Source organism: Arthrobacter humicola (genome assembly GCF_022803015.1).
In the GTDB taxonomy this organism is placed as follows: domain Bacteria; phylum Actinomycetota; class Actinomycetes; order Actinomycetales; family Micrococcaceae; genus Arthrobacter; species Arthrobacter humicola_A.
This window is the reverse complement of the sequence record NZ_JAFKON010000006.1, coordinates 1-115,343: the sequence shown is the minus strand read 5'-3', so window position 1 is coordinate 115,343 and position 115,343 is coordinate 1. Positions and strand designations below refer to the sequence as shown.

The following is a 115,343-nucleotide window of genomic DNA, read 5'->3' as shown; positions in this document are numbered from 1 at the left end:
ACCTCAGCTGTCGCCAGCGCCGCCCTGGTCTCCGATGATGCGCCGGAATCCGTGCTCGCCAGCTTCGCCACCGAGGACACGCGCACCCACGCGGAGGTCCTGGCCCCGGGGATCGACGGGCTCCTGGCTGAGGCCGGAGTCAGCGGGCACGACGTCGACGCTATCGTCACCGGCGTCGGCCCCGGCCCGTTCACGGGGCTGCGCTCCGGGATCGTCACGGCCCGCACCCTCGCTTTTGTCTGGGGCAAGCCGCTGTACGGCGTCATGAGCCTGGACGCGATCGCCCTGGAAGTAGCCGAATCCACCGACTCGGCAGCGGAGTTCATTGTCGCCACCGATGCGCGCCGCAAGGAAGTGTACTGGGCCCGGTACACCCTCTCCGATGCCCAGCTGCCGCATCTGGAGGACGGCCCGCACGTGGGATTCGCCGCGGACCTGCCGGATCTGCCCGTCTACGGTGCCGGGGCAGGAATCTACTCCGACGCCGTCAAGGCGGTCGCGGAATTCAGCACCCGCCAGCCGGAGGCCCTCTCGCTCGGCCAGTTCGCACTCGCCCGGCTCTCCGCGGGGGAACAGCTCCTGGACTCCACCCCCCTGTACCTGCGCGAATCCGACGCCCAGGTGCCCGGACCCCGGAAGCGTGCCCTGTGAGCGCGGAGCGAGCCGTCCGGCTGCCCGGCGGGGTCACCCTGCGGGACATGGACGCCGCGGACGTCCCCGCCATCCACGCCCTGGAACTCCGGCTCTTTCCCGTGGATGCCTGGCCGCTGCAGATGTTCCACGACGAGCTGGCGCAGGTGGATACCCGCCGCTACCTCGTGGCGGAAGTCCACGGCGGGATCGTGGGCTATGCCGGGCTCATGTGCATCGAACCGATCTCGGACGTCCAGACCATCGCCGTGGTGCCGGAGCAGGAAGGCAAGGGCATCGGCTCTGCCCTGCTCACCGAGCTGATCGCGGAAAGCCGGCGCCGGCACGCCCAGGACGTGCTGCTCGAGGTCAGGGCGGACAACCCCCGGGCCCAGCAGCTCTACCTGCGCTTCGGCTTCGAACAGATCCACGTCCGGCCCCGCTACTACCGCGACGGCGTCGACGCCCTGATCATGCGGCTCCAGCTGCCCCGTGAACCGCTCAGCCCCAAGCCAACGGAAGCAGGCCGACCATGAACCGCACCCAGCCGCTCGTGCTCGGCATTGAGTCCTCGTGCGACGAAACCGGTGTCGGCATCGTCCGGGGGACCACCCTGCTGACGAACACCGTCTCGTCCTCCATGGACGAACACGTCCGCTTCGGCGGAGTGATCCCCGAGATCGCCTCCCGCGCCCACCTCGACGCGTTCGTCCCCACCCTCGAGGAGGCCCTCGCGGAGGCGGGAGTGACGCTCGCGGACATCGACGCGATCGCCGTCACCTCCGGGCCGGGCCTGGCGGGTGCCCTCATGGTGGGGGTATGCGCGGCCAAGGCGCTCGCCGTCGCCACCGGCAAACCGCTCTACGCCATCAACCACCTGGTGGCGCATGTCGGCGTCGGGCTCCTGCAGCAGGGCGCCGGCGCGCCGTCGCCGCAAACAAGGCCGCACGCCTTGCCGGAGAATATGGGCGCGCTCCTGGTCTCCGGCGGCCACACCGAGATCCTGCGGATCCGGAGCATCACGGACGACGTCGAGCTGCTGGGCTCCACGATCGATGACGCCGCCGGCGAAGCGTATGACAAGGTGGCACGGCTCCTGGGCCTGGGCTACCCGGGCGGCCCGGCCATCGACAAGCTCGCGCGCACGGGCAACGCCAAAGCCATCCGGTTCCCGCGCGGGCTCACACAGCCCAAGTACATGGGGACCGCCGAGGAACCCGGACCGCACCGCTACGATTGGTCCTTCAGCGGGCTCAAGACCGCCGTCGCCCGCTGCGTGGAGCAGTTCGAGGCCCGTGGCGAGGAGGTGCCCGTGGCAGACATCGCCGCGGCCTTCCAGGAAGCCGTGGTGGATGTCATCACCGCCAAGGCGGTGCTCGCCTGCCGCGAAAACGGCATCACGGAGGTCCTCCTGGGTGGCGGGGTCGCCGCCAACTCGCGGCTGCGCCAGCTCACCGAACAACGCTGCAGTGCGGCCGGCATCCGGCTGACGGTGCCGCCGTTGCCGCTGTGCACGGACAACGGCGCCATGGTGGCCGCGCTCGGGGCGCAACTGGTGATGGCCGGCGTGCAACCGAGCGGGATCGGCTTTGCCCCGGATTCCTCAATGCCGGTCACGACCGTCTCCGCCTGAGGCCACAGCCTGGGGCTTCGTCCGCGTGGAGGTAGGACGGCCTGGGGCTCCGGCGGCCTGCGTTGCGGCTGCCGCGGGAGCTAGGCGTCCGGACCCTGGCGCATCTGCTTGACCAGGTCCAGGACGACGGCGCGCAGGTCCCCGCCGTGCTCGGCGGCGATCCGGCGCTGCCGCTGGTAGCCGGCGCCGCGCTCGATGATCTTCTCGACGTCGGCCAGTTCGGCGCTGCAGCCCAGCTTCGCCGCCACCGGCTCAAGCCGCTTGAGCGTCTCGCGCAGGTGCTCCGTTACGAGCTGCTCGTTGCCGTCGGCGTCGAGGATGATGATCGCGTCCAGGCCATACCGGGCCGCGCGCCACTTGTTTTCCTGCACGTGCCACGGGGGCATCGTGGGAATGGTGCCGCCGTTTTCCAGCGTGGTGGAAAATTCGTCGACAAGGCACTGCGTTAGTGCCGCGATCGCCCCGACGTCCTCGAGGGTCGCCAGGCCGTCGCAAATGCGCATCTCGATGGTGCCAAGCGCCGGAACGGGGCGGATGTCCCACCGGATCTCGGAGAGCGTGTCAATCACGCCGGTGGTGAACATGTCCTGGACGTAGGACTCGTAGTCCTCCCAGCTGGCGAACTGGAACGGCAGCCCGGCGGTGGGCAGCTGCTGGAACATGAGGGCGCGGTGCGAGGCGTATCCGGTGTCCTCGCCGCCCCAAAACGGGCTGGACGCGGAGAGCGCCTGGAAATGCGGGAAGTAATTGACCAGGCCGTCCAGCACCGGAAGGACCTTGTCCCGGCTGTCCAGTCCGACGTGCACATGGACGCCGTAAATGACCATCTGCCGGCCCCACCACTGGGTCCGGTCAATGAGCTTGGCGTAGCGTGCCTTGTCCGTGACGGGCTGCAGCTGGGGCGGGCTGAAGGGGTGACTCCCGGCGCAAAAGATCTCCACGCCCATCGGATCGGTCACGTCCCGGACAGCCGCGAGCGAGCTGCTCAGGTCCGCCTTGGCCTCCGCGACGGTGGTGCAGATGCCGGTGACGAGCTCCACGGTGTTCAGCAGCAGCTCCTGCTTGATGTGCGGGTGCTCGTCGTCCTCATTGAGTTCGGGATGCCGGGCCGCGACGCCGCGCAGCACCTGGTTCGCCACGGAGGCCAGCTCACCGGTCTCGGCGTCGACGAGCGCCAGCTCCCATTCCACGCCAAGAGTCGACTGCCTTGATGAAGCGAACTCGATCTTCATGTGGTCCCTTCACTGTTCTGCTGTCGCTGGCCGTGGTCCTGGCGGGGAAATGCGCCGGCAAACATCCTCGGACATGCCTCTGGACATGGCACCGGCGGTGTCACGTGCAATTTCCCACACACCAGTGCGCCGGCCGGGCGGCCGGCAGGGCTACGGGTGGTCCAAGTCTAGTGCAGGGGCGGCCCCGGGACGGTGTCAAAGTTGCCGCTGGTGCGTGAGTGTATTCACAACATCGCTGGTCAGCGACGGCGCGCGCGGTTGCGCGTTGGGCTGCGGGTAGCCGGAGCGATCCTGGCGTTTAATGGAGCTGTGCCCATTCTGAACAAAGACATGACCCTGTGTATCTCGCTCTCGGCCCGGCCCAGCAACAACGGGACGCGCTTCCACAACCACCTGTACGAACAGCTGGGCCTGAACTGGATCTACAAGGCCTTTGCCCCCACCGACCTCGCCCAGGCGATCGCCGGGGTGCGCGGCCTCGGCATCCGCGGCTGCGCCGTGTCCATGCCTTACAAGGAGGACGTGATCGCCCTCGTTGACGTCATGGACCCGTCGGCGAAGGCCATCGACTCGGTCAACACCATCGTCAACGACGGAGGCCGGCTCACGGCGTACAACACCGACTACACCGCAATTGAGCAGCTCCTGCAGAGCAATGCAGTCCCCACGGACTACTCGGTGCTGGTCCTGGGCGCCGGCGGCATGGCTAAGGCCACCGTGGCCGCGCTGCGGGATGCCGGGTTCAAGGACGTGACCGTCGTGGCCCGCAACGAGGGCCCCGGCCGCGCCCTGGCCGAACAGTACGGCTTCGCCTGGCGCCCGGACCTTGGTTCTGCGGCGTCCGGTACCGGCACGGCGGACATGCTCATCAACGTCACCCCCATCGGGATGGCCGGAGGCCCGGACGCCGCCGCGCTGCCGTTCCCGCAGGAGGCCATCGACGCCGCCAAGGTGGTGTTCGACGTCGTCGCGCTCCCGGCCGAGACACCGCTGATCAAGGCCGGCCGCGCGGCCGGCAAGACCGTGATCACCGGAGCCGAGGTCGCCACGATCCAGGCGCTCGAGCAGTTCGTGCTGTACACCGGCGTCCGGCCGACCGACGAGCAAATCCGGGCAGCCGAGGACTTCACGCGGGCCCAGTAGCCATGTGGCCCACTAGCCCTGTAGCCCAGTTGCCCGGCCGCTTCGCTGAGATCCGGCGGCGGGGCACTGCGCCGGTGGGATCCCGCTGGCGGGCTAGACGGGGTCCACCGAGACGGCCACCCGGTCCTCACCGATCCTGGTGAGGACCAGGGTGGCTGCTTTCTTGTCCTTGTGCTTTGCGCTGCCGCCGGGCAGGAGTTGCTTGCGCAGTTCTTCGGGCGTGACAGCCATACCGCGCTTCTTGATGTCCAGGACTCCGATGCCTTGATCCTTGACCCAGGCCTTGAGTGCCTTGACGTTGAACGGCATCACCTCCAGGACCCTGTAGGCCTTGGCGAACGGGGTGTCATGCAGCCCCGGGGCGCAGATGTAGGCGATGTGCTCGTCTACGAGGTGCCCGCCCAGCTGGAGGGCGACGTCGGCCACCAGGCCGGCGCGGATCACCGCGCCGTCGGGCTCGTACAGGTACCCCTCCACGGGTCCCACTGGCGCCACCGGGCCGGCACCGAAGTCCTCGCCGCTGGTGAGCTCAGCGGAACCAAGGGGCCCGAGCACGAGGGCCGCGCGCCGCACCCCGGGACGCCGCACCGCGTTGAACCACAGGGCCACCTCGGTCACGTCCCCGCCCACGGAGACCCACTGCGCCTCGCAGCCGGCCGGCACGGAATCGTGCGGCATGCCCGGTCCCATCTTCACGCCGACGGCGCGGCCGGAGCCGGCGAGTGACTCCACGAAGGACAGCGGCGGGGAGAAATCCTCCGGATCCCAGATCCGTTTGGTACCCGAGGTGGACGTCGTGCGCCGGGCAGGGTCGAGCCAGACGCCGTCGACCCCCTCGAGCGACACCGACGTGGCATCGGAATGGACCACCGTGGCATTGCGGAACGGGATCAGGTTCATCGTGGCGCAGGCGGCTGTGGCCTCGTCCATTTCCACGGCGGTGACCACCAGGTCCAGGGATGCCAGGGCCATGGAGTCCGCCCCGAGCCCGCAGCCGAGATCCGCGACGTGGCCGATCCCGGCCTCCGCGAACCGCTGCGCGTGCCGTGCCGCCACCGTGAGCCGGGTGGCCTGTTCCAGGCCGGCCTTGGTGAAAATCATCTGCCGGGCGAATTCGCCGAATTTGGCCTCGGCCTTGGTCCGCAGCCGGGACTGGGTGAGCACGGCCGAGACCAGCTCGGGGGAGTGGCCGGCCTTGCGCAGCGACGCCGTGAGGCGGAAGGCCTCGTCCTCGCGGTACGGGCCCAACGACGCCAGCAGCTCCCAGCCCTCGGGGGTGAGGATCGGGGCAATATGTTCCTGCGGTGCGTCAGTCATGGCATCCAGCGTAGTTGAGGTCCGCGGGCGCGCTGTGACCGGACGGCGGGGGCTAGGCTTGATGGCATGGAAGACAGCGGCACAGGCGACAGCATCTCAGCGGACGCGGCCGGGCAGGACACGGTCGGCAACGACGACGCCGGGCAGGAGCGCCGGCGCCCGCAGGGACTGGCCCGCTACGCAAAACCGGCGCTGATCGCCGGAGCGGTGATCGCCGTCGTGTCCGTCGCACTTTTGGTGATTATCTTCTTCCTCGATTCCTTCAACGCCACCGTGTATTCCGTCGGCGGCAAGAACGTCCAGGACGCCACGGACGAGGCCAGGGCCATCCGCGAGACCTATGCCGCGGCCCGGCTCGGCGGCATCGTCTTCCTCATCGCCGGCATTCTGCTGGCCGCCGCCGGCGCCGTGCTGATGTTCCGGCACCGGAATGACGAGGGCCAGAACACGGACGAAGACGACGGCGAGGACGTGGACTTCGACGACCTCGCAGACCAGTAGCCAGCCAGTAGGCGCGCGAATGGGCGGGCTAATGGGCAGGCGCCCGCACCGCCAGGCAGTGCCAACGGCCACGGGCCACGGGACATGCCCAGCCTCCTGCGCCGCGAATGGACATGTCCTCCCCGGTAGCCCGCACCCGTTGGGTATGTCCACCGCTGAGCTTCAAGAGTGGGCATTTCCTCCCGGGTAGCCGACGCTCGTTGGGCATGTCCATCGCTCAGCAGGGGCACAGAGCATGAGGCCCAAGTGTCCTCTGGCCGCAACGAAGAATGGGCATGGCCCTCTGGCCCGGCCGCCGTCGTTGGGCATGTCCATCGCTCAGCAGGGGCACAGAGCATGATGCCCAAGTGTCCTCTGGCCGCAACGAAGAATGGGCATGTCCTCCCGGGCAGCCCACGCACGTTGGATATTTCCGATCCGGCGGCCCGTATCCGTTGGGCATGTCCATCGCTCAGCGCGGGCAGTGAGCATGAGGCCCAAGTGTCCTCTGGCCGCAGCAAAAAATGGGCATGTCCCATGGGGGGAAATGTTCACCCGGAACGAATTTCTGGCACTCGCCTTGACCGAGTGCTAACCATTTACATAGAGTCGTCATTAGCACTCTCCCTAGGAGGGTGCTAACACATGAAGCGCGTTCCGCCAGGCACGCTGCCGGCACCGCGACGACGGTCTGTGCGCCTTGGCATCACCGCTTCATAGTCCACGAATTTGCTGACGAAAAGGAGAGGTCCGAGTGTCGGTCTCTATTAAGCCTCTTGAGGATCGTATTGTTGTCCGCCCGCTCGAAGCCGAGCAGACCACGGCTTCCGGCCTGGTTATCCCGGACTCCGCGCAGGAGAAGCCGCAGGAAGGCGAAGTTGTTGCAGTAGGCCCCGGCCGCTTCGATGACAACGGCAACCGCGTTCCCGTTGACGTTGCCGTCGGCGACGTCGTCATCTACTCCAAGTACGGCGGAACCGAAGTCAAGACCGGCGGCACCGAGTACCTCGTACTCTCCGCCCGCGACGTTCTGGCGATCGTCGTAAAGTAACTCTCTTGGACCCCCGCGCAGCCGATCCTTCGCAATGAACGGATCAGTTGCGCGGGGTTCTGTCTTGAAAGGACAAAACCATGGCAAAGCAGCTTGCGTTTAACGACGCTGCCCGCCGGTCGCTTGAAGCCGGCATCGATAAGCTCGCCAACACCGTCAAGGTCACGCTGGGCCCGCGCGGCCGCAACGTCGTACTGGACAAGAAGTGGGGCGCCCCCACGATCACCAACGATGGTGTGACCATCGCCCGTGAAGTCGAGCTGGACGACCCCTACGAGAACCTTGGCGCGCAGCTTGCCAAGGAGGTCGCCACCAAGACCAACGATGTTGCCGGCGACGGCACCACCACCGCCACCGTTCTGGCCCAGGCCCTGGTCAAGGAAGGCCTGCGCAACGTAGCGGCAGGCGCCGCACCGGGCGAAATCAAGCGCGGCATCGAGGTTTCGGTCGAGGCCGTTGCCGCCCGCCTGCTGGAGAACGCGCGCCCGGTTGAAGGCACGCAGGTTGCCAACGTGGCCGCAATCTCCGCCCAGAGCGACGAGGTCGGCGAGCTCCTGGCCGAGGCGTTCGGCAAGGTCGGCAAGGATGGTGTGATCACCATCGAGGAGTCCTCCACCACGCAGACCGAGCTGGTCCTGACCGAGGGCATGCAGTTCGACAAGGGCTACCTGTCCCCGTACTTCGTCACTGACGCGGAACGCCAGGAGGCCGTCCTCGAGGACGCCCTGATCCTGATCAACCAGGGCAAGATCTCCTCGGTGCAGGACTTCCTGCCGCTGCTGGAAAAGGCGCTGCAGAGCTCCAAGCCGCTCTTTATCATCGCCGAAGACGTCGAGGGCGAGGCCCTGTCCACGCTGATCGTCAACCGCATCCGCGGCACGCTGAACGTCGTCGCCGTCAAGGCGCCGGGCTTCGGTGACCGCCGCAAGGCCATGCTGCAGGACATCGCGACCCTCACCGGTGCGCAGGTTGTCTCCGCGGAGCTGGGCCTGAGCCTGGACACCGTTGGCCTTGAGGTGCTCGGCACCGCACGCCGCATCACGGTCACCAAGGACAACACCACGATTGTCGACGGCGCCGGTTCGGCCGAGGACGTCGCCGCCCGTGTTGCCCAGCTGCGCGCCGAGCTGACCCGGACCGATTCGGACTGGGACAAGGAAAAGCTGCAGGAACGCCTGGCCAAGCTGGCCGGCGGCATCGGCGTGATCAAGGTTGGCGCTGCCACCGAGGTTGAGCTGAAGGAAAAGAAGCACCGCATCGAGGACGCCGTGTCCTCCACCCGCGCTGCCCTCGAAGAGGGCATTGTGGCCGGCGGCGGCTCCGCCCTCATCCACGCGCTGAAGGCGCTCGACGAGGACCCCGCCGTTCAGGCCCTCGAAGGTGACGCGGCTGCCGCCGTCGGCATTGTCCGCCGCGCCCTGACCCAGCCGCTGCGCTGGATCGCCCAGAACGCCGGCTTCGACGGCTATGTCGTCGTTGCCAAGGTCGCCGAATCCGCCGTGAACCAGGGCTTCAACGCCAAGTCCGGCGAATACGAAGACCTGATCGCCGCCGGCGTGATCGACCCCGTGAAGGTGACGCGTGCGGCTCTGCGCAACGCGGCCTCCATCGCGGCGCTGGTCCTCACCACGGAAACCCTCGTGGTGGAGAAGCCGGCTGACGAAGACGAGCACGCAGGGCACAAGCACTAGGCTCTGCCCGCAGGGGACGGTCCGGCATCTGCCGGGCCGTCCCTTTTTCTGTCGATTCACTGCTGCCGTTCTGCCGTGTTCGTGGCCGCAAGTTGCCGTGATTCTGGCAGAGTTAACCCGTCAGGTGCCGCTCCAGCGTCGCGGGTTCACTGGAAACTCCCACGTTGGCATGCCTCAATGGGGATCAGTGGCCGCCGTGGCGATTGGCCATCAAAATTACGTTTTGGTAACATGGAGGCTTTGGTTATCTGGTTGAGGGGTAGTTCTATGACACAGCAAGGAACCTTGCCCCGGCCTGCCCGGCAGAATGCCGCGGCGGGGCACGATCCCGCAGCCAAGTCCGGCCGAAAATCCACCTTCAGGCCCGAAATCCAGGGACTCCGGTCCCTCGCTGTGCTGATGGTCATGACCTATCACATCTGGCTGGGCCGGGTGTCCGGCGGCGTGGACGTTTTCCTGCTGATCTCGGCCTTCCTCATGACGCTGCAGTTCGTGGGCCGCTACGAGCAGGGCCGGTCCATGGCCCTCATCAAACACTGGCTGCACCTGTTCCGGCGCCTCGTCCCGGCCGCCGTCACCGTCCTGGTGGCCATCCTTGCCGCAACGGTCCTCTTCCTGCCCCGGACCCGGTGGATGGAAATCATCAACCAGGGCTGGGCCTCGCTGGGCTATGCCGAGAACTGGCTCCTGCAGACCCAGGCGACGAACTACTACGCCGCGGACCACAGCCAGGCCAGCCCCTTCCAGCATTTCTGGTCCCTTTCGATCCAGGGCCAGGTCTTTATCCTGTGGCCGCTCATTTTTGTGGGGGCCGCGGTCGCCGCCAAGCGCTTCAGGCTCCGCTACCGCGTGCTGCTGTGCTACGTCTTCGCCGTGATCTTCGTTGTTTCGCTGCTCTACTCGATCGTCTTCACGCAGGCGAGCCAAACGGAGGCGTACTTCGACACTTGGGCCCGGCTGTGGGAGTTTGCCCTGGGCACGCTCGTGGCTTTGGCCCTTCCTGCCCTGCGGCTTCCGCGGGCCTGGCGGGTCGGGCTTGGCTGGCTGGGCATTGTCGCCATGCTCAGTTGTGGCCTCCTGCTCAACGTCCAGGCTTCCTTCCCCGGGTTCGTGGCGCTCTGGCCCACCCTGGCGGCCGCCTGTGTCATCGCAGCCGGGCAGTCGGGCAGCAAGCTGGGCGTCGACCGCATCCTGAGTTCCAAGCCCTTGGTCCGGCTGGGCGACATTTCGTATGCCCTGTACCTGTGGCACTGGCCGGTTCTGGTCATCGCCCTTGCCGTGATGCACAGGGAAAAGGCTGGTCTGATCACAGGCGCCGTCATCGTCACTGTTTCACTGGTGCTCGCCTACCTCACCACCCGCTTCATTGAGAAGCCCTGGCGTGAGTGGCAGTGGCCGGAGCTGCGGCGGCGCCGCGCCCTCGTGGCCATCGGCGTGGCCGTGGTCACCGCCGCCGTGCCGCTGACCGGGATTCAGATCCAGCAGCACCTTGAAAGCGAAGCAGTCCTGGCCCAAGCCCCGAAGAACAACCCGGGCGCCTTGGCGCTGACGCCGGGCTTTGTGGACCAGGCCGACGCGAACGCCGTCCTGCTCCCCACCCCGCAGACGCTGCCGCAGGACTGGGCCAGCCTCCCGAATTCTTGCTCCGGTGACCTGCAGCCGCAGGACCCGGTCCTTCAGAAGGACTGTTTCCAGAACAACCAATCCGACACCGGACCGAAAAAGGTCCTCGTGATCGGGGATTCCCACGCACAGCAATGGCTGGGCTCGATTGCTCCCCTCAGCGATGAGAAGGGCTGGCGGCTCTACGCCATGCTCAAGGGTGCCTGCAAACCCAACATAACGCCGCAGCACGTCTCGGCGGATTGCGACAATTTCAATGCGGCCGTCGCGTCGGAAGTGAAGAACAACCCGCCGGACGCCATCATCATCGTGGGCACTGAGGCGGCGCCGTCGTCGCCACAGGAGACCGTGATCCCGGGCTTCGAAGCCACTGCGAAGGCTTGGACGGACGAGGGCATCAAGGTCGTGGCCCTCCGGGACAATCCACGCTTTACCTTCAACATGGCAGAGTGCGTAGCGACCAAGGGTGCCGACGCGCCGGACTGCAGGCCGCGCGAGCAGGGCCTCCTTGCGGCAACGAATCCCTTGGCCGCGCTGGAGGCCAAGCTGCCGGGCGTCGCGTTCGTTGACATGACTGACCTGATCTGCACCGGCACGGAATGCCCGGGCGCGGTCGGCAACACCTACGTCTACCTGGACAACAACCACCTCAGCCGGAGCTATGCGGCCAGCATGGCCCCCATGTTCAGCGAGAGGCTCCTCGCCGCGACCGGATGGGGCCCCTAAGCCTGACTGTCCCGGGGCCCCTAGGCCCGACGGTCCCCGGCCCCTAGGCCCCACGGCCCGGGGCCCCTAAGCCCGACGGCCCCGGAACTGCCGGCCGTCGCGGGCACCTGCGGCGCCCGTGGGTCAGTGCTGGGAGCGGTCCGCCCTGCGCCGCAGCTGGCGGGCGGTGTCCGGTGCCAGCCGCCTGGTCACCAGCCGGTAGAACAGCAGGACGCCGACGGCGGCCACGACGATTCCGACCAGGTTCAGGAAAAGCTGCAGGGCGGAGCCGGCTGCCTTCTGGTACTCGCCCAGGACCAGTGCCACGGCCACGAACCCGGCTGCCGGCACCGTGGTGACGGAGATGAACACCCCGATCAGCGCCGCCGAGCGCCGGCTGATGACCGACAGCATCCCGGCTGTCCCGGCGAGGACGGCGACGATCAGGGAATAGGGGCCGGGGTGGTAGATGAATTCAACTGCTGAACCGTGGTCCAGCGCGTCCGCGGGGAACAGCCCGAGTGGCACGGAGAGCCACGCGGTCAGCGCGGCGGCCAGCATCGCGACGGGAAAACCAACGCCGAGGGCCAGAGCCGCGTCACGGCCAAGCCGCCGCTGGCGCCGGACCAGGGCCACGGCCAGGGCAGCCAGCGGGCCGAACTCCGGGCCCACGGCCATGGCACCGACAATCGCAATGGTGGAGTCCGTCACGATGCCGATGGCCGCCAGCTGGGTCGCCAGGACCAGGAACGCCAGGAAACTCCACGTCAGGCGCGAATCCTCGCCGGTCTGCCGCGAGACCTCGTCCCAGATCACGGCGTCCGCGCCCTCACCTGGAGCCTCGGCCTCCGCCTTGTCGGCGCGGTCCGAGAGCACAAGGTCCGGTGCGATGACCGTAATCGATCCCCGCTGCTGGACATCGAGGGCGTGCAGCTTCTCCACGAGCCCCTCCACGGATTCCCGGGCCAGCAAGACCTCGATGACGTCCCCGGGCGGCGTGACGGAAGAGGCCTTCGCGAGCGCCACTTCCGAGACTCCGACGTGGTTTGTACAACTTTCGAGAACAACTCCGGACAATTCACCCGGAACACAAATGCGCACCTGCACGATCACTTGGCGGCCTCCTCAGACTCCTACCAGCCTAGCTTCCGCCCCGCGGCCGACGGCGCCGCCGGCCTCCTGGGGGCGCCGCCGGCCAGGCGGGTGAAGGACACCGCCGGGCCCGTGTGATTGGCCAAGAAAATTACGTTTCGGTAACATTGATGTTTTGGAAACCGGCCTGAAGGGATCTTTGTGTCGAACGAGCGAACCACCGTTACCCCGCCACGGGCGGATGCAGGTTCTCCGGCGACCCGAAAAACAAGCTACCGCCCCGAAGTCCAGGGCCTTCGCGCCCTCGCGGTCCTCATGGTGGTCACGTACCACGTGTGGCTGGGCCGGGTCTCCGGCGGCGTGGACATCTTCCTCCTCATTTCAGCCTTCCTGATGACACTTAGCTTCACGCGGAAAGTCGAAAGCGGCGCGCCGCTGCGGCTGCTCAGCCACTGGCTGCATCTGCTCAAGCGCCTGCTGCCCGCCGTCGTCGTGGTGGTTCTCGGCGTCCTCGCCGGAACCTGGGCCGTCCTGCCGCAAAGCCGCTGGCCCGACGTCCTTGAACAGGCCTGGGCCTCCCTGCTGTACCGGCAGAACTGGCTCCTGGCGGACAGCGCCGTGGACTACTACGCCCAGGACCATTCGGGCGCGAGCCCGCTCCAGCACTTCTGGTCACTCTCGATCCAGGGCCAGGTGTTCGTGCTCTGGCCGCTCGTTTTTGCCGGCACCGCACTTCTTTCCCGCCTGCTCCGCCGCCGGACCGGCCAGGACCACGTCCTGCTGCGTTACCGCTCCCTGCTGGCCGCGGCCTTCGGCGCCATCTTCGCCGTGTCCCTGGCCTACTCGATCCAGCAGACCGCAACGAACCAGGCCCACGCCTACTTCGATACCGGCGCTCGGCTCTGGGAGTTCGCGCTCGGCTCGCTCCTTGCCCTCGCCCTGCCGTACCTGAAACCGGGCACGGTCCTGCGCGTCGTGCTCGGCTGGGCCGGCCTCGTGGCCATGCTCTCCTGCGGGCTCCTGCTGACCGTGGACCGTTCGTTCCCCGGATTCATCGCGCTGTGGCCCACGCTGGCCGCCGCCGCGATCATCACCGCCGGTCAAAGCGGCAGCCGCTTCGGGGTTGACCGCTTCCTGACCTGGAAACCCCTGGTGGCGCTGGGGGATAACTCCTACGCGCTCTACCTCTGGCACTGGCCGCTGCTGGTCCTGGCCCTCGCCGGGGCGGGCATCACGGCGCCCAACCTGTTCCAGGGGCTGTGCATCGTTGCCGCGTCCCTCGTCCTGGCCGTGCTCACCACCCGCTTCGTCGAGAAGCCGCTGCGCGAATGGCACTGGCCCAAGCGCCGCGCCTGGCGGACCGCCGTCGTGATCGCCGCCTGTGGTGCCCTGCTGGCGGGTCCCGTCGCCGTGTGGCAGAGCCAGCTCCTGGCCGACGAAGCCGAGGCGGCGTCCCAGCCCAAGGAACTGACCCCCGGCGCGGCCGCCCTGGCACCGGAAAACGCCGGCAAGCCCACGCCGGAAGCCAAGATCATCCCCGCGCCGGCGGCGATGAAGAACGAGTGGGCGGACATCGACGGGCTGTGCACGGACGCCAACGTCCCCAGCGACCCCCTGCTTCAGGGGTGCCTGCAGAACAACAAGCCGGACAAGGTCACCAAACGGATCGTGGTGCTCGGTGACTCCCATGCCCAGCAGTACATGGCGGCGCTGGGCCCCATCGCGAAAAGCCACGGCTGGGAAGTTGTCACGCTCCTGAAGGGCAACTGCCGCTTCGGCGGGGAGTCCCCGGAGCGGGACGCGGACTGCAACGCCTTCAACCGGGCCAGCGCGCAGTACGTCCTGGACCACCGCCCCGACGCCGTTTTCACGGTTGCTTCCCTGACCCACAAGGAAGCGCCGTTCGAGACCGAAGTGCCTGAGTACCTGGCGGGCATCAAGCCCTTCACCGACGCCGGCATGGACGTGGTGGGCATCCGCGACAACCCCCGCTTCACCATCAATATGCCCGAGTGCGTCCAGAAGTACGGCCCGGATGCCTCGGAGTGCAACGTGCCGGAGCAGGAATCGCTCGCGGGGTCCTCGCCGCTGGACGCGTACCGCGGCCAGGTGCCCAGGCTGCACCTCATGGACATGAGCGATTTCATCTGCGCCAACGGAACATGCCCCGCGGTGGTCGGCAACGTGTACGTGTACAAGGACGACAACCACCTGACCAAGACGTACGTCCAGACCATGATCCCCATGTTCGAACAGCGGCTGCTCGCCGCCACCGGCTGGAAGTAGGCCTGCGCCCACCGTCCGGCGCCCACCGGCCCGGAAGCAGGCCCGGCCGGCCGGGGGAGCCGTGCGGGCATGGGGCGGCTCACATTGAAACCGGACATTACCGCCCGGAATATGGCTATCGCCGCCAAGGTTCTACTATTTATTGAGGACTTCTGCACGAATCATCTGCACGAACCTTCTGCATGACCTTCTGCACAGGCCAGACCCGTAATGACGGGCTGGTCATCTGTTGCAACCCCTACCCGTGACCCCGTAACCCAAGGTAAGAGGCGCACTCATGACCCAGCCCGAACACGATCCCTTCGGCTTCATCGGCCTGACGTACGACGACGTCCTGCTCCTGCCCGGCCACACCGACGTGATCCCTTCGGAAGCGGACACGTCGTCCCGGATCTCCAAGCGCATCACGGTCCAGACGCCGCTGCTCTCCGCCGCGATGGACACAGTCACGGAGTCCCGGATGGCCATCGCCATGGCCCGCCAGGGCGGTCTTGGCGTCGTGCACCGCAACCTCTCCATCGCCGACCAGGCCGACCAGGTGGACCGGGTCAAGCGCAGCGAATCCGGCATGATCACCAACCCCCTGACCATCGGCCCCGAGGCCACGCTGGCCGAGCTGGACGAAATCTGCGCACGCTACCGTGTCTCCGGCCTGCCGGTCGTGGACGAGGGCAACAGGCTGCTGGGCATCGTCACCAACCGCGACACCCGCTTCGTGCCCGAATCCGACTTCCCGCTGCGGCTGGTCAGCGATGTCATGACCAAGATGCCGCTCGTGACCGGACACGTCGGCATCAGCCGCGAGGAAGCCTCGCACAAGCTGGCCACGAACAAGATCGAGAAGCTCCCGCTCGTTGACGAGCAGGGCCGGCTCAAGGGCCTGATCACCACGAAGGACTTCACCAAGGCCGAGCAGTACCCGCTCGCCACCAAGGACGACGAAGGCCGCCTGCGCGTCGGCGCGGCGATCGGCTTCTTCGGCGACGGCTGGGAACGCGCCATGGCGCTGATCGACGCCGGTGTGGATGCCCTCTTCGTGGACACCGCGAACGGCCACTCCCAGGGTGTGCTGGAAATGATCCGCCGGCTCAAGTCCGATCCCGTTGCCGCGCACGTGGACATCATCGGCGGCCAGGCCGCCACCCGCGAAGGCGCCCAGGCCCTGATCGACGCCGGTGCCGACGGCATCAAGGTTGGCGTCGGTCCCGGGTCCATCTGCACCACCCGTGTGGTGGCCGGCGTCGGCGTCCCGCAGATCACGGCCATTTATGAGTCCGCGAAGGCCGCCATCCCGGCCGGCGTGCCGCTGATCGCCGACGGCGGCCTGCAGTACTCCGGTGACATCGGCAAGGCGCTCGTCGCCGGCGCCGACACCGTGATGCTCGGTTCGCTCCTGGCCGGTTGCGACGAATCCCCGGGCGACCTGATTTTCGTCAACGGCAAGCAGTTCAAGAGCTACCGCGGCATGGGCTCCCTAGGCGCCATGCAGACCCGCGGCAAGAACACCTCCTACTCCAAGGACCGCTACTTCCAGGCCGACGTCTCCGGCGATGACAAGCTCATCCCGGAAGGCATCGAGGGCCGGGTCGCGTACCGCGGTCCGCTGTCGTCGGTGGCGTACCAGCTGGTCGGCGGGCTCCGCCAGACCATGTTCTACACCGGCGCCCCGACCGTGGCCGAGCTGAAGGCGCGCGGCAAGTTCGTCCGCATCACCGCGGCCGGGCTCAAGGAGTCGCACCCGCACGACATCCAGATGACGGTCGAGGCCCCGAACTACGGGTCCCGCTAAGACCCGCCGGGTGGGCCCGCCGAAACCATGGTTTCGGCGGGCCCACCCGGTTTAAGGGCGCCCCGATTCCCGGCGGCGGTGCCGCTCACGCCCCGGCTCCGGGTCCCGGAACTAGGCTGGAGGCATGTCCGAACTCCTGCCGGCACGCGCGCCCAAACGCAAGCTCGCGCTCAAGCCCTACGCCCGCGCCGTGGCACAAGTGCTGCGGGTGAGCTTCCGGGCCTCGCCCGCCGCCGTCGTCATGAAGGTCCTGGGCTCGCTGATCTCGGCACTGCTGCCGCTGGTCACGACGTACTTCGCCGCCCTGACCACCACGGCGCTGGCCGCCGCCTACGCGGGCGACGCCGACGCCGGCGCGCAGGCCGTCGTGTACGTCATCATCACCGCGGCACTCGGGCTCTTCTGGGGATCGTTCAGCAGCGTGGACCGCTACATCCAGCAGCTCATGAGTTTCCGGGTCGGCGCGATCGTCGGTGACCTGATGTACGAGCGCTTCCTGACCCTGGACTTCTGGCGCTACGACGACAAAGAAACCGTGGACCTGTACGACCGGGCGAAGCGTTTCTCCGACTCCTACGCCCGCGTCCTGGACCGGATCGCCGCCATTTTCACCCAGCTCGTCTCCGTGCTGCTGGCGATCGGCGCGCTGCTGCTGGTCAGCTGGTGGATCGCCGTGATCGTCCTGGTTGCGATCGTCCCCAGCGTCTACCTGCAGTTCAAGCTCTCCCGCGAACAGATCGCGCACTGGAACACCCAGGTCGATTCGCGCCGGCAGCGCAGGATGATCGAAACCAACCTCCTGCGACCGCAGCACATCGCCGAGATGCGGCTTTACGGGATTGTCGGCTACCTGATGGGCCTGCGCTCCCGGCTGCGGGACGCCGATGAAAAGCGCCGGCTGGACTTCCAGAAGCGCTACATCCCCAAACAGCTCGCGGCCGATGCCCTGCAGTACGGCGCCGAGGTGGTCTCGCTGATCTGGGTGGTGGGCCAGATCATCGCCCGGGCCCAGCCGGTGGGGCAGTTCCTCTATGTCCAGCAGATTGTCAGCCGCGCCCTCTCGACCGCCAACAGCCTCGTCTCCTCACTGAGCTCGATCGACGAGGACCTGGCGAACCTCACGGACTACGAACTCTTCATGGCCCTGCCCGTGCCGTCCGGCCACGCCCCGCCGCTGCTGCAGGCGCCGAAGACGGTGGAACTGCGGGACATCCGCTTCACGTACACCGGCAGCGAACTGGAGGTGATCCGCGGCATTTCGATGACCATCAGGCAGGGCCAGCACATCGCGATCGTGGGGGAGAACGGGGCCGGCAAGTCCACCCTGATCCGTATCCTGGCCGGGCTGTACCGTCCCGACTCCGGGCAGGTGATGCTCGACGGCGTGGACCTCGCCGCCGTCGACGTCACCTCCTGGCACCGGCACCTGGCGGTGCTCAGCCAGGAGTTCCTGAAGTATGAATTCGCCACCGCGGCGGAAAACATCTTCTTCGGCGACGTCGATTCGCCCCGCGACGACGGACGGGTCCGGCGCTCCGCCGCGGATGCCGAGGCCCTCGAATTCATCAACAAACTGCCCAACGGACTGGACAACCACGTCAGCAACTGGATGGAGGACCCGCGCGGGCGGAAGGGCTCCGGCCTTTCCGGCGGGCAGTGGCAGCGGCTGGCGATGGCCCGGAACTTCTACCGCGGCGCATCGTTCATGGTGATGGACGAGCCGACGTCGGCCATCGACGCGCTGGCCGAACACCGGATCTTCACGCGGCTCTTCGCTGACCGCAGCAGCACCATCATCGCCATCAGCCACCGCCTGGCCACGATCGAGAAGGCCGATGTGGTCTACATGCTCGAGGAAGGCCGCATCGTGGAACAAGGCACCCACAGGGAACTTGTGGCGCGCCGCGGCCGGTACTTCCGGATGTTCGAGTCCCAGCTCACCGTCCCCGACACCGAGAACGTCAGCGGCGAGTAAGCGGAGCGCCCTCGATTGTCGTCCGCACCCGGGCCAGGCTGGGTTCGGGCGGGACGCTGCTGAAACCGAAGCCGACGGCGGGGCGGACGGCGGTGAGCGGGCCGGCGTCGGCGCCGTCCCAGCTGACGGTCGCGGAGTCGATGCGGCGCAGGTCGGTGACCCCGTAGTATTCCCGCCGGCCGCCCTTGGCCGTGCCCGCAGTGCGCACGCCGGGGATGATTCTGCCCGCAACGGGGTTGACCGCACGCAGCCAGCGCGGATGCACCGCCAGAGCCCGGGGGACCAGCCGCGCCACGGCGCCCAGCCGCGTGCGGGACCCGAGCCGGGCGCGGATCCGCAGCGGCCCGGCGTCGACGGCGAGCTGCCCCGCCCCATGCTCTGAAGCCAGGGGCACGATGCAGGTCTCGTCGAAGTTATAGACCGCGCTGATGAAATCGGCGGCCTCGACGCTCGGTGCCAGCAGGATCCGGTGGCCGGAGGGCAGCTGGACCATCGCGTCGGTGAAGGACCCGAACGGGGACTGCGTCCACAGGCCCACCACCGCGCGCAGGCCCGATCCCGTGCCGAGCCCGGCAATGTGTCCGTCGAAGATCCAACGCTGTCCGTTACGCCAAAGCATGACGCCACAGTACGCCGAAGCGGCGCCCCGCGTCCGCTGGGATAACCTAGAGCAGTGACTTACGAGATTGAGATTGGCCGAGGCAAGCGTGGGCGTCGTGCCTACTCCCTGGATGACATTGCGATCGTCCCCAACCGGCGTACCCGTGACCCCAAGGACGTCTCCGTCTCCTGGCAGATCGATGCCTACAAGTTCGACATGCCGGTCATCGCGGCGCCGATGGATTCGGCCATGTCGCCGGAGACCGTCATCGCCCTGGGCCGCCTCGGCGGACTCGGTGTGCTCGACCTCGAAGGCCTGTGGACCCGGTACGAGAACCCGCAGTCCGTACTGGACGAAATCGCGGGCCTGGCTGACGAGACCAACAGCCCGGCCGTCACCCGGCGCATGCAGGAGCTCTACCAGGCGCCGATCCAGCCCGAGCTGATCACCTCCCGCCTCGCCGAGATCCGCGCCGCAGGCGTCACGGTGGCCGGCTCCCTGACCCCGCAGCGCACGCAGGAACACTACAAGACCGTGGTGGCCGCCGGCGTCGACATCTTCGTCATCCGCGGGACCACTGTCTCGGCCGAGCACGTCTCCAAGGACCACGAGCCGCTGAACCTCAAGCAGTTCATCTACGAACTCGACGTCCCCGTGATCGTCGGCGGGGCGGCCGGCTACACCCCGGCCCTGCACTTGATGCGCACCGGCGCCGCCGGCGTGCTGGTCGGCTTCGGCGGCGGAGCCACCACCACGACCCGCCGCGCCCTGGGCATCCACTCGCCCATGGCCTCCGCGATCTCCGACGTCGCGGCGGCCCGCCGGGACTACATGGACGAGTCCGGCGGACGCTACGTCCATGTGATCGCCGACGGCGGCATGGGATCCTCCGGCGACATCGTCAAAGCCATCGCCATGGGCGCCGACGCCGTGATGCTGGGCAGCGCCCTGGCCCGCGCCGACGAAGCCCCCGGCAAGGGATGGCACTGGGGCCAGGAAGCCCACCACCTCGAACTGCCCCGCGGCGACAGGGTCAATGTGGGAACGGTCGGGCCGCTCGAAGAGGTCCTGTTCGGGCCCGGCCACCACACCAACGGCACCTCCAACCTCGTCGGCGCGCTGCGCCGTTCAATGGCGACCACCGGCTACTCGGACCTGAAGGAATTCCAGCGCGTCGACGTCGTCGTCTCGCCGTACGCCGGCAACTGAAACCGCGCGCGGGCCGTTGAGGGCCCTGCCCATCCGGGAAACTTGGACGTAGTCTGGTGCCCTACGAGGTTTGATCCGGATGGAGGCGTGACATGAACAGTTTTCCCGGCGGTTCTGCCGAGGCCGGAGGTGCCCTCGGGCCAGCGGCCCGCGAGGCTTCAATCACTGTGCTTAGGGGCAGCACCGCTCCCGGCAAAGAGCTCGACATCCTGATCGTGGGCGGAGGCATCGTGGGTGCCGGCGCCGCCCTCGATGCCGTGACCCGAGGGCTCAGTGTGGGCATCGTCGAGGCCAACGACTGGGCCGCGGGGACGTCGTCGCGGTCCTCGAAGCTCATCCACGGTGGCCTCCGGTACCTCGAAATGCTCGACTTCGGCCTGGTCAAAGAGGCACTGCACGAGCGCGGCCTCATTCTCTCCGTCCTGGCGCCGCACCTGGCCCGGCCGGTCCCGTTCCTGTACCCGCTCCACAAACCGTTCCTGGAGCGGCCCTACGTCGGCGCCGGAATCGCCTTGTACGACGCGATGTCCATCACCGGCGGGCACAGCCGCGGCGTCCCCTTCCACAAACACCTGTCCCGGCGAGGGACCCTGCGCGCCGCCCCCAGCCTCAAGGACGACGCCTTCGTCGGATCCATCCGCTACTACGACGGCCAGGTCGACGACGCCAAGTACGTCGCCAACCTCGTGCGGACCGCGGCGCACTATGGCGCCCACGCGGTCAACCAGATGTCGGTTGTGGACTTCGTGCGCGAGGGCGAACGCGTGGTCGGCGCCAAGGTGGTCAACCATGAGGACGGCTCCAGCTTTAAAATCCGGGCCAAACAGGTCATCAACGCCACCGGGGTCTGGACCGACGAGACCCAGGCCATGGTGACAGACCGCGGGCAGCTCAAGGTGCGGGCGTCCAAGGGCATCCACCTCGTGGTGCCCCGCGACCGGATCCAGTCCACGGTGGGGCTGATCCTGCGGACCGAGAAATCCGTGCTCTTCGTGATCCCCTGGGGCAGGCACTGGATCATCGGGACCACTGACACCGACTGGCACCTCGACAAGGCCCACCCCGCGGCCTCCAGCAAGGACATCGACTACCTGCTCGAGCACGTCAACAAGGTCCTCAAGCGCCCGCTGACCCGAGAGGACGTCGAGGGCGTCTACGCGGGGCTGCGGCCGCTGCTGGCCGGGGAAAGCGATTCCACCGCGAAGCTCTCCCGCGAACACGTGGTGGCGCACCCCGTGCCGGGTCTCGTGGTGGTGGCGGGCGGTAAATGGACCACCTACCGGGTCATGGCCAAGGACGCGGTCGACGAGGCGACGCGCAGCATGGACGAGCGTGTCCCGGCCAGCTGCACGGAATCCGTCCCGTTGCTGGGGGCGAGCGGTTTCAAGGCCGCGTGGAACCAGCGGAACCGGATGGCGGAGGAGACCGGCGTCCACGTTGCCCGGATCGAACACCTCCTCAACCGCTACGGCGCCATGACGCCGGAGGTGCTGGCGCTCATCGCTGACAGCCCGGAACTGGCCGAACCGTTGCCGGGCGCTGACGACTACCTGGCTGCCGAAGCCGTCTACGCGGCCACGCACGAGGGCGCCCGGCATGTCCAGGACGTCCTGACCCGCCGCACCCGGATTTCGATTGAAGCGTGGGACCGCGGTGTGTCCGCCGCTCCGGTAGTCGCTAAACTAATGGGAGACGTTCTCGGCTGGAGTGATGCGCAGCGCGAGGGCGAAATCAAGCACTATCTGGCCCGGGTTGATGCCGAGCGCCTGAGCCAACAGCAGCCGGACGACGAATCCGCCGACGCCGCACGGCTGGGCGTGGAGGACATTGTGCCCCTGCGCTAAAACTCAGTGCCGGCCGGCAGTGCAGGATTACAACGCTAGTCATTGGACTGCCGGCCGGCGTCACTGACGCCACTTCGAAGGGACATCTCTTGGCGGAACCACTGGACCGGTACGACGCCGAGCTCACCACACCCGAGATGGTGATCCTTGAAATGGACGCCACGGACAAGCTCGACGCCACTGCCCAGCTCGCGGAACGCATGCATGCTGCCGGACGTATCTCCGATCTCGTGGGCTTCCTCAAGCAGGTCAATGCCCGGGAGCATCAGCTCGCCACCGGCCTGCCCGGCGGTGTCGGCCTGCCGCACGCCCGCAGCGAGCTCGTGTCACAGACATCCATCGCGGTCGGCATCACGAAGTACGGCAGGGCGCTGGACTTCGGCGCGGCCGACGGCCCGGCCACAGTGATTCTGCTCATCGCCACCCCGGCGAGCTCCTTTTCCGATCACCTCGAAGTGCTCGCGACGCTGGCACGCTCACTGTCGAAAGAGTCCTTCCGCGAATCGCTCCGCCGCGCCTACGACGCCGAAGTGATCGCCGAACTGATCAATTCCAGCCTGGTGTTCTTCGACCACTGACGATGGCCCGTTTCGCTGTTCTACACAGGGACGAAGTACCTTTAAGGGGTGCTGAAAACTGCCCTCAAACCCCGCTGGATCGCAGGACTCGTGTTCGCGATCGCCATTTCCGGGGTCTTTGTGCTGCTCAGCCAGTGGCAATTCGGCCGTTCAACGCAGGCCGAAGCCCCGGTCTCCACCACGACGGAGCAAACGCGGCAGCTCACCTCGGTCCTGCAGCCGGGTGGGTTCTTCCCCGGATCCGTGGCTGACCAGATGGTCTCCGCCACCGGCAGCTACGACCCCCAGAAGCAGGTCCTCGTCCCCGGCCGGCTCAATGACGGTGCGAAGGGCTACTGGATCGTATCGGCCTTCGCCGTCAAGGATGCCCCGGCCCTGAAAGGCGGCGGGGCCACACCCCAGACCTGGATTCCGGTCGCACGCGGCTGGGTGGCGGATCCCGCGGACGCCGTGGCGCCGCCGTCGGGCACCATCGAACTGACCGGGCGGCTGTTGCCGTCCGAGTCCCCGCTGCCGCGGACGGATCCCGGACCCGGCCGCGCCAGCGCCGTCTCGGTTGCCGAACTCATCAACGACTGGAACGTCAGCAGCTACCCGGGCTTTGTCGCAGCGACGACCGAACTGGCCGGCGGCACCGACGTCGGGGCCGCGGCCGCAGGCGGCGACGTCAAACCCCTCCGGATCGGCCCGCAGCCGCCCGCGCAGCAGGTCAACTGGCTCAACCTCTTCTATTCCGTGGAATGGGTGGTCTTCGCCGGTTTCGCGTTGTTCATCTGGTGGCGGCTCGTCAAGGACGACTACCGCCGCGACCTCGAAGACGCGCTCGACGAGGAAACGGCCGGGGAAGAGCCCCCAACCGACCGCCACGCGGCCCACCACAACACGGCCCAAGCGCCCGCCGACTCCCATCCCACAGCCCCCCAACCCACAGACCCGAGAGTGCAATCATGATCGAGCCCCAGCCCGCCATCCAGCCGCAGTCCACCAACGGCACGGGGAAAGCCGGGAAGAAGCGCCGCTTCGGCGGCACCGAGGCCCAAATCCGGTCCGCCCTGAAGTTCTACAAGGTGCTCGCCTACCTGACGGGCACGATGCTGCTGCTGCTCTGCGCCGAACTGATCGCCCGGTACGGCTTCGGTCAGTACCTCTTCGCCGGCGGCACCAACGCCGTCACCGGCCAGCCGTTCGGCCTCGGATTCGCCGACGCCGAGCCGCCAGGGGTGATCGGGGGCGTCAACCTCTCCATCACGATCCTGATCGTGCACGGCTGGATGTACGTCGTGTACCTGATTTCCAACTTCCGGCTGTGGTCGCTCATGCGCTGGCCGTTCACCAAGCTCGTGGTCATGGCCCTGGGCGGCGTCGTGCCGTTCCTGTCCTTCTTCGTCGAGAAGAAGTTCCACGCCGAGGTCGAGGCCGAACTCGCAGCAAACCCGCAGGCGCCCCAGCGGTACTGAACCCCTTCTGACCCGGCGCCCTTCCTGATCCGTCCTGATCAGTCATTCCGGGTCAGTGACACGACGCCGGCGGCCGCCGTCGGGCATGTGAGTTCGCTTACCTCGGCCCGCGATTCGGGCCCGCACCGGCTTCTCAATGTGCGGGCGGGCAGCAGCGCAAAGTAGGCTAGTGGGGTGACTACTCCCACTGCATCCCAGACGTCCCACAGGCCGGTTCTGGTTGTTGACTACGGTGCCCAGTACGCGCAGCTGATTGCCCGCCGCGTCCGGGAAGCGAATGTGTATTCGGAAGTGGTTCCGCATACGTACAGCACCGAGCAGCTGCTGGCCAAGAACCCCGCCGCGATCATCCTCTCGGGAGGGCCCTCGAGCGTCTACGCCGACGGCGCCCCCAGCGTCGGTGCCGATCTCTTCGAGGCCGGCGTCCCGGTCTTCGGCATCTGCTACGGCTTCCAGGCCATGGCCAACGCCCTCGGCGGCAAGGTAGCCCAGACGGGCCTGCGCGAATACGGCGCCACCGAGACCACCACCCTCGGCGAGGGCCGCTCCATCCTGGCCGGCATGCCCCAGCACCAGAGCACCTGGATGAGCCACGGCGACTCCGTCCACGAAGCCCCCGAGGGCTTTGAGGTCCTGGCGACGACGGCGGGTGCCGACGTCGCGGCGTTCGCCAATGAGGACAAGCGCCTCTACGGCGTCCAGTGGCACCCAGAAGTCAAGCACTCGGCCTACGGCCAGCAGGTCCTGGAAAACTTCCTCTTCAAGGGCGCCGGGCTGGAACCGAACTGGACCACCGGCAACATTCTCGAAGAACAGGTCCAGCGGATCCGTGACCAGATCGGCGACGCCCGGGTCATCTGCGGCCTCTCCGGCGGCGTCGACTCGGCTGTGGCCGCAGCCCTGGTACAGCGCGCCGTCGGCGACCAGCTGACCTGCGTCTTCGTGGACCACGGGCTGTTGCGCGAGGGCGAAGCCGAACAGGTCGAACGCGACTTCGTCGCCGCCACCGGCGTCAAGCTCTACGTCGCCAACGAGCAGGAGCGCTTCCTGAGCGCCCTTGCCGGCGTCAGCGATCCCGAGACTAAACGCAAGATCATCGGCCGCGAATTCATCCGCGCCTTCGAGGAAGCCGAACTGGCGATCATCGCCGAGGCAGCGGCACACGGGGAAAAGATCAAGTTCCTCGTCCAAGGCACCCTGTACCCCGACGTCGTTGAATCCGGCGGCGGCGAAGGTGCGGCCAACATCAAGAGCCACCACAACGTGGGCGGGCTCCCCGAGGACCTGCAGTTTGAACTGGTTGAACCGCTGCGCGCCCTGTTCAAGGACGAGGTCCGCGCGGTCGGTGCCCAGCTCGGCCTGCCGCAGGAAATCGTCGGACGCCAGCCCTTCCCCGGCCCGGGCCTTGGCATTCGGATCGTCGGCGATGTCACCAAGGAACGCCTGGACCTGCTCCGCAAGGCCGACGCGATCGCCCGCGCCGAGCTGACCGCGGCCGGACTGGATGACGAAGTGTGGCAGATGCCCGTGGTGCTGCTGGCGGACGTCCGCAGCGTGGGCGTCCAGGGCGACGGGCGCACTTACGGACACCCGATTGTCCTGCGCCCCGTGTCCTCCGAGGACGCCATGACCGCCGACTGGTCGCGGCTGCCCTACGATCTCCTGGCCCGGATTTCCAACCGGATCACCAACGAGGTGGACGGCGTCAACCGCGTGGTGCTGGATGTGACCAGCAAGCCGCCGGGAACCATCGAGTGGGAATAGCAATCTGAGTGGCCGGCCTTTCGAGGCCGGCCATTTCATTTTGTTCCTGACAATGTTTCTGACAATTCAGCCTGAATTTCGAACCGCCCAGTGTTGCGGCCCCGCACCTGCGGGGGATTCGGGCTACCCTCGAAAGCATGCCGGTATGGTCCAAGGCGTCCCGCGCGAGCCTGGCAACCGCGAGCACACAAGATGCGGCCAGGGAAAGCGCGGACGCAACACAGACGAGCGTTGATACGACGAACCCGCCAGAGTCGAGCCCGCCGCGGTCCGGCACAGAGAAGTCGAGCACAGAAAAGAAGGCAGCAGTGTCAGTTGGTCAGGGCCACCCCGAGGGCTCCGAGGAGTTCAGGAAATGGCTTTCGGGGCTCAAGCCCGTCACCGGTGCAGATACCATGCTGCGCTTCACCAAGACGCCCGAAGGCTCAATTGACCTGACTCATGCCCATCCCTCCGGGCTCGCCCAGCTGATGGCAGGGCGGCGTACCCGGCTCTCGACCCTGATCCGCGACCGCCAGCAATTTGTTGTCGCGGCCAGGGCATCGCGCAACCTGCGCTCCAAGATTTTCGAACTCGCCAATGACCGCGGCATCGACGCGGGGTATTTCTCCGCCGGCACGGTCGTCTGGACCTCCGCCGTCGGCGGCAAACCGCAACGGATCTCGGCCCCGGTCATGCTCACCGCCATCTCCCTCACGGTGCGCCCCGGCGAGGACGACTACGAGCTGCAGCTCACCGAACAGGCGCAGATCAACCCGGCGCTGGTCCGGCACCTCAAGACCGTCCACGGGATCGTTTTCGACGTCAACGCGGTGACGCGGATGGCGTACAGCACGGCCCGTTACGACCCGCAGCCCGTTCTGGACCGCCTGGGCACCCTCGTCCAGCCGATTCACGGCGCGGAGGTCGAACACAACCTGCTCGTCTCCACCTTCGCCGACCTCTCCGGCAACCTCGATGATCCGTGGATCAACCAGAACAACCCCCTGGTCACCGCGCTGGCTCGGTCCGGTTCCGGCGAGCTGGTCGACGTGCCTGCGCTGGAACCCGGCCGCTTCCCCAGCACGGACGACCGTGACCCCGCCGACGAGCTTCTGCTGCTCGACGCCGACACGGACCAGCAGTATGTGGTCGACGCCGTCCGGGCGGGCGACTCGCTGGTGGTCAGCAGCCCGCCGGGCACGGGCCAGACCCAGACCGTCATCAACACCATCGGCGCCCTGGTTGACGAGGGCAAGTCCGTCCTGGTGGTTGGTGACAGGCGGGCCAGCCTCGCCGAGATCTCCGGGCAGCTGGATGGCCTCGGCCTGGATTCGGTCCTCTTGCAGCTGACAGGCAGCGCCAGCCCGCTGCAGCTGAAGGGCCAGCTGGTCCGGGCGATCGTCCGCAACGAGAAGTCGCTGCAGCCGCAACTGAGCAACCTGCACGCCACACTGACCGGGCACCGTCACGCCCTCATGGACCACGTGGCCTCCCTGCACAACGTACGGGCGCGCTGGGGTTGCTCGCCGTATGAGGCCATGCAGTCCCTTGCAGAGCTGACCTCCATCCAGCCGGCACCGGCGACGACCGTCCGGCTCAAACGCAGCGTGCTGGACAACATCCGGGACCGCGAGGAGCTCGCGGGCCGGCTCCGCCGCGCCGCCGAGCTCGGCAGCTTCAGCCGCGCGTCGACCACCAGCCCCTGGCACGGCGCGCGCCTGCTGACCCGCAAGGAGACGCAGGAAGCGCAGGGCGTGGCGCAGTCCGTTTCGGAAAAGCTGCCGTTGCTGCGCGGGCGCATGGCTGCCGTGGCGGAACACGCAGAGATCCGGCTGGGCCGGACCTTCGCCGAATGGGGCGAGCAGATCGAACTTCTCGTGGCCGTCCGCGAAAGCCTGGACAAGTTCACTCCCGACATCTTTGACCGGCCCGTCCACGACCTGATCTCGGCCACTGCGTCCTCTGCCTGGCGCAGGGAACGCGGGATCGAAATGCCGTCCATGCAGCGCTCACGCCTGCGCCGCGTGGCCAAGGAGTACGTCCGGCCCGGCGTGCACATCGCGGACCTGCACAGCTCCCTGGTCCTCGTGCAGGAACAGCGCGCCGCATGGTCCGGCTACGCGACCACGCAGCGGCACCCGGCCGTGCCATCCGGGCTGGCTGAAATCACCGGCCTTTACCGGGAGCTCGCCGCGGAACTGGCTGAACTGGGCCTGGCTGTCAAGCACACCGCCGCCGGCGGCGACCTGGACCGCGCACCCTACGACGAACTCCTGCCCCGGGTGCGGCGGCTCGTCGCCGACACCGCGACCCTTGAAACCCTTCCGGAGCGAACGCTGCTCGTCGAAAGCATGCGAGAGCACGGCCTGGGCGAGCTTCTCGCCGACCTTGCCGAGCGCGAGGTCCCGGAGGATTCGGTGACCGCCGAACTGGAGCTGGCCTGGTGGCAGTCGGCCCTGGAGGCCATGATCAGCGGCGATGACTACCTCGCCATGTCCGACGGCGACGCCCTGCGCCAGCTTGAGGCGGAGTACCGTCTCGCGGACAACGCCCATATCGCCAGCGGCGCTGCCCGGCTGCGCTGGAACCTGTCCGAGCGCTGGCGCGCTGCCATCTCGGCGTACCCCCGCCAGGCCGAGCTGTTGCGCAGCCTGCTGAAGGACGGCCGGGTGACCCTGGCAGCCCTGAGCGGCCAGGCGCAGGAGCTGCTGCCCACACTGGTGCCGGTGTGGTCCGTCAGCCCCTACCTCATGACGGGCCTGCTGCCGATCGAGCAGACCTTCGATGCCGTCGTGATCCTCGACGCCGAGACGACCTCGTTGCAGGCCGTCCTCCCGGCGATCGCCCGGTCCCGGCAGGTCATCGCCTTCGGCGACGAACAGACCGCCAGCCCCCGGACCTTTACCGTGGGCGTCGAACGGCTCGCCGCGGGGGAGAGCTCCTACCAAAGCGTTGAGAGCTCGTTCCGGGCACTCTCTGCCGTGCTTCCGGTCTGGAACCTGAGGACCGTGTACCGTGCGGTCGATGAAGACCTGGTGCGCCAGCTCAGCAAGGGTTTTTACGGCGGGGAACTCACCCGCCTCCCGGAGGGCCAATCCGCCACAGGGCTGGACCGTACCCTCAGCGTGGAGTACCTCCCCGACGGCACGGGGCTGCCCAGCGCTGACCATGACGGCGTCGAATCGGTTGTTGCCGAGGTCAACCGTGCGGTGGAGCTCGTCTTCGAACACGCCCGGCTCCGCCCCCGGACATCGCTGGCCGTGGTAACCGGCAGCCTTCGCCATGCCGCCCGGATCGGCGAGGCCATCAGGGCGCAACTGCCCAACTACCCCATGCTGGGCAGCTTCTTCAGTGCGGGGGACGAGTCCTTCCGCGTGGTGGATCTGGAACGGGCCCAGGGCCTGGTCCGCGACCACGTCATTTTTTCCCCGGGCTATGGCCGCACCCCGCATGGGCGCACCCTCCACAGCCTCGGGCCGCTTTCCGCCGAAGGCGGCCGAGCAAAATTCGCCCTGGCGATGACGCGTGCCCGCCGGTCCCTTCACGTGCTCAGCTGCTTCCGGCCCGAAGACCTTGACGTCAGTCGCCTCAGCCACGGCGCCGTGGACTTCTACGAACTCCTGGACCGTGAGATCGCGGGCAACACGGACCTTGGCAGCCCCGCCTCCCGGGCCGCGGCCAGCGAGCAGGCGCTCGGCGCCGATCCGCTCGTGGCGGACCTGGGTGACCGGCTCCGGGCCCGCGGGGCACGCGTGTGGCACCAGTACGACGGCGTCCTGAACATGGTGGCGGCCGCCGATCCGATGACCACGATCGGCCAGGACGATGCGGAGATTCCCCGTCCGGTGGCGATCGAGTCGGATGGCACCAGCCACTACCGGCGGATGAGCGTCCGGGAACGGAGCAGGCTCCGGCCGCAGCTCCTGGAGCGGCTTGGCTGGCGGTACATGCCCCTATGGACCATAGAGGTCTTCACCGACCCCTCGGCCTGCGCCGACCGGATTGGCGGCTACCTCGGGTTGGAGAAGCCCGTCGTGTCCAGCAGGCTGCGGACATCGCACGGGTTCTTCGACGACGGCATCGAGCATTTGGCGATCGACGAGGCGCGGGCCGCCGAGTACCACGTGGCGGCCGAACCCTCGGGACAGGTGTTCCGCGGCCACGAAACTGCTGGCCAAGAATTCCGCCGGCAGGCACCACCATCAGCAATGACAGGCAATACAGGCAGTAAGGAGGCCGGCGGCATGAGTGCGGACGGCATCACCAGCAACACCGGCAACACGAACGACACTGGCAACACCGGCGCCACCGGCGACACCCACGCCACCGGCGCCCGCGAAGCCGGCGCGGCGGGCGCCGCGGCGGGGGCCGCGGCCAACACCGCTGGGCCGAGGACCGGCGAATCGACCGGGGAACCGACCGGCGACGGGCCGGACCAGGAGGCCGCGAAGGAGACGTCCCGCCGTTCGGAGGCACAGGCCACGGTTCCGGAGGGTGCGTTGCCGAACAAGGCGGCGGAAGACGACCCCCGGCGTTGGGGTGACCAGCCTGATAATTACGATCACGACGCCTGGCTCCAGGAACAGAAGCCGCCGCACTGGGGCTGACGTGGCTGCCCGCAGCCCAGAGCCTGCGGGCGTAACCCGCGTCGGTGCAAATTGCCCGGGCCCTGGCCCGGCGGGAACGCCCTGCTGGCTGGACAGTTAGCCCGGCGGTGATGCCACAAGCACGAAAAACAATTTGCCCTGGGTAGACGCGCCCGCCAGCCTTCGGGCCTGCTCGGCGGTCGCTGCCACCACCACCAGCCCGTCAGTCTCCGCAGTGGCGGGCCAGGGGCTGGCCTTGCCGCCCTGCGCCGACGTCCAGAGCACCGGCACGGCTTCGGCCAGGATTTGGCTTTCGCCGGGTTGTTCCATGCCGTTGCTGGCAGTGAGCACCACGTTGACGAGCTGCCCGGGGGAGACGAGTTGGATGGAGGCCGGATCTGCCATCCTCAGCGGCACGGCCGCAGAGCCGCGTGGGCTTCCGGCGAGCAGGCCCGGTCCCAGGATCTGGGCGTCGGTGAGGAGCTGGCCCTGGCGCAACGGTGCGGCCAGCTGTTTTCCCTCGAAGGCGGTCTCGCTGCCGGGGCTGCCCGCAGGAATAAGGCCGGGTGGCACGCTGATCCTGCTGAGATCGCCGGGTCCCAGGGACTTTCCAGCGGGTAGATCGGCCGCGGCGGCGAAGGCTGCGACAGTGTCAGTGGGCGCTGGAGCCAGTTGCTGAACTGTCAGTCCGGCGGGGATGCAGAACAGGAGGGCCGCGATAAGCCGCCGGTTCCGGTTCAGCCAGCCGCGCAGGCGGCGCCACGACGGACGGCCCCGGGGCGGATGCCGGCGGGGTTTCGCGGGACCGATCCGGCTCCGGAACGGAAGGCCTGCGGCGGAAAACGTGGCGGCAGGAAGGCTCGTTGGGTGGATCCCGGTACGGGACCAGCGGCCGGGGCCAGCTTCAGGCAATGCGGCGCGGAACGGCCTGAACGAAGGCGCGGAAGGCCCAGGAGCCGCCGGGGCAGCCGTGTTGAACGAAGGCGGGGAAACCGCGGTGAGGAAAAGTTCCATGCCGCCACGCTACGGATCCGCGCAGAGGGGCGGGAGCTGCGGAACGTCCTATGTGGACAACGGCACAGCGGGCAGGGGCCAGCGCCGGGCAATGCCCAGGATCAGCCGGCCGTGGCCCAGCCGGCGGCCGGCGCCAACCCGGCAGGTGCCTTAGCTGGCCGCGGCGGCGGGCGCGGGGGTGGCCGCGGGAGCTGCACGAGCCGGGGAAACCGTGCTGCCCTTGGTGTCGCGCGAATCGGTCCGGTAGAAGCCGGAGCCCTTGAACACTACGCCGACGCTGTTGAACTTCTTGCGCAGCGTGCCCTGGCACTCGGGGCAGGACGTCAAGGAGTTGTCGCTGAACGACTGCACGATCTCGAAGGCGTGGCTGCAGTCCTTGCAGGCGTATGCATACGTGGGCACTGGAAATCCTCCTCAGGGGCAAACGAGCAGGTCCCGTGCCGCCGAGTCCGGATCACCGCCGATATGTCTATCGACCTGTTCCGTCCTTAGCAGTCGCAGGGCCTGAGTGCCAATTCTATCACCTCGGCGGGAACTCGGATCAGGCGGGCCGGGATCGGCCGAGCCGGATGATCCCGCCCGGGGTCAGCGCCGTGTCGACTTTCCGGTCGAACGACTCCGCGGGGATGCTGCCTGCGGGCAGCACCTCCGTGTCATAGACGACGGCGGCAGTCGGCAACGCGACAGCGTCGGCTGCAGCGTCGGCCGCCCCGGCGTCCGCCCCGCCGGACGCGGAGGACATGGCAGCCAGGGCGGCAAGGAACTTGTCGTAGTAGCCGCCGCCTTGCCCGATTCGGTTGCCCGAGAAATCCACTGCTGTGGCCGGCAGGATGATTGCGGTGGCGTCCCGCATGATTTCGGTGCCGTGGCGCTCTCCGACAGGCTCCTGGATGGGCGCGTACCGGCTGCGGACAAACCCGGACTGGGGAGTCCAGTACACCCAGCTGAGCTCGATGTCGGGTTCGCAAACGGGCAGCAGCACCCGGTGCCCGGCCTCGACCAGGGCAGTCAGCAGTGGCAGCGTGGGCGGTTCGGCGCCCACCCCGAGGTACGCCGCGAAGGTGCCCTGGCGGCGGGCAAGCCCGGAGGCCCACTCGAGCCCATGGCTGGCGATGCCCGCCGCGGCGGTGTCCTGTGCGGCCAGCGGGAGTGCGGAACGCGCCGCCCTGTGGCTGGAGCGAATTTCCTCTTTTGACGCCATCTTGGCCCGTCCTCTGCCTCTTGCGGCCGCGCTGCACCGGCGGGCCCGGCAGGCGGTTCGCATAATGATTACGCAATGATTGGTCCCTCCGTTAGATTAGTCGTGTGAATACACCCATCGCTTCCGTCCGCAAGGCCGTTATCCCCGCCGCGGGCCTTGGTACCAGGTTTCTCCCGGCCACAAAGGCCATGCCCAAGGAAATGCTGCCTGTCGTTGACAAGCCAGCCATCCAGTACGTCGTCGAGGAGGCCGTGAATGTCGGCTTGAACGACATCCTGATGATCACTGGCCGCAACAAGCGGGCGTTGGAGGACCACTTCGACCGCGTCCCCGCGCTGGAGTCCACCCTGGAGGCGAAGGGTGACACTGCGAAGCTCGAATCCATTCAGGCCGCCAGCAACCTCGGTGACATCCACTACGTCCGCCAGGGCGATCCCATGGGTCTCGGCCACGCCGTCCTTCGGGCCAAGCAGCACGTCGGGCAGGAGCCGTTCGCCGTCCTCCTGGGAGATGACCTCATTGACGCCCGCGATGAGCTCCTCAGCACCATGATCGAGGTCCAGGCCAAGACCGGCGGATCGGTGGTCGCTCTGATCGAGGTGGACCCGTCCCAGATCAGTGCCTACGGCTGCGCGGACGTCGAGGCAATCGGCGGTGAGGACTACGTCCGCATCAACCAGCTCGTGGAGAAGCCCGATGTGGCGGACGCCCCGTCCAACCTGGCCGTGATTGGCCGCTACGTGTTGCACCCGGCCGTCTTTGAAGTGCTGGAGCGCACCGCGCCCGGCCGCGGCGGGGAAATCCAGCTCACGGACGCCCTGCAGGAACTCTCGGCCGGCACCGGCGAGGGCTACGGCGTGTACGGCGTCATCTTCCGCGGCCGCCGCTACGACACCGGCGACAAGCTCAGCTACCTCAAGGCCTGTGTCCAGCTCGCCTGCGACAGTGAGGACCTCGGCCCGGGCCTGCGCGAATGGCTGCCCGGCTTCGCGTCCAGCCTGGCCCCCAGCCTCGCCAAATAACTCCCGTGGGGGGCAGCTTCACCTGGCCGGTGACCTTGGAGAGCGGCGACATCGTGTTGCGCCCGATCCGGTACCGGGACCGCAAGGAGTGGACAGCGCTCAGGTCCCGCAACTGCGAGTGGCTGGCCCCCTGGGAGGCATCGAACCCGGTCCCCGGCGGCGGCCTGCCGGACTACCGGCAGATGGTGCGCTCGCTCAAGGCCCAGGCCGCGCAGGCCACGGCCCTGCCGTTCGTAATCACGGAGTGGACACCAGGCCATCAGGCGCCGGTGATCGTGGGGCAGCTGACGGTGTCCTCGATCGTCTGGGGATCGGCCATGATGGCGACGCTTGGCTATTGGGTCGACAAGGAAAGGGCCGGCCGGGGGATCGCCCCGACCGCCGTGGCCATGGCGACCGACTATTGCTTCGGCACCCTTGGACTGCACCGCATGGAGATCAACATCAGGCCGGAGAACGCCCCGAGCCTGCGCGTGGTGGAGAAACTTGGGTTTCGTGACGAGGGATTCCGGCCCCGGTTCCTGCACATCAACGGTGAATGGGCAGACCACCGGACCTTCGCGCTCACGGCTGAGGAAGTGCCTGAAGGCCTCCTCGCGCGGTGGCTGAGAACCCGCCGGTCCTGAGGCCCGTGAGAGCCGCCTGACCAGCCACGACGCCCCGACGCCGGCCAGTCGCCGGTGCGCGCGCGACACACCCCTGACAATGCGGGGCAGCACCCCATATACCTCATACGGTTTTGAGTGTGGACTTCCCTCTTAGCAGCTCTGTGATCCTTGTCATTGCTGTTGCGCTCTGGATCGTGTGGGTGGCGCCTTACGTTCTCCGGAACGGACGCCACCAGCTGCAGCCTGCAGGCGAATTCCTGGCGGATGTCATTGACATGGAACCAGCAGATCCACATGCGGGGAAGGTTATGAAAATGGCGGCGCAGCAGGAGAAACCCATGATCAGCACACAGCGCGCAGACCCGGCCGGCGGCACACCTGGGCCTGGGGCGGGCAAAGCGGCAACCCCTCGGGTGAGCCCGATTGCTGCGGCGGGCTCCCCGGCGTTCCGGATTCGATGGGGGCGGTTGGTGCTGGCGGTAGCCGGGCTCCTGGCTCTTCTCACGGCAGTGGTGTCCGGAGCCCTTCGACTTTTCGGCATCGGTTCAGGCTGGCTGCCGGTGACCGCCCTACTGGGCGCCTTCGCCGCAGTGGCGCTGCTTCGCCGTCTTGCCGTCCGCGATCGCCGGCGGAAGATGAACGCTGCATTCCGTGCAGCCATGGGCAGCCCGGAACGCACCCCTGCACGGCCGTCGGCGCCCGAACAGACCCCTTCCCTTCCCGACGGACGTCCCGCTGCCCGGCCGGAAAGCCCGCTCTTCGACGCCGAAGCGGGCCGCGACACGCCCGAGCCCGCGCCGAAGCCGCTGACCGCACTGGAACTCCGCCAGGCCGCCCTCGCTGAAGCCGTCGCCTCTGGGGATGCCTCGGCGGCCATGGCAGCCGACGCGGGTGCAGTACCGGAGGGCACCAGCTGGGAGCCCGTCGAGGTTCCCAAGCCCACCTACGTCGAAGCCCCGAAGGCCGAACGTGCAGCCCCAATGCCCCTCGACCTTCCCGAGGCGCCGAAGGCCGTAGGGAAACCGTCTCTCAAACAGGCCTCGGCGCGACCGGCAGCGTCCGATCCGCAAATTGCCGACGATTCTGAGTCGAAGCAGCTCAGCAAGACGCAGAGCGCCTTGAGCAACCTGGATGACGTCCTCCAGCGGCGCCGCGCCTGATCCGACCCGTCCTTCCGGAGATTACCCCGGGCAGCCAGCGATGGCGGCCCGGGGTTTTTAACTTCCCCGCAGCGTCGCGGGCGGGCTTCGCTGCGGTAGCCTCGGGTCATGACAAGGATCTGCGTTGCCGGTGGAACCGGGCAAGTGGGCCAAGAAGTGGTGCGCTTGGCCGTCGACGCCGGGCACGCCGTGGCCGTCCTCAGCCGCAACCCGCCAGGGGCCGGCGCCGCCGGCAACATCCGGGGCGCGGAATACTTCCGCGCGGACGTCACGACGGGAGAGGGGATATCGGCGGCCCTGGCCGGCGCCGACGTCGTGATCGATTGCCTGGAAGGACGCGCCGGGAAGGCGCGCAAGAACTTCGCCGACGGCGGTGCGCGGCTTCTGGCCGCTGCACAGGACGCGGGAACGGCCAGGGCCGTCATGCTGTCCATCGTGAACTGCGATCGCAGCAACTCCTCCTTCTACCGGTCGAAGGCTGCCAAAGAACACGCCTACGAGCTGTCCGGACTCGAGACCGTGGTGGTCCGGGCCACCCAGTTCCACTCATTGCTCGCGATGATGTTCGGCGCCGGCTCGAAGCTGCGGATCATCCCCGTGGTCAGAGGTGCCAGGTTTCAGCCGGTATCGCCGGACGACGCAGCCGCGGTGCTGCTGGAGACCGCCGTTGAACCGGCGCCCGTTCCAGCCGCGGGCCCGCGGCACAGGGTACTGAACCTCGGCGGCCCGGAATCCAAAGACATGGTCGACTTTGCCCGGGAGTGGCAGCGGGCCACCCGCGCAAAGGGTCAACTCGTGCGCTTCCCACTGCCCGGCGCGATGGGCCGCTACCTGCGCGAGGGGTTGAACCTGGTGCCGGAGGCGCGACACGGCACCGAGACTTTCCGGGGCTGGCTGGAAAACAGCGCAGATAGTTTGTAGCCTAGGGACACCGGCAACGCCGTTCCGTCAGGACCGGCGTTGCTTCGGGGCTATAGCTCAGTTGGTAGAGCGCTTCGTTCGCATCGAAGAGGTCAGGAGTTCGAATCTCCTTAGCTCCACAGATTTCAAGGGTTTTTGTACCGTTGAGTGCGCGAATGAGTGCGTGAAATGACATTGCTGGCCGCCCTCGGCGTCCCTGCCCGGTTCCGGGCGATGCGATGGTGCGTACTTGCGATGGTGCGTACTAATGCCCGCCGACTGATGGCCGCCGATGAGGAGCAAACATGGGAGCCGCAACGATGGGCACCCGGGCGGCGCCGAACGTCATCCTGCACGTCGGCGCACCGGGACCCGCCGTGGCCAGCGAAGCGGCAGCGCTCCTCAACGAATCCCTCGGCTCCGGTTTCACTCAGCCATCAGCTCTGGCGCAACTCACAGCCGATGGCGGGGGAGTCCTTATCCGTGCCCGCGGCCGGGACGGCGGGCTCCTGGGCGCGGCGACCGCCCACGTCCTGGACCGTGCGTCCCACGCCGTACTGCAGGACCGCCTGCGCATCACCGGGGTCGACGCCGGCCTGGACGGCCGCCGGGTTGGGGAGTTGAAGTCCATCGTCGTCGCGCCCGCAGCCAGGGGGACGGGCATCGGCTCGATCATGCTCGCCGCCAGCCTGGACTTCCTGAAGGCCCGCGGCTGCCACGATGCCGTGTCCGCGTCCTGGGTCTCGGCCGATCCCCAGCACTCTTCCCTGGGGATGCTGGAGCGGGCCGGTTTTGCGCAGGTGGCCACGATCCCCGCCTTCTGGGCGGACGACCAGCAGGCAGCCGGCTACCTCTGCCCCCTCTGCGGCGCCGGGTGCGTCTGCGCGGCCGTCATGCTGGTGCTGCCACTCGAGGGCAGCGCCAGGCGCGGCTAGAGCGCTTCCTTGGCCAGGGCCGCGGTGCCGGGAGGGGTTGTGCGGCCGAGCCGGTCGTCCAGTCTGACCCGCAGCCTGGCGGCGGCGACCCGAACCCGGTGATGCGAGAGGGCCGCCGGGCCGGTAACCTGCGCAGTGATGTGCTGCCCGTTGCCTGTGCTTTCCCTGGCCCCGCTCACGGACTCCCACGCGATGTCCAGAAGCTCAAGCTCCTCGTTGCGGGCCAACTCGCTGCGGGCGAGCACATCCAGCGCTGCCAGCCCCAGGGCTTTGCTGTCCCCGTCCTCGTCCAGGGCACGGTCCAGCGCCCATTGGGTCCGTTTCCACCACTCGGCCCGGTCGTCGGCGACGGCCTTCTGGCGCAGAGTCCGCCAGGCCATGAACGCTCCCACGGCTGCCGCTACAAGTACAGCAACAGGGGCAAGCGCGGCAACGATCTGCCACCACTCGGCCGGCCCGGTGTGGAGGAGGACTTCAACCGGAACCGGAGACGGAGCTGGTGTTGACGGCATGCGACCAGCCTAAGCCGCGGCCCGGACAGTGGCAGGCGGCGTGGCGGGCGCGGCGTGGTTCGGCGCTCCCGACCGGTCACTGTACGGAACGCCGGTGATTTCATGAGATGGTGTGAACCTGCGTGAACGGCGCCGTGGCCGCGCCGGCGCAGCAATCCGCGCGGCAAGACCATCGTGCAATCCAGCGGCAAAGCAGCCGAATCCAGCGCAGGCATCCAAGATAGACATCCAGCGCAGACAAGGCCACCACCGATGAAGAACACCACCCCGATCGCCCTGGCCCTGCTGTCTGTTCTGCTGACCGCGGCCTGTTCCGCCTCCCCGAGCCCCGAACCGTCCGCCGGGACCCCTGCGGCGGGCCTGCCGGCGTCGCTGCCCAAGCCTGACCCTGCCCAGCAGGAAGCCCTGCTGGCCGCGCTGGCCAAGATCAACCCCCGCCTGCCAGACGACCAGGCAATCGACAAGGCCCGCCGCCTGTGCGGCCGACTGCTGGGGCAATCGACCGCGGACCAACTCATCGCTGCCGCAAAGACTGAGTTCAGCGGGGACGTCCCCGCCCTCCCGGACGACGACGCCCAGCGGATCATCTCGGCGATCGGGGCCAACGGGTTCTGCCGCTAGCCTTGTTAACAACACGAGGAGAACTATGACCACCCTGAAAGAACGCCTGCACGCCGACGTCGTGAGCCACATGAAGGACCGCAACAAGGTTGCCCTGACCACTGTGCGCAACGTCCTGGGCGAGATCGAAACCCGGGAGAAATCGGGCAAGACGCCAATCGTGCTGGACGACGCACAGGTGACCGCACTCCTGCAAAAGGAAGCCGCCAAACGCCGCGACACGGCCCGCATCTACACCGAGGCCGGCGAAGCCGAGCGCGCCGCGGCCGAGATCGCCGAGGCCGAGGTGATCGAGGCCTACCTGCCCAAGCCACTGACCGCGGCGGAAGTCGAGACGATCGTGGACGAGGCCATCGCGGCGCTCAAGGCCGACGGCGTCGGGCTGTCCATGCGTCAGTTGGGGGCAGTGATGAAGCCCGTCACCGCCACGGTGGCCGGGCGTTTTGACGGCAAGACCGTCAGCGAAATCGTCCGCAACCGTCTCGCGCAGCAGTGAGCCTGGTCCGGCTGCACGACGTCAGCGTCCGCTTCGACAACACACAGATCCTCCGCGAGGCGTACTTCCGTCTGGAGCCCGGGGACCGGGTGGGCCTGATCGGCAAGAACGGCTCCGGGAAGACCTCCATCCTCAAGCTCGTCCTGGACCAGGTCTCCCCGGATACGGGAACGGTCACCGTGGATCAGGGAACCAGGGTGGGGTACTTCTCCCAGTTTTCCGAGCTCGACGGCGAGGCAACCATCCTTGCGGTCCTTGACGGACTGTTTGTCGAAATCAAGGCTGCCGAGGCCGAGCTGGCAGCCATCGACGCCGCCATTGCGGCTGACCCCGCCGAGGCGGAGCTGGACCGGCTGATCCGGCGCCAGGCCGAGCTGTTCGAGGCCATGGACCGCCTCGACGGATGGGATTACCAGCGGCGCATCGACACAGTCCTGACCACGCTGGGGTTCAGCGACGCCCACCGCACGTGCGCGATTGACGAACTCTCCGGCGGGTGGCGCAACCGCGCCGCCCTGGCCAAGATCCTGTTGGAGGGCCCGGACGTCCTGCTGCTGGATGAACCCACCAACTACCTCGACGTGGCCGGTGTCGAATGGCTCGAAAACTGGTTCCGCGACTACCGCGGCGCCGCGATCATCGTCTCGCACGACAGGAAGTTCCTCGATGCGGTGGTCACCCGGATCCTCGAGGTGGAAAACTTCCACCTGCACGAGTACCCCGGAAACTTCGCCGAGTACGTGGTCCAGAAGCAGTTCCGGCTCAAGACGCTCGAGGCGCAGTTCGTCCATGAGTCCGAGCTCCTGGCTTTTGAAGCGGAGGGCATTGCCGACCGCCGGGAGGCCGCCAAGGCCGCCAGCCGCGGGTTGGGGAACCAGCTGGCCAAGATCAAGAAAGCGCGGACACCACGTCCCGTGGACCAGATCGTCACCGAGATCTACGGCGGCCTGCACGTGAAGGATGTCCTCTGCCGGGTCGAAGGACTGGGCAAGTCCTATGGCGACAAGGTCTTGTTCGAAGACCTGAGCTTTGAGATCCGCCGCGGCAACAGGATTGTGGTCCTGGGCTCCAACGGCAGCGGCAAGTCCACGCTGCTGAAAGTGCTGACCGGGGAGGAACCGGCGGATTCCGGTGAAGTGGTCTGGGCGAAGGGGCCGGGTTTTGTTTCCTACAACAAAATGCTGGAAGAGCTCGACGACGCCGACACCGTTTCGCACGCGGTCAACGCGCTGCCGGACAGCCTGGCCTTCAGCGCCACGAAGAAGTCCGTCAACAGGTTCCTCGCCATGTTCCAGTTCTCCGAGGCCGACCTCAAACAGAAGATCGGGAACCTCTCCGGCGGACAGAAAGCCCGCGTCGCCATGGCCCAGTGCCTGCTGTCCGGGGCCTCGGTGCTGCTCTTGGACGAGCCCACCAACCACCTGGACATGTCCAGCACCCAGGTGATGGAGCGGGCACTGCTCCACTTCCCCGGCGCGGTCGTCGTGGTCAGCCACGACCGCTTCTTCACCGAGAAGATCGCCACCCGTCAGCTGGTCTTCGGCACCGACGGCGCAGAACCCGGCGAGGTCGACGTACGCGCGGCCTAAGGGCGTGGTGATTGCCCCGAGCCTCAGTGTTTGCTCAGCATTGGCTCAGGATGTGGCATGAGCGGCTAAAGGGCCGACAATTCGTCGTTTTCGAGCGGTACTGTGGCGCAGGCTGCCGACCGGGGGGACGGCAGCGGTCTCATATCCGCTTTGAAAAAAATCTCCCGTGGCAGGAATCATCGGCTGGCTCAGTGCTCTGGGCACCACAGGCAAGGCAGTAGTAGTGGCCTCCGTCGTCGTCACTGGCGGCGCCGGCGCAGCGGCGGCCACCGCGACCACCAATCTCCCGGCTGACCCGACGTCAACCATGACGGCGACCGGCACCGAAACCTCTGACCCGGCCGAGCCGGCCGGTTCGGAGACTCCGGTAGTGGGCGACCAGGAAGCCGCCGACGAGGAAGCCGCCGATCACGAATCGTCTGAATCGTCTGAACCGGCCGATCCGGCTGAGTCGGATGACCAGGAGGCGGACGATCAGGGCGCAGAGTCTGACGCGGACGACCAGGGCGCGGAAGACGTCGCGGACGCGCAGGAGCCTGCGGCCCCGGCCCCCGCAGCCCCGGCCCCCGCTGCTCCGGCCCCGGCACCCGCCGAAGACGATGCGAAGAATTCGGCCGACGCGCCGGAAGCCGACGCGTCCCACGCTTCGAACGGCAACAGCGGATGGGCACACCAGAATGCCGCTGAACACCGTGCGGCCGGCCAGGCCAACGCCGCCGAGCACCGCGCGGCCAGCCAGGCCAAGGCCGCCGAACACCGTGCCGCGCCGGCCGGTCTTGAAAGCGATCACGCCGCCAAGACCAGCAAGCGCGGCGACTCGGGCGGGCACGGCCACAGCAAGTAGCCCAAAAGGCATGCAATGACGGGGCCCGGACCACTGGTCCGGGCCCCGTCGTCGTGACGGCACGAAAATGCTTCGGCACGAAAATGTTTCAGCGCGAAAGTGTCCAACGGTTCGGTCTCAGAGGTGCGGCGCTTCGGGTCCGCGGGATAATGGAAACATGACCAATCAGCAGCAGGACCGCGACCCGTGGGAGGAGTTCGACAAGCTCCAGCCCGCCGGTCCGGACCGGGTTGCGGGGTACCCCGGTGGGGAACCGCAGGGCTTCGGCTTCCGCACCGGCGTCCGCAGCGCCAGGGTAGCCCTCGGATTTGCCGTCTACTCCCTGGCGCTGGGGAGCATTCTGGTCCTCACCGGGGCCATCGTTTTCATCGGCAGCGGGAAGTGGCTGCTGCTCGGGCTGATGGTGCTCATCGAGGTCGTCTTCGTCCTGGCGTTCCGACGGCTCATGGTCCAGGTCCGGCACCGCCGCGCCTCCGGCTAGAGCCAGCCCTTCTTCTTGAAGATGGCGTACATCAGCGCCGCCGTGCCGGCCATGAGCGCGATTGCCATCGGGTAGCCAAGCGTCCAGTGCAGTTCCGGCATGTTGTCGAAGTTCATGCCATACAGTCCGGCCACAAATGTCGGAGCGAAGAAGATCGCGGCCCACGACGAGATCTTCTTGACCTGTTCGTTTTGTTCCGCGCTGGCCTCGTTCTGGCGGTTGGCGGTCAGGGTTCCGTCCAGGGTGAGCGCATTCTGCAGCAGGTCACGGAACGAATCGGCGCGGGAAATCAGCCGCTCCACGTGGTCCTCGACGTCGCGCAGGCTGTGCTGCAGTTCAATGTCCACCCGGTACTTCTCGAAGCCCCGGCGGAGCTGTTGCATCATAGCCGGGAGCGGATGGATGGCGCGCTGGAAATGGATGACTTCCCGGGCGAGCTCGTAGATCCTCCGGGACACCAGGGCGTCGCCGCTGAAGAGCTGGTCCTCGATCTCGTCGATGTCGTTTTCCAGCCCGGCCACCACGGGACCGTAGTCATCCACCACCTGGTCCATGAGTGCGTACAGGACGGCCTCGGGCCCGTGGCGCAGCAGATCGGGCCGGCCCTCCATCCGGCGCCGGACCTGGCCCACGACTTTCGTCTCGGCGTGCCGGACGGTGACCACGAAGTTGCGCCCCGTGAAGACGTGGAGCTCGCCGAACTCCACGGTTTCGGTCTCGTCCAGGTACCGGGCGGGCCGGAGCACAGTGAACAGGTTGTCGTCGTAGCGTTCCAGTTTGGGGCGCTGATGGGCGGAGATCGCGTCCTCCACCGCCAGCCCGTGCAGGTTGAATTCGGCCGCCACGGCCGCCATTTCCTCAGTGGTCGGCCGGTACAGGCCGATCCAGGCCATGCCCCCGTGCTCGGTCAGGGTCTCGAAAGTCTGCTCGAGGTTCCGCGGCTCGGCGCTGCGGATGCCGTCAACGTAGACGGCGTTGTCGATGATAGTCACCGGGACATTATCCTTTGTCCACCTGGAATTCGGCGGACCCGGCCCGCCGCGAGGCGGACCGGCCGGGAGCCAGCGCGCTGCCTTGGGCGAGCCGGCTGATCAGCGGTTCGGTCCGGTACGGGATATGGGTGTGCAGCGCCAGGACGGTCTCGGTGCGGATGACCCCCTTGACCCGAAGGATCGACCGGAGGGCCGCCTGGAGATTGTGCGTATCCGTCGCCACCACCCGGCACCAGACGTCGCCGCGACCGGAGATCTCGTGGACTTCCAGGACCTGGGCGATCAGCCGCAAAGCCCCCACGACGCCGTCGAGTTCCCGGTGGTTGACCTCGATCGTCACGAACGCGACGACGTCGTACCCCACCGCCTCCAGATCGATTTCACGGCCGCCGTCGTGCAGCACACCGGAGCGCAGCATACGCCGCACGCGCGACTGGGCAGTGTTCCGGGCGATGCCCAGGGCGTCACTGAGCTCGCCGATCTGGATCCGCGGATCCCGGATCAGCTCCAGCAGGATCTTCAGGTCGGTGGGGTCCAGACTGTTCAAATCATCACTCCGGTTCACTTGGACAGCCAGAGAATGACTGTTTTGCTCAATTTTGACACAAATTTTGGCCATGCAGATCACTGGTATTGCATTCTGTACATACCAAACTTTCAACCGGGCCGGGCGGTTCCCCCACAACAGGGAAAGCCCGGCCTGCACTTTGCAAGGGCACGGCCATGACAGTCTTTAGCGAACTCCGCATGCGCCCGGCCACAGCTGACCGCTGGGGCTGGGACGCCTCCACCACCGCACGGCTCGTGATGGCCGGGGTTGTGATCTTCACGCTGCTCGTCGGCGCAAATCTTGCGACGCCGCTGTACCCGCTGTTGCAGGCAAAACTCGGAATCACGGCGCTCGATGTCACGGTGGCGTTCTCGGCCTACGTCCTGGCGCTCGTGGCCACCCTCGTCCTCGCCGGCCACTGGTCCGACCACATCGGCCGCCGCGCCGCCCTCGTGCTGGCAGTGCTGGTGGGCCTGGCCGGCGGCTTTGTCTTCGCCACCGCGGGCAACCTCGTGGCGCTCTCCGCCGGGCGCGCCCTGCAGGGCGTCGCCGTCGCGCTCGCCACCGGGGCCAGCTCGGCTGCCCTGCGCGAGCTGCTGCCCAGCCGGCCGGAGTGGGCCTCACGGTTCACGCTCCTGGCCTCCGCCGGCGGGGTGGCGGCCGGCCCCGCAATCGGCGGGATGCTGTCCCTCCTGCCGGGCCCGACATCGACGCCGTACTACCTGCACTCCATCGTCCTCGCCGCCGTGCTGGTGCCCCTGTACCTGCTCAAGGCGCGGCCCGCCATCAGCCTGCACGCCGGTCCCCAGACCCTGCGGGTCCTGGCACCGCGGCGGCCTTCGGTTTCCAGCGACGCGCGCGGCGCCTTCTGGCTGGCGTCGTCCGTGGGCTTTCTGAGCTTCACCGTTTTTGGCTTCTGCCTCTCGCTGGCCCCCGGCTATTTCGCCCAGATTGTCCACGCCGATTCGCGGCCGCTGATCGGCCTGCTGGCTGGGCTGACGCTGGGGTCCTCAGCCCTGAGCCAGCTGCTGGCCATCCGGGGACGGTTTGCCGTGTCCGCCGGCCTGGCCGTCCTGGGCGTCTCCGTCCTGCTGATCGCCGCGGCCGCCGCCTGGAGCAGCCCGTGGCTGCTGATTCTGGCCAGCATCACTGCCGGCGTGGGGCAGGGCGTGGCCTTCCGGACCGTGTTCAACGACGTTGCCGGCAGGGTGGAGGCCGCCCGGCACGCCCAGATCATCAGCACCGTCTATGTGATCACGTACCTTGGCAGCGCCTTCCCGGTGATCGGGTTGGGGCTTGCAGCCGGGATCGTCGGGCTGCAGAGCGCGGTCGCCGGTTTCGTCACGGTGTGCGCCGCCGCCGCACTGACGCTGGCGGCCGTAACGCTGCGAAGCGCCCTGCGCCGGGTCTAACTGCGCTGGGTCTAACTGCGTCGGCCGGCCCCGTTAGGGCAGCGGGCCGTGGTTGCCCTGGATGTGGTCGAAGACCAGCGTGGTTTCGGTGTGGCCCACCACGGGGTCGGTGGCCAGGTTGTCCAGAACCCAGTCCCGGAGGTCCTCGGTGGTGGCGACGGCGATATGCAGCAGGTAGTCCACCGACCCGGACGTGTGGAACGTCGAGAGCACTGCCGGCAGTTTGGGCACCCGGGCAGTGAAACGGTCGATCTGCTCGCGGTCATGGGCCCGGAGCCGGACCGCAATGAGGGCCTGGACCGAACGCCCGATCGCGGACAGGCTCAGATTGGCCTCGAAGCCCTCGATGATGCCGCGCTCGGACAGCGCGCGGGTGCGCATCAGCGCGGTCGACGGCGCGATCCCCACGAGCTCTGCCAGCTGTTTGTTCGAGATGCGGGCGTCCGCGACGAGGGCAGCGAGCAGGCGCTCGTCGATCGCGTCCAGCGGTTCGCTGGCTCCCGGCCGAACATTCTTCGCAGTGCTGCTCACGGATCCTCCTAGTAGTGTTCTCCGTTCATCATAAACGGCGTTATCCGACAGTTCCATTCAGAACCCCTACAAAAGCGCGAATTATTGCCAGATACTTGCGGAATTCAATGGTGAATATTCGTAAGGAGCTAGGGTGCTTTCTCAAGATTCATTGGCGGTCCACGCAGGCCGGAGCGGGCTCACGGAACTGGGCGTCCACGCGGTGCCCATCGATCTGTCCACGACGGCGCCCCTGCCGTCCGTGCACGACGGAGGCCTTGCCTACGAGCACATGGCCACCGGCGGCTCACATGTGGAGGGGCAAAGCACGGTCTACCAGCGGCTGTGGAACCCCACGGTGGCTCGCTTCGAGGAAGGCGTCGCTGTCCTGGAAGGCACGCCCGAGTCTGTCGCCTTTGCCACCGGAATGGCGGCGCTGAGCGCGGTGCTCCTCGCGGTTGTGGCCGCGGGCAAGAAGCACGTTGTCGCCGTGCGTCCGCTGTACGGCGGCAGCGACTACCTCTTGGCCTCCGGCGTCCTAGGCAACGAGGTCACCTTCACGACGCCGGAGGGCGTCGGCGCCGCACTCCGGCCGGACACCGGCCTGGTGATCCTCGAGACGCCGGCCAACCCGACCCTCGAGCTGGTGGACATCGCCCGCGTGGCAGCCGCCGCCGACGGTGTGCCGCTCCTGGTGGACAACACGTTCGCCAGCCCGGTACTGCAGCAACCCTTCAAGCACGGCGCGGCCATGGTGCTGCACAGCGCCACGAAGTTCTTGGGCGGCCACGGGGACGCCATGGGCGGCGTGGTGGCCGCAGGCTCTGAATGGGCGGTGCGCCTGCGCCAGATCCGGGCCGTGACCGGCGGGATCCTGACCCCGTGGCCGGCGTACCTGCTGCACCGCGGGCTGGCAACGCTCCCGGTCCGGGTCCGCGCCCAGCAGGCCGGCGCCGAAAAAGTCGCTGTTGCGCTGGCAGGGCACGGGCTCGTGAGGCGGGTTTACTACCCGGGACTGGCCGAATGCGACCCGCAGGGCCTCGTGGGCACACAGATGTCCGGGCCGGGATCGCTCATGGCCTTCGAGCTCGCCAGCGCCGAGCACGCCGAGCGGATCCCGGCCGCCGTCGGCATGATCACCCACGCCGTGTCCCTCGGCGGGATCGATACCCTCATCCAGCACCCGGCGGGCCTGACCCACCGGCCGGTCGAAGCCGCGGCCAAGCCACACGCGAACCTGCTGCGGATCTCGGTGGGGCTGGAGGACCCGGCCGACATCGTCGCCGACCTCCTGCAGGCGATCGAGGCTACGCGGTAGCCCGGGGGTCCGGTGCCTAGCCCGATGCCGTGACCCTGCCGGTTGCGGGCGCCGGCGCGGGATGCGCGACGGCGGTGATTGCCGCCGTCGCGCCGGCCAGTCCGATGACAGTCAGCGCAAGGGCTGTCCAGCCGAACCGTTGGAAGACCAGGCCGCCGGCCCAGCCAAGCACGCTGGAGCCGAGGTAATAGGCCAGGTTGTACAGCGAGGCGGCCTGCGCCCGGCCCGTCGTGGCGATCAGTCCGGTCCAGCCGGAGCCGATGCTGTGTGCCGCGAAGAAGCCGCCCGTGAACAGCAGCAATCCCGCCAGGATCGCGGCCAGCTGTTCCGTGAGCGTCAGGGCCAGGCCGCCTGCCATCAGTGCGGTGCCGGCGATCAGGACGGTGCGCCGGCCGAACCGCGACGTCAGGCCCGCTGCCCAGCGCGCCGAGACGGTTCCGGAGAGGTAGGCCAGGAAGATCAGGCTGATCGCGGTGGCGGGCAGGCTGAACGGTTCCCCTGAGAGCCGGAATCCGAGGTAGTTGTAGACGGCCACGAAACCGCCCATGAGCAGGAATGCCTGGACGTACAGGGCCAGGAGCCGGGGATTGCGGCCATGGCCGGCCAGCGTGCGAAGGGCCCCGCGGAAGCCGCCCGCGGCCGCGGCGGCGAAGCCCTTGGCCCGGGGCACCAGAACCAGGAACAGGACTGCCGCTCCGGTGGCCAGAACGGAGACCGCCAGGGCCGCGGCCCGCCAGCCCCACAGTTCGCCCGCGGGCCCGGCGACCAGCCGACCGGCCAGGCCGCCCAGGGTGGTCCCGGCGACATAGCTCCCGGCGGCGACGGCGGCGTGGGCCTTGTTGACTTCCTCGTTGAGATACGCGATCGCGATCGCCGGGATGCCGCCGAGGGCCATTCCCTCCAGCATCCGCAGGCACAGCAGTACTGGGAAGCTGGGGGCCAGGGGGACCAGCAGGCCCAGGGCGGTGGCCGCGGAGATGCCCCACATCATTGCCCGGACGCGGCCGATCCGGTCGGCCAGGAAGGACCACGGGAGCACCGTCAAGGCCAGCCCCACCGTAGCCAGGGAGATGGTCAGCGCGGCCTCGGCGGCCGAGACGCGAAGATCCGCCGCCAGCAGCGGGAGCACCGCCTGGGTGGAGTAAAGCTGCGCGAAGGTTGCGACGCCGGCAAAGGCAAGCCCGGCGAGGATCCGGCGGTAGGCCGTGGAGCCTTTCGGATGGCCCGCCCATCCGGCAGCGTCAGCTGCAGGATCAGCTGCGAGATTGGCTGCGTCCTTGGCCGCGTTCTTGGCCGCGGGGCGTGGGCTGGTGCCGGTGGGTGCGGAAATGCGTGGCATGTCTTTACGCTAAAGCCTGCCCGAGGGATGCTTCCAATGCATGATTTCCATAGAATAGATAGCAAATATGGATCAGTGCCGGAGGGGAACATGGACGTCGAACACAGGCAGCTCGTGCAGCTGCTGCCCCTGCTGCCGCTGCTGGCGGAACTGGGGCGGACGGAGCACATCACCGAGACGGCCGAGCTCCTGGGCCTGCCGCAGTCGACCGTGAGCCGTGCCATTGCGCGGGCGAGCGCCATCGTGGGGACGGAGCTGCTGATCCGGGACGGCCGGGGCGTGCGGTTGACGCCAGCGGCGAAGGCGCTCATGCCCCACATCGAGGCCGCCCTGGCCGAATTCCAGACGGGGCTGGACAGCGTCAGGCACGAATCGGAGGTGGTCCGCGGCCGGATCGCCGTGTCGTTCCAGCACACCTTCGGCGAGGCAATGCTGCCGCTGCTCATCAGTGCGTTCCGGAGCAGGCACCCGCAGACTGCCTTTGACCTCAGCCAGGGTGCACGGGACGGCTGCCTCGCGGAACTGGCCGCGGGCTCCGCCGACGTGGCGCTCACGGCACCCGTTGCCACACCCAGCAAGCGAATCGGTTCGGCCGCGCTGTACCGCGAACCGTTGCGCCTGGTGGTCCACCACCGGCATGCCCTGGCCGGCCGCCGCAGGGCCAAGGTTGCCGAGATCCGGCAGGAGCCCTTCGTGGCGATGGGGTCCGGCTACGGCATGCGCTCGCTGACCGACGCGTTGTTCCGCGAGGCGGGGTTCCGTCCGCGCATTGCCTTCGAGAGCCAGGACTCGCACACCGTCCGCGGCCTCGTCTCGGCCGGGCTCGGCGTCAGCATCCTGCCGCCCGGCGGCTCCGCACCCGGCAGAGTTGCACAAAACAGCCACCATCCGTCGCGGGGCGCCGAAGCCGACGACGGCGGGCCCGGCTGGGTGGAGATTCCCCTGGATTCAGACCTGGCGTTCCGCGAGATCGGCCTCGCGTGGCGGGAGCCGGTTTCGCGGAATGCCGTGGCCGATGCCGAGTCCGATCCCGTGCGCTTGTTCCGCGAATTCGTGCTCCGCGACGGTCCGGCGCTCCTGGCAGGCTTCGTGCGCGAACGCTCGGCGGGCTGAGCCGGGCCGGTGCCGGAGCGCCGGGGCAGGTGCGCCGGGGCTGGAGCTGGTGCGCCGGGGCCGGTGCGCTCAGGTCGCCGGTTGGCCCCGAGGTCGCCGTAAGGTGACGGCGGTTTGGCACGTTTCAGGCGACTTCGGGGTCCTGACGGGGGTCGGCTGCGGTCAGCGGCCGGCGAGCAGCCCGTGCACGACGGCGGCCACGGGTCCGGCGTGTGCCTTCTGCCAGCCCGTGCCCGCCCACAGGTTCAGGCGTTCCGCGTCGCCGGCTGCGGTGGCCGCGGCCCGGATGGGCGCCGTGAGGTGGTGGACGGCAGGGTAGGCCTCCGGCGCCTCGGCGTGGTCGCGGACGAATTCGTTCTCCAGGGCCCGTGCCTGCCGGCCGGTGAAGGCGCGCGTCAGCCGGGTCCGGATGAAATGCGGATCGGCCAGGGCATCTTTGTGCAACTGCTTGGCGCCGCTTTGGTCAGTGCGGAGAAACGCGGTGCCGAGCTGGGCTGCGACGGCCCCGGCACGCAGCACGGCGTCCAGCCCGGCCGCATCCATGATGCCGCCCGCAGCCACCAGCGGGAGGTCGACGGCGGACCGCACCCCGGCGAGCAGCTGCGCCGTTGTGCCGCCCGGCCGCGCCGCGTAAGCCGGTCGCGGCTCCGGGGCCGGGAGGAACGCCGCGCTGTGTCCGCCGGCGCTCGTGTGCTGCACGACGAGGGCGTCCACGCCTTGCCCTGCCGCCTGCACGGCCTCGGCCGCGGTGGTGACAGTGGCCAGCACCGCCGATCCCGCCCGCTGCAGGGCCCGAACGACGTCCGGGCCGGGCAGCCCGAAAGCGAAACTGACCAGCTCCACCGGGTCTGAGAGCAGGGCATCGATCTTTCCCTGCCATTCGTCGTCGTCGTCGAGCCGCAACTGCGGGAGCTCCACGCCGTAGCGCCGGGCGTCGGTGCGCAGCTGAAGCCGGTATTCCTCGAGCTCCGCCAGCATCGCCGCGGAGGGCGGCAGTTGGGCCGGATCCGGGACAAATACATTCATGCCGAACCGGGCGCCGGACTCCCGGAGGGTGCTGATTTCCGCCTGCATGGCCGCCACGCTCTTGTAGCCTGCCGCGAGGAAGCCGAGCCCGCCGGCGCGGTGCACGGCCTCGACGAAGGCCGCTGTGGAGGTGCCTCCGGCCATGGGCGCCGCGATGACGGGTGTGCCGAAAAGATCGTGGGGCATTGCGGGCTCCTTGCAGCGATTCAGTAACCTGTTCCAGTGACTAACACTGACACGCCGCCGGCGGCGGACTCCGTTCCATCTTCCACCACGCCATCTGCCACGGCGACGACGGGTGCCGTGATCGGCCTGGACATCGGCGGCACCAAAACCCGGGGCGTCAGGTTCGAAGGCGGCGCGCCCGTGGCCGATGAATCGGTGGGCAGCTCCAATGTCCAGAACGTCAGCCCCGAGGAAGCCGCCTTGAACCTGGCGGAACTCTTCGCCAGGATCGGCGGGGGAGACGTCGCCCAGGTCTACGCCGGAGCCGGCGGCATCGACACCGGTGATGACGCCGCGGCGCTCGCGGCACTGATTGCCCCGCACGTACCCGGCGCCCGGATCACGGTGGTCCACGACTCCCGGCTGCTGCTCGCCGCAGGCGGCGCCAGCACCGGCGTCGCCGTCATCGCCGGCACCGGATCGGCCGCGTGGGGCAAGAATGGCCGCGGCGAGGAGGCCCGGGCCGGTGGCTGGGGCTACCTGCTCGGCGACGAAGGCAGCGGCTACTGGCTGGGCCGGGAGGCCGTCCGCCACAGCCTGCGCCGGATGAACCAGGGGCTGGAACCGGACGAACTCAGCACGGCCCTGCTGGCATCCTCCGGGGTGGATGACCCGAACAAGCTGATCGCCATGTTCCACTCGCCCGAGACCGGGCGCCGGTTCTGGGCCCAGCGGGCGCGGCTCGTGGTGGAGGCTGCAGACGCCGGGCATGCGCCAAGCCGGGCCCTCATGGAACAGGCCGGGCGCGACCTCGCCGACCTCGCCGCGCAGACCGTCCGGCAGCTCGGCATCGAGGGCCCCGTCATCCTGGGCGGCGGACTCGGCATGAACGTGCCGGGGCTGCAGGAGTCGTTCCGCACGGCCCTGGCCGCCGCGGGGATCACCGATGTCCGGGTCCTGGCGCAGGAGCCGGTCTTCGGGGTGCTGCAGCTGGTGGCGGAACAGGAGTAGTCGGGGGCGATCCGCCGGCCACTACGCTGGGGGGATGAGCATGCAATTCGACACCCGGCCCGCGGCCTACGCCGTCATCATCCGTGACGCCGGGATCCTCCTGGCGTACTGGAAGCAGGACGGCCGCGAGGGCTGGACGCTGCCCGGCGGCGGCCTGGACCTGGCCGAACACCCGGTGGACGGGTGCCGCCGCGAGATCCACGAGGAAACCGGTTACGACGCCGAGGTCGGCGCCATGCTGGGGATCGACGTCGGGCACTGGCCGTCCGAAGTCCGGCTCGACGGCGGCGTGCGGGACTTCCAGTCGCTCCGGCTGGTCTACGAGGCGACGATCACGGGCGGGGAACTGCGTCACGAAGTGAACGGCAGCACCACCCACGCGGCCTGGATTCCGCTGGATGAGGTGGCGCAGCTGAACCGGGTCTCGCTCGTGGATGCCGGGCTGCGTCTGTACCGTGAGCGGCCGCTGAACGGAAAACTTTCCGGCTAAACCGCTGGCCAGGCACGGGCACCATGGCTATCCTGTAGAAACCGCCGGCCGCAGCAGGCCGGCAATCGACGGGGAGGTGGAAGCAATGAATGCGATATTTCTGAGCGCGCAGCGCACCGATACACGCCATGTCATTATTCCTGCCCCGTCCCACGGCGCAGCCTAGCCATCGAGCGCTAGTCTCCGCGCGCGGCATCCAAACCGCCGCAGCTGCAATGCGCCGCACCACGGGGCCCCACCAAAGGGTTTTCGTTGACCATTTATCCTGCATCCCGGGGCGCCGGCAGCGCCATCATTACTAATTCATCCGAACCTCATTCATCTGTGCCTCATACGTCCGGGCCCTCCGATGAGGCTGGCCCCGAAGGTCCTGTCCTTTACGGCTACACGGCCGGCGTCGCCGAGCGGTTCGCGGCCCAGCCGGTGCCGGGAGGCGACCGCCCGGGCCGCGTCATCCGGGTGGACCGCAACCTCGTCCTGGTGGCTGAGGGCGGCGGAACCGCCCACCTGCCCTACCCGCGCGGCGGGGAGCTTCCCGCCACCGGGGACTGGGTTTGGCTGGGTCCGAACGCGGCGGGGGAGCCCGCCATTGTGGGCATCCTGCCCCGCCACTCGGAGCTGAGCCGCAAGCGTGCCTTCGAGGCCTCGTCCGAGGCGCAGGTCCTTGGCGCCAACATGGACGTCGTCGGGATCGTCGTTCCGGTGGATCGTCCGCTCACGCACAACCGGCTCGAACGGACCCTGGTTGCGGCGTGGGACTCCGGTGCCACACCGCTCGTGATCATCACGAAGGCGGACATCGCGGACCTCGCGGACGACGTCGTGGCGACGGTCGTGCGCCAGGCAGCCGGCGTCGACGTCGTCACCACCTCTGCCGAGAACGGCGATGGCCTCGACGAAGTGCTGGGCCATCTGCCGCCCGGCGGCACGCTGGTGCTGCTGGGGCCCTCTGGCGCCGGAAAATCCACGCTCATCAATGCCCTCGCCGGCGTCCCGGCCCAGGAGACGGGGGCAGTGCGGGCGGGCGACGGCAAGGGCAGGCACACCACCACGTCCCGCGCGCTCGTTCCCCTGCCCGGCGGCGCCGTCCTGATGGACACGCCGGGGGTGCGCGGCTTCGGGGTCTTCGACGCCGAGGGAGGAATGGAGGAGATGTTCGGCGACCTCGAAGAGCTCTTCGAGCACTGCCGCTTCTCGGACTGCGCGCACGGCCGGGAGCCCGGCTGTGCCGTGCAGGCGGCGCTCGCCGACGGCGTCCTGGAGGACCGCCGGTGGGCCAGCTACCTGAAGCTGCAACGCGAACTCGCCGCCCTGGCGCGCCGCCACGACGCGGCCGCGCGGCGCGCCTACCAGCGCGAATGGCACCAGAAGATCGCCGTAGCGGGCAAGAGCCAGCGGTCGGCCGAACGGGACAACCACGAGAACGCGCACGGCGGCGGCGGCGGAAAGGGCGGTCACGGCAGAAAAAACAGCGGCGCGAAGGGTGCGCGGCGGCCCCGCTGAAGCACACCGCCGGGTGGGCCAAGGGCGGCGGTGGTGCGCCGGAAGGATTTCCGGCGCGCCACCCATCCAAAATCGTTGTGCTTCCGAAGCCTTATGGGAGCCCCGCGCCGCTGACATAGTCCGGGGTGCTGGTTAGTCTATGAGCTAACTGCTTTATGGCCAGCACACTGACGAACAGTGCGCTGGCCCGACCAATGTTGCCGCCAACAGTTAGGTAAGCCCGGAAATGGCCGAAGCCATGATCGAGTTCCAGAACGTCACCAAGCAGTACCAGGGCGGTCAGGCCGCCGTTGACGGGCTGACCATGTCCATCGATAAGGGCGCCATCACTGTCTTCGTCGGACCCTCCGGCTGCGGTAAGACCACGTCCCTCCGGATGATCAACCGCATGGTGGAGCCCACGTCCGGCGTCATCACCGTGGACGGGGCCGATGTCACTTCAATCCCTGCCGCGCAGCTGCGGCGGTCCATGGGGTACGTCATGCAGTCCTCCGGGTTGATGCCGCACCGCTCCGTGCTGGACAACATCGCCACCGTTCCCCGGCTCAACGGCGTGTCCAAAGCCGACGCCCGCAAGCGCGCCCAGGAACTGCTCGACGTCGTCGGGCTGGCCTCTTCGCTCGGCAAGCGGTACCCGTCCCAGCTCTCGGGCGGACAGCAGCAGCGCGTAGGCGTGGCCCGGGCACTCGCGGCCGATCCTCCGGTGCTGCTCATGGACGAGCCCTTCAGCGCCGTGGACCCGGTGGTCCGCGATGAACTCCAGAAGGAGCTCCTCCGGCTCCAGCATGACCTGGCCAAGACGATCGTATTCGTCACCCACGACATCGACGAGGCCACCGTCCTGGGCGACAAAGTGGCCGTGTTCGCCGTCGGCGGCAAGCTGGCGCAGTACGCGGCCCCGGCGGAGATCCTGCGGGCCCCGGCGAACGAGTTCGTGGCCTCCTTCGTGGGCCGTGACCGCGGCTTCCGGCACCTTGCGTTCAGCCCCTCCGACGGTGTCACCATCCACCCCGTCCCCACTCTCACGCCCGATCAGCTCAGGGCTGAGGGCAGCTCCGATGAATGGCAGCTGGTGGTCGATGAAGCTCTCCGGCCCCTGGGCTGGGCCGGGCCCCGCAGCGCCACCGGAACCGCCCCGGCGATGGTTCCCGGCGGCTCCCTGTTCCGGAAGGGGGACACGCTCCGCCGGGCACTGGACGCGGCCCTGTCCTCACCCTCGGGCCTTGGCGTCGCCGTGGACGACGACGGCCGGGTGGCCGGAGTCATCGGAGCCGCCGAAGTCCTCGCCGTCATCGAGTCAGACCGCAACGTCCGGCACGGAGGGCTCTGATGGAGTGGTTCCTGGCCAACAGAGCGGAAGTCTTCAGCCTCGCCGGCCAGCACCTCATCCTGGCCATCCTGCCGATGGTGTTCGGGGTCCTCATAGCCGTTCCGCTGGCCCAGCTCGCCCGGCAGAGCCGCGGGCTCCGATCCGTGGTGCTCACCGGGTCCTCGCTGCTGTACACGATCCCCTCGCTGGCGCTTTTCATCATCCTGCCGACCATCCTCGGGACCCGGATCCTGGATCCGGTCAACGTGGTGGTGGCCCTGACCATCTACGCCATCGCCCTGCTGGTGCGCGCCACGCTGGATGCCTTCGACTCGGTGGACGAGGACCTACGGCAGGCCGCCGTCGCCATGGGGTTCAAACCCTTCGCCCGCTTCATGCAGATCGACCTGCCGCTGTCCTTGCCGGTGCTGTTCGCCGGGCTGCGCGTGGTCTCGGTCAGCAATATCTCGCTGGTCAGCGTCGCGGCACTGCTCGGCATCGGCAACCTCGGAATGCTCTTCACCTCCGGCCTCCAGCGTGACTTCGTCACCGAAGTGGTGGTGGGCATCATCGCCATCCTTCTCCTGGCGCTGCTGATGGACGCCGTCCTCGTGCTGCTTGAACGGCTGCTGACGCCCTGGACCCGGGCCGCGGCGGCCACGGGTGGCGGCACCGGTTCGGGCGCAGGCCCGGACAAGACTGGCCCCGCCGCGGCGGCGATGCGGTTTTCGCGTCCCAAGACCGGAGGGGGAAACGCGTGAATAACGTCGTCACGGACACCTTTGCCTGGCTCAGCGATCCGGAGAACTGGTCCGGCAGCGCCGGAATCCCGGTGCGCCTGGCCGAACACCTGTTCTACACGGGCCTGGTGATGGTGATCGCCATCGCCATCGCCGTCCCGATCGGCCTGTTCGTCGGGCATACCGGCCGCGGGCGGGTTGCGATCGTGTCAGTCGCGGGCGCGCTGCGCGCCCTGCCCACCCTCGGCTTGCTCACCCTGTTCGTCCTGCTCGCCGGTATCGGGCTGATGCCGCCGATCTGGGCGCTCGTGATCCTGACCGTGCCGCCGCTGCTCGCCGGCACCTATGCCGGAATCTCCAGCGTCGACCGCAACGTGGTGGATGCCGCCCGCGCCATGGGCATGACCGAGTGGCAGGTCCTGTTCCGGGCGGAATTCCCGAACGCGCTGCCGGTGATGTACGGCGGGTTCCGGACCGGGGTGCTCCAGGTGATCGCCACCGTTTCCGTGGTCGCCTACATCAACCTGGGCGGCCTGGGCCGTTACCTGTTCGACGGGCTCGTGCTCTCCGACTTCCCGCAAATGCTGGGAGGCTCGCTGCTGATCGCCGCCCTTGCCATCAGCGTCGACCTGATCCTTGCCCTTATTCAGAGGCTGTTCCTGTCACGGGGCGCCTCATCCAAGCCGAACCGCAGCCAGCAGGCTGCGGTTGATCTCACAGACCCCGTGATCGCGGAGACTGTTGTTCAAGGAGGTACGTCATGAAGGAATCCCGCCAACGAGGCCTTGGCCGGCGCGCATTCGGCGGCCTGGCCGTCGGCGTCGGCCTGGCCATGGCCCTGTCCGCCTGCGGAGGCTCATCAAACCCGCTGAGCTCGGCCCCGGCCAGCAGCGGTGCCGCCTCCGGTTCCGGCGGTGCCCTGGTGATCGGGTCGGCTGATTTCCCCGAGAGCCAGATCCTCGCCGAGGTCTACGCCGGCGCCCTGAACGCCGCGGGCGTCACCGCCAGCACCAAGCCGAACATCGGCTCGCGCGAGGTCTACATCAAAGCAGTCCAGGACGGCTCGGTGGACGCCGTTCCCGACTACAGCGGCAACCTGCTGCTGTACGTAAACAAGGACGCCACCGAGGTTTCCGCCGAGGACATCGCGAAGGCGCTCCCGACCAAGCTCCCGCAGGGCCTGGCCGTGCTGGATGCTTCCAAGGCCGAGGACAAGGACGCCATGGTGGTCACCAAGGCCACGGCCGAGAAGCACCAGCTGAAGTCCATCGAAGACATGGCGAAGGTCTGCGGCGATCTGGTCATCGGCGCCCCGGCGACCTTCGCCGAGCGCGCCTACGGCCTGCCGGGCCTGGCGAAGAACTACAACTGCGTGCCCAAGAAACTCGAGCCGTTCAGCGACGGCGGCGGCGCCGTCACGCTCAAGGCCCTGCTCTCGGACCAGGTCCAGGTCGCGGACATTTACACCACCACCCCGTCCATCCCTGACAACGACCTCGTGGTGCTGGAGGATCCGAAGAACAACTTCATCGCCCAGCAGGTTCTGCCGCTCTACAACACGGCCAAGATGACGGACAAGGCGAAGGAAGCCCTCAACAACGTGTCCAAGGTCCTCACCACGGAAGACCTCATCAACCTCAACCGTGCCGTCAGCGGCAGCCAGAAACAGAACCCGAAAGATGCCGCCGACGCGTGGCTGAAGGAAAAGGGCCTCGCCCAGCAGTAGACCACTGGCGACCCTGCGACGCCGGTCTCCGGGCTTACAGCCCGGGCACCGGCGTCGTTGTTGTTACTGCGGCGCCCGCGTGTGAGTCATGTCTCAGCGGAAGAACATCCTCCATATGGCATATTTGATGAATGGCAGAATTCAAGCAGTCCACCAAGCTTCATAATGTCCTTTACGACATCCGTGGACCGATTCTTCAGGCCGCCCAGCAGATGGAGGCGGAGGGTCATCGCATCCTCAAACTGAACATCGGAAACCCGGCCCCCTTCGGGTTTGAAGCGCCGGACGCGATCCTGGTGGACATGATCCGCCACCTGCCGCATGCCCAGGGCTACAGCGACTCGCGCGGCATTTTTTCGGCCCGCACCGCCGTCTCGCAGTACTACCAGACCCGCGGGATCCAGAACATCCACGTGGATGACATCTACCTCGGCAACGGCGTCAGCGAACTGATCACAATGTCGCTCATGGCCCTGCTCGACGACGGCGACGAGGTCCTCATCCCCACCCCGGACTACCCGCTGTGGACGGCCTCGGTTGCCCTGGCCGGCGGGAAGCCCGTGCACTACCTCTGCGACGAGGAATCCGGCTGGCAGCCCGACCTCGAGGACATGGAAGCGAAGATCACCCCGCGCACCAAGGGCATCGTGGTCATCAACCCGAACAACCCGACAGGTGCGGTGTACCCGAAGGCGACGCTGAAGAAGATCGTCGGCCTCGCGGAAAAACACGGCCTGGTGCTCTTCGCCGACGAAATCTACGAGAAAATCCTCTACGAAGACGCGGTACACGTAAACCTCGCCTCGCTCACCGGCGACGATGTCCTGTGCCTGACCTTCAGCGGGCTCTCCAAGGCCTACCGGGTCTGCGGCTTCCGGGCCGGCTGGATGGCCATCTCCGGGCCGAAAAAGGCCGCCGCGGACTACCTCGAGGGCATCAACCTGCTGGCCAACATGCGCCTGTGCGCCAATGTGCCGGCCCAGCACGCCATCCAGACCGCCCTCGGCGGTTACCAGAGCATCAACGACCTGATCCTGCCCGGCGGGCGCCTCCTGGAACAGCGGAACAAGGCCTATGACATGCTCAACGCCATCCCGGGCGTCAGCACCCAGCAGGCCCGCGGGGCCATGTATCTGTTCCCGAAGCTGGACCCCGAGGTCTACCACATCCGCGACGACGAGAAATTTGTCCTGGACCTGCTCCGCGAGCAGAAAATTCTTCTGTCCCACGGCAGGGCGTTCAACTGGGTCCGTCCGGACCACTTCCGGATGGTGACGCTGCCTAACGTCAAGGACCTCGAAGAAGCAATCAACCGCATGGCGGACTTCCTGAGCCGGTACAAGGGGAACTAGGCTTCGGTCAGCAGCGGAGTTCGGGGACTCGCCCGCGCAGCGGCTGCACGAAACTGGAAAGAGGCTTTCCATGACAGATGCTGTGATGTTCGAGCGGCACCCCGCCGAGACGCTGCTGGTCGGAAAAAAATTCAAGCTGAAGGACTGCGACCCGGACTCCACCCCGGGCTACCCGGGCGGGAAATCCGACGGCGAGGCGCTCCTGGCAGAGCTCGATGGCAAGCTGACCACCCTGCAGGAGCAGCTTTTCGCCGAATCCCGGTTCGGCGGCACCAAGCGCGTCCTGCTGGTCCTGCAGGCGATGGATACCGCAGGCAAGGGCGGGATCGTCAACCACGTCATGGGCCAGATGGACCCGCAGGGTGTCCAGCTCAAGTCCTTCAAGGCGCCGACCCCGGAGGAGAAATCCTACGATTTCCTCTGGCGGATCGAGAAGGCAGTGCCGGCGGCCGGGATGGTGGGCGTTTTTGACCGCTCGCATTACGAGGACGTCCTGATTCACCGGGTCCACCGCTGGGCAAGTCCCGAGGAACTGGAGCGGCGCTACAAGGCCATTAACGAATTCGAGGCAAGGCAGGCGGCAGCCGGGACCACGGTGGTCAAGGTCATGCTCAACATCAGCCGGGACGAGCAGAAGGACCGGCTGCTCGCCAGGCTGGATGACGAGTCCAAGGTGTGGAAGTACAGCAGCACCGACCTCAAGGAGCGCGCCTTCTGGAGCGACTACATGGATGCGTACCAGGAGGCGTTCGAGAAGACGGCCACTGACATCGCGCCCTGGTACGTCGTGCCGGCCAACAAGAAGTGGTACGCCCGCATCGCTGTCCAGCAGCTGATGCTGGACGCCCTGGAAGGGCTGAAGCTGCAGTGGCCGGATCCGGAGTTCGACGTCGATATGGAACGGGATCTGGTCGAGCGCTCCTAGTACGGAGGGAACCGGCGCGCCGCGGCGTGCCGGTTCCTAGTTCTTGTCCGCGGCCTGGTCCCGGGCGGCGGCGAGACGCTTGCGGGCGCCTTCCAGCCACTGTTCGCAGCGCTTGGCCAGTGCCTCGCCGCGCTCCCACAGCGCGAGCGATTCCTCCAGGCTGGCGCCGCCGGCCTCCAGCTTGCCCACCACTGCGACCAGCTGCTCGCGGGCGTCCTCGTAGCTGAGGGCCTCGACGTCGGCGTTCGGGCTGGATTCTACTGCCATGTGGGTGCTCCTTGGTTGTCGCGGTTTGTGCCGCGGTGATGCTGTCTGTGGTGCTGACCGTGGTGCCTGTTTGGGGCGCTGACGGGTGGCCGTGTTGGCGCTGACGGGTGGCCGTGTGGCCACGACCGTCCGCCTGGGTTATTCCTCGGCCGGTTCCTGGCCGCCGGTGGATTGGGCGGTGAACCGGCCGCCGGCCACCCGAACCGTGAGGTCCGTGCCGGCGGGCGCCTGGGACGGATGGCGCACAACGTCCCGGTGCGCTGCGGGGGCGTTCCCGGCGCCGGCGAGCTGGACCACTGCGTAGCCGCGATCCAGTGTCTTTTGCGGCGAGAGTGCACGCACCTGCGCCTTGAGGTGGACCAGTTGGTCCGCTGCCCGCACGACGGCGGCGCTGATCGCCGAGTGCGAGCGGATCTTGAGCCGTTCGACGTCCTCGTGGCGCTGGCTGATCATGACGTCGGGGGAGAGCAGCACGGGGCGCGAACGCAGGGAGGCCAGCCGGTCGCCCTCGCGTTCAACGAGCCGGGTGACTCCGCGACGGAGCTGGTCCCGTGCCTGCCGGACCCTGACAAGCTCCTCGGCGACGTCGGGAACTATCCTCTTCGCGGCGTCGGTGGGCGTTGATGCCCTGAGGTCTGCGACGTCATCGAGGATAGGCCGGTCCGCTTCGTGCCCGATCGCGCTCACCACAGGGGTGGACGCGTCAGCGACGGCCCGGATGAGCTCCTCGCTGCTGAACGGCAACAGGTCCTCGAGGGCGCCCCCGCCGCGGGCGATGACGATGACGTCGACCACGGGGTGGGCGTCGAGTTCCCGCAAGGCCGCGATCATCTGGGCTACGGCGGTGTTCCCCTGGACCGCTACTTCGCGGATCTCGAATTCGACGGCCGGCCAGCGCAGGGCGGCATTGCGCAGCACATCCTTCTTGGCGTCAGAGTCGCGGCCGGTGATCAGGCCGATCCGGTGCGGGAGCAGGGGAAGCCGCTTTTTGCGGGAATCGGCAAAGAGTCCTTCGGCGGCGAGGGCCTGGCGCAGCCGCTCGATCCTGGCCAGGAGGTCGCCGAGGCCCACGGGCCGGATGTCCTTCACGGACATGTTCAGCCGGCCCGTCTTGAGCCAAAATTCTGCCTTGATCAGGGCTACAACCCGGGAACCGCGTTCGAGCGGGGCGGCCTGGCGGTCCAGCACTGTGGTCCAGACCGATGCCGGCAACGAGATTTCGGCGTCGATGTCCCGCAGTGTCAGGTAGGCGTTGCTGCCACGCCGGTTGAGCTCGATTACCTGCCCCTCAACCCACGCCGAGGGCGCGCGGTCGATATGCATCTTGAGCTTCTGGGACAGCAACTGCAGCGGCCAGGGGTTGTCCGGACTGGTTTCGGCCGCGGTGGCCGGTAGCGTGGTTGCTGCCGCCGCGTCCTCAGGCATGCGTGGGCTCCATGGCCGGAAGTGCCTGGTGGAGTGCCTTGTGCATATGTGTGCGTTCCTTTGCTGCGTGCCGGTTACTGCATGTCCTTACACCGGGACTGCCGGCGGCCCGCTTCCCGGCGGGTGGGCCGGCCGGCAGCCGGAAGTTGTCTCTGTCAACTCTATCCATAGCTCTACCACCGGGGTCCGACTTTATGGCCGCGCCCGGCCCCGCCCTAGGATGGGAGGGATGCCATCAACCTCCTAGGAATCCCTTGCGCACTTTTGTCTCTGCCGTCGCCGTCCTCATCGGGCTCCTGATGGCAGCCGTCGCCGTTCCAGCCATGTGGGTGGACCAGAACATCGTCCAGGAAGAGGGCTTCGTCGCCCTGACCGCGCCGCTGGGCAAGGACCCGGCGTTCCAGCAGCGGCTGGCCGCGGCCGCCGTCGACGGACTGGCCGCCAGCGCCGGCATTCCCGAAGCCTTCACGGAGCTGGCCCGGCCGGTCCTGGACAGCGCGGCGCGCTCGCTGACGGGACTGCCCGGCTACCCCGACGCCTGGGCTGAAACCCTGCGCAGGAGCCACCGCCTCACGCTCGCGGACCCCAGCACGCTGCCGCCGGAGGTTGACGGCACGTCCTCGCTCACCCTGGATGTCGCGCCGCTTGCCGGGCTGGTGGCCAAGCAGGTCACTGCGGCGACCACCCTTCCGCTGGAGGCGCCCGGCCAGGTGCTGATCCATATCGGGCAGTCCGACCAGCGCCAGATGATCGAACGCGTTACCGTCTACGCCCCGATGGGCTACGCCGTTGCCGTCGGCTCGGCCATCGCCTTCATTCTGGCGTTCGTTGCGGCCCGACGCCGGTGGACCGTGCTGGTCGGAATGGGCGTTGGAACGCTGGTGCTCGCGGGGGTATGGAAGCTGGCCAGCGATGCCGCCGGCGCCGCGGTCGCCGGGACCTCGAGCGGCAACGATGTGGCGGAGCTGTTCAAGAACGAGTTCGTCGCGGCGTGCTCTGCCAGCTTCGGCCAGTGGATCGTCGCTGCTGCCGTCGCGGGAGCAGCACTGGTAGCCACGGGAGTGGCTGTCCGGGTCGCCGGCGCGCGCAAACGGGGCAGGATTGAACACCGGTAGCATGGGAGCATGACCACCACCGCTGTCTCCGTTCCGATGCCATCCGTTCCGCGCAGGCGGCGTTCACCGGAAGACGTCCTGGCCGCGGCCCCGGTCGCCGGTCCCAAAAAGGTCCTTCTGGCAGCCCCGCGCGGCTACTGTGCCGGCGTGGACCGTGCAGTCATCGCGGTGGAAAAGGCCCTGGAACACTACGGCCCGCCGGTCTACGTCCGTAAGCAGATCGTGCACAACGTCCATGTGGTCAGCTCACTGGAGGAAAAGGGCGCCATCTTCGTCGATGAAACCGACGAGGTCCCGGAAGGCGCCCTCGTGATCTTTTCCGCGCACGGAGTCTCGCCCGCCGTCGTCCAGTCCGCCGAGGACCGCGGCCTGCGCACCATTGACGCGACCTGCCCGCTGGTCACCAAGGTGCACCGCGAAGCCGTCCGGTTCGCCAAGGATGACTTCGACATCCTGCTGATCGGCCACGACGGCCATGAGGAAGTCGAAGGCACCGCCGGCGAGGCCCCCGAACACATCCAGATCATCAACGGCCCGCACGAGGTCGACAAGGTCACGGTCCGCGACCCGGAAAAGGTCATCTGGCTCTCGCAGACCACCCTCAGCGTGGACGAAACCATGGAGACCGTACGCCTGCTCAAGCAGCGGTTCCCCACCCTGCAGGACCCGCCCAGCGACGACATCTGCTACGCCACCACCAACCGCCAGGTGGCCATCAAGAAGATTTCGCCCCAGGCGGATCTGGTGATCGTGGTGGGCTCCGCCAACTCCTCAAACTCCGTCCGCCTCGTGGAGGTGGCACTGGAATACGGCGCCAAGGCCTCCTACCGGGTCGACTTCGCCAATGAGGTTGACGAGACGTGGTTCGAGGGCGTCGCCACGGTGGGCGTGACGTCGGGGGCCTCCGTCCCGGAAGTCCTCGTCAAGGACGTGCTGCGGCTCCTCGCCGACTACGGCTACGGATCGGTCGAGGAAGTCGTCACGGCCGAGGAAGACCTCCTGTTCTCCCTGCCGAAGGAGCTCCGGGCCACCCTGAAGCAGGCCGGCGACGTCACCCGCGCCCTCGGGGGCCGCGGCACCCGCCCCGAACAGTCCTAGGCCCCGAACAGTCCAAAGCACTGGACAGTGCTGGGCACCGAACAGTGCTGGGCACCGAACAGTCCTTGGTACTGGACAGTCCTTGGGCGCTGAGACCCAGGCGCAGTGCACCTAGGCCGCGGACTCTTCTGACTCGTCACGGGACTGAAGTTCCGGGGCTGCGACTGCCCGCGGTGTGACTTCGACGGCGGGGGGAGTGGCCAGTCCGGCGGTTTCCAGGGCGTTGAGTTTCCTCGCGGTGGGCAGGACGCGGGCCTCAAGGGTCCCGACCATGGAGTTGTACCGCTCAACCGAGGTCTTCAGCGAGGACCCCAGCTTGGTGACGTTCTCGCCGAGCGTGCCCATCCGGTCGTAGAGCTGCCGGGCGAGCTCGAAGAGTTCCCGGGCGCTGTCCGTCAACACGTCCTGCCGCCACGTGAACGCCACCGACTTCAGCACCGCCAGCAGGGTCCCGGGGGAGGCCAGGACGACGTTCTTGGCCAGTGCGTAGTCCAGCAGGGCCGGGTCGGCTGTGAGGGCGGCGGCCAGGATCGATTCCGCCGGCAGGAAGCAGACCACCAGTTCCGGAGAGTTGCCTGGGATGTCCCAGTACTTCTTGCTGCCCAGCGCGTCCACATGGGCCTTTAGGGCCTTGGCATGGGCGGCGAGGTGCGCCTGCTGGCCGCCGGGCAGCTGCGAGGACTGCTGGCCCGCCTGGCCGGCGCCGAGGTCCTGGGCGGCAAGGTACGACGCCAGAGGGACCTTTGCGTCGACCACCAGCTGCTTGTCGCCGGGCAGCTGCACCACGAGGTCGGGCCGGAGGCTGCCGTCCGTGCCGGAGCTGTGGGCCTGCCCGCTGTGGAGCTGTTCGTGGAAGTCCACGTGCCGCAGCATGCCTGCCGCCTCGACCACCCGGCGCAGCTGGACCTCGCCCCACTGGCCGCGGGCGCTGTTGGAGCGCAGGGCGGACTCCAGCGCATGCGTGGACCGAAGCAGCTGCTCATCGGACAGGCGGGCCTCCTGCAGTTGCTGGGCCAGCTGGCCGTACTGCTCCAGCCGGTCGCGTTCGAGCAGGGATACCTGCTGCTGCACGGCGGTGAGCTTTTCCGCCACGGGCGCCAGCGCACGGAGCACACTGCCGTCATGGTTCCGGGACTCGCCGAGCTCGCGGTTCTGGGCCGCGAGCAGGCGCCTCTCGGCGTCGGCGGCGGCGAACTGGGCGCTGACGTCGGACAGCCGGGCTGACACGCCGTCGAAGTCCTGTTCCACGGCCAGGTAGCGCCGGCGCAGCAGGACATAGACGACGGCGGCGCCCGTGACGGCGCCCGTAAGCAGCATGAGCAGGGCGAGAATCAGTGAAAAAGCTTCCATGCCTTCACTGTGGCATGCCCCTGTGACAGTTTTGGTTTCGACGCCCGGAACACCCGGAACATCCCGGGACACCGTGGGATGTACCCGCCGCAACACCCCGACATCGCCCCGCGACCGCCCCCACACCGCCCCGCGCCCGCGCCGGCACCCTGCCGCCCCACAGGTGTAGCCACGGGCCCGCAGCAACGGCTGGCCGCTGGTGCGGGTAGAATATATGCTCGTGGCTCTTACTATTGGCATCGTCGGACTGCCCAACGTCGGCAAATCAACCCTTTTCAACGCACTGACCCGAAACCAGGTCCTCGCGGCGAACTATCCGTTCGCCACGATCGAGCCCAACATCGGCGTCGTGAACCTGCCGGATGCCCGGCTTGAAAAGCTGGCCGGCATCTTCGGCTCCGCGCGCCTGCTGCCCGCAGCCGTGTCCTTCGTGGACATCGCCGGCATCGTCAAGGGCGCCTCCGAGGGCGAGGGCCTCGGCAACCAGTTCCTCGCCAACATCCGCGAGGCCGAGGCCATCGCACAGGTTGTCCGCGTGTTCGATGACCCGGACGTCATCCACGTCGACGGCAAGGTCGATCCCAGCTCTGATATGGAGACGATCAACACCGAGCTGATCCTGGCCGATCTGCAGACCATCGAAAAGGCCATCCCGCGGATCGAAAAAGAAGTCAAGATCAAGAAGCGGGAGGCGGCCGAGCTGGCGGCCATCCTGGCGGCGCAGGCAGTGCTGGAACGCGGCGACACCATCTTCTCTTCCATCAAGAGCGACAAGCTGGAGATGGAGCACCTCAAGGAACTCGGCCTGCTCACGGCCAAGCCTTTCATCTATGTCTTCAACTCCGACGAGGGAATCCTCGGCAGCCCGGAGAAGCAGGCGGAACTGCGTGCCCTCGTGGCCCCTGCCGACGCCATCTTCCTGGACGCCAAGCTCGAGTCCGACCTGGTGGAGCTCGACGAGGCAGAAGCCCGCGAGATGCTGGAAATGAACGGCCAGGATGAATCCGGGCTGGACCAGCTGGCCCGCGTCGGCTTCCACACCCTCGGACTGCAGACCTACCTGACGGCCGGCCCCAAGGAAACCCGCGCGTGGACCATCCGCCAGGGCGACACCGCCCCGCAGGCGGCCGGCGTGATCCACTCCGATTTCCAGCGCGGTTTCATCAAGGCCGAGGTCGTCTCCTTCGATGACCTGATCGAGGCCGGTTCCATGGCCGAGGCGAAGGCCCGTGGCAAAGTCCGGATCGAAGGCAAGGAATACATCATGGCCGACGGCGACGTCGTTGAATTCCGCTTCAACGTCTAGTTCCTGACCTCTCTGAGGCCTTAGAGGCGCGGGGCCAGAAAGTGCGGCTCAACGCGCCACAGTCCGGTGACCGGCATCAAGGCGCCGGGTCCAGCCGCGAGAGTCCAGATGTTCAAGCAACGGGACTGCGACTCGACGGGTCGTGCCCAGAGTCTGGCGTGCTTGGCTCGTGGTGAAGGGCTGCTCCAGACCGGCCAGTAGGCGCATCGCTAGGGCGGGGGCCGTCGGCAGTAGAACCACCCCATCGCGCAACCGCAGCAGACGCCCGGTGCGCTCCGCCGCCGCGAGCTCGCGGGCGCCCAAGCCCAGTGCGGCCAACTCCTGGGCTTCGGGGGCGTGAAACGGATGTGCGGTCAGCGTGCGCTCCACCTCGGCGATCGCTGGCTCTGCGGCGCCGAGAGAATCTCGGCTGCCAGGCAGCCGGACGTGGCCGCCCTCCGCTTCCAGCCGTGCGCCGCGGATGACGTGGGACAGCAGTCTCTCCTCGGGCAACTGCAGTAGGTCCCGCGCCGCGCCCAAGGACATTCCGGCGGCCAGCGGGTCACGTTCCTGCAATGCCTGGACCGCGGCGCGCAGCCGTTCCTGCCATGCCTCGAGGACAGGCGCATGCACCCACCAATCACCGATGACCTGGACCTCCGGGGGCGCGGCCGTCTCGGGACCGGGCAACAGCCCCAGCCGGTGAAGGTGTTCTGCCCGAACTGCTCCGCGGGCGGCGACTTCACCGAGCACGTCGCCGGCGGGGTCGAGGCCGGAAAGCCGCTCCGCCCAGCGGGCGCCGTCTCCCCGCCGCCGCAGGGCAGGCGGATCGGCGTCGAGGATACGCGCCCCACCCAGCACTGACCGGCTTCCGGGGTCGCGCAGCACCAGCCGGTCGCCGAGAACGAGGGGCAGTTGCCTGTCAAGGACGAGCCGGGCGTGATCCGCGCCGAATGGCCGTAAACGGGCAGGCACGGACGCGGTGCCAACGTGCACCATGAGCTGTTCGGGCACAGCCGTATAGGCCAACCCTGTCGTGCGCTGAATACCGACGACGCCGGTCGTGGGCCACGCATCCGGGGTCAGCAGCGCATCTCCCCGGCGGATGTCCGTGGCGGCAACGTCCCGTAGGTTCAACGCCACCCGGCTGACGGGCTGCACGGACGCAAAGGCCGTGTCCCTGCTTTGCAAACCGCGGACCACCACGGCCCGGGAACCGTCGTGGCTGAGCAGCTGGAGCCGGTCACCCCGTTCGAGTGTTCCTGCCGCCAGCGTTCCGGTCACTACCGTTCCCGAACCGGAAATCGTGAACGAGCGGTCAACCCACAACCGGACCCGCCCTGAGGTGGCGGGGGCGGGCACGCTGGCCAGGACGCCGTCGAGTGCTGAACGCAGGTCGGCCAGACCGGTCCCGTCAATAGCGGATACGGCAACTGCGGGGGCTTCCCTCAGGCCCGTGCCGGCCAGCTCCGTGCGGGTCCGCGAGAGCACGTCCGCGATCCGACGGCTGGACGCCCGGTCCGCACGGCTTAGCACGACCACGCCGTGTTCTATTCCAAGCGCAGCGACGGCATCCCGGTGATCACTTGACTGTGCCTGCCAACCCTCGTCCGCGGCGACGACGAAGCAGACCACCGGGGCCGGTCCGATTCCGGCAAGCATGTTTCCCAGGAAGCGTTCGTGGCCCGGTACGTCGACGAACGCTACATTCTGTCCGGACGGGAACGTGGTCCAGGCGTAACCTAGGTCGATGGTCAGCCCGCGGCGCCGTTCTTCCTCCCAACGGTCCGGCTCCATGCCGGTGAGGGCGCGAACTAGGGTGCTTTTGCCGGAATCGACGTGCCCGGCGGTGGCTACGACGTACACTCCTCAGCCCACCCCGCCTGCGTCCGCGGCCTTGAAGGCTGCCAGCGCTTTCCGTATCGCGTCGAGAATCCTGTCGTCATCCGCCGGGGCGATGCAGCGCAGATCGATAAGGCACGAGCCATCGTTGACGCGTGGCAGCACAGCCGGATCACCGGTGCGCAAAAGTCCTGCGAGTCCCTCTGGGAGCCGTAGTGCCCATCCCGGCAGAGGCACTCCCGGGGCGCCGCCGCCACCTACCCGACCGTCATGGGACACCACGGGCACGTCGAGTTCCCGGGCGAGCCGGTCCGTGCGGCGCTGCAAGTGCCCGGCGTCGGCGTGCAGGGCCCGGACAACCGGCGGCGGGCCGCCCGCCAGCGTGGCTTCCAAGGCGGCAAGGGCGAGTTTGTCAGCCCGGACCGCACGGGCGAGCGGGTGGCGGGCCAACCGCGTGATGATTTCCTTGCGGCCCAGCAGCAAGCCAGCCTGTGGGCCGCCGAGTAGCTTGTCACCGCTGGCGATCACGACGTCGGCTCCGCTCACCAAGGCGGAGGCGGCGTCCGGCTCCTCCGGCAGGAAAGGGTCGGGCGACAAGAGCCCGCTGCCCAGGTCGGCCACCAGAGGTACCCCGTGGGCGACGGTCAGCGGGCTGATTTCGTGCAACGGGACAGTGGAGGTAAATCCATCGACCCGGAAGTTGCTGGGATGGACCTTGAGTACGCACCCGGTGTTCGACCCCAGAGCACCGGCGTAGTCGTGTAGGTGGGTGCGGTTGGTCGTACCTACCTCGCGTAGCTTCGCCCCCGTCGACTCCATTAAGTCGGTCAGCCTGAAGCCGGCACCGATCTCGACCAGTTCCCCGCGGCTCACCACCACCTCCCGGCCGGCGGCCAAGGCAGTCGTGGCCAACACCAGCGCTGCGGCGCCGTTGTTCACCACCAGCGCATCCTCAGCCGCGGGACAGGCGGCGAGTAATGCAGCGCGCGCCCCGGCGCCGCGCCCGCTCCGGCTGCCGGTTGCCAAGTCGAGCTCCACGTCAACGTAGCCGCTGGCCGCGATAACAGCTTCCACCGCGTCTTCAGAAAGTGGAGCACGGCCGAGGTTGGTATGGACGATGACGCCGGTTGCGTTGAGCACCGGACGAAGGGTCGTCGCCGTGCGGTCGGCTACGGCGGCGATCAGTGTTCCTTCCACTTGTCCGGGCGGGAGCTCACCACGCCGTGCCTGATCCTGGATTTGACGAACGAGGTTGCGGATGACGCGCTCGTTCAGCCTGCTCCGGGCCTTGGAGACGGCCGGCAGAGCCAGCAGGTCATCGGTGCGCGGAATCAGGCGCCGGGGATCGACCGGGTCCACAGCCCTCCTCTGCTCGCGGCGCTCGGGCCGGAAGTTGGCGGTGGCGGACGGGAATCGAACCCGCCAGGCCGAGATGCTCGGCCGCACCGGTTTTGAAGACCGGGGGGCCCACCAGGACCCGGACGCCACCGGGGCTCAATATAGCAGGGTTGCCTGAAGGAGTACGCTAGGCGGGTGAACGAGGCCCAGACGCCAGTCCAGCAACTCGGTACCGGTGCTGCCGGAACTCTCCGGCTCACCGGCTATGCCCACGGTGGCGGCTGCGCGTGCAAGATTCCGCCCGGCGAACTCGAAGAAGCGGTACGCGGACTCACCGGCCAGCCCGGCGCCGATGTGCTGGTCGGGCTTGACAGCGGCGACGACGCAGCCGCCGTTCTGGTCCGTGGGGACCTGGCCGTATTGTCCACCGCTGACTTTTTCACCCCCGTGGTAGACGACGCCTTCGATTGGGGCCGGATCGCCGCCGCCAATGCGCTCTCCGACATTTACGCGATGGGCGGGCGCCCGATTATGGCGATTAACCTCGTCGGCTGGCCCCGTGGCGTACTGCCGCTGGAATTGATGACCGAGGTACTCCGCGGTGGCCTGAGCGTGGCCGCCGAGGCAGGGTGCCCGGTCATAGGCGGACACACTATCGACGATCCGGAACCGAAGTACGGCATGGCGGTCACCGGCGTCGTCCACCCCGACCGATTGCTGCGGAACGACGCCGCCCGGCCCGGGCTGCCCATCACGCTCACCAAACCGATCGGCGTCGGACTGCTCAACAACCGTCACAAGCAGACCGGCGAAGTGTTCACCGAAGCAGTAAAGACGATGACGCGCCTGAACCGCGACGCCGCCGAGGATGCGGTGGCGGCCGGTGTGCGGGCAGCCACGGACGTGACGGGCTTTGGCTTGCTCGGACACCTGTACAAGATGTGCCGGGCCTCCGGGGTCGGGGCAGTGGTGGACCGGAAAGCGGTGCCGCACGTCGACGGCGCCCGGGACGCGTTGCGCGATGGGTTTGTCTCCGGCGGAACGCGGCGCAACCTGGACTGGGTGCGGCCCTACCTGCGTGCCGCCGCGGGCGTCACGGAGGACGATCTTCTCCTGCTCGCCGATGCACAGACCTCCGGCGGGCTACTCGTCGTCGGTGAATTGCCGGGCCATCCAGTCATCGGACACACCATCGCGGGCCAGGGCATCGAGATCCGCTGAAACCCGGCCATTCGTCTTCAGCCGCCGGTGGTGATCGCGTCGTCGGTGATTCCGGCCGCACGGCGGGCGGCGAGCCGCGTCTTCTGCGGTTCGATGGTGTACCGCGGATCTCTGGCCGAGGCGAGGCCCGCCTCAAATACACCAAAACGCGTCAGGGCGGACGCGGTCAGCAACGCGAGTCCGGAGGCCGCAGCCGCTCCGCGGTGTCGGCCGCCCAGCAGTGTTCCCAGCCCGCCGGCGACCGCCAAACGCTCGCTCCATTTCAGCATGGCGCCCGCCTTGCCCTGGTGTAGGGGTTCCGCCGCCACCGGGTCCATCCGTTGTTTCATGACTTTCATGGCAACCACCTCACCTAAGACGCCGAGCACGGCGAGCTTCCGGGCCGGCCCCGTTTCGCGCACCGGCGTGGTGACCATGGCGAGCCCGGCAGAAGCGAGGGCTGCCGAACTTACGAAGACGAACGGCAGTTCCTCGTGGGCAGCGTTCCACGTCGGTGTGGCGGTGTCTCCGAGCAGCACTGCCGTGTAAGCCGCCAGAGGTCCGGCAAAGACGGCGGCCTCGAAGCCGGCCGGTCCCTCGACAGCCCGCAGCACGCTCCGCAACGGGCCCAGCGGAAGCCGGGATCCGCTCATCCGGTCGATCTCCGCAACCGCCGAGACCCCCGCACCTGCGCTGAAGGCGCTGAGGATCCACGAGCCCACACTCATCGGCGAAGTGACCTTGAAGGTCCGCAGCATATGCAGAAAGCGCTCCGGCCTGCCGAGGTCCTTCACAAGCGCAACAGCCCCGGCACTTACCGCTGCCAAAGCGCTCAAACGCGCGTTACGGCGCAGCGTCGGCCGCCCGCTCAACTGGCCGCCGAGTCCGAGCAAAGCCGAGCCGGCGGCAACGCCGCCCAGGAACAGGTACGCGGCCACATCATTACCCCAGGGTGCCGGCTTTACAACCGGACGGCCGTAATACGAGCTGAATTCCGGCTCGGGAACCATGGGCATTTCCCGGGAGCCGTCGCCATTGGCCGGGCGGCGGCCCGGTCCTCGTTTGCCCTCCCGCCGGCGACGGCGGGCGGGTTCCGATGGCCGGAAGCTGTCGAACTCTGAGAGGGTCATGCACGCCCTCCCAGGAATGCCACTGCAACTGCCGCGGCCATGCCCGCTACTGCCATGCCGGCCCTTCGGTACATCTGCGGAAGGTCGGCCGTGGGTACCCGTGGGTCCGGCGGAAGTCCGTAGACCTCGGGTTCGTCGAGGAGCAGGAAGACTGATCCGGTTCCCCCGACGCCGTCGTTTTCGTTCGCACCGTAGAGCCTTGCCTCCGTCAGACCTTGCGCGTGCAGGCTGGAAACGCGTTCCCTGGCCGTCTCCACCATGTCGTCATGGTCGCCGAACTTGATAGACGTCGTAGGGCACGCTTTGGCGCACGCGGGGGTCTCATCCGCGACAAGCCGGTCGTAGCACAGCGTGCACTTCTGAGCGATGCCCGCATTGGGGACGGCGGGATGCTTGGCGTGCTGGTCGTTCCTGCTGGTGGCCACCTTGACCGAGCCATCGGCGCGGCGCTCGATGACGCCGAAAGGACATCCGGCGACGCAGGTTCCACAGCCGTTGCAGACGTCATCCTGTACCACCACGGTGCCGAATTCGGTGCGGAAAAGCGCTCCGGTCGGGCACACATCGAGGCACCCGGCGTGCGTGCAGTGCTTGCAAACGTCGGAGGACATCAACCACCTGAAGTCTGCCGTGTCCGGGGGCGTGGTGTCGGCCTCGGCCAGGTCCGTCGCAGCTGGCGATGCCGTGGCCGGCGGACCAATACGCGGCATGCCCAGGCTCACCAGGGCGCGGCCTGATTCCCGCGCCTCCACAATGCGGTCCTGACCTTGCTCGATGAACGCCACATGACGCCAAGTGCTGGCGCCCAGCGCCCCGGTGTTGTCGTAGGACGACCCGAGCAGCTCCAGATTGCCGTCCTGCGGGTTATGGTTCCACTCCTTGCAGGCAACCTCGCAGGCCTTGCACCCGATGCAGATCGAGGTGTCGGTGAAAAAGCCCTTCCGCGGATGGCTGTGCTCCCAGTGGGCATCGGCGGTGGGGTCGGTCGGTCCGGACAGCTGGCCCATCTAGTCCTCCAACATCGGATTGGTAATGGCGCGGTTGCCGGTCTCGGCGGTCAGTCCCGCCCGCGCCTGATAGGCGGCGACCATTGCCCGCAGTTCCTGCCCGCGCGGCCGGCGGCCCGGGCGGATATCGCAGGAGGCGACCTTGGACTCCTGGATCTGGACGTTGGGGTCCAGCGTCACGCCAAGCAGGTCATTGGCGGCGTCGCCACTGACGACGGCGTTACTGCCCACGCCCCAGTGGTAGGGCAGCCCGATCTGGTGCACGGTGTGACCGCCCACGGCCAGGGGTTTCAGCCGGTCAGTGATGAGCACCTTCGCCTCTATGGCCGAGCGGGGCGAAATAATGGTGGCCCACCCGTAGGGCTCAAGCCCCCGCTCGGCAGCCAGTTCAGGCGAAACCTCACAGAACATCTCCGGCTGCAATTCGGACAAGTAAGGAAGCCAGCGGCTCATCCCGCCGGCGGTGTGATGCTCAGTAAGCCGGTACGTGGTGAAGACGTACGGGTACACGTCGGCGCCGGGAGTACCGGCACTTGGCGCACTGAAGTTGCCCGCGTGCGGGAACACCAACCGCGCCGGACTCTGCTGCTGCGGGTAGAGCGCGTTGGCCACGGGGGATTCCTGAGCCTCGTAGTGGGTGGGAAGGGGCCCATCCACAAGGCCCTTCGGGGCGAACAGCCAGCCCTTGCCGTCGGCCTGCATGATGAAGGGGTCATCTCCGCTAAGGGCTGCAGGGCCGCCGAGGGCCGGGTCGGGCTGGCTTCCCGGAGCCCGGTCCACCGGGAAATCGGGAACGTCGTCGCCGACCCACTTTCCTTGCTCCTGGTCCCACCAGATGTATTTCTTCCGCTCGCTCCACGGCTTACCGGCGGGATCCGCGGACGCACGGTTGTAGAGGACCCGGCGGTTGGCCGGCCATGCCCAGCCCCATTCCGAAGCCACGGGCCCTTGTTCCTGACCAGGCTTACGGTTGGCAGCGTGGTTGGAGCCACCAGCGTAAACACCGGTGTAGATCCAACAGCCAGCGGCCGTGGAACCGTCGGCGCGAAGTTCGGTGTAGGCGGAGAGGGGCTTACCGGCGTCCGGTCCAGCCAGTTGGCGGCCGTTGATCTCCGCAAGCACAGCCTCGGCATCCGGATCGCCGTGCTCATCCGTGGGATAGTCCCAGGTCAGGTCGAGCAGCGGACGGTCCCGCTCGTCCTCGGAGCCAGCCAGCTTCGCCCGGATCCGTTGGCCTAGCTCGAAGAAGAACTGCAGTTCGCTCTGGCACTCCCCGGGCGGTGCCACCGCCTGGTGCCGCCACTGCAGCAGACGCTGGGTCTGCGTGAACGAGCCGGCTTTCTCCACATGGGTGGCTGCGGGCAGGAAGAAGACTTCGGTCTCGATGTCCTCGGTGCGCAGTTCGCCGGATTCGATCTCCGGGCCGTCCTTCCACCAGGTGGCCGACTCGATCATGTTCAGGTCACGCACCACCAGCCACTTCAGATGGGACATGCCAAGCCGTTGCAGCCGGCCGTTGGCCGAGCCCACTGCGGGGTTCTGTCCAAGGATGAAGTAGCCCTCCACCTCGTCCTTGAGCATGCTCATAGTGGTCTCATATGTGCCGTGCGCCCCCGTCAGCCGCGGAAGGTAATCATAGGCCCAGTCGTTGTCCGCGGTCGCGGCTTCACCCCACCAGGCCTTCAGCAGGCTGACGGTGTAGGCGTCGGCGTCGGCCCAAAAGCCCTTTTGCTGTTTTGACCCGACGGCTGCCAGATATTCGCTGAGGCTGTCGTGGCGGCCGGCACTGGGCATCGGCAGGTAGCCGGGTAGCAGGTTGAACAATGTGGGGATGTCGGTGGACCCCTGGATGCTGGCATGGCCGCGAAGGGCCATGATCCCGCCGCCGGGGCGCCCCACGTTTCCCAGCAATAGCTGAAGGATCGCCGCGGCCCGGATGAACTGCGCTCCCAAGGAGTGCTGAGTCCAACCCACCGCGTAGGCAAAGCAGGTAGTCCGGTCGCGTCCCGAGTTTTCCGTGATGCTGCGGGCAAGATACTCGAAATCCGCCACTTTGATGCCGCACATGTCCCGGACCATCTCCGGGGTGTACCGGGCATAATGCCGCTTGACGATCTGGAAGACCGTCCGGGGGTCTTGCAGGGTGTCGTCCCGCTGAACTTCGGCATGCTCCAGCGGCGGCCCGCCACTGCCGAAGGTGTCGGCGGCAGCACGGGCGGACGCTTCGGCGCCGTGTTCGCGGCTGGGCCCGGGCTCATGAATCGCGCCCTCACCTTGTTCCGCGTACGCCCAGGACGACGTGTCGTACGCCCTTTTTTCCCGATCGAAACCGGAGAACAGGCCGCCCAGGTCCTCGGCATCGCGGTAGTCCGCATGCACCAGCGTCGCCGCATTGGTGTACGCGCCGACGTACTCCTTGAACCAGAGGTCATTGGTGATGACGTAGTTAATCAGGGCGCCCAGAAGGACGACGTCAGAGCCGGCCCGGATCGGAATGTGCTTGTCCGCGACGGCGGAGGTACGCGTGAAGCGGGGATCGACGTGGATGACCTTAGCTCCGCGTGCCTTAGCCTCCGCAACCCACTGGTATCCCACCGGGTGGCATTCGGCCATGTTGGAGCCCTGAATGACGATGCAGTCGGCATTGGCCATGTCTTGCAGTGATTGCGTCGCACCACCGCGCCCAAACGAGGCTCCCAAACTGGGAACCGTGGAGGAGTGTCAAATGCGGGCTTGGTTCTCGATCTGTACCGCACCGGCAGCCGTGAAGAGTTTCTTGATCAGGTAGTTCTCTTCGTTATCGAGTGTTGCCCCGCCCAGCGAAGCAATCCCCATCGTGCGGCGAAGCAGCCTGCCTTCCTCGTCTTCTTGCTGCCACGTCCTGCGGCGGGTCTCGATGAAGCGGTCCGCCACCATGTCGACGGCGGTGACCAGGTCCAGGTGCTGCCACTGGGTGGAGCGCGGCGCACGGTAAAGCACACCGGTTTGACGGCCTGGCGAGTTGACCAACTGTTCACTGGCAGAGCCCTTGGGGCACAAGCGGCCGCGGGATATTGGCGAATCCGGATCGCCCTCGATTTGAACGACCTTTTCGTCCTTGACGTAGACCAGCTGTCCGCAGCCCACGGCGCAATACGGGCACACGCTCTGCACCACGCGGTCAGCGGTGACCGTCCGTGGAGTAATGGCCCTGGTCTGCGGGGATGTCACCGCCGGACCGCGGCCCAAGAGGTCGCCCGTACTCAACTGCCGGACAACCGGCCACTGAAGAAAACTGCGTCGTGCCATGAAAGGAGCCTACCCAATCAGGGCCCCGGGGAACAGGGGCGGGTACTGACTGTGGAGGAACGAGTGTCATGGTTTCCGCAACAGACCCCCTGCCAGCTTCTTCCCGTTTGTTATGTCGATTATTGGGAATGCAGACAGAGAATGCCGCTCGGAGGACGCAACGAGTGCGACTGCGGATAACGCTGAGCGCCACACCGCTTTAGAATTTCTGGTAGCTGTCACCCGGGACCAGGGACGGGAAACCACGATGGAAGGAAGCCCATGAACACTGACCCAAGCAAGGCCGGCGCCGTGAATGCTGAGCCACTCACCGTGGACCCTACCGGGCAGGACCCCACCTGGCAGGACCCCACCGTTAAGGACCCTGCTGCGGATGTGAAGCTGCAGCTTCAACTTGCTATTTTCGAGGCCAGCAAGGACTCCGAAGGCAAAAGCCTCGCCGAGATCCTAGAAAGCCTGCGGTCCGCCTTCGCCGCGCGCGGCGTTGCGGAACCGCCGGCCACGTGGTTAGAATCCGTCGCCTCTTCAGCGTTCTATGGTGAGCCCTACCTCCTTGATTTCCCCACTGCGATCGCAGCAGACGCCGTCGTGCCCGCTCCGAATCAGGAAGTCCGGAACCGCCTCGCGGCCCGCCGCGACCTTCGGGCGGAAGAGCTTCCGCCCGGAATCTTCCCCTCCGGGAACGATTGGGACGTGCCCGTCATCGAAGCTCCCGCGGGTGCCCCCGAGCCTGTCAACCCGGCCACCATGTCCCGGCGGGCGACGAGAATCGCTGCGGGCCTGGCGTTCGTAGGAGTTGTGGCCGCGGCCACCGTCGTGATCGTCCAGTCTGCCCGTGCATCCAACCGACACAGGACGACCCTGCGGGCCCGCACCCCTGGAGGGAGAGTCAGCTAAGGCAGCAAGCTCAGCTGCCCGCTGGCTCCCCGCCGCTTGGAGATGAGGTTATTCTGCGACGGAACGTGGTGGAGTTCCGCTTTAACGTCTGAGTCAGCTCCGGTACCTCCCGGGAATCCTCGGCCGAAGTGTTGGGGAACTTAACGTTCTTCCGAGACGGTGATTGTTCCCGAGGCGGTGGCGGCTCGGAGTGCGCTAGCCTGAACGGCGTGGACCGCATAGACATGGATGACGCTGCAACGCTCGTGACCCTGCTGCATGATGGGAGGCGCTCCTCGTCGCTCCGTGCGCTGCTGCCGGGGTGGGACATGCTGCAGGCCGACGTCCCTTCCCGGGAACGGGTAGAGACGGCAATAGCGGTCCTGGTCGGTTCCGGCCTTGCTGAGGTCGACTCATCGTGGGGGATGCGGCTCACGGAGCAGGGCGTGCAGCTCAGGCGGTCCGTGAAAGGTGCTCGGGGGATGCGGGAGATCCCGGGGGCAATCAGCGATCTGCTGGTAGGACGCCAGTTGAGCCGTGCAACGCTGAGTCTTCCTCACGAGGTCTTTGATGCGGCGCGCGAGGACTATCTGGACGAGGCCCAACGCAGGGCTGAGCGCCGATCGCGACATCGCTGGTGGTGGCCCGACGCATCCAGGCCCCGTCCAAGGAAGCCGTCGAGCTAGGATCGCCGCGCCGCTGAGCATGCCGGCGTTGTCGCGGACTAGCTGCGCCAGCTGGGTCACCCGAACACATCCGAGTCGTTCACCCGTCTGGCCGACCACCTGCGCAGCGGTGTGACGAGGGCCGCGCAGGGAGTTCAAAGCAGACTTGTGTTCTATGCTGCGGGCGGGTTGCGGAAAGATCGCGGGCCAGCGGTTGCCAACGGCGGCCTGAATCCACAGGTCCTCGACCGTGCACCGCTGGTGGCGGAGACGTTTATTCGTTACGGAACGTCGTGGAGTTCCGCTTCAACGTCTAGTTTCTGATCTGCTTGAGGCCAAAAGCGATAGCCGCTAAGAACACGTGTTCTTGGCGGCTATCGCTTTTGCGAGCGGGTGAGGGCTTCACGGACGGTTGGTTATGAGGCGGACTCAAGCCAGGAGCTAACGGCGTCCCGTGCGCGGCGGGCTGCTCGTGGAACAGGGAGTGGCCGGCACCCTCGACGACGGTGAACCGGGACGTGGGCAGCGCTTCTGGCATTTCTTCGGCAGCGTTCAGAGGGATGAGGCGGTCCTGGGCTCCGTGGATGATCGCAGTCGGGCAGGCGCTGGACGGCAGAATCGAGCGGAGATCGGCGCGCTGCACGACTGCCTGCTGCTGTCGGAGAAAGGCTTGTGCACCGACTGGGCTGGTCATGGCGCGCCAGGCGGCTAGGAGTGCATCGTCGGATTCGTTGTCTGCTGCGACGACGCCGGGGAAGGCGGCGTCGACAACAGCGTCGAAATGGCCGCCTTCAACGCGCACGGACTGGCGCGCCCGCGCTTGGAGCTGCTCCGCGGAGTCGGCTCGCGCGGACGTGCTTACGAGTGCGAGAGCGGTGACGCGATCTGGCGCTTGTCGGATGACTTCAAGGGCGACGTACCCTCCCATGCTTGTTCCGAGAACAGCAATGTCGCCGACGTTCTCGCAAGAGAAGAGCAGAGCAGAGGCGGTACCAGGACAATCTTCACGTTCTAAGTCTTGCTGCACCCGCCGACAATAAACTATCGACGCAGGCGTTCTGGCTCACGGTAATCATTTCGACCATCAGAACAGACCAACCGCGTTGATCCAACGAACGAAACCGAATCTGTTATCAACGGGCGATGCTTACGGGCTTTACGGCCAGGTTGTTAGGATCGGGCCGACCATACTGACCATGAGCGTTTACCCGAGAGCGAGGATCCGTGAAAGCCGACCATTATGACAGTTTTGCCGGGAGCTACTCGGCGGAAAACGAGTCCAGCCTCCTCAACGCCTACTACGAGCGGCCGGCGATGATTGGCCTCGCCGGCGACGTCGACGGCCACCGGGTCCTGGATGCAGGGTGCGGCTCCGGGCCCCTGTCCGCGGCACTGAGCGCGAAGGGCGCGATCATGACCGGCTTCGATTCCAGTCCTGCGATGCTCGAATTTGCAAGACAGCGACTGGGCGCAACCGCGGATCTCTACTTGGCCGACCTCAGCAAGCCGCTCCCTTTCGCGGATGGCTCCTTCGACGACGTTGTCTCGTCCTTGGTCCTGCACTACCTGGAGGACTGGTCAGCGCCGCTTGCCGAACTGCGGCGCGTGCTGAAGCCGGGCGGTCGTCTGATCTTGTCGGTCAACCACCCCACGGTCAGCGTGATCACCCAACCAGCCGAGGACTACTTCGCCATCCGGCAGTACTCGGAGGATTACGAGTTCGATGGCGAGCCTGCGGTTCTGACTTTCTGGCACCGACCACTTCACGCGATGATCAACGCCTTCACATCGGCGGGATACCGCGTCGCCACCGTGAGCGAACCAGGGCCATCTCCAGACACGCCGCACGAACTCCTTCCGCCGCGCATCCTCACCGGTGAGAAGACAGCATTCCTGTCCTTTATCTTCTTTGTCCTCGAAACCGGCTGATGGCAGCTGAGGGACGTGAGGACACGAGCCGCCGCCGTCCCGAGTTCAAGCCAACGACCTGTCGCGATGGTCAACTGATGAGAAGGAGGCTCTTCGCCGCCCGGCAGCGCGGTAATTCTGCCAAGTAATTAAGGATTAACTGGAGGAGCCCCGATTCTCGGATCGGGGCTTTTCCTGTGTGCGGCGCTTTTATCCTTTTGTTACGCCGCCGTCAACGTTTTGTGGGAAAGCTGGGCCTGCGGAACCGGCCCAATGTTGCAGCTCCATAACGAACTTTACGGTGAGTCAACTTTGGTGGCTCCGAACGGCCTTTGGGGTTACGCTTCATGCCATGTGAGACGGGCCACACTGCCGCTGGGGGAGTGTGGACGTCTGTCTGGCGCCTTCGGCGCCGGTCTCACCCACACCACAGAAACAAGGAGGCGGAATGCGCTTGGGTCGTATTTCCAAAGCAGTGGGCGTGGCGGCAGCAGCTGCCATCGCCCTCAGCGCCTGCGCGGGCAACAGCGGCGGGACAACCCCGACCACTGCGGCGGCAGCAAGCAAGCAAGGCGGATCGGCAACCGTAGTAGAGGTCAACGCGTTTAACACGTTCAACCCGAACACGGCCGATGGAAACACTGACATCAACTCAAAGGTCAGCTACGCCACGCACTCGGGCTTCTTCTACATCGACAACAAGCTCAACGTTGTCCGCAATGAGAAGTTCGGCAAGATGGAAAAGGTCTCTGACGATCCGCTGACGGTGAAGTACACCATCAACGACGGCGTGAAGTGGTCCGACGGCACTCCTGTTACCGCGGCCGACCTTGTGCTGCAGTGGGCCGCCTTCTCCGGTTACTACAACGACGCCGACGCGGAAGGTAAGACCGGAACGTCCTACTTCTCCTACGCCGGTGACCCCACCGGTATCGCCCTCACCGACTTCCCGGAACTCGGTGACGACGGCCGCAGCATGACGCTGAAGTACTCCAAGCCCTTCGCGGACTGGGAAATCGCCATCGGCGGCCCCGGCATCGACATCCCCGCCCACGTCCTGGCCAAGAAGGCAGGCCTGGCGGACACCAAGGCGTTCATTGACCTGTTGAAGGGCATGCCCCGCGGCGATTCCAAGGCCCCCAAGCCGGCGAACGCCCAGCTCAAGGCTATGGCGGACATGTGGAACACGGGCTTTGACACGAAGACCCTGCCGGCTGATCCGAGCCTGTACCTCTCCAATGGCCCGTTCCTCGTCAAGACCATCAACCAGGACCAGTCCCTGACCATGGTCAAGAACAAGGACTACAACTGGGGACCGGAAGCCAATCTGGACGAAATCACCGTCCGCTACATCGGTGAGGCACCCGCCCAGGTCCAGGCTCTCAAGAACGGCGAGGCCGACATCATCGCCCCGCAGGCATCCGCGGACACCGTGGAGCAGCTCAAGGCACTCGAAAGTCAGGGCGTGACGGTCGACGTCGGCAACCAGCTCGCGTACGACCACATCGACCTGAACTACTCGGGCCCGTTTGCCGACAAGAACGTCCGCGAGGCGTTCATGAAGGCCGTCCCGCGTACGGACATCGTCGACAAGATCGTCAAGAAGCTGGATCCGAAGGCTGCACCGCTTGACTCCCAGCTCTTCGTTCCGGACCAGGCCCCGTACGCCGACTCGGCCAAGAACAACGGTTCCTCCTCCTACCAGGGTGTGGACATCGAGGGTGCCAAGAAGCTCCTCAACGGCGCCACCCCCGAAGTTCGCATCATGTACAACAAGGACAACCCCAACCGTGTTGACGCTTTCTCCCTGATCAGCGAGTCCGCCACCAAGGCCGGCTTCAAGATCGTCGACGGCGGCCTCGGCAAGTCTGACTGGGGCAAGGCCCTCGGTGACGGCAGCTACGATGCCACCATCTTTGGCTGGAGCAACTCGGGTGTCGGCGTCTCCGGCGTTCCGCAGATCTTCAAGTCCGGCAACGACTCCAACTTCAACAAGTTCAGCGACCCCGCAGCCGACAAGCTGATGGACGAACTGATTGTCACCACCGACAAGAGCAAGCAGGACGGCCTCGTTGCGCAGATCGACAAGATGATCTGGGATTCGGCCTACGGCCTGCCGCTGTTCCAGTCGGTTGGCGTGGACGCGTACAGCGACCGCATCACCGGTGTGAAGTACATGCCGAACCAGACCGGCGTTTGGTGGAACTTCTGGGAATGGGCGCAGAAGTAGCCCGCGACCCCAAGTAACACTGCTGGAAAGGCGTCGGGACCACAGCTTCTTCGGTCCCGGCGCCTTTCTGGCGACATCCCTGACGATGCCGTGGTCCCGCCGCCACATCGGCGGGAACCGGCCAAACTCCGCGACCGGTCCGGGCAATCCCTGGGCCCGAATTCCGAGGTTCTATTCCAATGGTGACCTACATCTTCCGGCGGCTCGTGACTGCCGCCCTCATCCTTCTCGGTGCGTCCTACCTCGTATATCTCCTGACAGCGGCGTCCGGCGATCCCCTCGAGGAATTCCGCGCCAACCCCACGCCCCAGAAGCAGCAGCTCATGGACGCGAGGACCGAGCTCCTGCAGCTGGACACCCCGGCCCCGCTGCGGTACTTCAAATGGTTCGGCGGCGCTGTCCAGTGCCTCGTTCCGTTCGCCAACTCCTGTGACCTCGGGAAGAACATCGCCGGTCAGCCCATCACCGAGGCCCTCGGCTTCGCGCTCGTCCAGACCCTGACCCTCGTCACCGCGGCAACGGTGCTCGCCATCCTGATCGGCATCACCCTGGGCATCGTCACCGCCCTGCGGCAGTACAGCACCTTGGATTACGGCGTGACGTTCATGGCCTTCCTGTTCTTCTCCCTGCCGATCTTCTGGGTCGCCGTCCTGCTCAAGGAATTCGGCGCCATCGGCTTCAACGACTTCCTGCGGAACCCCGACGTGCCGCTGCCCGCGGCCCTCGGGATTGGCGTCGTCGTCGGCGCGGTGACAGCCGTCGCGGCGGGCGGGACCATGCGGCGCCGGCTGCTGGCCGGCGCCGTCGCCTTCGGCTTCGTCACCGCGGTGCTCATTTACTTCTCCGCCACCGAATGGTTCAAGACCCCGGGCCTGGGCCCCGTGGTCATCGCCATCGCCGGTGTCGGCATCGCGTTCGCCGTGACCCTGCTCTCCGCCGGGCTGAAAAACCGCAAGGCCCTGCAGTCGGCCCTCATCGCCGTCGGCGTTGGAGTCGTGTTCTACTTCCTCCTTCAGCCGCTGCTCAACGAGGCCACATTCCTGATGATCGTGCTCCTGGCGGTCGCCTTCGTCCTGATCGGCATGGGCATCGGCTACCTGGTGGGCGGCTACGACCGTGGGCAGTCCATGCGGGCGGCAGCCATCACCTCGTTCCTGGTCGGATTCCTGATCCTGCTGGACCGGTACATGCAGGCGTGGCCCAGCTACTTCAACAACAGCCGTGTGCGCGGCCGGCCGATCGCCACCATCGGTGCCAGCACGCCGAACATCCAGGGCGACTTCTGGGTCCTGAGCCTTGACTCCTTTACCCACCTGATCCTGCCCACCCTGGCCCTGATCCTCATTTCACTGGCCAGCTACACCCGCTTCACCCGGGCTTCGATGCTCGAAATCATGAACATGGACTACATCCGAACGGCCCGGGCCAAAGGCCTGAGCGAGCGGACCGTCATCATGCGCCACGCCTTCCGCAACGCCCTGATCCCGATCGCCACGATCGTGGCCTTCGACATTGGGGCGCTGATCGGCGGTGCCGTCATCACCGAAACCGTCTTCTCGGTCCGCGGCATGGGCTTCCTGTTCCTGGACGGGATCGCGCACACCGATCCCAACCCGGTCATGGGCGTCTTCATCTGCGTGGCCATCACGGCCATGGTCTTCAACCTCATCGCGGACCTCGCCTACTCCGCACTGGATCCGCGCGTAAGGGTAAAAGCATGAGCCAGCCAAGTCAGCAGGAAGTAATCATGGCCGAAGACGAAGCCTCGCGGATATCAGCCGCGGCCGGCGTTGAGCCGGTCCTTGAGGCCAAGGGCCTCAGCCAGGGCCAGATCGTCCGGAAGCGTTTCCTCGGACACTCCGGCGCCATTATCGGCCTCGTGGTGTTCGCCTTCATTTTCGTTCTGGCCTTCACCTCGGTGGGCTACCTGGGAATCCCCGGCTGGTGGAAGTACAACCACACGCAAGTCTCGCCACTGGTCAACGGCGGCGCACCCACCTCCTCGCTGTGGCCGCTGGCCTGGGGCGAACATCCGTTCGGCCAGGACCGGATCGGCCGCGACCTCTTCGCCATGACCATGCGCGGCGCGCAGCAGTCCATCACCATCATGATCGTGATCGGCCTCATCGCCGGCCTGATCGGCGTCGTGGTCGGTGCCATCTCCGGCTACTTCCGCGGCTGGTCCGAAGCCATCCTGATGCGCCTGACCGACGTCATCATCATCATTCCCGCGCTGCTGCTGGCCGCCGTCATGGCCGCCCTCGCCGGCCGCCGGGACCAGGGAAGCTGGTTCGCCTCCTTCGCCAGCACCAACGGCGTCCTGGCCCTCGGGATCTTCCTGGGCCTGATCAGCTGGGTCGCCCTGGCGCGCCTGATGCGCGGCGAATTCCTGTCCCTGCGCGAACGCGAGTTCGTGGATGCGGCCCGGATTTCCGGCGCCAGCAACGCCAGGATCATCTTCAAGCACATCCTGCCCAACGCCGTCGGCGTGCTGATCGTCAACGTGACCCTGACCATGTCCGCCGCGATCCTCACCGAGACGGCGCTGAGCTACCTCGGCGTCGGCGTCAAGGCCCCGGACACGTCACTGGGCCTGCTCATCTCCCAGAACCAGCAGGCCTTCGCCACACGGCCCTGGCTCTTCTGGTTCCCGGGCATGTTCATCGTGCTCATCTGCCTCAGCATCAACTTCATCGGCGACGGCCTGAGGGACGCCTTTGACCCACGGCAGAAGAAGTTCAATGCCAAGAAGGCGGCCGATCATGGGGGCGCCGCGGTGCAGGCAGGTACCGTCACCGGACTTGGCGCCCCGGCGCCTGAGGATCCCCGCAACGACGGGCCGGCTGACGGAACACGGGGCCAGTAGATGCCGGCCCCCTGCAGGACCGCTCTAAGCGGCGGTAATCGCCAGGTAGCTTGCCGCCAGGAGCAGTACGACGGCGCCAATCGCCACCCAGCGGACGGTCACCGTTGCCGCGGTGCTGGCGGCGTCGCCTGCGGCGAGCTGCCCTCCTTCCACGAGGTCATGCCACCGGGCCCGCACCATCATGGCAGCCTGGCCGGAATCCGTGGTCTTCAGATCTCCCGGACGGACCGACTTGCCGGGACCGTAGGTGGTTGCCGGCAGGCCGTGGAGGTCCTCCGGGCGGGCATGGCGACCGCCCCAGATACCGGGGGCGGGCGCGGCCCAGGAGGTGTAGCTCTTCCGGGCGGTGACCAGCGTCAGTGCAAAACGGGTATCGACGTGCACCAGCGCTGCCCACGGCACCTCAATCGAGCGGAACGGATTCTCCAGGGTGACGCCGGCATCGTGGACTACAACGGACGGCATCCAGAACAGTTGCCAGCCCATGAAGGCAATGAAAGCCAGCGGGGCGATGCCGCCCAGCGCCCCCGGACCCGCCATGACGACGGTGACCACGACACCGAACGCGGCCACCGCCCAGGACAGCAACGCGAACCACTTGTTGGTTCGTGCTTTGAAGACTTCAACATTTCCGGCGTGCGGCGTAGAGCTCATGCCCCCAATAATTCAGTATTCCGAGCCGCAGCACTAATCCCCGGTGCACCGGCGGCCCGGGCGGAAGGATAGCCCATCATGACTGACTTCATCACCCTCGATCCGCCGGCGTCACCTGTGCCTGGCAAAGGCGAAACTGTCCTGGAGGTCCGGGATCTCAGCGTGGATTTCGGCGTGGACAAGAAATGGGTCCCGGCAGCGATCGGCCTGAACTACGAGGTCCGGGCCGGCGAAGTACTCGCCATCGTGGGGGAGTCCGGCTCCGGAAAGAGCGCCAGTTCAATGGCGCTGCTGGGCCTGCTGCCGAGTAACAGCCGTGTGACAGGAAGTGTCAAGCTCGCCGGGCGTGAGCTGCTGGGGAGCAATGAGGCCAATATCCGCGCGGTGCGCGGCAAGGACGTCGCGGTGATCTTCCAGGAGCCGATGACGGCCCTGAACCCGGTGTACACAGTGGGGTCGCAGATTGTAGAAACTGTGCGTCTGCACAACGAAGTTTCCCCGGAAGAAGCCCGGCTCCGTGCCCTGCGCATGCTGGAACTTGTCGAACTGCCCGATCCGGAGAAGGCCTTCCGGTCTTACCCGCACCAGCTTTCCGGCGGCCAGCGCCAGCGCGCCATGATCGCTCAGTCGCTCTCCTGCGACCCGAAGCTGCTCATTGCCGATGAGCCGACCACGGCCCTCGACGTGACCGTCCAGGCCGAAATCCTTGACCTCATGCGCAACCTGCGGAACAAACTGGACAGTGCCATTGTCCTCATCACCCACGACATGGGAGTGGTGGCCGACCTCGCCGACCGGATCGCCGTCATGCGCAAGGGCCTGATCGTGGAGACGGGCACGGCAGCGCAGATCTTCCACAACCCGCAGCACGAGTACACCAAGGCGCTGCTGGCTGCGGTCCCGCATCTGGGCCAGGGCGGCGCGGATTCCACGGTGGACGTGGACGTCACCGCCGCCCTCGCCGCCGCGACCCACGTCGAGATCCTCTCCATTCCTGAAGACGAGCTGATCCGGCGCGAGCGCGAAAACGCCGCCGCCCTCGCCGCGGCCGAGGCGGCCAAGCCGAAGGGCGAGCCGGTCCTGGAGCTCACCGATGTCGCCATCGAGTACCCGAAGCAGGGCCGGGTGCCGGCGTTCCGTGCCGTGGAAGGGGCCAACCTGGTCATCTATCCCGGACAGGTGGTCGGTCTCGTCGGCGAGTCGGGCTCCGGAAAGACCACCATCGGCCGGGCCGCCGTCGGCCTGCTGCCGGTGGCAGCAGGCACCATGCGGGTAGTCGGGCAGGACATTTCCGCCGCCAAGAGGAACGGCCGCCAGCTCCACGAGATGCGCCGGCATGTCGGCATGGTGTTCCAGGATCCATCGTCGTCCCTGAACCCCCGGCTGCCCATCGGGGAAAGCATCGGGGAGCCGATGTTCCTGGCACGGGCCGCAAAGGGCGCCGACCTGCAGCGGCGGATTGAGGCGCTGCTGGACCAGGTCGAGCTGCCGCGCGATTACCGCAACCGCTACCCGCACGAGCTCTCTGGCGGGCAAAAGCAGCGCGTGGGGATTGCGCGTGCCCTCTCGCTCAAGCCCAAGCTGATGGTCGCCGACGAGCCCACTTCCGCCCTTGACGTCTCAGTCCAGGCCAAGGTGCTCGATCTGTTCCAGAACCTGCAGAAGGAACTGGGGTTCGCGTGCCTCTTCGTCACCCATGACCTCGCGGTGGTGGACGTGCTCGCGGACCGGATCTGTGTCATGCAGCGCGGCAGGATCGTGGAGCAGGGGACCCGCGACCAGATCCTCCGCAATCCCCAGGAGCCCTACACCCAGCGGCTTTTGGCGGCGGTTCCGCTGCCGGATCCGGACAAGCAGCGCGAGCGGCGCGAACTGCGCGCGCAGCTGCTGTCAGGGGCCAGCTGAGGCTTACCCGGAGGGGGCTGGAACGGGGGCGAAAACCGGCGGATTCCAGTTAAGCGCGAGTAACCCAGGTCACACTGCGGGCGAATACTACCAGTCAGTAGCGTGTGACTTGAAATACCCTCCACTTGACGTTAGTCGTCATGAGATTGTCGGATCACGGTTTGGCAACAGAGTTCCAACATTTGGACGGTTTAGGGCTAGGCTACTTCCATATGTAGGCCACGTCACAGGGGATACCCCTGTGCCTGCTTACGGGGAAGCATAAGTTTTTCCCTCACGAACTCCCACAACTCATAGGAGGCGGAATGCGTTTTTCGCGCACTTCCAAAGCACTGGGCATGGTGGCTATCGCCGCCCTCGCCCTGACCGGATGCGGTGCCAGCGGCTCCGCAACCGGTAGCGGCAGTACCGGCGGCGACACGAGCAAAGTGATCCTCGCCGACGGCTCCGAACCCCAGCGTCCCCTCATGCCCGCCGACACCAACGAAGTCGGCGGTGGCAAGGTCATCGATATGATCTTCGCGGGTCTGGTCAGCTACGACCCCAGCGGCAAGCCGGTCAACGAACTCGCCGAGTCCATCGAGGGCAAGGACGGCCAGCACTTCACCATCAAGGTCAAGAAGGGCCAGAAGTTCACGAACGGCGAGGCCATCACGGCCAAGTCCTTCGTCGATTCCTGGAACTTCGGCGCCGCAGCCAAGAACGCCCAGCTCAGCGGTGGCTTCTTCGAAAGCATCAAGGGCTACGACGAAGCCAGCGCAGAAGGCTCCACGGTTGAAACCATGTCCGGCCTGAAGGTCGTTGACGACCAGACGTTCACCGTCGAACTGAAGCAGCCGGAATCTGACTGGCCGCTTCGCCTTGGCTACACCGCGTTTGTTCCGGTTCCCTCCGGTGCCCTGAAGGACCCGAAGGGCTTCGGCGAGAAGCCGGTCGGCAACGGCCCGTACAAGCTCGCGGACGGCGGCTGGCAGCACAACGTGCAGATCCAGCTCGTTCCGAACCCGGACTACAACGGCCCGCGCAAGGCCAAGAACGCCGGCGTGACGTTCAAGATCTACCAGAACGACGACTCCGCGTACCAGGACCTGATGTCCAACAACCTGGACATCCTGCAGACCATCCCGACCAGCGCGCTGAAGAACTTCAAGACTGACCTCGGCGACCGCACCATCAACAAGCCGTACGCCGGCAACCAGACCATCGCCATCCCGGAATACCTGCCGGAATGGAGCGGCGAGGCCGGCAAGCTCCGCCGCCAGGCGATCTCCATGGCGATCAACCGCGAAGAGATCACCAAGGTGATCTTCAACGGCGCACGCCAGCCTGCCAAGGACTTCACGGCCCCCGTGCTTGACGGCTACAGCGACTCGATCGCCGGAGCCGAGAACCTGACTTTCAACGCCGACAAGGCCAAGGAAGCCTGGGCCAAGGCCGACGCCATCCAGAAGTGGGACGCGAACAAGACGTTCACCATTGCCTACAACGCCGACAAGGGCGGACACAAGGCCTGGGTTGAGGCAGTAGTCAACCAGCTCAAGAACACGCTCGGCATCAAGGTTGAAGGCAAGCCGTACGCCACCTTCAAGGAAGCCCGCAACGACGCCACCGCCAAGACCCTCACCGGCTCCATCCGTGCGGGCTGGCAGGCAGACTACCCGTCGCTGTACAACTTCCTCGGCCCGATCTACAAGACCGGTGCCGGCTCCAACGACGCCAGCTACGCCAACCCGACGTTCGACAAGGCCATCTCCGACGGCCTGAACGCCGCGTCGGTCAGCGACGGCAACAAGGCCATGAACAAGGCCCAGGAGATCCTCCTGACGGACCTGCCGGCCATCCCCCTGTGGTACCAGGTTGCCCAGGGCGGCTGGAGCGACAAGGTCACCAACGTCGACTACGGCTGGGACGGCGTCCCGCTGTACTACAACGTAACGGGTAAGTAACAACAAAACGACGGCGGGGGCCGCCCATACTGGGGCCTCCGCCGTCGTCGTGTTTCCCCCCCATTTATTTTCTTGATGTCCGGCTCTTTCGGGCGAACTTTTCGCAGCCCTGCCGCCGTGAGCAAACCGGCGCCGGCCTGCATCCATAGTGAAAAGGTTCTTTGATGAACAACTCCGCCGCATCCCTGGACAGGATGCCTGCCAACGAGGGTGTGACTCGCTGATGTCGACATACATCCTCAAGCGTTTCCTGCAACTGATTCCCGTCTTCCTGGGCGCAACACTGCTGGTCTATTTCCTGGTCTTCAGCCTGCCCGGTGACCCCATCGTGGCCCTGTTCGGCGACAAGCCGGTGAACGAGGCGGTCGCAGCCAAGCTGCGCATGCAGTACCACCTGGACCAGCCGTTCTGGATGCAATACCTGCTTTACCTCAAGAGCATCTTCACGTTCGACCTCGGCCAGGACTTCTCCGGACGCCCCATCGCCGCTGTGCTCGGCGAGGTCTTCCCCGTCACGGCGCGGCTGGCCATCATGGCGCTGATCTTCGAGGCCTTTTTCGGCATCGTCTTCGGCCTCATCGCCGGCCTGCGCAAGGGCAAGCTCTTTGACGCCACGGTCCTGGTCGCGTCCCTGGTCGTGATCGGCATCCCGATCTTCGTCCTGGGCTTCCTGCTGCAGTTCACCATCGGAGTCCAGCTCGGCTGGGCCAAGCCGACCGTCAGCTCCGCGGCGACCATCCCGGACCTCATCCTGCCGGCGATCGTGCTGGGACTGGGATCGTTCGCCTATGTCCTGCGCCTGACCCGCACGTCCGTCATCGAAAACATGAACGCCGACTACGTCCGCACCGCCACCGCCAAGGGCCTCTCCCGGTTCCAGGTGGTCCGCGTGCACATCCTGCGCAACTCCCTGATTCCCGTCATTACGTTCCTGGGCGCCGACCTCGGTGCCTTGATGGGCGGCGCAATCGTCACTGAGGGCATCTTCAACGTCCCGGGCGTAGGCAACCGGCTCTACCGGGCCGTGCTGTCCGGGGAAGGGCCCACGGTGGTCTCGATCGTCACCGTCCTGGTGCTGATCTACTGCCTGTCCAACCTGCTCGTTGACCTGCTTTACGGCTGGCTTGACCCGAGGATCCGTTATGACTCCTGATTACACCACCACCGCACGGCACGCCGATTCCCGCCGCCCGGCCCGCCGGACCGAGCACTTCGTGGCCGATGTCTCCGAGACCCCGCTCCAGGTAACGGACCGGGTCAAGGACGAAGCCGCACCGCTGAGCCTGTGGGGCGAGGCCTGGAAGAACCTGCGCAAGCAGCCGCTCTTCCTCATCTCCGCGTTCCTGATCCTGGTGGTCGTCGCGGTCTCCGTCTTCCCGGGAATGTTCTCGCAGATCGACCCCACGTCGGAGGCCTGCCAGTTGGCCAACTCCGACGCGGGCCCCGCCGCGGGCCACCCGCTGGGCTTCACCCAGCAGGGCTGCGACGTCTACGCCCGTGTCATCTTCGGTACGCGGTCCTCGGTGACGGTGGGCCTCTTCACCACCATCGGAGTGCTGCTGATCGGCGGCATCCTGGGTGCCGTCGCCGGCTATTACGGCGGCTGGATCGACTCGGTCCTGGCCCGCATCAATGACATCTTCTTCGCCCTGCCCCTGATCCTGGGCGCGATCGTGATGATGCAGCTGCCGATGTTCCGTACGAACAAGACCGTGTGGACCCTCGTGCTCATCCTGGTCATCTTCGGCTGGCCGCAGATTGCCCGCATTACCCGCGGCGCCGTCATCGAGGTCCGGAACGCCGACTTCGTCACGGCCGCCCGGTCGCTGGGCGTCTCGAAGTTCGGCGCCCTCATGCGTCACGTGATGCCGAACTCGCTGGCCCCGATCATCGTCGTGGCCACCATCTCCCTGGGCACGTTCATCGTGGCCGAATCGACGCTGTCCTTCCTGGGCATCGGGCTGCCGCCCAGCGTCATGTCCTGGGGCAACGACATCCAGGCGGCTCAGGCCTCGCTCCGCTCCAACCCGATGCCGCTGCTCTACCCGGCCATCGCGCTGTCCATCACCGTCCTGAGCTTCATCATGCTGGGCGACGCCCTGCGTGATGCCCTCGATCCCAAAGCCCGCAAGCGATGAAAGGGGACACCATGAGCGCCTCTGTTGACTTCCAGGAAGCTGAGTACGCCACTGAGCGCCCGCTGCTTGAAATCAAGGACCTGGCCATCGGGTTCACCACCAGCAACGGCGAGGTCAACGCCGTCCGCAACGCCCATCTCACCGTCATGCCGGGCGAAACCGTCGCGATTGTGGGCGAGTCGGGCTCCGGCAAGTCCACCACCGCGCTGGCTGCTATCGGCCTGCTCCCGGGCAACGGGCGGGTCGCGGCAGGCCAGATCCTGTTCGATGGCGAGGACATCTCCAACGCCAGCGAAAAGCGGATGATCGAACTGCGCGGCAACAGCATCGGAATGGTCCCGCAGGACCCGATGTCCAACCTCAACCCGGTGTGGAAGATCGGCGACCAGGTCCGCGAGACGCTGAAGGCCAACGGACTCCCGAGCGGCCCCGACGACGTCGCCAAGGTCCTGTCCCAGGCAGGGCTGCCCGACGCCGGCAGCCGCGCCAAGCAGTACCCCCACGAGTTCTCCGGCGGCATGCGCCAGCGCGCGCTGATCGCGATCGGGCTCGCCTGCCAGCCGCGCCTGCTCATCGCGGACGAGCCGACCTCGGCGCTCGACGTGACCGTGCAGCGCCAGATCCTCGATCACCTGGACAAGATGACCACGGAGCTGGGCACCGCGGTGCTGCTGATCACGCACGACCTCGGCCTCGCCGCCGAGCGTGCCGACCAGGTGGTGGTCATGTACCGCGGCCAGGTTGTCGAGTCCGGGCCCTCACTGGAGCTGCTGCAGAACCCGCAGCATCCGTACACCCAGCGGCTGGTTGCCTCGGCGCCGTCGCTGGCGTCCCGGCGCATCCAGGCGGCCAAGGAACTCGGCGTGGAAACCGACGACATGCTCGCCCCGAGCGAGACCGGCGTGGTTGAGCCGGCCAAGTCCGACGACGTCCTGCAGATCCAGAACCTCAGGAAGGTCTTCAAGCTGCGTTCTGGCCTGGGCAAGTCCACGGACTTCACCGCCGTCGACGACATCTCCTTCAACGTCAAGCGGGGAACCACGACGGCGATCGTGGGGGAGTCGGGTTCCGGCAAGTCCACGGTGGCGCAGATGGTCCTGAACCTCCTGACGCCGACCTCCGGCAAGATCATCTTCGACGGCGTGGACACCTCCACGCTGAACAGCAAGGAGCTCTTCGCCTTCAGGCGCCGGGTACAGCCGATCTTCCAGGACCCGTACGGTTCCCTGGACCCGATGTACAACATCTTCCGGACCATCGAGGAACCGCTGCGGACCCACAAGATCGGGGACAAGGCCAGCCGCGAGAAGAAGGTCCGGGAGCTGCTGGACCAGGTGGCGCTGCCGCAGTCCACCATGCAGCGGTACCCCAACGAGCTCTCCGGCGGCCAGCGCCAGCGGGTCGCGATCGCCCGCGCCCTGGCGCTGGACCCCGAAGTGATCATCTGCGACGAGGCCGTCTCGGCACTGGATGTGCTGGTACAGGCGCAGGTGCTGAACTTGCTCGCCGAACTGCAGACCCGGCTCGGCCTGACCTACCTGTTCATCACCCACGACCTCGCGGTGGTCCGGCAGATCGCTGACCGCGTGTGCGTCATGGAGAAGGGCAAGCTGGTGGAAACGGGCTCGACGGACGACGTCTTCGAGTCGCCGCAGCAGGACTACACCCGGGCGCTGCTCAACGCCATCCCCGGCGCCGGCCTCATGCTGCCGCCGGAAATGGACGTGGCCTGAGCGGCCGCTTCCTGAGGGCTTGAATAAGCCCGCCGCCAGCAGCGCTTGGCAGCTGGCAGTACAGGAGCCGGTGTCCTCCCCTCGAGGCGGACACCGGCTCCTTTGTTGTGCTGTGGCCGTCCTGCGCTGGCGGTGCCTGCACCGGTGGGACGTGCGCCGGTGGGACAAACCTGCGTTAGTGGGACAAACCGGCGAGCATGGCGGGGTCAGCGTAGTCAAACCCCAGTGACTGCAGCCGCTGGCCGAAAACGGCGCCCAGGGCCGCGTGGCCCTGCCGGTTCAGGTGGACCCGGTCCGCCATCGAGCCCGTCAGGTTGTACCGGGTGAGCCAGTCGCCTGCGCTGACGAACGGCAGCCCGTGCTGGTCCGCCACCCGCCCCAGAAGCGCGTCCACCTCGCTCCGGCGTCCTCCGCCGTAGTGGGCGCCGCGCCCGAGTGTGCCGACCATGAGTATCCGGGCCGCGGGGTAACGCTGCTGGATGCTGGCGATCAGCCGTTCCGCGTTGGAGACGATCTGCGCGTCGGAGGCGCCGCGTGCGGCATCGTTCCCGCCGCCTTCGATCACCACGAGGGGAGGAGTGCCGTACGGGAGTTTCCAGTCGCCGCGCTGAAGCGCGTCGATGTAGTTGCCGGTCCTGCCGTTGGACGCCACGAAACCGGTGCCGCCCCGGCCACAGAAGAAGACTTTGTACCCAGCAGCGGCCAGACCTTGCCTGGGCCAGCCGTAGGAAGGTTCCGATTGCGAGTCGCCAATCAGCACGGCGACATTGCTGGTGTCCTTGACGATGATCTCGTTGCGGCCGTTGGCAGGATTGCGGTAGGTCGAGCCGCTCGGCAGAGCGGCGGGGTCGATGGTGGACCCGATGCGCGTCTTCGCCGCGGACCCGGCCGCGACCGGCACTCCCGCGCCGACGGCCGCTCCGGCCCCGCCGCCGCTCAGCGGCGTGCCCACAGCTCCCGCCTCTGATGATCCCGCGTCGGAAGAGCCCGCGTCGGAAGAGCCCGCGTCGGAAGAGCCCGCGTCGGGGGCAGGTGAATAAGAGGTCTGTCCGCAGCCGCCAAGAACGACGCCGGTGGCGATCATCATTGCGACGAAGCGGGACAGGGCCGAGGCGTTTCGCATGAATGTCTCCGGGCTTGCTTGCTGCTATCAGAGCAATGATGGTGCATGGGCGCTGGAAAATCCAGTGACTTTACTCACACGTAATAGACCACTTCCGTGCGCCCGTCCTGCTCTGGCGACAGCGCGGACGCTGGTCGCCGATCCGCATTTTAGGCCAATAAATGACCTAGCGTTTAGAATGGTAGTAGGTGCCCTGTGCCAAAGGGACTTATCTGTCGTGCGTTCCGGTTGGAAATGTCGCGATACCACAGCTGACTTCACCACTGAATCGAGCAATAACGCATGTCTGAAACCACCACCAACACCGCGGTAGCCACTGCATCGCGCAGTGACCTGCGCAACGTCGCGATCGTGGCCCACGTTGACCACGGCAAGACCACGCTGGTCGACGCCATGCTCAAGCAGACCAACTCCTTTGCCGAGCACAACCACCTCGAAGACCGCGTCATGGACTCCGGTGACCTGGAGCGCGAAAAGGGCATCACCATCCTGGCCAAGAACACCACGGTGGCCTACAACGGACCGTCCTCCAACGGCGAAACCATCACCATCAACGTCATCGACACCCCCGGCCACGCCGACTTCGGTGGCGAGGTCGAGCGCGGCCTGTCCATGGTCGACGGCGTCGTCCTCCTCGTCGATGCCTCTGAGGGCCCGCTGCCCCAGACCCGCTTCGTGCTGCGCAAGGCCCTCGCCGCGCACCTGCCCGTGATCCTCCTGGTCAACAAGACCGACCGCCCCGACGCGCGGATCGAAGAAGTTGTCCACGAATCCATGGACCTGCTCCTGGGCCTGGCCTCCGACCTCGCCGACGAAGTCCCGGACCTCGACCTGGACAAGATCCTGAACGTGCCGGTTGTTTACGCCGCCGCTAAGGTCGGCCGCGCCTCCCTCGAGCAGCCCGCCGACGGCAGCGCCCCGGAAAACGAAGACCTCGAGCCGCTCTTCCGGGCCATCATCGAGCACATCCCGGCCCCGACCTACAACCCGAACGGTGTCCTGCAGGCACACGTCACCAACCTGGACGCCTCACCGTTCCTGGGCCGCCTGGCGCTGCTGCGCATCTACAACGGCACCCTGCGCAAGGGCCAGACCGTGGCCTGGGCACGCGCCAATGGCGAGCTCAAGAACGTCAAGATCACCGAACTTCTCGCGACCAAGGCCCTGGACCGCGTCCCCGCTGAGTCCGCTGGCCCGGGCGAGATCGTCGCCGTCGCCGGCATCGAGGAGATCACCATCGGTGAGACCCTGACCGACGCCGAGAACCCGCAGCCGCTGCCGCTGATCACTGTTGACGACCCGGCCATCTCCATGACCATCGGTATCAACACCTCGCCGCTGGCCGGCAAGGTCAAGGGCGCCAAGGTCACGGCCCGCCAGGTCAAGGACCGCCTCGACAAGGAACTGATCGGTAACGTCTCCATCAAGGTTCTCCCCACCGAGCGTCCCGACGCCTGGGAAGTCCAGGGCCGTGGCGAGCTTGCACTGGCCATCCTGGTCGAGCAGATGCGTCGCGAAGGCTTTGAGCTGACCGTCGGCAAGCCGCAGGTGGTTACCAAGACCGTCGACGGCAAGGTCCACGAGCCGATGGAACACATGACCATCGACGTGCCCGAAGAGTACCTCGGCGCCGTCACCCAGCTGATGGCCGCCCGCAAGGGCCGCATGACCAACATGGCCAACCACGGCACCGGCTGGTGCCGCATGGAGTTCATCGTTCCGGCCCGCGGCCTGATCGGGTTCCGCACCAAGTTCCTCACGGACACCCGCGGCGCCGGCATCGCCGCCTCCATATCTGAAGGCTACGAGCCGTGGGCCGGCCCCATCGAATACCGCACCAACGGTTCGATGATCGCCGACCGCGCCGGTGTTGTGACCCCGTTCGCCATGATCAACCTGCAGGAACGCGGATCCTTCTTCGTCAAGCCCACCTCCGAGGTGTACGAGGGCATGATCGTGGGCGAGAACTCCCGCGCCGACGACATGGACGTGAACATCACGAAGGAAAAGAAGCTCACCAACATGCGTGCAGCTTCCTCGGACACCTTCGAGAACCTGACGCCCCCGCGCGACCTGACCCTCGAAGAGTCCCTCGAATTTGCCCGCGAAGACGAGTGCGTTGAGGTTACCCCGGATTCAATCCGCATCCGCAAGGTCATCCTGGACACCAACGAGCGTGCCAAGGCCAACCGCGCCCGCGCCAAGGTCTGATCCCGGTCTCCGGGCTTCAGCCACAACGTGATTAAGAGAGCTGCCGGTACGGCAGGCGGCATTGCCGCCGCCGTGCCGGCAGCTCTTTTTGTTGCCCTGGCCGGCACCGCCCTGCACCGCCACGATCTGGTCCTGGGCGGAGTGGACGTCCCGTGGGGCTCCGTCGCTGCGCTCGTGCTGCTGGGCTCGGTCCAGCTGTGGCTGGGAGCGGCATTCCGTTCTGTCACCCCGACGGCGGCTTGCGGAGTCCTCTGCTACGCGCTGATTGGCTGGTGGTCCACCCTGGAAGCGGGCAAGCGCCTGGTCATCGGCGACGCCGCGGGCAATATCTGGGTCTTCGGCATCGCAGGCATCACCGTGGCCATGCTCGCCTGGTGCCGGCGCTACAGGAGGCCGAGCGGCCAGGACCGGTGACGACGGGCCAGGACCGGACCGCCCTGCCCGGCTCCCCACGGGACATGCCCATTTTTTGATAGCTCGAGTGGGCGCAATGGCATTATGTCCGGCCCCGGGTTGGTGCGCGGGACATGCCCCGCCCCCAGGGTCGGACCTGTCCGCCACCGCCCCCATCCGGCCGGTGCAGTTTTCCACATAGTGCAGGATCCGGCTTCCAGGGCGCAGAGTGCGGCTCCACCATGGGTGAATGGCCAACATCATCGAGGTGCTCTCGAATTACGACGGCGTCGCCCGCGCCAAATACATTGCCGCCGCGGGGGTCTCCGATTTTCAGCTCAAGTCCGCGATGGCCTCGGGAACCGTGTCCCGGGTGGCCCGCGGCGTCTATGCGTTGCCCGGTGCAGACGAGCAGCTGATCGCCATACGCTCGCTTCCGGCGGAACCGGCGTGCATCACCGCGGCACAATTCAGCGGGCTGTGGGTCCTTGAAGCCCCGGCCCAGCCGCACGTTGCCCTCACCCACAGCAGGAGCTACCAGGGCTTCGTCTGCCACAGGGCGCCCGCGCCGCCGACCCTCCTGGCCACGGTCATCCAATGCTTGCGCTGCCTACCCGAACCTTACGGGCTGATCATCGCCGAATCCGCCGTCGTGCTGAAGGGACTCCCGCTGGGTGCGTTGCGTCAGCGGCTCGATGGCCGGAACGACACCCGGGAACGCCGGATCGTGTCGGCGATTGTCCCGCAGTCGCAGTCACTCATTGAGTGCCTGGCCCGGTTCCTGCTGCGGCGGGCCGGCTTCCATATTGAATCGCAGGTCAACGTTCCAGGAATGGGACACCTGGACCTGATGGTCGACGGCCGTCTCGGCATCGAGACCGACGGGGCGGGATTCCACATGGACAGGGCCAGCTTCGAGGAAGACCGGCGGCGTTGGAACGTCACCACGCGCCGGGGAATCCCGACTCTTGTTGTGACGTACCCGCTGCTGAGGGACCACCCCGAGGATTTCATCACTATGGTCCGCGATGCCCTGAACCGTCTGTCTGCGGCCGCCTAGAGTCAGACTCCACGTCCAGCTTCGTTCGCCCTTGCGATACGGTTCGGCACTGTGGTCCTGCACTCTGATCCTGCACCGCGCCCAGCCACCGCGGAAATTGTCCCGTGCTCTTTCGATTCACCACTGGACATGTCCCTTGTTCCGCTGGTTTACCACTGGACATGTCCCTTGTTCTGCTGGTTTACCACTGGACATGTCCCTTGTTCTGCTGGTTTACCACTGAACATGTCCCTTGCTCCGTCGATTTACCACTGGACATGTCCCTTGCTCCGTCGATTCACCACTGGACATGTCCCGCGCTGGGTGGCGGCGATGAGCATGGAGCCGAAATGTCCATCTCCTGCAGCAAGGAGAGGGAATGTCCATTGGTGGCCGGGGGTGGGGCTGGGCATCTGCGTGGTTGGCCAGCAGGGGAGGGCATGTCCAGTGGTCGCCGTGGGCGGGGCTGGGCATGTGCGTGGTTGGCCAGCAAGGGAGGGCATGTCCACTGGTCGGGTGGTGCGGAGGGCATGTCCCCTCGGCACAACCACCGAGGCGCCCACCCCGGGACCGCCCGTCAGGGCTCCTGCACCCGTGGGGCGCGGCGAGGCGGGGGCGGCGGGACTTCCTTGGCTGCCACGACAAGGGGGAGGGCAATGACGACGTCGGAGCGGCGGGTGCGGACGGTGCATACGCCGTCGGCGCGTTCCACGAGCTCGCCGAGGGCATCCGTCAGGCCGCCCTCGATCCTGTACCGGACCACAACGCGGGTGCCGAGCGGGGCTGAGGAGAGGAACTGCTGGGGCAAGGGCAAAGGCGAACTCATCAGATCATCGTAAGACGCGGAGCATGTGTGACGTCCGGCTAGGTTCGCGGGAACAGGCTGGGAGATAATAGGCTCAGAAGTCAGCAGCCCGGCTCAGGGCCTGGAAATCATCCGGCCGGTCGCCGGAACCAACGTGGAGAGGCCAGGGACGTGACGTACGTAATCGCGCAGCCGTGTGTAGATGTCAAAGACAAGGCATGTATTGAGGAGTGCCCCGTCGATTGCATTTACGAGGGTGAGCGTTCCCTGTACATCCACCCCGACGAGTGCGTGGACTGCGGTGCCTGTGAGCCGGTCTGCCCCGTGGAGGCGATCTACTACGAGGACGACACCCCCGAAGAATGGGCTGACTACTACAAGGCCAACGTCGAGTTCTTCGACGAACTCGGGTCCCCGGGCGGCGCCGCGAAGGTTGGGAACACCCACACCGACCACCCCATGATCGCCGCCCTGCCGCCGCAGAACCAAGAGAACTAGGACGGCGCTACGGTGACATCTGCGGTGCGCACCTTCGGCCTGAGCCTGCCCGATTACCCGTGGGAGGCCATGGCGCCGTATCTCGCCACGGCAGCCCGGCACCCGGCAGGAGCCGTCAACCTTTCCATCGGAACCCCGGTGGACGCGACGCCGGCCCTCATCCAGGACGCACTGCGCGCCGCCGCGGACGCTCCCGGCTATCCCACAGTGCACGGGACGCCGGCCCTGCGGGAAGCCATCGCCGGCTGGTTTGCGCGCCGGCGCGGCGTACCCGGGCTCGACCCGCAGAATGTGATGCCAACGGTGGGTTCCAAGGAACTCGTCGCGTGGCTGCCGTTCCTGCTCGGCCTGAAGCCGGGCGACGTCGTCGTCCGGCCCACGGTTGCGTACCCCACCTATGACATCGGGGCCACCTTCGCCGGCGCGGAGCAGGTCGCCGCGGACGACCTTGACGAGCTCGACGCCGGCACCCGGGCCCGCGTGCGCCTGGTCTGGGTCAATTCACCGGCCAACCCCACCGGCAGCGTCCGGGACATCGCGTCGCTGCGGCGGATCGTCCGGCAGACCCGCGAGCTCGGCGCCGTCGTCGCGTCCGATGAATGCTACGCCGAGCTCGGCTGGGGGGAGTGGGACGTCCAGCGTGGCGGCGCCCCGGTCCCGAGCGTCCTGGATCCGCAGGTCGCAGAAGGCTCCCACGATGGCCTGCTCGCCGTCTATTCGCTGAGCAAGCAGTCCAACGTGGCCGGCTACCGGGCGGCATTTGTCGCCGGTGATCCGGTGATCATGGCAAACCTGGTCAACAGCCGCAAGCACGCCGGGATGATTGTGCCCTATCCGGTCCAGGAAGCCATGCGCGTGGCCCTCGGCAACGATGCCCACGTCCAGGCCCAGAAGGACCTGTACCGGGGCCGGCGGGAACGGATCGTGCCCGCGCTGGAGGGTTTCGGCCTGACAATCCATGAATCGAGGGCGGGGCTTTATCTCTGGGCCACCGCCGGCGAGGCGACGTGGGACACCGTGGGCCGGCTCGCGGACCGCGGAGTCGTCGTCGGCCCCGGGGTCTTCTACGGCGACGCCGGCAACGGGTTCATCCGGGTGGCGCTGACCGCCAGCGACGAAAGGATCGACGCCGCCGTCTCGCGGCTGGACCCGGAAGCGTAACAATGCTGTGACGCGTACCACATGTGGCGTGTTTTTGGCCTTTTGCGGGCCCCCCGGATTAGTGCCACCCGCGAAGTGAAGGTACTTTTTAACTGACGATCAATGGTGGCTTTCCACAAGAAGGCAGCGCGGCCTTTGGAAATCCTGTCCGCACAGGATCCGCGGGCAGCTTCACCAGATGTTGGACCAGCTTTCGACAGAGGCCCCGATGCCTCATGAGGAGACTCCATGACTGAAACCACCAGCGCAACCCTGCGCCATGCCGGCGGCGAACTCGAACTCCCGCGCATCAAGGTTGTAGAAGGGAACGAAGGCTACGACGTTTCCAAGCTGCTGAAGCAGACCGGCGCCGTCGCCTTCGACCCCGGTTTCATGAACACCGCGGCCACCACCTCGGCCATCACCTACATCGATGGTGACGCCGGCATCCTGCGCTACCGCGGCTACCCGATCGAGCAGCTGGCCCAGCACTCGAGCTTCCTGGAAGTCTCCTACCTGCTGATCTACGGCAACCTGCCGACCCCCACCGAGCTGGAGTCCTTCGACCAGCGGATCCGCCACCACACCCTGCTGCACGAGGAGCTCAAGGGCTTCTTCAGCGGCTTCCCCCGTGACGCCCACCCGATGCCGGTGCTGTCCTCGGCCGTGTCGGCGCTGTCGACGTTCTACCAGGACTCGCTGGATCCGTTCAACGCCGAGCAGGTGGAGGTGTCCACCATCCGCCTCATGGCCAAGATGCCGGTCATCGCCGCCTACGCCCACAAGAAGTCGATCGGGCAGCCCATGCTGTACCCGGACAACTCGATGAACCTGGTGGAGAACTTCCTGCGCCTGAGCTTTGGCCTGCCGGCCGAGCAGTACGAGGTGGACCCGGTCATCGCCAAGGCCCTGGACCTGCTCCTGATCCTGCACGCCGACCATGAGCAGAACTGTTCGACGTCGACCGTCCGCCTGGTCGGTTCCTCAAACGCGAACCTGTTCGCCTCCGTCTCCGCCGGCATCAACGCCCTCTTCGGCCCCGCCCACGGCGGTGCCAACGAGGCCGTCCTGAAGATGCTGCGCCAGATCCAGGCCGACGGCATCAAGCCCGAGGACTACATGGAGAAAGTCAAGAACAAGGAAGACGGCGTCCGCCTCATGGGCTTCGGGCACCGCGTCTACAAGAACTACGACCCGCGCGCCAAGATCATCAAGGCCACGGCGCACGAAGTCCTGAGCAAGCTCGGCGGAAACGACGAGCTGCTCGACATCGCCATGCGCCTTGAAGAGAAAGCCCTGGGCGATGACTACTTCATCCAGCGCAAGCTCTACCCCAACGTGGACTTCTACACCGGCCTGATCTACAAGGCCATGGGTTTCCCGGAGAAGATGTTCACCGTGCTGTTCGCCATCGGGCGCCTGCCGGGCTGGATCGCCCAGTGGCGCGAGATGATCAGCGACCCCAACACGAAGATCGGCCGCCCGCGCCAGCTCTACGTCGGCGAACCGGAACGCAACTACCCCTCGCTGTAGCCCGCCCGCCGGCCACGGCGCGCGTGATAGACAGTACGACGCCGGCCGCGCACCTTTTGCTGAGGTGCGCGGCCGGCGTCGTACTTGCGGGGGCACCGAGCCGCTGTGACCCGCGCCACGTCCCCGCCGGGACCGGTGTGGCCCGGGGCGGCCGCGGCACGTACGTGCTAAAAAAGACCAGTGCCTAAATTTGTCGACGCCGTCATCCGGCGCCAGGAAATAGTTGACGCAGTCTTCAGGATCATCGCAACGGATGGCCTCGAGCGGGCCTCGCTGCGGGAGGTTGCTGATGAAGCGCAGCTGGCCGTCGGCTCGGTGCGGCACTATTTCGCCAGCAGCGACGAGCTGTTGACCCACGCGTTCGCCGTGGTGGTGGACCGAATCGTCGGCCGCCTCACCGACGCGGACTCCCTGCTGGACGATGCGCCGGCGGCGTCGGGGGAGCAGCATGCGGCCGTCCTGGCACTGCTGGGTGAGTTTCTTCCGCTGGACGAGCAACGGGCGGTTGATGCCTGCGTCTGGATGGCCTTCAAGAATGCCGCCCGGACAAGGCCTTTCCTGGCCGCCGAGGCCGACCGCAGCCACCGGGCGGTGGCCGCCGTCGTGGGCGGGCTCATCCTGGGCCTGGCCGAGGCTGAAGGCGTTGACGCCGACCACGCGGCCGGCCTCGACCAGCAGGTGCTCGTCACCGAAGCGGAACTGCTGCTGGCAGTCCTGGACGGTCTGACGATGCACGCCCTCCTGCAGCCCGAGTGGATGACGGCCGTGATGTGCAGGGATGTCCTCGAAGCCCACCTGGAGGGCCTGAACCGACGGCTGGCGGCCGGGCAGCCAGCCGTTAACGCCTCATAACAACAGGAATAGACTGAGATCGTACGTCTTGCCAAGGAGGCAATTGGATGCACCACACCGGCGGACCAGGCTGGCGGATCACGATGGATACTTCTGGTCCCATGCTCATTGCCCTCTACGTTCGTGACGCCGCCGGTTTGGACACCGCGGGACACCCGGCGCTCTGCCATGCGGCACCGAAGATCCGCGCCTCGGACCACTCCCACCTGATCGCCGAGGTTGGCGGCCCGGCTGCGCTCAAGACCGAATGGGAGGCCTGGTGGGAACAGCTGCTGAAAGACCACCCGGAAATGTCCCCCGAGCTCTCCCCTCCGGGCTTCCGTGCGTTCAGCAATTCGCCGGCCCTCCGGCGCGTGCTGCAGGCCCACTTCGGGGCCGCTTTGACGTGGGCACGGGAACGCCTCGCGGAATACGGGACCCTTGAGGCGGAGCGCGAAGCCAACGGCAACAACGAGCTGCTGGCCGACATGGTGGAGGACCGGCTGCTTGACGTGGGACGGGCTTCAAAGGATTTCGGCCTGACGATCATCGAGCTCCCGCTTGCGGAGCCGCGGGCCTGGTATCTCGAGCCCGATAAAATCATCATGAGCCACGAGCTGTTGTCCCAGCCGGAGCTGTTCCGCAGCTACGTGCAGCCAGTGGTCGATCTCCTCGTCTGAGCCCGCCCGGTCGCGGCTGACCCCGGTAGCGGCTGCCCCGTTGCAACTGCCCCCGGGAGCGGTCAGGTGCCGGGGGCGTCGGCGACGGTTACCCTGACCTGGCCGGCCGGGACTTGGGCAGGCTGCCAGCCGTCGCGGGACTGCCGGTTCCAGGCGCGGCCGTCGACCTCCACGCTGGTGATTTCGAGCTCCTTGGCGTTGGCCACGGCCCACTGGCCCACAGCCCAGGCCTGGGTTCCTTCGGCCTCCACGAGCAAGGTCCGGCCGTCGGTGGATGCCGTCACGTCCCCGAGAGCAGCGGTCAGCCCTGCGGTGACGGCGGCAGGATTCCCGGCGGCGTCGGGGGAGCGCAGCGAGCAGTCCAGGCCCGCGGGCGTCTGCCCGCTCAGGGCGGAGGCGAAGGCGCGGGCCATCACCTCATGCTGGGCGTAGGCCTCCGGGTACGCGGAGCGCTGGACGCGCTGGGCGGCAACGGTGATGTCGAGCGACTCGTACCCGGAAACCTCGACGAGCGCATCGTAGAACGCATTGCTGGCGTGGTACGGGTCCATCACCTGCGCCGTGGTGCCCCAGCCCTGGGACGGCCGCTGCTGGAACAGTCCGCGGGAGTCGGGACCGGCCTGGTCGCCATGGCCGATGTTGCGTAGTTTGGATTCCTGCATCGAGGTGGCCAGCGCTATGCTGGCGGCCCGGGCCGGAAGTCCCCTCCGGACCGCGACGGCGGTGATGAGGGCAGCGTTGGCCGCCTGGTCGGTGGAGAGGTCCTCGCCTCCGCTGCCCGTGGCCGTGCAGCGTTCGGTGATCAACGTCTCCGACCGCTGCAGGAACGCCACCGCGGTGTAGATGCCGCCCGCGACCATCGCAAGGGTCAGCAGAAGGACGATCCGGCGCCGCCAGCTCCCTCGTCGTGCCACGAAAATACTCCCTCAGGCCCCTGCGGGCTGCGTCATCGGCTTTTTCGTCGGGGCGGGTCGGCCCCGCCGGCGCGGTCTTCGCCGCCCGCCATACCGTACCAGCCGGTGCGGTCAGTTGGCGTGCAGGGCCTCGTTGAGCTCCACCGTCTGGCCCTTGCGGGGGAGGACCTCAACCTCACCAGTGGTGGAATTGCGGCGGAAGAGCAGGTTCGGAACGCCGGAAAGGTCCACGGCCTTGACGATCCGGCTGGTGTCTTCGCCGTCGGCGTCCTTGGGGCCGATCACGCGCACACGGGTGCCGGCGGTGACGTAGAGGCCTGCCTCCACCACCGAGTCGTCACCGATGCTGATGCCCACACCGGAATTGGCGCCGAGGAGGACCCGCTCGCCGAGGGAGATCTTTTCCTTGCCGCCGCCGGAGAGGGTTCCCATGATCGAGGCCCCGCCGCCGACGTCGGACCCGTCGCCGGTGACGACGCCGGCCGAGATCCGGCCCTCGACCATGGAGGTACCCAGAGTTCCGGCATTGAAGTTCACGAAGCCCTCGTGCATGACCGTGGTGCCTTCGGCCAGGTGCGCACCGAGCCGGACCCGGTCGGCGTCGGCGATCCGGACGCCGGAGGGAACGACGTAGTCCACCATGCGCGGGAACTTGTCCACGCCGAACACCGTGACGGCGCCGCGCTTGCGCAGGCGCGCCCGTGTCAGCTCGAAGTCTTCCACGGCTGCGGGGCCGAAGTTGGTCCACACCACGTTGGGAAGCTTGCCGAAGATGCCGTCAAGGTTGATGGTGTTGGGCTGGACGAGCCGGTGGGAGAGCAGGTGCAGGCGAAGGTAGGCGTCCGCCGTGTCCGCGGGTGCCGCATCCAGGTTGATCTGGACGTAGACAACTATCTGCTCGGTGCCCCGGTCCGGGTCAGTGCCGCTGGCGGCGATGTCGATCAGCGACTGGTCCGCGTTCTCCACGTCACGCAGGTGTTTCGCGGCGACTCCGAGCGCCGGCGCCGGAAACCACACGTCCAGCACGGTCGCGTCACCGTTGCGGGTGGACACGGTGGCCACCCCGTAGCCATAGGCAGAGCGGGCGTCAGAACGAGCGTCGGAGCGGGCGTCGGCGGGCACAGCGGAAGCAGCAGTTTCAGTCATGGCCCAAGTCTAACGAGAGGCCCCTCGGGCGCTGAAACTCATGACAACCCGATTGGCACGCTGCAGGGGCCACTTGACGCCTGGAAACGGCCCCGGCAGCGACTCAGGTGGGACGGGGAGGCAACAGATAAGGTGGAACGGTGACCCCCACGAACCCGCGCACCCCTGCCAGTGCCACCGCCAGCGTCCCTGTCCGCACACCGGTCCATCTGGACCTCCGCCAGGACGTCGCCCTGCTCACGGCCGCCCTGATCGACATCAACAGCGTCTCCGGCAACGAGGGGGTCCTGGCCGACGCCGTGGAGCATGCCCTCCGCCAGCTGCCGCAGCTGGAGCTGGTCCGCGACGGCGATTCGATCATCGCCCGCACCAACCTGGGCCGGGCCGAGCGCGTCATCCTGGCCGGCCACCTGGACACCGTGCCGTTGCCCACCACCGAGGGCTCGCTGGGGACCGTGCCGGCGTATTGGCCCTCCGGGGCCCCGGGAGAGGGGATCCTCTACGGCCGCGGCGCCACTGACATGAAGGGCGGCGTCGCCGTGCAGCTGGCGCTGGCGGCCACCATGTTCGACGGCGGGGCGGAACCAGGCAAGGACGTCACGTTCGTCTTCTACGACCACGAGGAGGTCGAGGCCGTGAAGAGCGGCCTGGGCCGTCTGGTGCGCAATCACGGCTCCCTGCTCGGCGGGGACTTCGCGATCCTGCTCGAGCCGACCGACGGGACGGTGGAGGGCGGCTGCAACGGCACCAGCCGCTTCGAAGTGACCACGAACGGCGAGGCTGCCCACTCGGCCCGGGCCTGGATGGGCAGCAATGCCATCCACGCCGCGGCCCCGGTCCTGGCCCGGCTGGCGGCGTATGAGCCGCAGACCGTGACGGTTGACGGCCTGGACTACCGCGAAAGCCTCAACGCCGTGAAGATCCACGGCGGCACGGCCGGAAACGTCATCCCGGACAAGTGCGTCGTGGAAATCAACTACCGCTTCGCGCCGGACAAGACCCCGGACGGAGCCGAAGCCGTCGTGCGCGAACTGCTGGACGGATTCGACGTCGTGCGCACCGACAGCGCGGCCGGCGCGCGGCCGGGCCTGAACCACCCCGCGGCGGCGTCCTTCGTCGCCGCCGTCGGCGCGGAGCCGAAGCCCAAGTACGGCTGGACCGACGTCGCACGCTTCAGTGAACTGGGCATCCCCGCGGTGAACTTTGGACCCGGCGATGCTCTGCTGGCGCACAAGGACAACGAACACGTCGAAGCGGACGCCATCCGCGAATGCCTGCGGGCGCTGCGGACCTGGCTGAGCGCCTAGCAAAGCCTAGGAAGCAACGCCCAGGAACCAACGCCCAGGACACAAGTAACGCACAAAGGGTCCGGAACCTCCGTGAGGTTCCGGACCCTTTGTGGGTGGGACGGCTTACTTGGCGGCCGGAATACCGGCGACCGGCACGTGCGCCACGCCGCCGGCGGCGCGCTTGGAGCCGCGGCGTTCGAGCCAGATGGCCAGGCGGGAGACCGCCAGGTCGATCGCGATGTAGATGGCCGCGGCCACGAAGAACACCGGGAACAGGTACTGCGGACCCAGGAAGTCCGCCATGACCTGCACGGCCCGGAGCAGCTCGCCGTAGGCGACGATGTAGCCGAGCGACGTGTCCTTCAGCAGCACCACGAGCTGCGCGACCAAGGACGGCAGCATGCGCCGGATGGCCTGCGGCAGCTCGATGGTCAGCCGGCACTGGAAGCTCGTCAGGCCGATCGCCAGGCCGGCCTCACGCTGGCCCTTGGGCAGCGACTGGACGCCGGCGCGGATGATCTCGGCGAAAATCGCCGAGTTGTAAAGGACCAGGCCGGCCACGACGGCGATGAACGAGCTGGTGGCAAAGACGAGCAGCACGAACAGCATCATGAGCACAACGGGCATGCCGCGCAGGAATTCAAGCACGATCCGGGTGGGCACCCTGATCCAGGCGTTGTCCGAGATGCGCATCAGGCACAGGAGCAGGCCCAGCGGGAAGGCAATCACGGCCGACACGGCCGCGGCGGCCAGCGTGGCGCCGATGCCGGCGGCGATCAGGGCCCAGACCTCGGGAAGCTGGAAGACCGCCCAGCGTTTGGGGTCGAAGATTCCCTGCTGGGCCAGGGTCACGACTGCCAGGACGAGGAGGCCGCCGATCACGATCACGCCGATGATGGAGCCGATCAGCGAGACCCGGCGGGCTTTGGGGCCGGGGACGTCATAGAGAACGGAGCTCATCGTGCGATCGCCACCTTTCGTTCAACGACGCTGGCGAGGTAGCCAAGCGGGATGGTTATCAGCAGGTAGAAGAATGCGATGCCGACCAGAACCCACATGACGGCGTCGCCGTTGGCATTGGCCAGCTGCTTGCCCTGGCCGAACAGTTCCAACACATAGAACGCGCCGGCCACAGAAGAGTTCTTGACCAGGGCGATCAGAATGTTGATCAACGGCGGGATCACGGTGCGCAGGGCCTGCGGCAGGATGATCAGCGAGAGCACCTGGGTGAACTGCATGCCGATGCTGCGGGCGGCCTCCGCCTGGCCCACCGGGACACTGTTGACGCCGGAGCGCACTGCCTCGGCAATGAAGGCCGAGGTGTAGGCGCTCAGGGCGATGATGGCGGCGACCTCGAACTGCTGGAACGTGACGCCGAGGCGGGGCAGAACCACTGCTGCGAAGAAGAACGCGATGGTCAGCGGGGTGTTCCGGACGATCTCGACGTACGTCATGCTGAAGCCACGCAGCGCGGCGACGGGCGAGACACGGGCGGCAGCCAGGATGGTGCCGAAGACCAAGGCGATAATCCCCGAGATCAGGGACAGGAAAAGGGTTCGGAGAAAACCGTCCCAATACTGGGGGAGGTTTTCAATGATGACGTCCATAAGTTCCTTCAGCTGCGTTGAGGGGATTCCAGGCGAAAGACGGGAGTGGCGGCCGTCGGGCCGCGGAAAATCCGCGGTCCGGCAGCCGCCACAGCCGGCTAGTAGCGGTCGATCGTGGGAAGCGCGGGCGTGGTCTTGATGACCGTGCCGGCGGTGTCTTCCCAGGCCTTCTTGTAGGACCCGTCCTTGTCGGAGGCCTCCAGCTGGTCATTGACCCACGTGCGGAAGGCGGTGTCGTCCTTCTTCAGGCCGATGCCGTAGGGCTCCTTGGTGAAGGTCTGATCCGATGCCAGCTTGAAGGCGTCCGGTTCCTTGGACACGAAACCGGCCAGGATGACGTTGTCGGTGGTGACGGCTTCAACCTGGTGGTTCCGCAGCGGTTCCAGGCAGGCTGAGTAGGTCGCGGCCGGAACCAGGACGGCTCCGTACTTCTCCACGATCGTCGAGGCTGGCGTGGAGCCGGTCACGGAGCAGACGTTCTTGCCCTTGACGTCTTCGGGCTTGGTGATGGAGTTGTTGTCCTTGTTCACCATGAGCGCCTGTCCGGCCTCGTAGTACGGTCCGGCGAAGTCGACTTCGGCCTTGCGCTTGTCGTTGATGGTGTAGGTGGCGACGATCATGTCCACCTTGCCCTGCTTGAGGAACTGCTCGCGGTTGGCGGAGACAGTTTCGACCCATTCGATCTTGTCGGCGGGAATGCCCAGCTTGGCAGCCATCAGCTTGCCGATTTCGACGTCGAAGCCGACGGGCTTGCCGTCGAGGCCCTTCTGGCCGAAGAGCGGCTGGTCGAACTTGGTGCCGATGGTGATCTTGCCCGCGGATGAAAGCTTGGCCATGGTGGAATCGGCAGGAAAGCTCGGCTTCTCGGCCACGGGCGGGTTGGTGGTAGTGGAGGAGCTGCCGCCACAGGCGCTCAGGCTGAGTGCCAGTGCTGCGGAAGCGGCAACCAGAAGGGATTTCCTTCGGGTCAAAAATGCCATCATGACATTCCTTTCATTGTGCGGCCGCCGTCCGGCAGCCAGGGTGCGAAAACGTAGTCGGTCAGTGTGTCAGCAGCTTGGACAGGAAATCCTTGGCCCGGCTGCTCTTGGGGTTGTTGAAGAATTCCTCGGGGGTCGCGTCCTCAACGATCTGGCCGTCGGCCATGAACACGACGCGGTCGGCCGCCTTGCGGGCGAAGCCCATCTCGTGGGTGACCACGATCATGGTCATCCCCTCCTTGGCGAGCTGGACCATGACGTCCAGGACCTCGTTGATCATTTCCGGGTCAAGAGCCGAGGTGGGCTCATCGAAGAGCATCACCTTGGGCTTCATGGCCAGGGCGCGGGCGATGGCAACGCGCTGCTGTTGGCCGCCGGAGAGCTGGGCCGGAAGTTTGGGGGCCTGATGCCCGACGCCGACCCGCTCCAGGAGGGCCATGGCGTCCTTGTCGGCCTCGGACTTGGCAACGCCCTTGACCTTGATGGGGCCGAGGGTGACGTTTTCCAGAATGGTCTTGTGGGCGAACAGATTGAACGACTGGAAGACCATGCCGACGTCGGCGCGCAGCTTGGCCAGTTCCTTGCCCTCCTCGGGCAGTTCCTTGCCATCGATCCTGATGTCGCCGTCGTCGATGGTCTCGAGGCGGTTGATGGCGCGGCAGAGCGTCGACTTGCCGGAACCCGAGGGGCCGATGACAACAACAACTTCACCCTTGCGGACGTTCAGGTTGATGTCCTTCAGGACGTGCAGCTGGCCGTAATGCTTGTTCACGGCCTTCAGGGAGACGAGGGCATCGCCGGGCACTTGAGTAGTCATAGTACGAATCTAGCGAAGATTGACCAGATATGACGGCAATCACTCATTTTGGTGCAGATCGTGATTCAAGAGATACCTGCACGTCAGGTCCCTTTGCCGGACTGCGTCGGACATTCGCCGTTGACCTCGGCGAACGGCGTCGGCAGGCGCTTGCGGCCGTGCGGCGCCGACGCGCCGACGCGGCGGCGGCCGAGTTCCGCGCTAGCCTATGGGCATGAGTACCGATCCGCAGCACGGCCCCAAGCAAAACCTCGAGCAGAACCCGGAACAGAACCCCGCCGGAAAGCCGGCCCGGGAGGCCCGGAGCACACCGGCGCCCAACGGAATCCGCCACAAGGGTCCGCTGGAGCTGCGCCGCAAGGCCGCCAAGGTCACGATGTCCGACCAGACCTTGCTGGACACCAAAGGGCCGGGACAGTTCGTCCACACCGACCCCTGGCGCGTGCTGCGGATCCAGAGCGAGTTCGTGGAAGGATTCGGCGCGCTGGCCGATCTCGGTCCGGCAGTCAGCGTCTTCGGTTCTGCCCGCACCGTGCCGGGGAGCCCGTACTACGAACTCGGCGTCGAGGTCGGACGTCGGCTGGCCGAGGCCGGACTGGCCGTGATTACGGGCGGCGGCCCCGGCTCGATGGAGGCCGCCAACATGGGCGCCGTGCAGGGCAACGGCGTCTCCGTGGGGCTCGGAATCGAACTGCCCTTCGAGCAGGGCATGAACCAGTGGGTGGACCTGGGCATCAACTTCCGGTACTTCTTCGCCCGCAAGACCATGTTCGTCAAGTACGCCCAGGGCTTCATCGTGCTCCCCGGCGGCCTCGGCACCCTGGATGAGCTCTTCGAAGCCATGGTCCTGGTCCAAACCCGCAAGGTCACTTCCTTCCCGATCGTCCTGGTGGGAACCGCTTTCTGGAGCCCCATGCTCGAGTGGGTCCGGGACACCCTCGTTGCGGAGGGAATGGTCTCGGCTGAGGACCTGGACCTCGTGCAGGTGGTGGACGACCCCGCGCGGGCGGTCGAGCTGGTCGTGGAAGGCGCCGCGCGCCACCGGAACCCGAACGGCGGCTCCACCAACGGGACCGGCACGGCGGAGATCAAGGGAACGCGGGGCTGATCCGTCCGCCTGAGCGCTCCGGCGTCCGGCTTCTGGCACGATGGTCTAGTGAGTCTCTTCCTGGTTTTCCTGGCGATTGTGCTGATCGGCGTCGCCGTCCTCCTGGGCACCGGCCTGGCACCGAAAATCTTCCGTCGCCGCCGGGACGGCGGTGCGGGCGGTTCTTTTGACGACGGGTTCGACGAGCCGGTCGCATCACTGCCGCCGGTCCTGCTGCCCGAGCGCGCGGCCGCGGCGGACATTGACCGTCTGCGCTTCGCCGTCGGACTCCGCGGCTACCGGATGGACCAGGTGGATCAGGTCCTGGATGACCTGCGGGAGCAGATCATCGCCAAGGACCAGGAGATCGAGGCACTCGGGGAGGAACTGGAGCGCCTCCGTCCGCCAACCGAACAGCGTCCGTGAGCCGCGTGGAAGACCCGAAGACCGTCGCGGCGCCTGAGGCCCGGAAGCCCCAGGGGTTGAACGCGGCCCTGTGGAGCCGCATCGCCGCCGCGGGCGCCGCGATGGCGCGGTGGCCCTGGTGGGCGCAGGTGGCCGGACTCTACATCGCCGCGAGGCTGGTCAGCGCCTGCATCTTCATGGCCGCCGCCCTGCACCAGGGCGTGAATCCGTGGTTTCCCGCCAAGCCCGACTACTGGAACTTCATCAACATCTGGGATGCCCGCTGGTACGCCCAAGCGCTGCAGGCGGGGTACCCAGCGCTTCTGCCGACCGACGGCGCCGGCACCGTCCAGGAGAACACGTGGGCCTTCTACCCCCTGTTTCCCGTGCTGGGCCGGGTGCTGTCCGGGCTGACAGGCTTGGGCCCGGCGTGGTCCCTGACGGCCATCGCCCTGGTCTCCGGAATGGGTGCAGCCCTCGTGGCGTACAGAATTTTCCGGCACCGGGCCACGCACCTCACGGCGCTCTGGGGGACCGTGTTCCTGGCGGCTTTCCCGGTGGCGCCGGTGCTGCAGGTGCCCTACGCCGAATCCCTCAACCTGCTGCTCCTCGGCGCCGCGCTGCTGCTCGTCATGGAGCGCCGGTACCTGTGGGCCATGCCCGTTGTGGTCCTGATGTGCCTTTCCCGGCCCACCGGTGTGCCGTTTGCCGCGATGATGGGCCTGTTGCTGCTCTACCGTTTCTGGCAGCGCCTCACTGCGAAAACCCGCACTGCGCAAACCCATACTGCGCAGACCCGCGCTGTGCAGCATCCCACGGCACAACACCCCACGAATCAGAGCCCCGCGACACAGGGCGTCACAGTGCAACGCCGGGACGGCGTCGCCCTCCCCGGCAACGCCGAGCTGTGGTCACTGGGCGGGCTCACCGCCGTCAGCGGCATCGGTGCCCTGCTGTGGCCGGCCATCGCCTGGGCCGCGACCGGCGATCCGGGCGCCTACACCAAGACCGAAACCGCATGGCGCGGCGATGACCTGGTGCCGTTCAAGCCATGGTTCGACGCCGGCATCATGCTGTTCGGGCCGACGCTCGGCGTGCTGGCTCCCTTCGTGTTCGTTGCCGCGTTCACGCTGCTGATGATGTCCCGGCCGGTCGTCGCCCTGGGCACCGAGCTGAGGCTCTGGTGCTGCTGCTATATGGGCTACCTGCTGGTCTTCCTGCACCCCCAGACCAGCACGTTCAGGATGCTGCTGCCGCTGTTCCCGCTCGCACTCAGCGCCGCCCTCCTCTCGCGTTCCCGCGCCTACCGGGGCACCGTGGTGGTCATGTTCGTGCTGCTGCAGATCGTCTGGATTGTGTGGCTGTGGGCGTGGGCGCAACTGCCGGGCGGAGGGGACTACCCGCCGTGACGCACAGCACCATTTCGCGGCGCCGGCCCGGCCTGGCGGGACGCGCTGGAAAGTCCAACGATTAGCTACGGGCGCATTGTTACGCGATAATAGAGGATAAGCAAGGACAAGAAGCACACAGTTTGTAAGCGGTTTATTTGTGAGTTTGCCGGTCACGGCAGCCTCCTGGAGCGCTGCCGGACGGCTTGATTGGCCAAGCGGACGCAGCCCGGCCGGGCTGGTATGTCAGGGACTAATGGAGGGGATATTCCTTATGGCGGCAATGAAACCACGCACCGGCGACGGCCCTATGGAAGTGACGAAAGAGGGACGAAGCCTGATCATGCGTGTTCCGCTCGAAGGCGGGGGGCGGCTTGTAGTCGAACTCAATGCCGCTGAGGCGACGAACCTCAAGGAATGCCTCGTCGGCGTCACCGAATAGCGTCACGCCAAGAGCTTCGCAACAGGGCGGGGTCCCGGCCACTAGGCTGCGGACCCCGCCCTTTGCTGTCAGTACCCGCCCCTTGGACCCGGGCTAGTGAATCCTGGCTGCTACTTCTTCACCGCGATCAGCAGGCCGTCTCCGGTGGGCAGCATGGCGGAGGCGAGACGGTCGTCGTCGCGGATGGACTTGCCGATCTGGCGCAACACCACGGTGGTGGCTTCCCGGGCGGCCGGGTTCGCGACCCGGTCCTTGTCGAGGGCATCATTGACGATCAGCAGCCCGCCGGATTTGAGCAGCCGCACGGCCTGTTCGACGTAGCTGGGGTAGTTCGGTTTGTCCGCGTCAATGAAGACGAGATCATAGGCGCCGTCCGTAAGCCGCGGCAGGACATCCCCGGCCCGGCCAGAAATGGTGCGGGTGCGGTTGGCGGGGCTGCCGGCCTCCTGGAACGCTTCGCGCGCTGCCTTGAGGTGTTCGACGTCGACGTCGATAGTGGTCAGGACAGCCTGCGGACCCAGCCCGCGCAGGATGCACACGCCGGACACGCCCGCGCCGGTGCCGATCTCCACGGCGGTCTGTGCCTTGGACGCCGCCGCCAGCACCGTCAGCACGGCGCCCACGCCGGGCCCGATCGGGGTCACGCCAAGCTCGAAGGACCGTTCGCGCGCGTGCAACAGGACCTCATCCTCGGCAGGCAGATCTTCTGCATAGGACCAGCTCGTGGACTTATCGGCGCTCATGGGATATCGCTTTCTGGGCGGCAGGGGAGTGTTCCCTACAGCGTACTGTGTCCGGCGGGACGGGACGCGGAGGCGGCAGCACCGTGGCCCCGGCCGGAGGGGGTCGTTCTGCCTTCGGCGGAAGACCGCGGTGGATCAGGAAATTCCCAGCTTATTTTGAAATGATGGGTATCCGCTCATCCGCGTGGTGATCGGCGTCGAATGAATGGTGCAGGAACCTGTGCAAGCAGGCACAATTCAGGCGTAGGTACCATCCACGAGGGGAGTGGACGATGTCGATTCTGGCACCTGTCCCGGCAACTGAGGCAACAGATTCAACCGGCCAGTCCCGGACCGCGGCGGAAGCCGAATGGGTCCGGCCGACCTGGGAGGAAGTGGTGACGAACCACTCCGCCAAGGTCTACCGCCTTGCGTACCGGCTGACCGGAAACAAGTACGACGCCGAGGATCTCACCCAAGAGGTGTTCGTCCGGGTGTTCCGTTCACTCGAGAACTTCAAGCCCGGCACGCTCGATGGCTGGCTGCACCGGATCACCACCAACCTGTTCCTGGACCAGGCCCGTCGCAAGAGCCGGATCCGCTTTGACGCTTTGGCCGACGACGCCGAGTCGCGGCTGCCGGGCCGGGAGCCCGGGCCGGAGCAAAGCTTCGAATTCAACAACCTCGACGTCGATGTCCAGGCAGCGCTCGAGGAACTTCCGCCCGACTTCCGCGCCGCCGTCGTGCTGTGCGACCTCGAAGGGCTCTCCTACGACGAAGTCGCCGCCGCGCTGGACATCAAACTCGGGACCGTCCGGTCCCGGATTCACCGCGGCCGGACAATACTCCGTGAAAAGCTCGCGCACCGCGACCCGCGCCCGGCGCAGCCGGCCAAGCAGTCCCTCAAGCCGCGGCTCAAGATGCCGCGCATCGCCGGCCTCCTCTGAACCGGTCAATGGGTCTGCTGAGACGTTTACTGGGAGCACCAGGCTGCAAGTTCTGGTGCGGGCCCGGGGCTACCCGGAAATGGGCCGCCGGCCGCCACGACCACGTGGAAGCATGTGCCGAATGCCGCGCCCGGCAACAGCGCGAACGCCAGTACCTCGAGAAGCTCCGCGGCGCCGCCGTGCCCGAGGCCAGTGAGGACCTGACTGCACGGCTCCTGGCACGGACCGGTCAGCTGGCCGCGGAACGGGCGGCGGCGGAACGGACCGCCGAAGCGGAGCGGGAACAAACAGCCCCGGCAGCTACGGCGCCAGCAGCTACAGCTCCTACACCTGCGGCACCTTCAGCGCCGGAACGGGCCATGGCGGAACGCCCCGAACCGGCCGGCGCAGCGGAAGTATTGGACGCAGCGGAACGGCCGGGCGCGGCGGACGCCGCCGGGGCCGGCCATCGTCCGTGGCCCTCAGACCGGTTACCGCCGGGACACCCCCTGCCGGGTCGGCCAGGGACCTGTCTCTTATACACATCTCCGAGCCCACGAGACCATTAG

Annotated in this window: 100 protein-coding genes and 2 tRNA genes (1 of these 102 running past the window's edge); 69 read left to right on the top strand and 33 right to left on the bottom strand. The window is 67.0% G+C overall.

Annotated elements, in window-relative coordinates; all coding sequences use genetic code 11:
- The 3 genes in view from tsaB to tsaD are tightly spaced (at most 47 nt apart) and all read left to right on the top strand, a layout consistent with a single transcriptional unit that may run on beyond the window.
- A protein-coding gene (gene tsaB, locus ARTB_RS13305; RefSeq protein WP_028275754.1) for a tRNA (adenosine(37)-N6)-threonylcarbamoyltransferase complex dimerization subunit type 1 TsaB crosses the window boundary here: on the top strand, positions 1-651 show its 3' portion. The gene continues 21 nt to the left of window position 1, outside the view; the window shows 651 of its 672 coding nt (coding positions 22-672); its start codon lies off the left edge, out of view; the stop codon is at positions 649-651.
- Between the two features lie 47 nt (positions 652-698).
- On the top strand, positions 699-1,166 hold the full coding sequence (gene rimI / locus ARTB_RS13300) for a ribosomal protein S18-alanine N-acetyltransferase (RefSeq protein WP_243181152.1): 468 nt from the start codon (positions 699-701) through the stop codon (positions 1,164-1,166).
- Entirely contained in the window at positions 1,163-2,263 is a 1,101-nt protein-coding gene (tsaD, locus tag ARTB_RS13295; RefSeq protein ID WP_243181042.1) for a tRNA (adenosine(37)-N6)-threonylcarbamoyltransferase complex transferase subunit TsaD, read from the top strand. Before rimI ends, tsaD begins: the two co-directional genes overlap by 4 nt.
- An 80-nt stretch (positions 2,264-2,343) precedes the next feature.
- Here tsaD and ARTB_RS13290 read toward each other — a convergent pair whose 3' ends face one another.
- On the bottom strand, positions 2,344-3,495 hold the full coding sequence (locus ARTB_RS13290; protein WP_243181041.1) for a glutamate--cysteine ligase: 1,152 nt from the start codon (positions 3,493-3,495) through the stop codon (positions 2,344-2,346).
- Positions 3,496-3,804: 309 nt separating this feature from the next.
- On the opposite strand from ARTB_RS13290, the gene ARTB_RS13285 reads away from it, so the two are divergent.
- Positions 3,805-4,638 carry a shikimate 5-dehydrogenase gene (locus tag ARTB_RS13285; protein WP_308197240.1) on the top strand — a complete coding sequence of 278 codons (834 nt, stop codon included), beginning with the start codon at positions 3,805-3,807 and terminating at the stop codon, positions 4,636-4,638.
- A 93-nt stretch (positions 4,639-4,731) separates the two neighbouring features.
- On the opposite strand, the gene ARTB_RS13280 is transcribed toward ARTB_RS13285, so the two are convergent.
- On the bottom strand, positions 4,732-5,955 hold the full coding sequence (locus tag ARTB_RS13280) for a class I SAM-dependent methyltransferase (RefSeq protein WP_243181039.1): 1,224 nt from the start codon (positions 5,953-5,955) through the stop codon (positions 4,732-4,734).
- 66 nt (positions 5,956-6,021) lie between these two features.
- On the opposite strand from ARTB_RS13280, the gene ARTB_RS13275 reads away from it, so the two are divergent.
- The 4 genes from ARTB_RS13275 to ARTB_RS13260 all read left to right on the top strand — a co-directional run bounded on the left by ARTB_RS13275 (position 6,022) and on the right by ARTB_RS13260 (position 11,526).
- A complete protein-coding gene (locus ARTB_RS13275) occupies positions 6,022-6,456 on the top strand; it encodes a hypothetical protein (RefSeq protein WP_243181038.1) in 435 nt (144 codons plus the stop codon).
- Positions 6,457-7,189: 733 nt separating this feature from the next.
- Complete coding sequence (gene groES / locus ARTB_RS13270; RefSeq protein ID WP_028275747.1) at positions 7,190-7,486, top strand: co-chaperone GroES; 297 nt, start codon at positions 7,190-7,192, stop codon at positions 7,484-7,486.
- Between the two features lie 80 nt (positions 7,487-7,566).
- Positions 7,567-9,177 (top strand): chaperonin GroEL, encoded by a 1,611-nt coding sequence (groL, locus tag ARTB_RS13265; RefSeq protein WP_028275746.1) that lies wholly within the window; start codon positions 7,567-7,569, stop codon positions 9,175-9,177.
- A 267-nt stretch (positions 9,178-9,444) separates the two neighbouring features.
- Positions 9,445-11,526 carry an acyltransferase family protein gene (locus ARTB_RS13260; RefSeq protein WP_243181037.1) on the top strand — a complete coding sequence of 694 codons (2,082 nt, stop codon included), beginning with the start codon at positions 9,445-9,447 and terminating at the stop codon, positions 11,524-11,526.
- A 123-nt stretch (positions 11,527-11,649) separates the two neighbouring features.
- Here ARTB_RS13260 and ARTB_RS13255 read toward each other — a convergent pair whose 3' ends face one another.
- Positions 11,650-12,531 carry a DUF389 domain-containing protein gene (locus ARTB_RS13255; RefSeq protein WP_243181036.1) on the bottom strand — a complete coding sequence of 294 codons (882 nt, stop codon included), beginning with the start codon at positions 12,529-12,531 and terminating at the stop codon, positions 11,650-11,652.
- A 267-nt stretch (positions 12,532-12,798) separates the two neighbouring features.
- Between ARTB_RS13255 and ARTB_RS13250 the strand changes: the two genes are divergently transcribed.
- From ARTB_RS13250 to ARTB_RS13240, 3 genes are all read left to right on the top strand, one after another.
- Entirely contained in the window at positions 12,799-14,883 is a 2,085-nt protein-coding gene (locus tag ARTB_RS13250; RefSeq protein WP_243181035.1) for an acyltransferase family protein, read from the top strand.
- A 277-nt stretch (positions 14,884-15,160) separates the two neighbouring features.
- Positions 15,161-16,672: an IMP dehydrogenase gene (gene guaB / locus ARTB_RS13245; protein WP_018773740.1), complete on the top strand. Its 1,512-nt coding sequence runs from the start codon at positions 15,161-15,163 to the stop codon at positions 16,670-16,672.
- A 124-nt stretch (positions 16,673-16,796) separates the two neighbouring features.
- Positions 16,797-18,647 (top strand): ABC transporter ATP-binding protein, encoded by a 1,851-nt coding sequence (locus tag ARTB_RS13240; protein WP_028275742.1) that lies wholly within the window; start codon positions 16,797-16,799, stop codon positions 18,645-18,647.
- On the opposite strand, the gene ARTB_RS13235 is transcribed toward ARTB_RS13240, so the two are convergent.
- A complete protein-coding gene (locus ARTB_RS13235) occupies positions 18,634-19,266 on the bottom strand; it encodes a hypothetical protein (RefSeq protein ID WP_243181033.1) in 633 nt (210 codons plus the stop codon). The genes ARTB_RS13240 and ARTB_RS13235 overlap by 14 nt on opposite strands.
- Positions 19,267-19,320: 54 nt before the next feature.
- Here ARTB_RS13235 and ARTB_RS13230 point away from each other — a divergent pair, with 54 nt between their 5' ends.
- The 7 genes from ARTB_RS13230 (at position 19,321) to ARTB_RS13200 (ending at position 30,689) form a co-directional block, all read left to right on the top strand.
- Positions 19,321-20,457 (top strand): GuaB3 family IMP dehydrogenase-related protein, encoded by a 1,137-nt coding sequence (locus tag ARTB_RS13230; RefSeq protein ID WP_230007196.1) that lies wholly within the window; start codon positions 19,321-19,323, stop codon positions 20,455-20,457.
- 92 nt (positions 20,458-20,549) lie between these two features.
- Positions 20,550-22,301 (top strand): glycerol-3-phosphate dehydrogenase/oxidase, encoded by a 1,752-nt coding sequence (locus ARTB_RS13225; protein WP_028275740.1) that lies wholly within the window; start codon positions 20,550-20,552, stop codon positions 22,299-22,301.
- Positions 22,302-22,390: 89 nt separating this feature from the next.
- Positions 22,391-22,879 (top strand): PTS sugar transporter subunit IIA, encoded by a 489-nt coding sequence (locus tag ARTB_RS13220; protein WP_243181030.1) that lies wholly within the window; start codon positions 22,391-22,393, stop codon positions 22,877-22,879.
- Between the two features lie 48 nt (positions 22,880-22,927).
- Entirely contained in the window at positions 22,928-23,830 is a 903-nt protein-coding gene (locus tag ARTB_RS13215) for an SURF1 family protein (protein ID WP_243181028.1), read from the top strand.
- Positions 23,827-24,336, top strand: coding sequence for a DUF3817 domain-containing protein (locus tag ARTB_RS13210; protein WP_243181026.1), 510 nt, complete (start codon positions 23,827-23,829; stop codon positions 24,334-24,336). Before ARTB_RS13215 ends, ARTB_RS13210 begins: the two co-directional genes overlap by 4 nt.
- Before the next feature lie 174 nt (positions 24,337-24,510).
- Entirely contained in the window at positions 24,511-26,100 is a 1,590-nt protein-coding gene (gene guaA, locus ARTB_RS13205) for a glutamine-hydrolyzing GMP synthase (protein WP_028275737.1), read from the top strand.
- A 308-nt stretch (positions 26,101-26,408) separates the two neighbouring features.
- Positions 26,409-30,689: an AAA family ATPase gene (locus ARTB_RS13200; protein WP_243181024.1), complete on the top strand. Its 4,281-nt coding sequence runs from the start codon at positions 26,409-26,411 to the stop codon at positions 30,687-30,689.
- 96 nt (positions 30,690-30,785) lie between these two features.
- Here ARTB_RS13200 and ARTB_RS13195 read toward each other — a convergent pair whose 3' ends face one another.
- The 3 genes from ARTB_RS13195 to ARTB_RS13185 all read right to left on the bottom strand — a co-directional run bounded on the left by ARTB_RS13195 (position 30,786) and on the right by ARTB_RS13185 (position 32,883).
- On the bottom strand, positions 30,786-31,682 hold the full coding sequence (locus tag ARTB_RS13195; RefSeq protein WP_243181023.1) for an RcpC/CpaB family pilus assembly protein: 897 nt from the start codon (positions 31,680-31,682) through the stop codon (positions 30,786-30,788).
- 150 nt (positions 31,683-31,832) lie between these two features.
- The gene (locus ARTB_RS13190; protein ID WP_243181021.1) at positions 31,833-32,084 is read right to left on the bottom strand and encodes an FmdB family zinc ribbon protein; all 252 of its coding nucleotides are present in this window, start codon (positions 32,082-32,084) and stop codon (positions 31,833-31,835) included.
- A gap of 139 nt (positions 32,085-32,223) precedes the next feature.
- Complete coding sequence (locus ARTB_RS13185; protein WP_243181019.1) at positions 32,224-32,883, bottom strand: 5-formyltetrahydrofolate cyclo-ligase; 660 nt, start codon at positions 32,881-32,883, stop codon at positions 32,224-32,226.
- 104 nt (positions 32,884-32,987) lie between these two features.
- Here ARTB_RS13185 and galU point away from each other — a divergent pair, with 104 nt between their 5' ends.
- The 6 genes from galU to ARTB_RS13155 all read left to right on the top strand — a co-directional run bounded on the left by galU (position 32,988) and on the right by ARTB_RS13155 (position 37,508).
- Positions 32,988-33,905 carry a UTP--glucose-1-phosphate uridylyltransferase GalU gene (galU, locus tag ARTB_RS13180; RefSeq protein ID WP_028275735.1) on the top strand — a complete coding sequence of 306 codons (918 nt, stop codon included), beginning with the start codon at positions 32,988-32,990 and terminating at the stop codon, positions 33,903-33,905.
- 5 nt (positions 33,906-33,910) lie between these two features.
- Complete coding sequence (locus ARTB_RS13175; protein WP_243181017.1) at positions 33,911-34,531, top strand: GNAT family N-acetyltransferase; 621 nt, start codon at positions 33,911-33,913, stop codon at positions 34,529-34,531.
- Between the two features lie 143 nt (positions 34,532-34,674).
- Positions 34,675-35,673 carry a hypothetical protein gene (locus tag ARTB_RS13170; protein ID WP_243181150.1) on the top strand — a complete coding sequence of 333 codons (999 nt, stop codon included), beginning with the start codon at positions 34,675-34,677 and terminating at the stop codon, positions 35,671-35,673.
- Between the two features lie 108 nt (positions 35,674-35,781).
- Complete coding sequence (locus ARTB_RS13165; RefSeq protein ID WP_243181014.1) at positions 35,782-36,594, top strand: SDR family oxidoreductase; 813 nt, start codon at positions 35,782-35,784, stop codon at positions 36,592-36,594.
- 46 nt (positions 36,595-36,640) lie between these two features.
- Positions 36,641-36,713: transfer RNA gene (locus tag ARTB_RS13160), tRNA-Ala, on the top strand.
- Positions 36,714-36,878: 165 nt separating this feature from the next.
- Positions 36,879-37,508 (top strand): GNAT family N-acetyltransferase, encoded by a 630-nt coding sequence (locus ARTB_RS13155; RefSeq protein ID WP_243181011.1) that lies wholly within the window; start codon positions 36,879-36,881, stop codon positions 37,506-37,508.
- On the opposite strand, the gene ARTB_RS13150 is transcribed toward ARTB_RS13155, so the two are convergent.
- Positions 37,505-38,020, bottom strand: a complete 516-nt coding sequence (locus ARTB_RS13150; RefSeq protein ID WP_243181008.1) for a hypothetical protein — start codon at positions 38,018-38,020, stop codon at positions 37,505-37,507. The two genes, ARTB_RS13155 and ARTB_RS13150, sit on opposite strands and share 4 nt — an antisense overlap.
- 252 nt (positions 38,021-38,272) lie before the next feature.
- Here ARTB_RS13150 and ARTB_RS13145 point away from each other — a divergent pair, with 252 nt between their 5' ends.
- The 5 genes from ARTB_RS13145 (at position 38,273) to ARTB_RS13125 (ending at position 42,051) form a co-directional block, all read left to right on the top strand.
- Positions 38,273-38,641 (top strand): hypothetical protein, encoded by a 369-nt coding sequence (locus tag ARTB_RS13145; RefSeq protein WP_243181006.1) that lies wholly within the window; start codon positions 38,273-38,275, stop codon positions 38,639-38,641.
- Between the two features lie 25 nt (positions 38,642-38,666).
- On the top strand, positions 38,667-39,137 hold the full coding sequence (locus ARTB_RS13140; RefSeq protein WP_243181003.1) for a GatB/YqeY domain-containing protein: 471 nt from the start codon (positions 38,667-38,669) through the stop codon (positions 39,135-39,137).
- Positions 39,134-40,726 carry an ABC-F family ATP-binding cassette domain-containing protein gene (locus ARTB_RS13135; protein WP_243181001.1) on the top strand — a complete coding sequence of 531 codons (1,593 nt, stop codon included), beginning with the start codon at positions 39,134-39,136 and terminating at the stop codon, positions 40,724-40,726. Before ARTB_RS13140 ends, ARTB_RS13135 begins: the two co-directional genes overlap by 4 nt.
- Before the next feature lie 166 nt (positions 40,727-40,892).
- The gene (locus ARTB_RS13130) at positions 40,893-41,570 is read left to right on the top strand and encodes a hypothetical protein (RefSeq protein ID WP_243181000.1); all 678 of its coding nucleotides are present in this window, start codon (positions 40,893-40,895) and stop codon (positions 41,568-41,570) included.
- Between the two features lie 157 nt (positions 41,571-41,727).
- Positions 41,728-42,051, top strand: coding sequence for a hypothetical protein (locus ARTB_RS13125; RefSeq protein ID WP_028275726.1), 324 nt, complete (start codon positions 41,728-41,730; stop codon positions 42,049-42,051).
- Here the strand turns inward: ARTB_RS13125 and corA are convergent.
- Complete coding sequence (gene corA, locus ARTB_RS13120) at positions 42,048-43,043, bottom strand: magnesium/cobalt transporter CorA (protein ID WP_243180998.1); 996 nt, start codon at positions 43,041-43,043, stop codon at positions 42,048-42,050. The genes ARTB_RS13125 and corA overlap by 4 nt on opposite strands.
- Before the next feature lie 7 nt (positions 43,044-43,050).
- A complete protein-coding gene (locus tag ARTB_RS13115; protein WP_243180996.1) occupies positions 43,051-43,590 on the bottom strand; it encodes an Lrp/AsnC family transcriptional regulator in 540 nt (179 codons plus the stop codon).
- 176 nt (positions 43,591-43,766) lie between these two features.
- Here ARTB_RS13115 and ARTB_RS13110 point away from each other — a divergent pair, with 176 nt between their 5' ends.
- Complete coding sequence (locus tag ARTB_RS13110; RefSeq protein WP_079550251.1) at positions 43,767-45,005, top strand: MFS transporter; 1,239 nt, start codon at positions 43,767-43,769, stop codon at positions 45,003-45,005.
- A 33-nt stretch (positions 45,006-45,038) separates the two neighbouring features.
- On the opposite strand, the gene ARTB_RS13105 is transcribed toward ARTB_RS13110, so the two are convergent.
- On the bottom strand, positions 45,039-45,536 hold the full coding sequence (locus ARTB_RS13105) for an Lrp/AsnC family transcriptional regulator (RefSeq protein ID WP_018773770.1): 498 nt from the start codon (positions 45,534-45,536) through the stop codon (positions 45,039-45,041).
- Positions 45,537-45,669: 133 nt separating this feature from the next.
- Between ARTB_RS13105 and ARTB_RS13100 the strand changes: the two genes are divergently transcribed.
- Positions 45,670-46,833, top strand: a complete 1,164-nt coding sequence (locus ARTB_RS13100) for a trans-sulfuration enzyme family protein (protein ID WP_243180994.1) — start codon at positions 45,670-45,672, stop codon at positions 46,831-46,833.
- A 16-nt stretch (positions 46,834-46,849) separates the two neighbouring features.
- Here the strand turns inward: ARTB_RS13100 and ARTB_RS13095 are convergent, their stop codons facing one another.
- Positions 46,850-48,172, bottom strand: a complete 1,323-nt coding sequence (locus tag ARTB_RS13095; protein WP_243180992.1) for an MFS transporter — start codon at positions 48,170-48,172, stop codon at positions 46,850-46,852.
- A gap of 90 nt (positions 48,173-48,262) precedes the next feature.
- Here ARTB_RS13095 and ARTB_RS13090 point away from each other — a divergent pair, with 90 nt between their 5' ends.
- A complete protein-coding gene (locus ARTB_RS13090) occupies positions 48,263-49,285 on the top strand; it encodes a LysR family transcriptional regulator (protein ID WP_243180990.1) in 1,023 nt (340 codons plus the stop codon).
- Positions 49,286-49,447: 162 nt separating this feature from the next.
- Here the strand turns inward: ARTB_RS13090 and ARTB_RS13085 are convergent, their stop codons facing one another.
- A complete protein-coding gene (locus ARTB_RS13085) occupies positions 49,448-50,497 on the bottom strand; it encodes a nitronate monooxygenase (RefSeq protein ID WP_243180989.1) in 1,050 nt (349 codons plus the stop codon).
- Positions 50,498-50,533: 36 nt separating this feature from the next.
- Here ARTB_RS13085 and ARTB_RS13080 point away from each other — a divergent pair, with 36 nt between their 5' ends.
- The 9 genes from ARTB_RS13080 (at position 50,534) to ARTB_RS13040 (ending at position 59,532) form a co-directional block, all read left to right on the top strand.
- On the top strand, positions 50,534-51,487 hold the full coding sequence (locus ARTB_RS13080) for an N-acetylglucosamine kinase (protein WP_439954130.1): 954 nt from the start codon (positions 50,534-50,536) through the stop codon (positions 51,485-51,487).
- 34 nt (positions 51,488-51,521) lie between these two features.
- Positions 51,522-51,977, top strand: a complete 456-nt coding sequence (locus ARTB_RS13075; protein ID WP_028275721.1) for an NUDIX hydrolase — start codon at positions 51,522-51,524, stop codon at positions 51,975-51,977.
- A 324-nt stretch (positions 51,978-52,301) separates the two neighbouring features.
- Entirely contained in the window at positions 52,302-53,480 is a 1,179-nt protein-coding gene (gene rsgA, locus ARTB_RS13070; protein WP_243180986.1) for a ribosome small subunit-dependent GTPase A, read from the top strand.
- Positions 53,481-53,706: 226 nt separating this feature from the next.
- Complete coding sequence (locus tag ARTB_RS13065) at positions 53,707-54,810, top strand: ABC transporter ATP-binding protein (protein WP_279294247.1); 1,104 nt, start codon at positions 53,707-53,709, stop codon at positions 54,808-54,810.
- Positions 54,810-55,550, top strand: a complete 741-nt coding sequence (locus ARTB_RS13060) for an ABC transporter permease (RefSeq protein WP_243180985.1) — start codon at positions 54,810-54,812, stop codon at positions 55,548-55,550. Before ARTB_RS13065 ends, ARTB_RS13060 begins: the two co-directional genes overlap by 1 nt.
- Positions 55,547-56,293: an ABC transporter permease gene (locus ARTB_RS13055; protein ID WP_223913873.1), complete on the top strand. Its 747-nt coding sequence runs from the start codon at positions 55,547-55,549 to the stop codon at positions 56,291-56,293. Before ARTB_RS13060 ends, ARTB_RS13055 begins: the two co-directional genes overlap by 4 nt.
- The gene (locus ARTB_RS13050; RefSeq protein ID WP_243180982.1) at positions 56,290-57,255 is read left to right on the top strand and encodes an ABC transporter substrate-binding protein; all 966 of its coding nucleotides are present in this window, start codon (positions 56,290-56,292) and stop codon (positions 57,253-57,255) included. Before ARTB_RS13055 ends, ARTB_RS13050 begins: the two co-directional genes overlap by 4 nt.
- Before the next feature lie 131 nt (positions 57,256-57,386).
- Complete coding sequence (locus ARTB_RS13045) at positions 57,387-58,607, top strand: pyridoxal phosphate-dependent aminotransferase (RefSeq protein WP_243180981.1); 1,221 nt, start codon at positions 57,387-57,389, stop codon at positions 58,605-58,607.
- Between the two features lie 70 nt (positions 58,608-58,677).
- Positions 58,678-59,532: a polyphosphate kinase 2 family protein gene (locus ARTB_RS13040; protein WP_243180979.1), complete on the top strand. Its 855-nt coding sequence runs from the start codon at positions 58,678-58,680 to the stop codon at positions 59,530-59,532.
- 36 nt (positions 59,533-59,568) lie between these two features.
- Here the strand turns inward: ARTB_RS13040 and ARTB_RS13035 are convergent, their stop codons facing one another.
- Together ARTB_RS13035 and xseA are read right to left on the bottom strand one after the other, a co-directional pair.
- Positions 59,569-59,799 (bottom strand): exodeoxyribonuclease VII small subunit, encoded by a 231-nt coding sequence (locus ARTB_RS13035; protein WP_243180978.1) that lies wholly within the window; start codon positions 59,797-59,799, stop codon positions 59,569-59,571.
- Between the two features lie 138 nt (positions 59,800-59,937).
- A complete protein-coding gene (gene xseA, locus ARTB_RS13030; protein WP_243180976.1) occupies positions 59,938-61,224 on the bottom strand; it encodes an exodeoxyribonuclease VII large subunit in 1,287 nt (428 codons plus the stop codon).
- Positions 61,225-61,478: 254 nt separating this feature from the next.
- Here xseA and ARTB_RS13025 point away from each other — a divergent pair, with 254 nt between their 5' ends.
- Both ARTB_RS13025 and ARTB_RS13020 read left to right on the top strand, forming a co-directional pair.
- Positions 61,479-62,339: a hypothetical protein gene (locus tag ARTB_RS13025; protein ID WP_243180974.1), complete on the top strand. Its 861-nt coding sequence runs from the start codon at positions 61,479-61,481 to the stop codon at positions 62,337-62,339.
- Positions 62,340-62,348: 9 nt separating this feature from the next.
- Complete coding sequence (locus ARTB_RS13020; protein WP_028275712.1) at positions 62,349-63,437, top strand: 4-hydroxy-3-methylbut-2-enyl diphosphate reductase; 1,089 nt, start codon at positions 62,349-62,351, stop codon at positions 63,435-63,437.
- Positions 63,438-63,548: 111 nt separating this feature from the next.
- Here ARTB_RS13020 and ARTB_RS13015 read toward each other — a convergent pair whose 3' ends face one another.
- Positions 63,549-64,787, bottom strand: coding sequence for a DNA recombination protein RmuC (locus ARTB_RS13015; RefSeq protein WP_243180972.1), 1,239 nt, complete (start codon positions 64,785-64,787; stop codon positions 63,549-63,551).
- Positions 64,788-65,007: 220 nt separating this feature from the next.
- On the opposite strand from ARTB_RS13015, the gene ychF reads away from it, so the two are divergent.
- Positions 65,008-66,093, top strand: a complete 1,086-nt coding sequence (ychF, locus tag ARTB_RS13010) for a redox-regulated ATPase YchF (RefSeq protein ID WP_028275710.1) — start codon at positions 65,008-65,010, stop codon at positions 66,091-66,093.
- Positions 66,094-66,141: 48 nt separating this feature from the next.
- On the opposite strand, the gene selB is transcribed toward ychF, so the two are convergent.
- From selB to ARTB_RS12995, 3 genes are all read right to left on the bottom strand, one after another.
- Entirely contained in the window at positions 66,142-67,938 is a 1,797-nt protein-coding gene (gene selB / locus ARTB_RS13005; RefSeq protein ID WP_243180970.1) for a selenocysteine-specific translation elongation factor, read from the bottom strand.
- A gap of 3 nt (positions 67,939-67,941) precedes the next feature.
- The gene (gene selA, locus ARTB_RS13000; RefSeq protein WP_243180968.1) at positions 67,942-69,273 is read right to left on the bottom strand and encodes an L-seryl-tRNA(Sec) selenium transferase; all 1,332 of its coding nucleotides are present in this window, start codon (positions 69,271-69,273) and stop codon (positions 67,942-67,944) included.
- Between the two features lie 35 nt (positions 69,274-69,308).
- A tRNA-Sec gene (locus ARTB_RS12995) sits at positions 69,309-69,403 on the bottom strand.
- A gap of 44 nt (positions 69,404-69,447) precedes the next feature.
- On the opposite strand from ARTB_RS12995, the gene selD reads away from it, so the two are divergent.
- The gene (gene selD / locus ARTB_RS12990; protein ID WP_243180966.1) at positions 69,448-70,473 is read left to right on the top strand and encodes a selenide, water dikinase SelD; all 1,026 of its coding nucleotides are present in this window, start codon (positions 69,448-69,450) and stop codon (positions 70,471-70,473) included.
- 17 nt (positions 70,474-70,490) lie between these two features.
- Here the strand turns inward: selD and nrfD are convergent, their stop codons facing one another.
- Genes nrfD through fdh form a run of 3 tightly spaced genes read right to left on the bottom strand, consistent with a single transcriptional unit; the run spans position 70,491 to position 75,877 of the window.
- Entirely contained in the window at positions 70,491-71,582 is a 1,092-nt protein-coding gene (nrfD, locus tag ARTB_RS12985; RefSeq protein ID WP_243180963.1) for an NrfD/PsrC family molybdoenzyme membrane anchor subunit, read from the bottom strand.
- The gene (locus tag ARTB_RS12980) at positions 71,579-72,589 is read right to left on the bottom strand and encodes a 4Fe-4S dicluster domain-containing protein (RefSeq protein ID WP_028275706.1); all 1,011 of its coding nucleotides are present in this window, start codon (positions 72,587-72,589) and stop codon (positions 71,579-71,581) included. Before ARTB_RS12980 ends, nrfD begins: the two co-directional genes overlap by 4 nt.
- The gene (fdh, locus tag ARTB_RS12975; RefSeq protein WP_243180961.1) at positions 72,590-75,877 is read right to left on the bottom strand and encodes a formate dehydrogenase; all 3,288 of its coding nucleotides are present in this window, start codon (positions 75,875-75,877) and stop codon (positions 72,590-72,592) included.
- 261 nt (positions 75,878-76,138) lie between these two features.
- On the opposite strand from fdh, the gene ARTB_RS12970 reads away from it, so the two are divergent.
- A complete protein-coding gene (locus ARTB_RS12970; protein WP_243180959.1) occupies positions 76,139-76,774 on the top strand; it encodes a hypothetical protein in 636 nt (211 codons plus the stop codon).
- Between the two features lie 957 nt (positions 76,775-77,731).
- Here the strand turns inward: ARTB_RS12970 and ARTB_RS12965 are convergent.
- A complete protein-coding gene (locus ARTB_RS12965) occupies positions 77,732-78,445 on the bottom strand; it encodes an alpha/beta fold hydrolase (RefSeq protein ID WP_243180957.1) in 714 nt (237 codons plus the stop codon).
- Positions 78,446-78,642: 197 nt separating this feature from the next.
- On the opposite strand from ARTB_RS12965, the gene ARTB_RS12960 reads away from it, so the two are divergent.
- From ARTB_RS12960 to ARTB_RS12945, 4 genes are all read left to right on the top strand, one after another.
- The gene (locus tag ARTB_RS12960; protein ID WP_243180955.1) at positions 78,643-79,347 is read left to right on the top strand and encodes a class I SAM-dependent methyltransferase; all 705 of its coding nucleotides are present in this window, start codon (positions 78,643-78,645) and stop codon (positions 79,345-79,347) included.
- A gap of 427 nt (positions 79,348-79,774) precedes the next feature.
- On the top strand, positions 79,775-81,556 hold the full coding sequence (locus ARTB_RS12955) for an ABC transporter family substrate-binding protein (protein ID WP_243180954.1): 1,782 nt from the start codon (positions 79,775-79,777) through the stop codon (positions 81,554-81,556).
- 179 nt (positions 81,557-81,735) lie between these two features.
- Positions 81,736-83,277, top strand: coding sequence for an ABC transporter permease (locus ARTB_RS12950; RefSeq protein ID WP_243180952.1), 1,542 nt, complete (start codon positions 81,736-81,738; stop codon positions 83,275-83,277).
- A gap of 26 nt (positions 83,278-83,303) precedes the next feature.
- Positions 83,304-84,422, top strand: a complete 1,119-nt coding sequence (locus ARTB_RS12945; protein WP_243181147.1) for an ABC transporter permease — start codon at positions 83,304-83,306, stop codon at positions 84,420-84,422.
- A gap of 24 nt (positions 84,423-84,446) precedes the next feature.
- On the opposite strand, the gene ARTB_RS12940 is transcribed toward ARTB_RS12945, so the two are convergent.
- Entirely contained in the window at positions 84,447-85,076 is a 630-nt protein-coding gene (locus ARTB_RS12940; protein WP_243180951.1) for a PH domain-containing protein, read from the bottom strand.
- Positions 85,077-85,154: 78 nt separating this feature from the next.
- Here ARTB_RS12940 and ARTB_RS12935 point away from each other — a divergent pair, with 78 nt between their 5' ends.
- The 5 genes from ARTB_RS12935 to ARTB_RS12915 all read left to right on the top strand — a co-directional run bounded on the left by ARTB_RS12935 (position 85,155) and on the right by ARTB_RS12915 (position 92,798).
- Positions 85,155-86,981: an ABC transporter ATP-binding protein gene (locus tag ARTB_RS12935; RefSeq protein ID WP_243180949.1), complete on the top strand. Its 1,827-nt coding sequence runs from the start codon at positions 85,155-85,157 to the stop codon at positions 86,979-86,981.
- A gap of 305 nt (positions 86,982-87,286) precedes the next feature.
- Complete coding sequence (locus ARTB_RS12930; protein WP_243180947.1) at positions 87,287-88,927, top strand: peptide ABC transporter substrate-binding protein; 1,641 nt, start codon at positions 87,287-87,289, stop codon at positions 88,925-88,927.
- 223 nt (positions 88,928-89,150) lie between these two features.
- Complete coding sequence (locus tag ARTB_RS12925; RefSeq protein ID WP_018773796.1) at positions 89,151-90,080, top strand: ABC transporter permease; 930 nt, start codon at positions 89,151-89,153, stop codon at positions 90,078-90,080.
- Entirely contained in the window at positions 90,070-91,065 is a 996-nt protein-coding gene (locus ARTB_RS12920; protein WP_028275695.1) for an ABC transporter permease, read from the top strand. Before ARTB_RS12925 ends, ARTB_RS12920 begins: the two co-directional genes overlap by 11 nt.
- A gap of 11 nt (positions 91,066-91,076) precedes the next feature.
- Positions 91,077-92,798: an ABC transporter ATP-binding protein gene (locus ARTB_RS12915; RefSeq protein WP_243180945.1), complete on the top strand. Its 1,722-nt coding sequence runs from the start codon at positions 91,077-91,079 to the stop codon at positions 92,796-92,798.
- Between the two features lie 175 nt (positions 92,799-92,973).
- Here the strand turns inward: ARTB_RS12915 and ARTB_RS12910 are convergent, their stop codons facing one another.
- Entirely contained in the window at positions 92,974-93,921 is a 948-nt protein-coding gene (locus ARTB_RS12910; protein WP_243180944.1) for an SGNH/GDSL hydrolase family protein, read from the bottom strand.
- Between the two features lie 282 nt (positions 93,922-94,203).
- Between ARTB_RS12910 and typA the strand changes: the two genes are divergently transcribed.
- The 3 genes from typA to ARTB_RS12895 all read left to right on the top strand — a co-directional run bounded on the left by typA (position 94,204) and on the right by ARTB_RS12895 (position 97,585).
- Positions 94,204-96,132 (top strand): translational GTPase TypA, encoded by a 1,929-nt coding sequence (typA, locus tag ARTB_RS12905; RefSeq protein WP_079550304.1) that lies wholly within the window; start codon positions 94,204-94,206, stop codon positions 96,130-96,132.
- Positions 96,133-96,159: 27 nt separating this feature from the next.
- Complete coding sequence (locus tag ARTB_RS12900; protein WP_243180942.1) at positions 96,160-96,546, top strand: hypothetical protein; 387 nt, start codon at positions 96,160-96,162, stop codon at positions 96,544-96,546.
- Between the two features lie 229 nt (positions 96,547-96,775).
- Positions 96,776-97,585 carry a type IV toxin-antitoxin system AbiEi family antitoxin domain-containing protein gene (locus ARTB_RS12895; RefSeq protein ID WP_243180940.1) on the top strand — a complete coding sequence of 270 codons (810 nt, stop codon included), beginning with the start codon at positions 96,776-96,778 and terminating at the stop codon, positions 97,583-97,585.
- 556 nt (positions 97,586-98,141) lie between these two features.
- On the opposite strand, the gene ARTB_RS12890 is transcribed toward ARTB_RS12895, so the two are convergent.
- The gene (locus ARTB_RS12890; protein ID WP_043434852.1) at positions 98,142-98,390 is read right to left on the bottom strand and encodes a putative acetyltransferase; all 249 of its coding nucleotides are present in this window, start codon (positions 98,388-98,390) and stop codon (positions 98,142-98,144) included.
- A gap of 150 nt (positions 98,391-98,540) precedes the next feature.
- On the opposite strand from ARTB_RS12890, the gene fdxA reads away from it, so the two are divergent.
- The 5 genes from fdxA (at position 98,541) to ARTB_RS12865 (ending at position 103,051) form a co-directional block, all read left to right on the top strand.
- Positions 98,541-98,867 (top strand): ferredoxin, encoded by a 327-nt coding sequence (fdxA, locus tag ARTB_RS12885; protein WP_028275689.1) that lies wholly within the window; start codon positions 98,541-98,543, stop codon positions 98,865-98,867.
- A 12-nt stretch (positions 98,868-98,879) separates the two neighbouring features.
- Positions 98,880-100,028 carry a succinyldiaminopimelate transaminase gene (gene dapC / locus ARTB_RS12880; protein ID WP_308197239.1) on the top strand — a complete coding sequence of 383 codons (1,149 nt, stop codon included), beginning with the start codon at positions 98,880-98,882 and terminating at the stop codon, positions 100,026-100,028.
- A 228-nt stretch (positions 100,029-100,256) separates the two neighbouring features.
- Complete coding sequence (locus ARTB_RS12875; RefSeq protein WP_028275687.1) at positions 100,257-101,540, top strand: citrate synthase; 1,284 nt, start codon at positions 100,257-100,259, stop codon at positions 101,538-101,540.
- A 180-nt stretch (positions 101,541-101,720) separates the two neighbouring features.
- Entirely contained in the window at positions 101,721-102,392 is a 672-nt protein-coding gene (locus ARTB_RS12870; protein WP_243180938.1) for a TetR/AcrR family transcriptional regulator, read from the top strand.
- 47 nt (positions 102,393-102,439) lie between these two features.
- Positions 102,440-103,051 (top strand): hypothetical protein, encoded by a 612-nt coding sequence (locus ARTB_RS12865; RefSeq protein WP_028275685.1) that lies wholly within the window; start codon positions 102,440-102,442, stop codon positions 103,049-103,051.
- Positions 103,052-103,113: 62 nt separating this feature from the next.
- On the opposite strand, the gene ARTB_RS12860 is transcribed toward ARTB_RS12865, so the two are convergent.
- A complete protein-coding gene (locus tag ARTB_RS12860) occupies positions 103,114-103,965 on the bottom strand; it encodes a hypothetical protein (RefSeq protein ID WP_439954129.1) in 852 nt (283 codons plus the stop codon).
- Between the two features lie 111 nt (positions 103,966-104,076).
- Entirely contained in the window at positions 104,077-105,111 is a 1,035-nt protein-coding gene (gene dapD, locus ARTB_RS12855; RefSeq protein WP_243180936.1) for a 2,3,4,5-tetrahydropyridine-2,6-dicarboxylate N-succinyltransferase, read from the bottom strand.
- A gap of 209 nt (positions 105,112-105,320) precedes the next feature.
- Here dapD and dapE point away from each other — a divergent pair, with 209 nt between their 5' ends.
- On the top strand, positions 105,321-106,418 hold the full coding sequence (gene dapE / locus ARTB_RS12850) for a succinyl-diaminopimelate desuccinylase (protein WP_243181144.1): 1,098 nt from the start codon (positions 105,321-105,323) through the stop codon (positions 106,416-106,418).
- Between the two features lie 105 nt (positions 106,419-106,523).
- Here the strand turns inward: dapE and ARTB_RS12845 are convergent, their stop codons facing one another.
- The 4 genes from ARTB_RS12845 to ARTB_RS12830 form a co-directional block, all read right to left on the bottom strand.
- On the bottom strand, positions 106,524-107,360 hold the full coding sequence (locus tag ARTB_RS12845; RefSeq protein WP_223913897.1) for an amino acid ABC transporter permease: 837 nt from the start codon (positions 107,358-107,360) through the stop codon (positions 106,524-106,526).
- Entirely contained in the window at positions 107,357-108,007 is a 651-nt protein-coding gene (locus ARTB_RS12840) for an amino acid ABC transporter permease (protein WP_028275680.1), read from the bottom strand. The genes ARTB_RS12845 and ARTB_RS12840 overlap by 4 nt, the downstream gene beginning before the upstream one ends.
- A gap of 98 nt (positions 108,008-108,105) precedes the next feature.
- A complete protein-coding gene (locus ARTB_RS12835; protein ID WP_243180934.1) occupies positions 108,106-108,990 on the bottom strand; it encodes a glutamate ABC transporter substrate-binding protein in 885 nt (294 codons plus the stop codon).
- 58 nt (positions 108,991-109,048) lie between these two features.
- Entirely contained in the window at positions 109,049-109,804 is a 756-nt protein-coding gene (locus tag ARTB_RS12830) for an amino acid ABC transporter ATP-binding protein (protein WP_243180931.1), read from the bottom strand.
- A 376-nt stretch (positions 109,805-110,180) separates the two neighbouring features.
- Between ARTB_RS12830 and ARTB_RS12825 the strand changes: the two genes are divergently transcribed.
- The 4 genes from ARTB_RS12825 (at position 110,181) to ARTB_RS12810 (ending at position 113,126) form a co-directional block, all read left to right on the top strand.
- Positions 110,181-110,912 (top strand): TIGR00730 family Rossman fold protein, encoded by a 732-nt coding sequence (locus ARTB_RS12825; RefSeq protein ID WP_439954132.1) that lies wholly within the window; start codon positions 110,181-110,183, stop codon positions 110,910-110,912.
- Between the two features lie 48 nt (positions 110,913-110,960).
- The gene (locus ARTB_RS12820; RefSeq protein ID WP_243180926.1) at positions 110,961-111,317 is read left to right on the top strand and encodes a DivIVA domain-containing protein; all 357 of its coding nucleotides are present in this window, start codon (positions 110,961-110,963) and stop codon (positions 111,315-111,317) included.
- The gene (locus ARTB_RS12815) at positions 111,314-112,705 is read left to right on the top strand and encodes a hypothetical protein (RefSeq protein WP_439954128.1); all 1,392 of its coding nucleotides are present in this window, start codon (positions 111,314-111,316) and stop codon (positions 112,703-112,705) included. Before ARTB_RS12820 ends, ARTB_RS12815 begins: the two co-directional genes overlap by 4 nt.
- A 253-nt stretch (positions 112,706-112,958) precedes the next feature.
- Positions 112,959-113,126, top strand: coding sequence for a DUF3117 domain-containing protein (locus ARTB_RS12810; protein ID WP_079550332.1), 168 nt, complete (start codon positions 112,959-112,961; stop codon positions 113,124-113,126).
- Between the two features lie 110 nt (positions 113,127-113,236).
- On the opposite strand, the gene ARTB_RS12805 is transcribed toward ARTB_RS12810, so the two are convergent.
- A complete protein-coding gene (locus tag ARTB_RS12805) occupies positions 113,237-113,869 on the bottom strand; it encodes an O-methyltransferase (RefSeq protein WP_018773821.1) in 633 nt (210 codons plus the stop codon).
- 272 nt (positions 113,870-114,141) lie between these two features.
- On the opposite strand from ARTB_RS12805, the gene sigE reads away from it, so the two are divergent.
- Positions 114,142-114,795 carry an RNA polymerase sigma factor SigE gene (gene sigE, locus ARTB_RS12800; RefSeq protein WP_028275673.1) on the top strand — a complete coding sequence of 218 codons (654 nt, stop codon included), beginning with the start codon at positions 114,142-114,144 and terminating at the stop codon, positions 114,793-114,795.
- The last annotated feature ends 548 nt before the right edge of the window (positions 114,796-115,343 follow it).

Bases quoted from the DNA above. Each gene is read 5' to 3' on its own strand.
- rimI (WP_243181152.1), top strand. From the start codon at position 699: ATGGACGCCGCGGACGTCCCCGCCATCCACGCCCTGGAACTCCGGCTC.
- tsaD (WP_243181042.1), top strand. From the start codon at position 1,163: ATGAACCGCACCCAGCCGCTCGTGCTCGGCATTGAGTCCTCGTGCGAC.
- ARTB_RS13290 (WP_243181041.1), bottom strand. From the start codon at position 3,495: ATGAAGATCGAGTTCGCTTCATCAAGGCAGTCGACTCTTGGCGTGGAA.
- ARTB_RS13280 (WP_243181039.1), bottom strand. From the start codon at position 5,955: ATGACTGACGCACCGCAGGAACATATTGCCCCGATCCTCACCCCCGAG.
- ARTB_RS13275 (WP_243181038.1), top strand. From the start codon at position 6,022: ATGGAAGACAGCGGCACAGGCGACAGCATCTCAGCGGACGCGGCCGGG.
- groL (WP_028275746.1), top strand. From the start codon at position 7,567: ATGGCAAAGCAGCTTGCGTTTAACGACGCTGCCCGCCGGTCGCTTGAA.
- ARTB_RS13260 (WP_243181037.1), top strand. From the start codon at position 9,445: ATGACACAGCAAGGAACCTTGCCCCGGCCTGCCCGGCAGAATGCCGCG.
- guaB (WP_018773740.1), top strand. From the start codon at position 15,161: ATGACCCAGCCCGAACACGATCCCTTCGGCTTCATCGGCCTGACGTAC.
- ARTB_RS13240 (WP_028275742.1), top strand. From the start codon at position 16,797: ATGTCCGAACTCCTGCCGGCACGCGCGCCCAAACGCAAGCTCGCGCTC.
- ARTB_RS13235 (WP_243181033.1), bottom strand. From the start codon at position 19,266: ATGCTTTGGCGTAACGGACAGCGTTGGATCTTCGACGGACACATTGCC.
- ARTB_RS13225 (WP_028275740.1), top strand. From the start codon at position 20,550: ATGAACAGTTTTCCCGGCGGTTCTGCCGAGGCCGGAGGTGCCCTCGGG.
- ARTB_RS13210 (WP_243181026.1), top strand. From the start codon at position 23,827: ATGATCGAGCCCCAGCCCGCCATCCAGCCGCAGTCCACCAACGGCACG.
- ARTB_RS13195 (WP_243181023.1), bottom strand. From the start codon at position 31,682: ATGGAACTTTTCCTCACCGCGGTTTCCCCGCCTTCGTTCAACACGGCT.
- ARTB_RS13185 (WP_243181019.1), bottom strand. From the start codon at position 32,883: ATGGCGTCAAAAGAGGAAATTCGCTCCAGCCACAGGGCGGCGCGTTCC.
- ARTB_RS13165 (WP_243181014.1), top strand. From the start codon at position 35,782: ATGACAAGGATCTGCGTTGCCGGTGGAACCGGGCAAGTGGGCCAAGAA.
- ARTB_RS13155 (WP_243181011.1), top strand. From the start codon at position 36,879: ATGGGAGCCGCAACGATGGGCACCCGGGCGGCGCCGAACGTCATCCTG.
- ARTB_RS13150 (WP_243181008.1), bottom strand. From the start codon at position 38,020: ATGCCGTCAACACCAGCTCCGTCTCCGGTTCCGGTTGAAGTCCTCCTC.
- ARTB_RS13145 (WP_243181006.1), top strand. From the start codon at position 38,273: ATGAAGAACACCACCCCGATCGCCCTGGCCCTGCTGTCTGTTCTGCTG.
- ARTB_RS13140 (WP_243181003.1), top strand. From the start codon at position 38,667: ATGACCACCCTGAAAGAACGCCTGCACGCCGACGTCGTGAGCCACATG.
- ARTB_RS13125 (WP_028275726.1), top strand. From the start codon at position 41,728: ATGACCAATCAGCAGCAGGACCGCGACCCGTGGGAGGAGTTCGACAAG.
- ARTB_RS13110 (WP_079550251.1), top strand. From the start codon at position 43,767: ATGACAGTCTTTAGCGAACTCCGCATGCGCCCGGCCACAGCTGACCGC.
- ARTB_RS13095 (WP_243180992.1), bottom strand. From the start codon at position 48,172: ATGCCACGCATTTCCGCACCCACCGGCACCAGCCCACGCCCCGCGGCC.
- ARTB_RS13090 (WP_243180990.1), top strand. From the start codon at position 48,263: ATGGACGTCGAACACAGGCAGCTCGTGCAGCTGCTGCCCCTGCTGCCG.
- ARTB_RS13085 (WP_243180989.1), bottom strand. From the start codon at position 50,497: ATGCCCCACGATCTTTTCGGCACACCCGTCATCGCGGCGCCCATGGCC.
- ARTB_RS13075 (WP_028275721.1), top strand. From the start codon at position 51,522: ATGAGCATGCAATTCGACACCCGGCCCGCGGCCTACGCCGTCATCATC.
- ARTB_RS13065 (WP_279294247.1), top strand. From the start codon at position 53,707: ATGGCCGAAGCCATGATCGAGTTCCAGAACGTCACCAAGCAGTACCAG.
- ARTB_RS13060 (WP_243180985.1), top strand. From the start codon at position 54,810: ATGGAGTGGTTCCTGGCCAACAGAGCGGAAGTCTTCAGCCTCGCCGGC.
- ARTB_RS13050 (WP_243180982.1), top strand. From the start codon at position 56,290: ATGAAGGAATCCCGCCAACGAGGCCTTGGCCGGCGCGCATTCGGCGGC.
- ARTB_RS13045 (WP_243180981.1), top strand. From the start codon at position 57,387: ATGGCAGAATTCAAGCAGTCCACCAAGCTTCATAATGTCCTTTACGAC.
- ARTB_RS13040 (WP_243180979.1), top strand. From the start codon at position 58,678: ATGACAGATGCTGTGATGTTCGAGCGGCACCCCGCCGAGACGCTGCTG.
- ARTB_RS13035 (WP_243180978.1), bottom strand. From the start codon at position 59,799: ATGGCAGTAGAATCCAGCCCGAACGCCGACGTCGAGGCCCTCAGCTAC.
- xseA (WP_243180976.1), bottom strand. From the start codon at position 61,224: ATGCCTGAGGACGCGGCGGCAGCAACCACGCTACCGGCCACCGCGGCC.
- ARTB_RS13020 (WP_028275712.1), top strand. From the start codon at position 62,349: ATGACCACCACCGCTGTCTCCGTTCCGATGCCATCCGTTCCGCGCAGG.
- ARTB_RS13015 (WP_243180972.1), bottom strand. From the start codon at position 64,787: ATGGAAGCTTTTTCACTGATTCTCGCCCTGCTCATGCTGCTTACGGGC.
- nrfD (WP_243180963.1), bottom strand. From the start codon at position 71,582: ATGACCCTCTCAGAGTTCGACAGCTTCCGGCCATCGGAACCCGCCCGC.
- ARTB_RS12980 (WP_028275706.1), bottom strand. From the start codon at position 72,589: ATGGGCCAGCTGTCCGGACCGACCGACCCCACCGCCGATGCCCACTGG.
- ARTB_RS12970 (WP_243180959.1), top strand. From the start codon at position 76,139: ATGAACACTGACCCAAGCAAGGCCGGCGCCGTGAATGCTGAGCCACTC.
- ARTB_RS12955 (WP_243180954.1), top strand. From the start codon at position 79,775: ATGCGCTTGGGTCGTATTTCCAAAGCAGTGGGCGTGGCGGCAGCAGCT.
- ARTB_RS12950 (WP_243180952.1), top strand. From the start codon at position 81,736: ATGGTGACCTACATCTTCCGGCGGCTCGTGACTGCCGCCCTCATCCTT.
- ARTB_RS12945 (WP_243181147.1), top strand. From the start codon at position 83,304: ATGGCCGAAGACGAAGCCTCGCGGATATCAGCCGCGGCCGGCGTTGAG.
- ARTB_RS12940 (WP_243180951.1), bottom strand. From the start codon at position 85,076: ATGAGCTCTACGCCGCACGCCGGAAATGTTGAAGTCTTCAAAGCACGA.
- ARTB_RS12935 (WP_243180949.1), top strand. From the start codon at position 85,155: ATGACTGACTTCATCACCCTCGATCCGCCGGCGTCACCTGTGCCTGGC.
- ARTB_RS12930 (WP_243180947.1), top strand. From the start codon at position 87,287: ATGCGTTTTTCGCGCACTTCCAAAGCACTGGGCATGGTGGCTATCGCC.
- ARTB_RS12925 (WP_018773796.1), top strand. From the start codon at position 89,151: ATGTCGACATACATCCTCAAGCGTTTCCTGCAACTGATTCCCGTCTTC.
- ARTB_RS12920 (WP_028275695.1), top strand. From the start codon at position 90,070: ATGACTCCTGATTACACCACCACCGCACGGCACGCCGATTCCCGCCGC.
- ARTB_RS12915 (WP_243180945.1), top strand. From the start codon at position 91,077: ATGAGCGCCTCTGTTGACTTCCAGGAAGCTGAGTACGCCACTGAGCGC.
- ARTB_RS12910 (WP_243180944.1), bottom strand. From the start codon at position 93,921: ATGCGAAACGCCTCGGCCCTGTCCCGCTTCGTCGCAATGATGATCGCC.
- typA (WP_079550304.1), top strand. From the start codon at position 94,204: ATGTCTGAAACCACCACCAACACCGCGGTAGCCACTGCATCGCGCAGT.
- ARTB_RS12895 (WP_243180940.1), top strand. From the start codon at position 96,776: ATGGCCAACATCATCGAGGTGCTCTCGAATTACGACGGCGTCGCCCGC.
- ARTB_RS12890 (WP_043434852.1), bottom strand. From the start codon at position 98,390: ATGAGTTCGCCTTTGCCCTTGCCCCAGCAGTTCCTCTCCTCAGCCCCG.
- ARTB_RS12875 (WP_028275687.1), top strand. From the start codon at position 100,257: ATGACTGAAACCACCAGCGCAACCCTGCGCCATGCCGGCGGCGAACTC.
- ARTB_RS12865 (WP_028275685.1), top strand. From the start codon at position 102,440: ATGCACCACACCGGCGGACCAGGCTGGCGGATCACGATGGATACTTCT.
- dapD (WP_243180936.1), bottom strand. From the start codon at position 105,111: ATGACTGAAACTGCTGCTTCCGCTGTGCCCGCCGACGCCCGCTCCGAC.
- ARTB_RS12845 (WP_223913897.1), bottom strand. From the start codon at position 107,360: ATGAGCTCCGTTCTCTATGACGTCCCCGGCCCCAAAGCCCGCCGGGTC.
- ARTB_RS12840 (WP_028275680.1), bottom strand. From the start codon at position 108,007: ATGGACGTCATCATTGAAAACCTCCCCCAGTATTGGGACGGTTTTCTC.
- ARTB_RS12835 (WP_243180934.1), bottom strand. From the start codon at position 108,990: ATGATGGCATTTTTGACCCGAAGGAAATCCCTTCTGGTTGCCGCTTCC.
- ARTB_RS12830 (WP_243180931.1), bottom strand. From the start codon at position 109,804: ATGACTACTCAAGTGCCCGGCGATGCCCTCGTCTCCCTGAAGGCCGTG.
- ARTB_RS12825 (WP_439954132.1), top strand. From the start codon at position 110,181: ATGTCCGACCAGACCTTGCTGGACACCAAAGGGCCGGGACAGTTCGTC.
- ARTB_RS12810 (WP_079550332.1), top strand. From the start codon at position 112,959: ATGGCGGCAATGAAACCACGCACCGGCGACGGCCCTATGGAAGTGACG.
- ARTB_RS12805 (WP_018773821.1), bottom strand. From the start codon at position 113,869: ATGAGCGCCGATAAGTCCACGAGCTGGTCCTATGCAGAAGATCTGCCT.
- sigE (WP_028275673.1), top strand. From the start codon at position 114,142: ATGTCGATTCTGGCACCTGTCCCGGCAACTGAGGCAACAGATTCAACC.